Source organism: Microvirga rosea, assembly GCF_020595095.1.
Classification (GTDB): domain Bacteria; phylum Pseudomonadota; class Alphaproteobacteria; order Rhizobiales; family Beijerinckiaceae; genus Microvirga; species Microvirga rosea.
The window spans coordinates 282,929-395,397 of sequence record NZ_JAJDOP010000004.1; the positions used below are offsets into that span (position 1 = coordinate 282,929).

The 112,469-nt window shown below is 60.0% G+C and carries 111 protein-coding genes, 1 tRNA gene and 1 pseudogene (2 of these 113 running past the window's edge); 58 read left to right on the plus strand and 55 right to left on the minus strand.

The annotated features are described in order from the left end of the window. On the minus strand, positions 1-1,021 hold the 5' portion of the coding sequence (locus LJD17_RS12785) for a type I secretion system permease/ATPase (protein ID WP_227384568.1). It extends 743 nt beyond the left edge of the window; the window shows 1,021 of its 1,764 coding nt (coding positions 1-1,021); it begins with the start codon at positions 1,019-1,021; the stop codon falls past the left edge of the window. A 373-nt stretch (positions 1,022-1,394) separates the two neighbouring features. On the opposite strand from LJD17_RS12785, the gene LJD17_RS12790 reads away from it, so the two are divergent. After that, positions 1,395-1,874, plus strand: coding sequence for a MarR family transcriptional regulator (locus LJD17_RS12790; protein ID WP_227384569.1), 480 nt, complete (start codon positions 1,395-1,397; stop codon positions 1,872-1,874). Between the two features lie 101 nt (positions 1,875-1,975). Continuing rightward, on the plus strand, positions 1,976-3,001 hold the full coding sequence (gene galE / locus LJD17_RS12795; RefSeq protein ID WP_227384570.1) for a UDP-glucose 4-epimerase GalE: 1,026 nt from the start codon (positions 1,976-1,978) through the stop codon (positions 2,999-3,001). A gap of 18 nt (positions 3,002-3,019) precedes the next feature. Here galE and LJD17_RS12800 read toward each other — a convergent pair whose 3' ends face one another. Next, positions 3,020-3,985, minus strand: coding sequence for an NAD(P)-dependent oxidoreductase (locus LJD17_RS12800; RefSeq protein WP_406600810.1), 966 nt, complete (start codon positions 3,983-3,985; stop codon positions 3,020-3,022). Between the two features lie 126 nt (positions 3,986-4,111). Here LJD17_RS12800 and xylB point away from each other — a divergent pair, with 126 nt between their 5' ends. The 7 genes from xylB to LJD17_RS12835 all read left to right on the plus strand — a co-directional run bounded on the left by xylB (position 4,112) and on the right by LJD17_RS12835 (position 13,124). Further along, the gene (gene xylB, locus LJD17_RS12805; protein ID WP_227384572.1) at positions 4,112-5,596 is read left to right on the plus strand and encodes a xylulokinase; all 1,485 of its coding nucleotides are present in this window, start codon (positions 4,112-4,114) and stop codon (positions 5,594-5,596) included. Between the two features lie 182 nt (positions 5,597-5,778). Beyond that, on the plus strand, positions 5,779-7,305 hold the full coding sequence (locus LJD17_RS12810; protein WP_227384573.1) for a sugar ABC transporter ATP-binding protein: 1,527 nt from the start codon (positions 5,779-5,781) through the stop codon (positions 7,303-7,305). Next, the gene (locus LJD17_RS12815) at positions 7,302-8,333 is read left to right on the plus strand and encodes an ABC transporter permease subunit (protein ID WP_227384574.1); all 1,032 of its coding nucleotides are present in this window, start codon (positions 7,302-7,304) and stop codon (positions 8,331-8,333) included. Before LJD17_RS12810 ends, LJD17_RS12815 begins: the two co-directional genes overlap by 4 nt. 89 nt (positions 8,334-8,422) lie before the next feature. Further along, positions 8,423-9,358 (plus strand): ABC transporter substrate-binding protein, encoded by a 936-nt coding sequence (locus tag LJD17_RS12820; protein WP_227384575.1) that lies wholly within the window; start codon positions 8,423-8,425, stop codon positions 9,356-9,358. Between the two features lie 65 nt (positions 9,359-9,423). Beyond that, the gene (locus LJD17_RS12825; protein WP_227384576.1) at positions 9,424-10,113 is read left to right on the plus strand and encodes an L-ribulose-5-phosphate 4-epimerase; all 690 of its coding nucleotides are present in this window, start codon (positions 9,424-9,426) and stop codon (positions 10,111-10,113) included. A gap of 47 nt (positions 10,114-10,160) precedes the next feature. Then, positions 10,161-11,753, plus strand: a complete 1,593-nt coding sequence (locus LJD17_RS12830) for a ribulokinase (protein ID WP_227384577.1) — start codon at positions 10,161-10,163, stop codon at positions 11,751-11,753. A 102-nt stretch (positions 11,754-11,855) separates the two neighbouring features. After that, positions 11,856-13,124, plus strand: a complete 1,269-nt coding sequence (locus LJD17_RS12835) for an AGE family epimerase/isomerase (RefSeq protein ID WP_227384578.1) — start codon at positions 11,856-11,858, stop codon at positions 13,122-13,124. Between the two features lie 642 nt (positions 13,125-13,766). On the opposite strand, the gene LJD17_RS12840 is transcribed toward LJD17_RS12835, so the two are convergent. Further along, entirely contained in the window at positions 13,767-14,234 is a 468-nt protein-coding gene (locus LJD17_RS12840; RefSeq protein ID WP_227384579.1) for a MucR family transcriptional regulator, read from the minus strand. A gap of 463 nt (positions 14,235-14,697) precedes the next feature. Here LJD17_RS12840 and LJD17_RS12845 point away from each other — a divergent pair, with 463 nt between their 5' ends. Both LJD17_RS12845 and LJD17_RS12850 read left to right on the plus strand, forming a co-directional pair. Continuing rightward, positions 14,698-15,537, plus strand: coding sequence for an aldo/keto reductase (locus LJD17_RS12845; protein ID WP_227384580.1), 840 nt, complete (start codon positions 14,698-14,700; stop codon positions 15,535-15,537). A 41-nt stretch (positions 15,538-15,578) separates the two neighbouring features. After that, the gene (locus LJD17_RS12850) at positions 15,579-16,211 is read left to right on the plus strand and encodes a hypothetical protein (protein ID WP_227384581.1); all 633 of its coding nucleotides are present in this window, start codon (positions 15,579-15,581) and stop codon (positions 16,209-16,211) included. 610 nt (positions 16,212-16,821) lie between these two features. On the opposite strand, the gene kduD is transcribed toward LJD17_RS12850, so the two are convergent. From kduD to LJD17_RS12885, 7 genes are all read right to left on the minus strand, one after another. Further along, positions 16,822-17,577 carry a 2-dehydro-3-deoxy-D-gluconate 5-dehydrogenase KduD gene (gene kduD / locus LJD17_RS12855; RefSeq protein WP_227384582.1) on the minus strand — a complete coding sequence of 252 codons (756 nt, stop codon included), beginning with the start codon at positions 17,575-17,577 and terminating at the stop codon, positions 16,822-16,824. Between the two features lie 116 nt (positions 17,578-17,693). Beyond that, positions 17,694-18,527, minus strand: a complete 834-nt coding sequence (locus LJD17_RS12860) for a GntR family transcriptional regulator (RefSeq protein ID WP_227384583.1) — start codon at positions 18,525-18,527, stop codon at positions 17,694-17,696. Positions 18,528-18,945: 418 nt separating this feature from the next. Beyond that, positions 18,946-20,613, minus strand: coding sequence for an ABC transporter ATP-binding protein (locus LJD17_RS12865; RefSeq protein WP_227384584.1), 1,668 nt, complete (start codon positions 20,611-20,613; stop codon positions 18,946-18,948). Position 20,614: 1 nt separating this feature from the next. Beyond that, entirely contained in the window at positions 20,615-21,430 is an 816-nt protein-coding gene (locus LJD17_RS12870) for an ABC transporter permease (protein ID WP_227384585.1), read from the minus strand. Next, positions 21,427-22,371, minus strand: coding sequence for an ABC transporter permease (locus tag LJD17_RS12875; protein ID WP_227384586.1), 945 nt, complete (start codon positions 22,369-22,371; stop codon positions 21,427-21,429). The genes LJD17_RS12870 and LJD17_RS12875 overlap by 4 nt, the downstream gene beginning before the upstream one ends. A gap of 26 nt (positions 22,372-22,397) precedes the next feature. Further along, positions 22,398-23,945 carry an ABC transporter substrate-binding protein gene (locus tag LJD17_RS12880; RefSeq protein ID WP_227384587.1) on the minus strand — a complete coding sequence of 516 codons (1,548 nt, stop codon included), beginning with the start codon at positions 23,943-23,945 and terminating at the stop codon, positions 22,398-22,400. Between the two features lie 16 nt (positions 23,946-23,961). Beyond that, entirely contained in the window at positions 23,962-24,840 is an 879-nt protein-coding gene (locus tag LJD17_RS12885) for an alpha/beta hydrolase (RefSeq protein WP_227384588.1), read from the minus strand. Between the two features lie 252 nt (positions 24,841-25,092). Between LJD17_RS12885 and LJD17_RS12890 the strand changes: the two genes are divergently transcribed. Further along, positions 25,093-25,713: a GntR family transcriptional regulator gene (locus LJD17_RS12890; protein ID WP_319799701.1), complete on the plus strand. Its 621-nt coding sequence runs from the start codon at positions 25,093-25,095 to the stop codon at positions 25,711-25,713. Positions 25,714-25,737: 24 nt separating this feature from the next. On the opposite strand, the gene LJD17_RS12895 is transcribed toward LJD17_RS12890, so the two are convergent. Beyond that, positions 25,738-27,306: an ABC transporter substrate-binding protein gene (locus LJD17_RS12895; protein ID WP_227384590.1), complete on the minus strand. Its 1,569-nt coding sequence runs from the start codon at positions 27,304-27,306 to the stop codon at positions 25,738-25,740. Between the two features lie 65 nt (positions 27,307-27,371). Next, the gene (locus tag LJD17_RS12900) at positions 27,372-28,550 is read right to left on the minus strand and encodes a C45 family autoproteolytic acyltransferase/hydolase (RefSeq protein WP_227384591.1); all 1,179 of its coding nucleotides are present in this window, start codon (positions 28,548-28,550) and stop codon (positions 27,372-27,374) included. A gap of 84 nt (positions 28,551-28,634) precedes the next feature. Between LJD17_RS12900 and LJD17_RS12905 the strand changes: the two genes are divergently transcribed. The 4 genes from LJD17_RS12905 (at position 28,635) to LJD17_RS12920 (ending at position 33,563) form a co-directional block, all read left to right on the plus strand. Then, on the plus strand, positions 28,635-29,504 hold the full coding sequence (locus LJD17_RS12905) for a GntR family transcriptional regulator (protein ID WP_227384592.1): 870 nt from the start codon (positions 28,635-28,637) through the stop codon (positions 29,502-29,504). A gap of 87 nt (positions 29,505-29,591) precedes the next feature. Then, on the plus strand, positions 29,592-30,935 hold the full coding sequence (locus tag LJD17_RS12910) for an aspartate aminotransferase family protein (RefSeq protein ID WP_227384593.1): 1,344 nt from the start codon (positions 29,592-29,594) through the stop codon (positions 30,933-30,935). Positions 30,936-30,965: 30 nt separating this feature from the next. Further along, positions 30,966-32,402: an aldehyde dehydrogenase family protein gene (locus LJD17_RS12915; protein WP_227384594.1), complete on the plus strand. Its 1,437-nt coding sequence runs from the start codon at positions 30,966-30,968 to the stop codon at positions 32,400-32,402. 315 nt (positions 32,403-32,717) lie between these two features. Then, entirely contained in the window at positions 32,718-33,563 is an 846-nt protein-coding gene (locus LJD17_RS12920; RefSeq protein ID WP_227384595.1) for a hypothetical protein, read from the plus strand. 116 nt (positions 33,564-33,679) lie between these two features. On the opposite strand, the gene bluB is transcribed toward LJD17_RS12920, so the two are convergent. From bluB to LJD17_RS12940, 4 genes are all read right to left on the minus strand, one after another. Further along, complete coding sequence (gene bluB / locus LJD17_RS12925) at positions 33,680-34,339, minus strand: 5,6-dimethylbenzimidazole synthase (protein ID WP_227384596.1); 660 nt, start codon at positions 34,337-34,339, stop codon at positions 33,680-33,682. 141 nt (positions 34,340-34,480) lie between these two features. Further along, positions 34,481-36,430: a PAS domain-containing sensor histidine kinase gene (locus LJD17_RS12930; RefSeq protein ID WP_227384597.1), complete on the minus strand. Its 1,950-nt coding sequence runs from the start codon at positions 36,428-36,430 to the stop codon at positions 34,481-34,483. A gap of 450 nt (positions 36,431-36,880) precedes the next feature. Continuing rightward, entirely contained in the window at positions 36,881-37,447 is a 567-nt protein-coding gene (locus LJD17_RS12935) for a YidB family protein (RefSeq protein ID WP_227384598.1), read from the minus strand. 54 nt (positions 37,448-37,501) lie between these two features. Continuing rightward, complete coding sequence (locus tag LJD17_RS12940) at positions 37,502-38,566, minus strand: PhnA-like protein (protein ID WP_406600802.1); 1,065 nt, start codon at positions 38,564-38,566, stop codon at positions 37,502-37,504. 265 nt (positions 38,567-38,831) lie between these two features. On the opposite strand from LJD17_RS12940, the gene LJD17_RS12945 reads away from it, so the two are divergent. Further along, complete coding sequence (locus LJD17_RS12945) at positions 38,832-40,157, plus strand: YsnF/AvaK domain-containing protein (protein WP_227384599.1); 1,326 nt, start codon at positions 38,832-38,834, stop codon at positions 40,155-40,157. Between the two features lie 65 nt (positions 40,158-40,222). Here the strand turns inward: LJD17_RS12945 and LJD17_RS12950 are convergent, their stop codons facing one another. Next, the gene (locus tag LJD17_RS12950) at positions 40,223-41,107 is read right to left on the minus strand and encodes a LysR family transcriptional regulator ArgP (RefSeq protein WP_227384600.1); all 885 of its coding nucleotides are present in this window, start codon (positions 41,105-41,107) and stop codon (positions 40,223-40,225) included. A gap of 92 nt (positions 41,108-41,199) precedes the next feature. On the opposite strand from LJD17_RS12950, the gene LJD17_RS12955 reads away from it, so the two are divergent. Beyond that, positions 41,200-41,814: a LysE/ArgO family amino acid transporter gene (locus LJD17_RS12955; protein WP_227384601.1), complete on the plus strand. Its 615-nt coding sequence runs from the start codon at positions 41,200-41,202 to the stop codon at positions 41,812-41,814. Between the two features lie 180 nt (positions 41,815-41,994). On the opposite strand, the gene LJD17_RS12960 is transcribed toward LJD17_RS12955, so the two are convergent. Genes LJD17_RS12960 through LJD17_RS12970 form a run of 3 tightly spaced genes read right to left on the minus strand, consistent with a single transcriptional unit; the run spans position 41,995 to position 45,614 of the window. Next, a complete protein-coding gene (locus LJD17_RS12960; RefSeq protein WP_227384602.1) occupies positions 41,995-43,155 on the minus strand; it encodes a M20 aminoacylase family protein in 1,161 nt (386 codons plus the stop codon). An 18-nt stretch (positions 43,156-43,173) separates the two neighbouring features. Beyond that, positions 43,174-44,409 carry a Zn-dependent hydrolase gene (locus tag LJD17_RS12965; protein ID WP_227384603.1) on the minus strand — a complete coding sequence of 412 codons (1,236 nt, stop codon included), beginning with the start codon at positions 44,407-44,409 and terminating at the stop codon, positions 43,174-43,176. After that, positions 44,406-45,614 carry a diaminopropionate ammonia-lyase gene (locus LJD17_RS12970; RefSeq protein WP_227384604.1) on the minus strand — a complete coding sequence of 403 codons (1,209 nt, stop codon included), beginning with the start codon at positions 45,612-45,614 and terminating at the stop codon, positions 44,406-44,408. The genes LJD17_RS12965 and LJD17_RS12970 overlap by 4 nt, the downstream gene beginning before the upstream one ends. Before the next feature lie 92 nt (positions 45,615-45,706). Between LJD17_RS12970 and LJD17_RS12975 the strand changes: the two are divergent. Next, a pseudogene (locus LJD17_RS12975) lies at positions 45,707-46,206 on the plus strand (Lrp/AsnC family transcriptional regulator). A 714-nt stretch (positions 46,207-46,920) separates the two neighbouring features. Here LJD17_RS12975 and LJD17_RS12980 read toward each other — a convergent pair. The 3 genes from LJD17_RS12980 to LJD17_RS12990 form a co-directional block, all read right to left on the minus strand. After that, on the minus strand, positions 46,921-47,190 hold the full coding sequence (locus LJD17_RS12980; protein ID WP_227384605.1) for a hypothetical protein: 270 nt from the start codon (positions 47,188-47,190) through the stop codon (positions 46,921-46,923). Positions 47,191-47,273: 83 nt separating this feature from the next. Further along, entirely contained in the window at positions 47,274-47,657 is a 384-nt protein-coding gene (locus LJD17_RS12985; protein WP_227384606.1) for a hypothetical protein, read from the minus strand. Between the two features lie 236 nt (positions 47,658-47,893). Further along, positions 47,894-48,304 carry a hypothetical protein gene (locus LJD17_RS12990; protein WP_227384607.1) on the minus strand — a complete coding sequence of 137 codons (411 nt, stop codon included), beginning with the start codon at positions 48,302-48,304 and terminating at the stop codon, positions 47,894-47,896. A 56-nt stretch (positions 48,305-48,360) separates the two neighbouring features. Here LJD17_RS12990 and LJD17_RS12995 point away from each other — a divergent pair, with 56 nt between their 5' ends. After that, a complete protein-coding gene (locus LJD17_RS12995; RefSeq protein WP_227384608.1) occupies positions 48,361-48,579 on the plus strand; it encodes a hypothetical protein in 219 nt (72 codons plus the stop codon). Between the two features lie 145 nt (positions 48,580-48,724). Here LJD17_RS12995 and LJD17_RS13000 read toward each other — a convergent pair whose 3' ends face one another. From LJD17_RS13000 to LJD17_RS13060, 12 genes are all read right to left on the minus strand, one after another. Beyond that, positions 48,725-49,039, minus strand: coding sequence for a hypothetical protein (locus tag LJD17_RS13000; protein ID WP_227384609.1), 315 nt, complete (start codon positions 49,037-49,039; stop codon positions 48,725-48,727). A gap of 401 nt (positions 49,040-49,440) precedes the next feature. After that, positions 49,441-49,516, minus strand: a tRNA-Ile gene (locus LJD17_RS13010). Positions 49,517-49,792: 276 nt separating this feature from the next. After that, positions 49,793-50,974 carry an NnrS family protein gene (locus LJD17_RS13015; RefSeq protein ID WP_227384788.1) on the minus strand — a complete coding sequence of 394 codons (1,182 nt, stop codon included), beginning with the start codon at positions 50,972-50,974 and terminating at the stop codon, positions 49,793-49,795. Then, positions 50,974-52,419 carry a cytochrome c oxidase accessory protein CcoG gene (gene ccoG / locus LJD17_RS13020; RefSeq protein ID WP_227384610.1) on the minus strand — a complete coding sequence of 482 codons (1,446 nt, stop codon included), beginning with the start codon at positions 52,417-52,419 and terminating at the stop codon, positions 50,974-50,976. Before ccoG ends, LJD17_RS13015 begins: the two co-directional genes overlap by 1 nt. 72 nt (positions 52,420-52,491) lie before the next feature. Then, positions 52,492-52,947, minus strand: coding sequence for a pseudoazurin (locus tag LJD17_RS13025; RefSeq protein ID WP_227384611.1), 456 nt, complete (start codon positions 52,945-52,947; stop codon positions 52,492-52,494). Positions 52,948-53,144: 197 nt separating this feature from the next. Next, positions 53,145-53,873, minus strand: coding sequence for a Crp/Fnr family transcriptional regulator (locus LJD17_RS13030; protein WP_227384612.1), 729 nt, complete (start codon positions 53,871-53,873; stop codon positions 53,145-53,147). A gap of 235 nt (positions 53,874-54,108) precedes the next feature. Beyond that, on the minus strand, positions 54,109-54,330 hold the full coding sequence (locus LJD17_RS13035; RefSeq protein ID WP_227384613.1) for a hypothetical protein: 222 nt from the start codon (positions 54,328-54,330) through the stop codon (positions 54,109-54,111). A gap of 214 nt (positions 54,331-54,544) precedes the next feature. Beyond that, complete coding sequence (locus LJD17_RS13040) at positions 54,545-55,837, minus strand: MFS transporter (RefSeq protein ID WP_227384614.1); 1,293 nt, start codon at positions 55,835-55,837, stop codon at positions 54,545-54,547. Positions 55,838-55,897: 60 nt separating this feature from the next. Next, the gene (ccmE, locus tag LJD17_RS13045) at positions 55,898-56,356 is read right to left on the minus strand and encodes a cytochrome c maturation protein CcmE (protein WP_227384615.1); all 459 of its coding nucleotides are present in this window, start codon (positions 56,354-56,356) and stop codon (positions 55,898-55,900) included. An 89-nt stretch (positions 56,357-56,445) separates the two neighbouring features. Next, positions 56,446-56,862, minus strand: coding sequence for a YbaN family protein (locus tag LJD17_RS13050; RefSeq protein ID WP_227384616.1), 417 nt, complete (start codon positions 56,860-56,862; stop codon positions 56,446-56,448). 84 nt (positions 56,863-56,946) lie between these two features. Further along, entirely contained in the window at positions 56,947-57,168 is a 222-nt protein-coding gene (locus LJD17_RS13055) for a hypothetical protein (RefSeq protein ID WP_227384617.1), read from the minus strand. 121 nt (positions 57,169-57,289) lie between these two features. Beyond that, complete coding sequence (locus tag LJD17_RS13060; RefSeq protein ID WP_227384618.1) at positions 57,290-57,541, minus strand: DUF1858 domain-containing protein; 252 nt, start codon at positions 57,539-57,541, stop codon at positions 57,290-57,292. A 320-nt stretch (positions 57,542-57,861) separates the two neighbouring features. On the opposite strand from LJD17_RS13060, the gene LJD17_RS13065 reads away from it, so the two are divergent. Then, on the plus strand, positions 57,862-58,107 hold the full coding sequence (locus LJD17_RS13065; protein ID WP_227384619.1) for a DUF2249 domain-containing protein: 246 nt from the start codon (positions 57,862-57,864) through the stop codon (positions 58,105-58,107). A 47-nt stretch (positions 58,108-58,154) separates the two neighbouring features. Then, entirely contained in the window at positions 58,155-58,847 is a 693-nt protein-coding gene (locus LJD17_RS13070) for an NnrU family protein (RefSeq protein WP_227384620.1), read from the plus strand. 30 nt (positions 58,848-58,877) lie between these two features. Here the strand turns inward: LJD17_RS13070 and LJD17_RS13075 are convergent, their stop codons facing one another. Beyond that, positions 58,878-59,033 carry a hypothetical protein gene (locus LJD17_RS13075; protein ID WP_227384621.1) on the minus strand — a complete coding sequence of 52 codons (156 nt, stop codon included), beginning with the start codon at positions 59,031-59,033 and terminating at the stop codon, positions 58,878-58,880. Positions 59,034-59,167: 134 nt separating this feature from the next. On the opposite strand from LJD17_RS13075, the gene LJD17_RS13080 reads away from it, so the two are divergent. From LJD17_RS13080 to LJD17_RS13105, 6 genes are all read left to right on the plus strand, one after another. After that, complete coding sequence (locus LJD17_RS13080; protein ID WP_227384622.1) at positions 59,168-59,734, plus strand: cytochrome c oxidase subunit 3 family protein; 567 nt, start codon at positions 59,168-59,170, stop codon at positions 59,732-59,734. A 4-nt stretch (positions 59,735-59,738) separates the two neighbouring features. Continuing rightward, positions 59,739-60,014 carry a cytochrome C oxidase subunit IV family protein gene (locus LJD17_RS13085; RefSeq protein WP_227384623.1) on the plus strand — a complete coding sequence of 92 codons (276 nt, stop codon included), beginning with the start codon at positions 59,739-59,741 and terminating at the stop codon, positions 60,012-60,014. A 221-nt stretch (positions 60,015-60,235) separates the two neighbouring features. Beyond that, positions 60,236-60,688, plus strand: coding sequence for a c-type cytochrome (locus LJD17_RS13090; protein WP_227384624.1), 453 nt, complete (start codon positions 60,236-60,238; stop codon positions 60,686-60,688). Positions 60,689-60,704: 16 nt separating this feature from the next. Beyond that, entirely contained in the window at positions 60,705-62,051 is a 1,347-nt protein-coding gene (locus LJD17_RS13095; protein WP_227384625.1) for a cbb3-type cytochrome c oxidase subunit I, read from the plus strand. Between the two features lie 67 nt (positions 62,052-62,118). Further along, the gene (locus LJD17_RS13100; protein ID WP_227384626.1) at positions 62,119-62,931 is read left to right on the plus strand and encodes a CbbQ/NirQ/NorQ/GpvN family protein; all 813 of its coding nucleotides are present in this window, start codon (positions 62,119-62,121) and stop codon (positions 62,929-62,931) included. 14 nt (positions 62,932-62,945) lie between these two features. Continuing rightward, complete coding sequence (locus LJD17_RS13105; RefSeq protein WP_227384627.1) at positions 62,946-64,856, plus strand: nitric oxide reductase activation protein NorD; 1,911 nt, start codon at positions 62,946-62,948, stop codon at positions 64,854-64,856. A gap of 26 nt (positions 64,857-64,882) precedes the next feature. Here the strand turns inward: LJD17_RS13105 and LJD17_RS13110 are convergent, their stop codons facing one another. After that, positions 64,883-65,317, minus strand: coding sequence for a group III truncated hemoglobin (locus LJD17_RS13110; RefSeq protein ID WP_227384628.1), 435 nt, complete (start codon positions 65,315-65,317; stop codon positions 64,883-64,885). 86 nt (positions 65,318-65,403) lie between these two features. Between LJD17_RS13110 and LJD17_RS13115 the strand changes: the two genes are divergently transcribed. After that, positions 65,404-65,874: an RrF2 family transcriptional regulator gene (locus LJD17_RS13115; protein ID WP_227384629.1), complete on the plus strand. Its 471-nt coding sequence runs from the start codon at positions 65,404-65,406 to the stop codon at positions 65,872-65,874. A 28-nt stretch (positions 65,875-65,902) separates the two neighbouring features. Further along, on the plus strand, positions 65,903-66,142 hold the full coding sequence (locus LJD17_RS13120; RefSeq protein ID WP_227384630.1) for a hypothetical protein: 240 nt from the start codon (positions 65,903-65,905) through the stop codon (positions 66,140-66,142). 100 nt (positions 66,143-66,242) lie between these two features. Here the strand turns inward: LJD17_RS13120 and hemN are convergent, their stop codons facing one another. After that, on the minus strand, positions 66,243-67,595 hold the full coding sequence (gene hemN, locus LJD17_RS13125) for an oxygen-independent coproporphyrinogen III oxidase (protein ID WP_227384631.1): 1,353 nt from the start codon (positions 67,593-67,595) through the stop codon (positions 66,243-66,245). Positions 67,596-67,855: 260 nt separating this feature from the next. On the opposite strand from hemN, the gene nirK reads away from it, so the two are divergent. The 8 genes from nirK (at position 67,856) to LJD17_RS13165 (ending at position 74,722) form a co-directional block, all read left to right on the plus strand. Beyond that, entirely contained in the window at positions 67,856-68,995 is a 1,140-nt protein-coding gene (gene nirK, locus LJD17_RS13130; protein ID WP_227384632.1) for a copper-containing nitrite reductase, read from the plus strand. Positions 68,996-69,083: 88 nt separating this feature from the next. Then, positions 69,084-69,491: a hypothetical protein gene (locus LJD17_RS13135; protein ID WP_227384633.1), complete on the plus strand. Its 408-nt coding sequence runs from the start codon at positions 69,084-69,086 to the stop codon at positions 69,489-69,491. A 117-nt stretch (positions 69,492-69,608) separates the two neighbouring features. Then, the gene (locus LJD17_RS13140; protein ID WP_227384634.1) at positions 69,609-70,307 is read left to right on the plus strand and encodes a Crp/Fnr family transcriptional regulator; all 699 of its coding nucleotides are present in this window, start codon (positions 69,609-69,611) and stop codon (positions 70,305-70,307) included. Positions 70,308-70,537: 230 nt separating this feature from the next. Continuing rightward, positions 70,538-70,879 carry a metal-sulfur cluster assembly factor gene (locus LJD17_RS13145; RefSeq protein WP_227384635.1) on the plus strand — a complete coding sequence of 114 codons (342 nt, stop codon included), beginning with the start codon at positions 70,538-70,540 and terminating at the stop codon, positions 70,877-70,879. 30 nt (positions 70,880-70,909) lie between these two features. Beyond that, complete coding sequence (locus LJD17_RS13150) at positions 70,910-72,058, plus strand: hypothetical protein (protein ID WP_227384636.1); 1,149 nt, start codon at positions 70,910-70,912, stop codon at positions 72,056-72,058. 58 nt (positions 72,059-72,116) lie between these two features. Next, positions 72,117-72,500: a hypothetical protein gene (locus LJD17_RS13155; RefSeq protein ID WP_227384637.1), complete on the plus strand. Its 384-nt coding sequence runs from the start codon at positions 72,117-72,119 to the stop codon at positions 72,498-72,500. A 41-nt stretch (positions 72,501-72,541) separates the two neighbouring features. Further along, on the plus strand, positions 72,542-73,081 hold the full coding sequence (locus LJD17_RS13160; protein ID WP_227384638.1) for a YcnI family copper-binding membrane protein: 540 nt from the start codon (positions 72,542-72,544) through the stop codon (positions 73,079-73,081). Positions 73,082-73,117: 36 nt separating this feature from the next. Continuing rightward, a complete protein-coding gene (locus LJD17_RS13165; protein ID WP_227384639.1) occupies positions 73,118-74,722 on the plus strand; it encodes a copper resistance CopC/CopD family protein in 1,605 nt (534 codons plus the stop codon). A 65-nt stretch (positions 74,723-74,787) separates the two neighbouring features. On the opposite strand, the gene LJD17_RS13170 is transcribed toward LJD17_RS13165, so the two are convergent. Next, positions 74,788-75,981, minus strand: a complete 1,194-nt coding sequence (locus LJD17_RS13170; protein ID WP_227384640.1) for an adenylate/guanylate cyclase domain-containing protein — start codon at positions 75,979-75,981, stop codon at positions 74,788-74,790. 134 nt (positions 75,982-76,115) lie between these two features. Here LJD17_RS13170 and LJD17_RS13175 point away from each other — a divergent pair, with 134 nt between their 5' ends. Continuing rightward, positions 76,116-76,736 (plus strand): TIGR02466 family protein, encoded by a 621-nt coding sequence (locus LJD17_RS13175; RefSeq protein WP_227384641.1) that lies wholly within the window; start codon positions 76,116-76,118, stop codon positions 76,734-76,736. Positions 76,737-76,761: 25 nt separating this feature from the next. Here LJD17_RS13175 and LJD17_RS13180 read toward each other — a convergent pair whose 3' ends face one another. Further along, positions 76,762-77,991 carry an MFS transporter gene (locus LJD17_RS13180; protein ID WP_227384642.1) on the minus strand — a complete coding sequence of 410 codons (1,230 nt, stop codon included), beginning with the start codon at positions 77,989-77,991 and terminating at the stop codon, positions 76,762-76,764. Between the two features lie 271 nt (positions 77,992-78,262). On the opposite strand from LJD17_RS13180, the gene LJD17_RS13185 reads away from it, so the two are divergent. The 3 genes from LJD17_RS13185 to LJD17_RS13195 are packed head-to-tail and all read left to right on the plus strand — an operon-like array spanning position 78,263 to position 81,426. Continuing rightward, positions 78,263-80,329, plus strand: coding sequence for an FUSC family protein (locus tag LJD17_RS13185; RefSeq protein WP_227384643.1), 2,067 nt, complete (start codon positions 78,263-78,265; stop codon positions 80,327-80,329). Further along, positions 80,326-80,535, plus strand: coding sequence for a DUF1656 domain-containing protein (locus LJD17_RS13190; protein WP_227384644.1), 210 nt, complete (start codon positions 80,326-80,328; stop codon positions 80,533-80,535). Before LJD17_RS13185 ends, LJD17_RS13190 begins: the two co-directional genes overlap by 4 nt. Positions 80,536-80,538: 3 nt before the next feature. Then, positions 80,539-81,426, plus strand: a complete 888-nt coding sequence (locus tag LJD17_RS13195; RefSeq protein ID WP_227384645.1) for an efflux RND transporter periplasmic adaptor subunit — start codon at positions 80,539-80,541, stop codon at positions 81,424-81,426. 8 nt (positions 81,427-81,434) lie between these two features. Here the strand turns inward: LJD17_RS13195 and LJD17_RS13200 are convergent, their stop codons facing one another. From LJD17_RS13200 to LJD17_RS13215, 4 genes are all read right to left on the minus strand, one after another. Beyond that, the gene (locus tag LJD17_RS13200) at positions 81,435-81,911 is read right to left on the minus strand and encodes a YkgJ family cysteine cluster protein (RefSeq protein WP_227384646.1); all 477 of its coding nucleotides are present in this window, start codon (positions 81,909-81,911) and stop codon (positions 81,435-81,437) included. 79 nt (positions 81,912-81,990) lie between these two features. After that, entirely contained in the window at positions 81,991-82,950 is a 960-nt protein-coding gene (locus tag LJD17_RS13205) for a cation diffusion facilitator family transporter (RefSeq protein WP_227384647.1), read from the minus strand. A 102-nt stretch (positions 82,951-83,052) separates the two neighbouring features. Beyond that, positions 83,053-84,327 carry a dicarboxylate/amino acid:cation symporter gene (locus LJD17_RS13210; RefSeq protein ID WP_227384648.1) on the minus strand — a complete coding sequence of 425 codons (1,275 nt, stop codon included), beginning with the start codon at positions 84,325-84,327 and terminating at the stop codon, positions 83,053-83,055. Positions 84,328-84,499: 172 nt separating this feature from the next. After that, complete coding sequence (locus LJD17_RS13215; protein ID WP_227384649.1) at positions 84,500-85,966, minus strand: catalase; 1,467 nt, start codon at positions 85,964-85,966, stop codon at positions 84,500-84,502. 93 nt (positions 85,967-86,059) lie between these two features. On the opposite strand from LJD17_RS13215, the gene LJD17_RS13220 reads away from it, so the two are divergent. Continuing rightward, on the plus strand, positions 86,060-86,944 hold the full coding sequence (locus LJD17_RS13220) for a hydrogen peroxide-inducible genes activator (protein ID WP_227384650.1): 885 nt from the start codon (positions 86,060-86,062) through the stop codon (positions 86,942-86,944). 69 nt (positions 86,945-87,013) lie between these two features. Beyond that, on the plus strand, positions 87,014-88,276 hold the full coding sequence (locus tag LJD17_RS13225; RefSeq protein WP_227384651.1) for an MgtC/SapB family protein: 1,263 nt from the start codon (positions 87,014-87,016) through the stop codon (positions 88,274-88,276). Between the two features lie 11 nt (positions 88,277-88,287). On the opposite strand, the gene LJD17_RS13230 is transcribed toward LJD17_RS13225, so the two are convergent. Together LJD17_RS13230 and LJD17_RS13235 are read right to left on the minus strand one after the other, a co-directional pair. After that, positions 88,288-89,010, minus strand: coding sequence for an LrgB family protein (locus tag LJD17_RS13230; protein WP_227384652.1), 723 nt, complete (start codon positions 89,008-89,010; stop codon positions 88,288-88,290). Then, entirely contained in the window at positions 89,003-89,404 is a 402-nt protein-coding gene (locus tag LJD17_RS13235) for a CidA/LrgA family protein (RefSeq protein ID WP_227384653.1), read from the minus strand. The genes LJD17_RS13230 and LJD17_RS13235 overlap by 8 nt, the downstream gene beginning before the upstream one ends. Before the next feature lie 552 nt (positions 89,405-89,956). Between LJD17_RS13235 and LJD17_RS13240 the strand changes: the two genes are divergently transcribed. Further along, positions 89,957-90,277, plus strand: a complete 321-nt coding sequence (locus LJD17_RS13240; protein WP_227384654.1) for a DUF930 domain-containing protein — start codon at positions 89,957-89,959, stop codon at positions 90,275-90,277. A gap of 78 nt (positions 90,278-90,355) precedes the next feature. Here the strand turns inward: LJD17_RS13240 and rpoD are convergent, their stop codons facing one another. The 3 genes from rpoD to LJD17_RS13255 all read right to left on the minus strand — a co-directional run bounded on the left by rpoD (position 90,356) and on the right by LJD17_RS13255 (position 94,983). Then, entirely contained in the window at positions 90,356-92,347 is a 1,992-nt protein-coding gene (rpoD, locus tag LJD17_RS13245; RefSeq protein WP_227384655.1) for an RNA polymerase sigma factor RpoD, read from the minus strand. 186 nt (positions 92,348-92,533) lie between these two features. Further along, on the minus strand, positions 92,534-94,426 hold the full coding sequence (dnaG, locus tag LJD17_RS13250; RefSeq protein ID WP_227384656.1) for a DNA primase: 1,893 nt from the start codon (positions 94,424-94,426) through the stop codon (positions 92,534-92,536). 125 nt (positions 94,427-94,551) lie between these two features. Then, complete coding sequence (locus tag LJD17_RS13255; protein WP_227384657.1) at positions 94,552-94,983, minus strand: Lrp/AsnC family transcriptional regulator; 432 nt, start codon at positions 94,981-94,983, stop codon at positions 94,552-94,554. 117 nt (positions 94,984-95,100) lie between these two features. Here LJD17_RS13255 and LJD17_RS13260 point away from each other — a divergent pair, with 117 nt between their 5' ends. After that, complete coding sequence (locus LJD17_RS13260; protein ID WP_227384658.1) at positions 95,101-95,682, plus strand: cysteine hydrolase family protein; 582 nt, start codon at positions 95,101-95,103, stop codon at positions 95,680-95,682. A gap of 7 nt (positions 95,683-95,689) precedes the next feature. Here the strand turns inward: LJD17_RS13260 and LJD17_RS13265 are convergent, their stop codons facing one another. Beyond that, positions 95,690-96,148: a GatB/YqeY domain-containing protein gene (locus LJD17_RS13265; RefSeq protein ID WP_227384659.1), complete on the minus strand. Its 459-nt coding sequence runs from the start codon at positions 96,146-96,148 to the stop codon at positions 95,690-95,692. A 142-nt stretch (positions 96,149-96,290) separates the two neighbouring features. On the opposite strand from LJD17_RS13265, the gene carA reads away from it, so the two are divergent. From carA to LJD17_RS13285, 4 genes are all read left to right on the plus strand, one after another. Beyond that, a complete protein-coding gene (gene carA / locus LJD17_RS13270; protein ID WP_227384660.1) occupies positions 96,291-97,505 on the plus strand; it encodes a glutamine-hydrolyzing carbamoyl-phosphate synthase small subunit in 1,215 nt (404 codons plus the stop codon). A 152-nt stretch (positions 97,506-97,657) separates the two neighbouring features. Continuing rightward, on the plus strand, positions 97,658-98,032 hold the full coding sequence (locus LJD17_RS13275) for a hypothetical protein (protein ID WP_227384661.1): 375 nt from the start codon (positions 97,658-97,660) through the stop codon (positions 98,030-98,032). Positions 98,033-98,112: 80 nt separating this feature from the next. Beyond that, a complete protein-coding gene (locus tag LJD17_RS13280) occupies positions 98,113-98,964 on the plus strand; it encodes an AraC family transcriptional regulator (RefSeq protein WP_227384662.1) in 852 nt (283 codons plus the stop codon). A 99-nt stretch (positions 98,965-99,063) separates the two neighbouring features. Next, the gene (locus tag LJD17_RS13285) at positions 99,064-99,612 is read left to right on the plus strand and encodes a cupin domain-containing protein (protein ID WP_227384663.1); all 549 of its coding nucleotides are present in this window, start codon (positions 99,064-99,066) and stop codon (positions 99,610-99,612) included. Between the two features lie 58 nt (positions 99,613-99,670). On the opposite strand, the gene LJD17_RS13290 is transcribed toward LJD17_RS13285, so the two are convergent. Then, positions 99,671-100,090: an organic hydroperoxide resistance protein gene (locus LJD17_RS13290; RefSeq protein WP_227384664.1), complete on the minus strand. Its 420-nt coding sequence runs from the start codon at positions 100,088-100,090 to the stop codon at positions 99,671-99,673. A gap of 140 nt (positions 100,091-100,230) precedes the next feature. Here LJD17_RS13290 and LJD17_RS13295 point away from each other — a divergent pair, with 140 nt between their 5' ends. From LJD17_RS13295 to LJD17_RS13305, 3 genes are all read left to right on the plus strand, one after another. Then, positions 100,231-100,680: a MarR family winged helix-turn-helix transcriptional regulator gene (locus tag LJD17_RS13295; RefSeq protein WP_227384665.1), complete on the plus strand. Its 450-nt coding sequence runs from the start codon at positions 100,231-100,233 to the stop codon at positions 100,678-100,680. Between the two features lie 23 nt (positions 100,681-100,703). Then, positions 100,704-101,414 (plus strand): class I SAM-dependent methyltransferase, encoded by a 711-nt coding sequence (locus LJD17_RS13300; RefSeq protein WP_227384666.1) that lies wholly within the window; start codon positions 100,704-100,706, stop codon positions 101,412-101,414. Positions 101,415-101,486: 72 nt separating this feature from the next. After that, entirely contained in the window at positions 101,487-102,359 is an 873-nt protein-coding gene (locus LJD17_RS13305) for a formate/nitrite transporter family protein (protein ID WP_227384667.1), read from the plus strand. A 12-nt stretch (positions 102,360-102,371) separates the two neighbouring features. On the opposite strand, the gene LJD17_RS13310 is transcribed toward LJD17_RS13305, so the two are convergent. From LJD17_RS13310 to LJD17_RS13320, 3 genes are all read right to left on the minus strand, one after another. After that, complete coding sequence (locus LJD17_RS13310; protein WP_227384789.1) at positions 102,372-103,586, minus strand: MFS transporter; 1,215 nt, start codon at positions 103,584-103,586, stop codon at positions 102,372-102,374. Between the two features lie 224 nt (positions 103,587-103,810). Beyond that, positions 103,811-104,206 (minus strand): GtrA family protein, encoded by a 396-nt coding sequence (locus LJD17_RS13315; protein WP_227384668.1) that lies wholly within the window; start codon positions 104,204-104,206, stop codon positions 103,811-103,813. Between the two features lie 31 nt (positions 104,207-104,237). Continuing rightward, positions 104,238-105,023: an SDR family NAD(P)-dependent oxidoreductase gene (locus LJD17_RS13320; protein ID WP_227384669.1), complete on the minus strand. Its 786-nt coding sequence runs from the start codon at positions 105,021-105,023 to the stop codon at positions 104,238-104,240. 204 nt (positions 105,024-105,227) lie between these two features. Between LJD17_RS13320 and carB the strand changes: the two genes are divergently transcribed. The 3 genes from carB (at position 105,228) to LJD17_RS13335 (ending at position 109,837) form a co-directional block, all read left to right on the plus strand. Beyond that, positions 105,228-108,698: a carbamoyl-phosphate synthase large subunit gene (gene carB, locus LJD17_RS13325; RefSeq protein ID WP_227384670.1), complete on the plus strand. Its 3,471-nt coding sequence runs from the start codon at positions 105,228-105,230 to the stop codon at positions 108,696-108,698. A 104-nt stretch (positions 108,699-108,802) separates the two neighbouring features. Further along, positions 108,803-109,276 (plus strand): transcription elongation factor GreA, encoded by a 474-nt coding sequence (gene greA / locus LJD17_RS13330; RefSeq protein ID WP_227384790.1) that lies wholly within the window; start codon positions 108,803-108,805, stop codon positions 109,274-109,276. A 33-nt stretch (positions 109,277-109,309) separates the two neighbouring features. After that, positions 109,310-109,837, plus strand: coding sequence for a twin-arginine translocation signal domain-containing protein (locus LJD17_RS13335; protein WP_227384671.1), 528 nt, complete (start codon positions 109,310-109,312; stop codon positions 109,835-109,837). Positions 109,838-110,279: 442 nt separating this feature from the next. Here LJD17_RS13335 and LJD17_RS13340 read toward each other — a convergent pair whose 3' ends face one another. Further along, entirely contained in the window at positions 110,280-110,765 is a 486-nt protein-coding gene (locus LJD17_RS13340; protein WP_227384672.1) for an Lrp/AsnC family transcriptional regulator, read from the minus strand. Between the two features lie 115 nt (positions 110,766-110,880). Between LJD17_RS13340 and LJD17_RS13345 the strand changes: the two genes are divergently transcribed. Together LJD17_RS13345 and trxB are read left to right on the plus strand one after the other, a co-directional pair. Next, positions 110,881-111,891, plus strand: a complete 1,011-nt coding sequence (locus LJD17_RS13345; protein WP_227384673.1) for a mitochondrial fission ELM1 family protein — start codon at positions 110,881-110,883, stop codon at positions 111,889-111,891. Then, a protein-coding gene (gene trxB, locus LJD17_RS13350; RefSeq protein WP_227384674.1) for a thioredoxin-disulfide reductase crosses the window boundary here: on the plus strand, positions 111,891-112,469 show its 5' portion. It continues 384 nt past the right edge of the window; only the first 579 of its 963 coding nucleotides appear in the window; it begins with the start codon at positions 111,891-111,893; the stop codon falls past the right edge of the window. The genes LJD17_RS13345 and trxB overlap by 1 nt, the downstream gene beginning before the upstream one ends.

A 112,469-nucleotide genomic window follows, 5' to 3' on the forward strand; every position in this document is an offset into this window, starting at 1 on the left:
AGACCAGCCGATCGATCGTCAGATCTCCAGATGTGGCCGGCGTCGGCTGCGTGTCCCGCCGCGGCGTCTCTTTCTCGAGAAGATCACAGACGCGCGTCCATGCGGCGGCAGCGAGGACCCATTGGCGCCACCCATCGACCATCGAGTCGAATGGGAGGAGAAGGCGGCCCATGATGATGCTGGATGCGACCATGGAGCCTGGGCTGACTTCCTGTCGAATGACGAGAATGGCCCCTGTCGACATCACGGCGATCTGCATCATGTATCGACAGGTTCGTGTCAGCGACGATAAAGCACGGCCCCGTTTCGTCGCGACATCCAAGAGATCCTGCGCCATAAGCTGAGCACCGCGCCAGCGCCTGGCCAACGCAGGAAGCATCCCCATGGCTTCGATGGCCTCCGCGTGGCGGAGACTGGCACTCATATCGCCGATCCCTTGAATCGCAGCCTCATTCGCTCTTTTGAGGACCCGCCGTGTCAGAAGGTCAGAGACCAGGCTCAGAACGACGATCAAAACTGCCGAGACCAGGGCAACCAATCCGTAGAGCGGATGCAGTGCGAAGAGGACCGCCAGAAAGATCGGGCACCAAATGGCTTCCAAGGGAACGCTGATGGCGTTGCCGGTCACGAAGGACCGAAGATCATTGAGATCGCGGATCGCTTGGCCCGCCCTTCCGCTTCCCTGATGGATGGAGGCCGTGACTGCCGCTTGCAAAACCGGCAGATTGAGGCGGCGCAGAAGAAGGCTGCCCATCACCTGAAATGTCAGAGCCCGGATGTAATCGAGAATTCCAAAAAGAACCAATCCTACGACAGCGACAACGATCAGCATGGTGAGCGTGTCAACGCTTTGACTGTTCACCACACGATCATGCACCTGCAGCATGAACAGGGGGACGGTCAGTTGAAGGATATTGATGATGGCACTCAGAAGGCCCGCATACACGAGACCGATCATGAATGCCTTACGGCCGCGATGGACGAGATTCGCGGCAGCCGGGGAGATAGTCGCCTTGTTCATGCGGACCATTCCTGCAACGATTTGTTCGACGAAAATATGACGGAGAGAGTAATCATTCATCCCGGCAGGGATTAATGTGTGACTGCTTTACATATAAGCAAATCTCTATACCATCATATGTGGAACTTACGGAATGTCACCCTAGAATAAGCATTCCCCTTACAAAACAACAGAACACTACAACTTATAAGTTTAGGGAAAACGTCTTAGAAATAGTTCGAATTTCGAACTAATCACTAGCGTGACAGGAGACGGTATGGAGTTTAAATTTAGCAAGGAGGTGGGGCTTTTTCGGGAAGTCCCAACTGGAGGCTTGTCCGAGCTGCCCCCGGTTCCACAATCTTCAAGAGCACCAGCGCCAACGAGCAATCCAATGGCCGAAGAAACTTCGGGCGTTTCACACCTTGATCTCGTTCGTGTCGTCGAACGCGTTCACCGACGATACCTGGATCTTTTCCGGCTGGATCTCGGGCGACTTGGGGTGGACGATCTGAGTCCCTCTCAGGTCATGATGCTTTTCACGATTGGGGCAGACGAGCTGACGGTCCGAGACCTGATTGACCGAGGCTATTATCTGGGATCAAACGCATCGTATAATCTGAAGAGGCTGGTCGAAGGTGGATATGTCGACCGAAGTGCTTCGGAACGGGATCGGCGCTCTGCTCGCATTCGCCTCTCTGATAAAGGCCGCAAGCTCTGCGACGACGTGCGCAGAATGGACGAGTCCTATCATCGCCTCGTCACGCGCAACGCGGAAGAGAAGCGTGATCTCGAGATCGCTTTCAAGACATTGCAACGGCTCGAGAACGTTTGGACCGGCGCTCTCCGGTACGGAGAGACTAAAATCCCCTGAAAAATGCCTCTCGCATTCCAGGAAGCTTCCCTTTAGAATCCGCTGCCTTTGCGGTTCATTGCCGTCCGCTGGCATCCAGCGGTCTAGTGTAGGTTTGAAGTATGGCTAGATTTCTCGTTACGGGCGGCGCCGGCTATGTCGGCAGTCACACCGTTCTGGCACTCGTCGAACGTGGCGACGATGTCGTTGTTCTTGACGATCTCTCCCAAGGACACCGGCAGGCAGTCCCGTCTGGCGCCGAACTTGTTGTCGAGGATCTCGCAAACACCCAGCGGGTTCGGGAAGTATTCGCCTCTTGGCGGTTTGACGGTGTCGTTCATTTCGCGGCGCGATCGCTGGTGGGCGAAAGTATGCGGGAGCCGCTCCTCTATCTTTCCGAGAACGTGAGCAACACCCTGCGAGTCGCCGAGGCGGCCATCAAATCGGGCTGCACGCGTTTTGTCCTGTCATCGACCGCAGCCCTGTTTGGCATGCCGGATCGTATTCCCATAGATGAAGACTGCAAACTTTTGCCGCTGTCCCCCTATGGCGAGTCAAAGCTCATGGCGGAGAAAGGCCTTGAATGGGCCCAGAAGATTCATGGCCTTCATTGGTCGGCACTTCGATATTTCAATGCTGCGGGCGCGGATCCGAAGGGGCGCCTCGGTGAAGACCATGACCCTGAAACGCATCTCATTCCACTTGCCATCAATGCGGCCCTCGGGCTGGGATCCGAGCTCACGATCTTCGGGGACAATTACGATACGGTCGATGGAACGGCGGTTCGTGACTATGTGCATGTCACGGATCTCGCCGACGCGCATTGCCGCATTCTGGACCGGCTCGGAACAGGTCAAGGCGGCTGCTACAATGTCGGCAACGGCACCGGATATTCGGTTCGCCAGGTGATAGATTCGGTCGAGCGCATATCAGGGCTCAAAGTTCCCCACCGGATAGGACCGCCACGTCCCGGCGATCCCCCGGTCCTTGTCGCTGCCAATGAGAAGCTGCGGCGTGAAACCGGCTGGTCACCGCAATATGCGGATCTCGACGACATCGTTCGCACCGCTTGGGCTTGGCGTTCCGCCCATCCCCACGGGTTTGCGACGTCCTCTTCCGAAGCGGGGACGCTCGCGAGAGTTGTTTGAGCGCACACGAAGTGCTGATCAGGTGCCTCCGCCTCCGTTGGGTCCTTTCAGAGCAGGATCAAGGCTGACTCCGTTCAAGCCGGCCACAATGTCGGAAAGTCTGGGCACGTACTCATCCCCGTGCCCAGTTCCGACGGCTGTGGCGAAACTGTTGCGTACGCTCGAGCCTATAGGGTTGGCGAGCCCAACCGATTGAGCAAAGGACGCCAGATACGTCATGTCCTTCAGCGCGTTGCGCAGGCTGAACTTATGTGCCGTCGGGTCCCGATCAAGAACCCATTTGAAATAAGTTTGATAGAAGCCGCAATCCATTCGGCCTCCGCGGATCACGGCATCGAAGAGCCGCGGTTCGACACCGGCCTTGGCTCCTAAAGCCAGGGCCTCCGCATAGAGCGCCGCATAGCCCATGGACAGAAAATTATTGAGCAGCTTCATGGTGTGTCCGGTCCCTGTCGGACCCGTATGTACTACCCGGCTGGCAAAGGCCTCCAAGATTGGGCGGACCTTCTCAACAATAGGGGCATCTCCGCCCACCATGACGTCTAGTGTGCCGGCTTGAGCATCGGCCGGAGTGCGCCCGAGGGGCGCATCGACGAGAACGCTGCCCGACCGGGAGAGATCTTCCGCCAGCTTTATCGTGACCGACGGATCCGAGGTCGAGCAATCGATGATGGTCAGCGGCCGTTCGGCAGCGGCAAGTCCATCGCTCCCCTGAATAGTCTCCTGCACCTCCGCCGAACCGGTAACGCAGAGAATGATGACCTCCGACATCTGCGCGAGCTGCTTTGGAGTCGTGGCCTCCGTCGCACCTCGTGCCTTGAGGTCTTCAATAGGCTCGCGCCTGCGATGGCCAAGAACAGTCAGGGGCCATCCCTTTTCGATGAGGTTCTTCGCCATCCCATGGCCCATATGGCCGAGGCCGATGAATCCGATACGTTCCTTCGTCACAACTGGTCCCTCTGTGTATCCTGCCGCCCATGTGATTCTTGGGCGCTTTCATCCCGGCGCCAGAGGGGGATGCGTGCAACCGGGAGATATGAGCGGTTTGACAGCCGATGAGAAATGGCAAAGCTCTTTCGACGTTTCTTTCACCAGCGCCGGAGCAGCGGAATGCCGACCTATCTTGGCATCGACGTCGGAACCTCCGCCATCAAGGCGGTCGTCATCGACGAGCAGCAGAACGTCCTTGCAGAAGCGACCCGGCCCCTAACGGTTTCGCGGCCTCATGATCTTTGGTCCGAGCAAGATCCGGACAACTGGTGGCTTGCGGTTCAGCAGGCCATCGGCACTCTTCGAGAGAGCACGCCGGATGGCCTGGCTGCGATCAAGGGCATAGGTCTTTCCGGTCAGATGCATGGGGCCGTGCTGCTGGATTCTCAGGACCGTCCCTTGCGGCCTGCCATTCTCTGGAATGACGGACGCTCTTTCCGGGAAGCAAAGGAGCTGGGAGAGCGATACCCGGAACTCTCCCGTGAGATGGGGGTCATCCCCATGCCAGGCTTCACGGCGCCGAAGCTTCTTTGGATGGCTCGGCACGAGCCCGAGACTTTTCGGGCGATCAAAACCATCCTGCTGCCCAAAGACTACATTCGGCTAAAGCTGACCGGGGAACGTGCGACGGACATGTCCGACGCGGCCGGGACATGGTGGCTCGACGAAGGGTCGAGAGAATGGTCAGGGAGGGCACTGGCGGCCACGGGCCTCGAGCGGCACCAGATGCCGACGCTATTCGAAGGATCGGAGCCGACCGGAACGCTCCGTCAGGAACTGGCGCGTGAATGGGGCCTCCCGGCCGGGGTTCCGGTTGCAGGCGGCGCGGGAGATGCGGCAGCGGGGGCGATCGGTCTCGGGGCGATCCAAGAAGGGGCCGCCTTCATCTCGCTGGGCACATCCGGACAGTTTTTCATCACGACGGAAACCTTCCGTCCCGCTCCGGAAATGCTTGTCCATGCCTTTTGCCATGCCCTGCCCCGCCGCTGGTTCCAGATGGCTGCCATGTTGAACGGGGCGAGCTGCCTTGCATGGTTGTCGGGCCTCCTGAACTCCGAGATCAGCCATCTCTTGAAAGAAGCGGAGGGCACGTATCGGGGGCCGGCTCATTCTCTTTTCCTGCCTTATCTGACAGGAGAGAGAACTCCTCATAACGATCCACATGCCCGAGGCGTCTTCTTCGGTCTGTCCCCTGAAACGAACCAGGCGGATCTCACATTGGCCGTTCTGGAAGGCGTGGCATTCAGTCTCGCCGATGCCAAAGACTGTCTCGTACGAGCCGGGGCTGCTCCTCAGGAAGTCGGCGTGATCGGCGGCGGCTCCCGGAGCCTCCTTTGGATGAGAATTCTCTCAAGTGTGCTCGACCTCCCCCTTGTAAGGTTCCGGAGCGGCGAGAAAGGACCGGCATTCGGCGCTGCGCGCCTCGCCATGCTGGCGACAACCCGAGCCCCTGCCGAAGCCATATGCAACGCACCGCCCGCTCTCGACAGGATCGAGCCCGAGGCCCTGCTGGTGGAGCGGTATCAGCCACGGATCGAGACGTTCCGTAGATTGTACAAAGCTCTGAAACCCGAATTCTCCGTCTCGGCAGGCGGCAACAATTGACATGATGGGATGCAGCGATAGAATTTCTTATTCCTGAAAAATAAACGGTCACATACCGAGTATTCAGGGAGGAACGCCTTGAGTCATAGCCAGGGAAATACTGGGCTAACACTCCATTGCCGCTTGATTGAGGCCGCCTTCGCGCTGGAATCCTTGGTGCATTGCCCGGATAGGACAAATCCATGACCGGATCGGCTCCGATCCTCGAAATGGCTGGAATTTCCAAGACCTTTCCCGGCGTGAAAGCACTGAAAGACGTGTCTTTGACCGTTTATCCAGGCGAAATTCACGCCCTTATGGGTGAGAATGGCGCCGGCAAATCGACCTTGATGAAGATCCTATCAGGTGCTTACCAAGCTGACCCTGGCGGCGTAATTCGCATCGACGGCCAACCTGTTGTGATCGGCAGCCCGCTTGCGGCCATTCATTCCGGCATCTCCACGATCTATCAGGAACTGTCGTTGGCGCCCAACCTCACAGTCGCGGAGAACATGCTTCTAGGCCGTGAGCATCGAAACGGTCCTGCGATCAACCGACGTTCGATGGAGCAGGCATGTCGGGCGGTCCTTGAGCGGCTTAAGGTCACGTTTACGCCCTCCACGCGTGTAGGCGAACTCTCGATGGCCGAGAGACAATTGGTCGAGATTGCTCGCGCGCTGATCGCGAATTCACGCATACTCGTCATGGATGAACCAACGACGTCGCTATCGTCGCGGGAAACGGATGCGTTGTTTGCTCTCGTGCGTCAGCTGCGCTCCGAGGGCATGGCGATCATCTATATCAGCCATCGCATGGCGGAGGTCTATGAACTGGCCGACCGCGTCTCCGTGCTTCGGGACGGGGCATATGTGGGTACGCTGGGACGGGACGACATTTCCGCCGAGCGCCTTGTCCGGATGATGGTCGGGCGCGATCTGTCCTCGTTCTACAAGAAAGAACACAATGCCAAGGGCTCCCGGGGCCCCGTGATCTTCTCGGTCCGCAATGTGCGTGACGCGCACAGGGTACACGATTGCTCGTTCGAGCTACACCACGGCGAAGTTCTCGGCCTTGCGGGTCTTGTCGGCGCCGGAAGGACCGAGCTGGCCCGGCTTATCTATGGCGCCGACCTGCGTACCGGCGGCGAGATCATTCTCGACGGTCGCCGTCTTTCCATCGAGACACCGCAGGACGCCATCGACGCGGGCGTCGTCTATCTCACCGAGGATCGGAAGCATCTCGGCCTCTTTCTCGATCTCAGCGTCCGCGAGAATGTGAACTTGAGCGTACTCGGACGGGATGCCCATGCAGGCGGCGTCCTCAATCTCCGAGCCGCGAAGGAGCGTGCGGTTGCCGCCATTCGCGCCCTCGGCATCCGGGTAGCCGCCGACATCGTCCCCGTTGGGAGCTTGTCGGGCGGTAATCAGCAAAAGGTTCTGCTTTCACGCCTCTTGGAGACGAAGCCCCGCATCCTGATTCTGGATGAGCCGACCCGTGGCGTCGACATTGGAGCAAAATCGGAGATCTACCGACTGATCGACGATCTCGTTCGCAATGGCGTGGGGGTTATCGTCATTTCGAGCGAGCTTCCGGAAATCGTCGGCATCTGTGATCGCGTTCTGGTCATGCGGGAGGGTCGAATTGCCGGAGAAGTCGGCGGAACGGGACATGCTCCGATTTCTCAGGAGAACATCGTGGCCATTGCGACAGGCGTGAGGGAAGCTGCATGACAACTCCGAATGAGACTGGCGCATCCTTTCAGGAAAGTGGAGGCGTCGGAGCCGATACCGGCGGGCAAAGCCGCCAACGGAGGTTGGCTTGGCGCTCGACTGTTCAGGCTTTGGGGATGCTTCCCGTCCTGATCATTCTCGGAGCAGTCTTCGAGTTCATGTCCGGGCGGTTCCTCAGCGTCCAAAACCTATCGATCGTCGCACAGCAAGCTTCAATCAACATCGTTCTGGCCGCGGGCATGACGTTTGTCATTCTCACTGGCGGCATCGACCTCTCCGTGGGGTCGATCCTGGCGGCCGCCGCGATGGTCGCGATCATGGCCTCGAAGATTCCCGACTGGGGATTGCTTGGAATCCCGGCCGCCCTTCTCGCGGGGCTTGGGCTGGGAGTGATCAACGGTGCCTTGATCGCCTTTGCAAGACTCCCCCCTTTCATCGTGACACTTGGTTCTCTGACGGCGGTCAGAGGATTTGCCCGGCTGTTGGGCGCCGATACGACCCAATTCAACCCGCAGCTTCCTTTTGCCTTCATCGGAAATGGCAATCTCTTCGGAGTTCCGTGGCTGGTGGTGATTGCCCTCGTGGTCGTGCTCGTTTCATGGTTCATTCTTCGGCGAACGGTGCTGGGCGTGCATATCTATGCGGTAGGGGGAAACCCTGATGCCGCACGATTGACGGGCATCAAGGTCTGGGCGGTCCTCCTTTTCGTCTACTCCATCTCGGGCCTGGCAAGTGGTCTGGGAGGCGTGATGTCCGCGGCTCGCCTCTACGCCGCAAACGGACTTCAGCTCGGACAATCCTATGAACTCGATGCTATCGCGGCAGTCATCCTCGGCGGCACGAGCTTTGTCGGCGGCATCGGATCGATCTGGGGCACACTGATCGGCGCTCTGATCATTGCCATTCTGTCGAATGGCCTCATCCTCGTCGGCGTGTCCGACATTTGGCAATTTATCATCAAGGGGTTCGTGATTATCGGGGCGGTAGCGCTCGATCGCTATCGCCTGAAAGGATCAGCGCGGACTTAAGCGGAATACCAGCATTCTGTACTTGGATACTGGTTCAAGCGGTCATCAGGAGAAAGATCCCGATAAACCGCACCCACAAGGAGGAAACGATGATGATATCCCGGCTTACCTGCAGCCTTGCCGTTCTCGCCGGTCTGGCGAGTCCTGCGATGGCAAAAGATCTGTCCAGCGTCGGCATTTCCGTCGGCTCGCTCGGCAATCCCTTCTTTGTCGCCACCATCAAGGGCATCGAAGACAAGGCAAAGAGCATCAACCCGAATGTGAAGATCACATCCGTTTCGTCCGATTATGATCTGAACAAGCAGTTCACCCAGGTCGACAACTTCATTGCCTCCGGCGCGAACGTTCTCATGATCAATGCGGTTGATCCCATTGCGGTCGAACCTTCGGTCAAACGAGCTCAGGCCGCCGGGATGGTCGTGGCGGCATTCGACGTTGCCGCGGCAGGCGCCGACGTTACGGTCATGACCGACAACGTCAAAGCGGGGGAGATCGCCTGCCAGTACATCGTCGATCACCTTAAGGGCAAAGGCGATGTTCTCATCGTCAACGGCCCCCAAGTTTCATCGGTGACCGACCGGGTCAAAGGTTGCAAAGCAGTCTTCGAGAAGAACTCGGGCATCAAGGTTCTGTCCGACAATCAGGATGCCAAAGGATCTCGCGAGGGCGGTTTCGCCGTCACGCAAAGTCTCCTGACACGCTTCCCCAAGGTGGATGCAATCTTTGCGATCAATGATCCCACCGCCATCGGCGCGAACCTCGCCGCAAAGCAATTGAACCGTAACGAGTTTATCATCACGGCCGTGGATGGCGCACCGGATATCGAGGCGGAACTGAAATCGGGCAACTCCCTTATCAAGGCATCCGCCTCTCAGGACCCATATGTGATGGCGGGGCAATCTCTTGAACTCGCAGCAGGCATATTGAACGGCAAGAAGCCGGAAAAGAACGTTATTCTCCTTGAGCCCAAGCTCATCACTTCCGAGAATGTCGGCCAGTACAAAGGCTGGACGGCAGCACGCTAACGTGGTCAAAAGCGACGATCATGACAGACCGTCATGATCGTCTTTCATTTGGTAGAGGAACCTCAATGCTTAAGGAGCTTCGGGAGCAGGTTCTGGAAGCCAATCTGGAAGTCGTGCGTCGCGGGCTTGTCCTCTACACGTTCGGCAATGTCAGCGGCATCAGCAGGAAGGACGGGCTCGTGGCCATCAAGCCGAGCGGCGTCCCCTATGAACGCATGACGGCAGATGATCTCGTCATCACGGATCTTGAAGGCAAGAAAGCCTGGGGAGACCTTCGGCCCTCCTCCGACCTGGCAACGCATCTCCATCTTTACCGATCTTTTCAAGAGATTGGAGGTGTCGTCCATACGCATTCTGAATTCGCCACATCATGGGCGCAAGCCAAACGTCCCATCCCTCCCTTCGGGACAACGCACGCCGACTACTTCTATGGTCCCATTCCCGTGACCCGAGAGCTTACTGCCGAAGAAATCCAAGACGACTATGTGCACGCAACCGGCGTGGCGATCGTCGAGTGCTTTGGGAACAGAGATCCCCTGGAGACACCGGCCGCACTTGTCGCGGATCATGGCCCCTTCTGCTGGGGACGCTCGCCGGAGGACGCCGTCCACAATGCCGTCGTTCTTGAAGCAGTTGCTCGCATGGCGACATACACAGTGGGTTTGAAACCGAAGAAGACCGGTGTCTCCCAGACGCTTCTCGACAAGCACTACTTCCGAAAACACGGCAAGACCGCGACCTATGGACAATCCTGACATCGACGCTTGCGGGCCGGATAAATCTCACCTTGGGAGTCATAAGAATGCCTATCGTCGCCGGCGTTGATTTCGGCACTCTTAGCGTGCGCGTAACCCTGATCGACGACCAGAAAGGGCCTCTTGGCCTCGGTTCAGCCGAGTACCCGCTTCACCGCAGGCGAGACGATCCGGATTTTGCCGCTCAGTCTCACGTAGACCATATGAGTGCGCTTGCGAATGCTATGCAACGAGCGCTCGAGTCGGCAGGCTTGGACGGTCACGAGATCGCCGCCCTTGCGGTCGATACCACAGGTTCAAGCGTCGTTGTGGTCGATGAGACTCTGAAACCTCTCGGCGATTACTATCTCTGGTGCGATCACCGCGCGAAAGCGGAGGCCGAAGAGATTACCCGAATGGCCCATCAGGAGAACCTCGAAGCGATCCACTGGTGCGGCGGTGTTTATTCTTCCGAATGGGGTTTTGCAAAGCTCCTGCATTGGCTCCGGCATAATCCAAATAAGCGCGATCAGGCTGCTACCGCTCTTGAGCATTGCGATATGGTCGTCGCCACTCTCACCGGAGTGACCGATACGCGGCGCATCAAGCGGAGTGTTTGCGCCATGGGTCACAAGTGGATGTGGAACCCGAAATGGGGCGGTCTTCCCTCACAGGAGTTTCTGAGCAAGGTGGATCCCCTGTTCGACGGATTTCGCGACAAGCTCGGAGGAGAATATGCAACATCCGACGTTATTGCCGGCCATCTCTCGCAACCATGGGCCGAACGTCTAGGGTTGAGACCCGGCATTCCGATTCCCGTCGGCGCCTTGGATGCCCATTGGGACGCAATTGGCGCGGGTTGCCGCGTTGGTGATGCAATCAATGTGGTTGGAACCTCGACCTGCATCATTGCCATGGCGCCGAATGTCGATCTCATTCAGGGCGTTTGCGGCGTCGTGCCTGGAAGCGTCAGCCCCTCCCTGACCGGCATCGAAGCTGGCCTGTCGGCGACAGGGGACATTTTTGAGGCCATCGCCCGTCGGGCCAATACCTCCATCAAAGCTCTGTCTGAAGGGCTTGAGCATTATCGGGCTGGAGAGACGGGTCTCTTGCGATTGACGTGGGACAATGGGGATCGAACAGTTCTCGTCCGAGCGGACCTCGGGGGGATTACGCTTGGGTGGAATCTGCTTCATACGGCGAAGGATGAGTTGTTCGCCGCCATCGAGGGCACCGCTCTTCACACACGGATCATTCTCGAACGTATGGTCGAGGGCGGCGTGCCTGTGGAACGTGTCATCAATGCCGGGGGCATACCTCAAAGCAACTCGGTCTTGAATCAGGTTTATGCCAATGCTCTCGGCCGGCCTGTCCTCGTCCCCGATGGACTTCCGACCGGGCTCGGGTCAGGTGTCTTCGCCGCACTTGCTGCGGGATCCTATCCCGATGTCGAAAGTGCTCAAAATGCCATCTGTCGTCCTTTTCGGGTCTTCTATCCGGATCCGGCAGCGCAGGAGATCTACGAGCAACTCTTCGCACTTTACCGCACCCTCTATTTCGCGTTCGGCAGAAAGTCCGAGGCTGCAGGTCTCGAACAGGTTCTGCCTGAACTAAAGCGTCTGGCTCAAAGGGCCTTGAGTCAAACCATTCCCACAGCTTGATATGGCCTTGACGGCCCCCACCATGTAGCCTTGCAGGAACATCGCAAAACGCCGCTCGGTCTTCTCGTTTCGAGCCCGACAAGAGTTAGCATTGGAGCCATCATGCAACCGGTAAAGCCCATTCTTCCTCCGAGCGGCTCCAGTTGGCGCGAGCGACACCTTCACCGGCAGTGGCTTGAAGATCAGGCAACCGACCTTTTCGCGTTTTTCCAACCCCGCATCATAAACCCGAGCGGCGGATTTTATGACTTGGATGAAACCGGCGAACCCATCCGTCAAAGTCACATTCGTCAGCTCCATAGTACGACCCGGATGGTCCACTGCTTCGCCATCGGGCACCTTCTGGGTCGGCCGGGCTGCGCTGACATCATCGATCATGGAATGAGCTACCTTTGGAAACACCATCGCGATGCCCGGAATGGCGGCTATGTCTGGTCCTTGGATGACAACGGTTACAAAGACGATACGAAGCAAGCTTATGGGCATGCCTTCGTGTTGCTTGCTGCGTCCAGCGCTAAAATCGTTGGCCATCCCCTGGCAAACGCGCTTTTTGAAGATGTGAGGCGGATCCTGGAGGACTACTTCTGGGAGGAAAAGCATGGCGCTGTAGCCGAAGAGTTCGCGCGGGACTGGTCCCCTCTTTCATCCTACCGGGGCCAGAATTCGAACATGCACCTGACCGAAGCGCTCATGGCCGCGTTCGAGGCTACCGGGGATGGAGCACTTCTCGAATGGGCGGAGCGTATCGCCAGCCTGATTATTCGCCGTCATGCCGCGGACCTCGATTATCGCGTTGCGGAGCACTTTGACCAGGATTGGCACCTAAATCGCGACTATCATGGTTCGGATGTCTTTCGTCCATCCGGCACAACGCCTGGACACTGGCTCGAGTGGACACGATTGCTGTTGCAACTCTGGGCACTCGGCGGGAAGAAGAACGATTGGATGCCGCAGGCCGCGCGCGCGCTCTTTCGGCAGTCTATTGCCCTAGGATGGGACAGCCATCATGGCGGCTTCTTCTATACACTGGATTGGAACAACGAGCCTGATCTGCGTCAGAAACTCTGGTGGCCATGCGCGGAAGCCATCGGTGCTGCGTCCTTCCTATGCGATCACCTTCCAGACGACTTTCACGAGGCATGGTACCGGCATCTATGGGACTTTACGGCCAGGCATGTCATCGACACAGCACATGGCGGATGGCATCCGGAACTGTCGGAGACGCTCGTTCCCCAATCTAGACTCTTCAGCGGCAAGCCTGATCTATACCACGCGTTGCAGGCGTGTTTGATCCCGCTCTTTCCTTCAACGGGAAGTCTGACTCGTGTTATTTCGGAAGCCTATCGAGGTTCAGGTCAAACCGCTCCTTAAATCTCGGTTCGGTTCAAAAGCCATACCACGGGTCAAAGAGCCCGCCGTCTCAGCAGCTGTCCCGTTGGCAATGTCGCGTTTCGGAATCGGCGACTTTCCAAGACAGCATCCTGAAACATATCGATAGCCGCGAGCGCTTGCTCCCGAAACGTGGATATCTGCCTGAAGTCTCGGACCGCGAAACGGTCCATTGCCTGAACCAACATCCGGCACCGCGTTTGCACAAGCTGCCTGGCCGCATCAAGGCGATTACCCATTGCACCGTCGGCAGAAGCCTCCCGGCAGGCATGAAGCACGGCGCCTGTCAGGTCTTCATCCCAGTAGAGACCTGTGTAGAAGCGGACGCGATAACGGGCATCATCGAGAGACCGCTTTATGTCACGCCGCCAGGCAACGTCATCCGCCATTGCGAGCATCTTCTCCATGATCGCTCCTCGCATAGCATTCATGAATTCTCAGAAGACCTACAAGTCGTAAGAATCTCCTTAACAACGCCTCATGCCAAAGGCCTTTCGAAGGCAAGGGTACGAATAGCCAGCTTCCATGAAGATCGACCTGCGTCGGACCAGACAAAGAAATGCCCGCCTTTCGGCGGGCATTTGACGACACCGATCGAGGCAAAATGAGCCGCTCTCGATCCTATCAAGCAGCTTTCTTGCTGCGGCGACCCTTCGCAACAGGAGCAGGCTTCTCGGCCTCATCCTTCCGGCGCTGCTGCCCTAGACCCATGGTCTTGGCAAGTTCCGAGCGCGCCTTGGCATAGTTTGGTGCAACCATGGGATAATCCCGCGGCAGCTCCCATTTGGCCCGATATTGTTCAGGAGTCATATTGTAGGTCGTACGAAGGTGACGCTTCAAGGACTTGAATTTCTTCCCATCCTCGAGACAAATGATGAAATCGGGTGTGATTGACTTCTTGACCGGAACCGCCGGCGACAGCGCGGTCTGCGGCTCTTCCACGATTCCTTGCGCGGTTTTCGTCAGAGCGGCATGAACTGAGTTGAGAAGCAACGGTAGATCCGCGGCCGGAACAGAGTTGTTGCTCACATAGGCCGAAACGATATCAGCAGCGAGTTCAACGAAGCTTGGAGCGGTTACGTTCTCGTTCATTGTGTTGTTGTCCTTGGCCACGCAGGAACCATTGTGATTGAAATATTGAGGAAGATTGTTCCGCAACATCCATCAGGATTAAGCGCCGCGCCGTCTTAAACTCTGCGGCGCAGGGCCCAGATATGTCCGAAATTCCTATTTGACAAGATGTGAATTTGAACCGTTCACAAATTGTTCCGGAGTATATTGTCACAAATCAAACTTGAGCAGCAGAGATGAGCTGGGATTTTTGATCGAGCACCAGTGATGCCAGAGTATTGGGGTTTCCAAAGCCCTCGGATTCACCATTGCCCGGATCGCCCGGATCGCCAAGACATGTCGAATACTAAAGATGAAAGCGCGGGCTCCTGACTACTTTTGAAGAAATCTAAAATGAGCACACGAACCAGGATGCGCATTTTCATATCATGCGGCTCCCCCTGCATAATGCCAGCGTCTAGCATTCCAATGATGGAGAAGAAACATGCGACATCATTCCTTTGGAGCGAGAGGGCCTCTGGTTTCCGTCATCGGACAGGGCACCTGGCATCTTGACGATGATGATAGGCCTATGGCGCTGGCAGCACTTCATGCTGGCCTGGATGCCGGGATGACACATATCGATACGGCGGAGATGTACGGTGAGGCGGAACCCTTGATCGGGGAAGCGCTTTCAGATCGACGTGACGAGGCCTTCCTGGTCTCAAAAGTTCTGCCGCAGAATGCCTCCTATGATGGGACGATCGCCGCCTGTGAGAGATCGTTGAGACGCCTCGGGACGGACCGTCTCGACTGCTATTTGCTTCATTGGCGAGGCAGTTATCCGTTGGAGGAAACGATCGAAGCATTCGAGTTTTTGCGGCGAAGCGGAAAGATCCTTGCTTGGGGGGTCAGTAATTTTGACGTGGACGACCTGGAAGAGGCTCTTTCAATTGCGGGTCCAGGCAAGATCGCCTGCAATCAGGTTCTTTATCACCTTCGCGAGCGGGCGATCGAGCACGCCGTAATTCCCTTCTGTGAGCGACAGGGAATTGCGGTTGTCGGATACTCTCCTTTTGGGCATGGAGACTTTCCAGAACCAGAAACTGAGCAGGGTCAACTTCTTGATCAGATCGCCGCTGGACGGGGTGTAACGGCGCGGCAGATCGCCTTAGCATTTCTTACTCGCCGCCCATCTCTCTTCGTCATCCCTAAAACCGGGACGGCCCAGCGTGCGAGACTTAACGCTTCGGCCGGAGACCTTACTTTATCTGAAGAGGAGATCGCTCAAATCGACGCAGCGTTCCCGCGGGGCCCCAAACCTCGCGAACTACCCATGATATGATCCTGCGATGAGATCCCCATCAATTCAGGGAGCGGTATTCAATGCCAATTCTGGTGATGGCCGTAGCTGGATTTTTCGCTCTCGTCATTAGCTGGGCCGTCACGCTCTTGGCAGCCCCTTCTGCAAGACGACGCAAGAAACACCTTGATGAGCTTGGATCTCAGTTGGTGAATGACGCCTCGAGTGAAGCCGATCATCGACTTGTCAGAGAAGCCCTGACCTTCAGGGTCGGACCAGTCGCGGCTTTTGCTTTTCCGGTCATTCTGCCAGTGACGGTCCTTGTCCTGGCTGTGACAGGATTAATACGACGCTGGACCGGGGAACATGGCCCCTCTCCCCTCGAGGGAATAGAATGGGCGAGGTTTCAAGAGCATGAGCTTCTTTTGACTTATGCCGTCTTCAAAGGACAGGGGACGCTCAGGGCCGATCCTCGGTTCAGACGGCTCGACGAGTTGTCTTTTGAAACTGAGATATTTCGCTTTCCAATCCTGTCAGTGCTCACCGTGCTTTTTGCGATGCCGGGACTTTTGTTCTATGCGGCAGTTCATGGATGGCGCGAGGCTATTCAGCTCCTTCCGCAAATTGCTTTTCTGTATGCGCGCGCGCTCGGACCGGCCCTAAAACCCTTTAGGCCGACCCCGATGACATCCGGGACAATACAAGCCACGCGATAAAGCAAAGAATGGAGCCGCCTGGGACCAAAAGACCAAGGATCGTCCAACGTTGAACGCGATGCTCCCAGGCATGGGTCTGGTGCTCTACCTCATCTGTCAGCGGAGCTTTCAGAAGCAGTCTGAAGCGCTTGCGTGCATAATATCCCATGCCCAGCACAAAGGGCGACGCCCAACCAAAAATGACGGCCAGGTCCCACATCAGATTGCGGTATTGCACGATAGTCACGCCGATCTCCGCTTGCGCCCCACAATTGCCTGTACTTCAGGATTTGGCTTCTCATTGAAGATCTGGATACGAGTACCGATCAACTTAAGCATTTTTGTGCTTTCGCAACACGAAGGCGCTCAAGCGCGAGAACCCGGGACCACAGCGTTGGTTCCGAGCGGAACGTGCTGGTGCCGACCGGTCTATGCAAGTCATGAGCGACCCGAAACCTCATCCGACTTATAGCGAGCGAAACTTTATTTCATGCCCTGTGGGACATTTTCCCTGTGAAACGAGAGAATTGGGTTTTCAATCGATGAGTTCCTGCAACTGTCGCTCTGCGTGGTCCCTTTACCGCCATCTTGAGGCTTCCTTCGCATATTGCCGACGACGGTCGATCACTTGCTAGCGAGCAAGCCATCCACCATCGACAGGAAGAACAATTCCATGAATGTAGTTTGCGGCCTGAGACGCAAGGAATACGGCGGCTCCACCCAGATCCGACGGATCGCCCCATTTTCCAGCCGGAATGCGAGCAAGGATCTGAGCATTCCGATCCTCGTCTTCTCGTAATGCCTGAGTATTATTGGTGGAGAAGTATCCGGGAGCGATGGCATTGACGTTGATGCCGCGGCCCGCCCACTCGCAAGCCAGCAGCTTCGTCAACCCCGCAAGGCCACTCTTACTAGCCGTATAAGCAGGAATGCGGATACCACCTTGGAACGATAAGAGTGACGCAATGTTGATGATCTTTCCGCCCTGGTTGTCGGCGAGCATTTTGCGGGCGAATGCCTGCGTGAGGAAAAATACCGTTTTCAGATTGACATCCATCACAGCGTCCCAATCGGCTTCAGTGTAGTCGATCGCATCGGCCCGGCGAATGATCCCCGCGTTGTTGACAAGAATGTCGATACGTCGTTCCCCTGACGCTTCCGCGACAATCCGCTCAATGGGCTCAAGTGTCGAGAGATCTGCAGATATTGCCTGCATCGACCGTCCCGCATTCCTGACAGCAGTCTCTGTTTCCGCCATCGACGACCGGCCGACTGCCACGATATCGGCTCCTGCACTGGCCAAGGCGACAGCGATTGCCTGGCCCAGGCCTGTGTTGGCACCTGTAACAAGCGCGGTTTTGCCGTGTAGATCAAAAAGACTCATCATTGCTTGGTCCTCATCCCGGATCGCTATCGTTCGGATGCTGCACGCACGATCTTTTTGAATTGTTCATGAAAGTCGCTCGATCAGCCGTTTGTGCATTCATATGAAGCGTTGATGCTTCAATCAAAAAAGTCAGGATTGAGGTTTGCCACGTCTCCGATATCGGCCATCAGGGCGCTGAGATGGCGTCGCATTTCATCGGCAGCAAGGTCCGGGTCATTGCTTCTGATCGCCTTGAATACCCTGTTGTGCTCCTCCAGGACGCGATCAAACCGCCCTTCCTGCGGAAGCGTAAGGCGACGATAGCGATCGACCTGGACCTTGACCTGCTGCGCCACGCGCCAGAGTCCCGGGTAACCAGCGGCATCCGCTATGGTCGCATGGAAGAGGTCATCGTCCTGATGAAATGCTTCGTAATCATTCTGAGCAGCGCTTGTCTGCATTCTTCTCATCACACCTTCGAGGCTTACGATGTCATTGAGATTGGCGCGCGATGCAGCCATGCGGGCGCTCGCTTCTTCAAGCGCGCTTCGGATGATCAGAGCTTCCGGCAGAGCGTGCATAGGGATGCGAGAGACGTAGGTGCCGGACTGAGGAAAAATGTCGATCAGCCCTTCTTCAGCCAGCCTTAAGATCGCTTCTCGAACGGGAGTCCGGCTGACTCCGTAACTGTCTGCAATTTCCTTCTCGTTAAGAGACTGACCTGGAAGGAGCCTTAAGGCGAGGATCTCGTCCCGTAGATTTTGACGAATGATGGCGGATGCCGTCGGGCTTCGAGGCTGCTTGGATCCTGCCTTGCCAGCGTAGACCCTGCGGGCACGCCTTGCCGCTCTCTCAATGGGGGTTTTCATCACAGTATCCCCTGTCAGCGCAATTTTTCTGTCGGCACTTGAGAGTGCGGCTATGCTGTACACTAATATATCAATCGGGAGAAATACAAGTGATAAGGTCAACTGAGAGATAGATGTTTGAGATTGGGAGCCTTTTCTCGGTCCGTGATGAGGTAACCTGGACCATATAACACCTCTCGCGCTGTGGGCAGGAATTGCCCTTCAGCGAAACGCGAAGAAGGCTATAGGGTGTGGCGGAAGGTTACTCTCGTTCTCCCGCCTAAGACCGGGATGCGGCCCCGTTCATGCGAGCATCACCTGGCACCAGACTCAAGGGCCGGCTTTATCGTGGCCTCTATCAACTCGGTCCCTCGCTCATAGCCGGCAAACTCCGAGCCGTGGAAGCGCACGAAGATCAGTCCGTATAAATTTGTCTCGCTAGCTCGAGGCTGCCGGAGGCTTCGCATACCAAATGTGCCGCAGAACCCAGTCTGCAGCTCAGGGCTCGCCGTACGTATCAGATCGTAGAACGGTGGAGACTTTACGCGTGGGCCGCTGTTTGGATCTGAGGATCCTCATCAAATCGCCACTTGAGTCGCACGCCACCAGCTGCCGTCGTCTCAAGCGCGGGAATAGCGGAGAGAAGGCGCCGTGTGTAGAGATGCTGCGGGGCGTCAAAGATTCTATCCCGGTCTCCTTCCTCCACTATTCGCCCGTCCTGCATGACAATCACCCGATCTGCTACCTGTTCAACCACGCCAAGATCATGACTGATGAAAAGGCAGGAGAAGCCATGGCGCTCCTGAAGGTCCGCAAAGAGATCTAACACCTGCGCTCTGACAGTTACGTCCAGTGCCGATACCGGCTCATCAGCGATCACGAAGGCAGGCCGGCGGACAACTGCACGGGCGATCGCTACCCGCTGACGCTGCCCACCGGACAGTTCATGAGGATATCGATCCGCATAAGTCTCATTGAGACCAACCTCTCTCAGTACTTCATAAACGCGATCGGTCTTCTCTCGGCTGTTCATTTGAGGCATCTGACGCAAGGCCTCGCGTACAAGGGAGCCGATGGTCATTCTCGGGTCCAGGGAAGAATACGGATCCTGAAAGATCATCTGACAGTTGAGACGATAATCGTTCCAGCCCTGCGCTCCCGGCTTGATTGACCGGCCGGCGTAACGGATCTCGCCGCCGGTGGGCTCGAGGAGACCTGCTATGGCGCGCCCGAGTGTCGTCTTGCCCGATCCAGAGCCGCCGACGAGAGCGACGACTTCCCGAGGTTCAATCGAAAGATCGATTCCATGCAGGGCTCGCTTGCCGGCTTCTTTGCGAAAGAAAGACTGACGGCCCTTATAATCGACCACCAAGTTCCTCACTTCGACAATCGGACTCGTCGAAACAGGAATTTCCCGCGCCGGGAGCCGGCGCGGCATCGCGGCAAGGAGTTTTCTCGTATAGGGATGCTTCGGTTGGCGCAAAAGATCTTGAGTGGCGCCCTCTTCGACGATCTCTCCCTTGCACATCACAATGATGCGGTCGGTATAACGGGCAACCATGGAAAGGTCGTGACTGATCATGAGCACGGCGGTCCCGTGCGCCCGTGTCAGTTCGACCATGAGCTCCAGCACATCGCGCTGCACGACGGCGTCAAGCGCCGTCGTCGGTTCATCGGCAATCAGGAGGGCCGGCTGCAGCAGCATGACCGAAGCCAGCATGATGCGCTGTCGCATACCTCCTGAGAATTGATGCGGGTAAGTTCCGAGCGCACCTTCAGGATCCTTGATCCCGACCCGTCGCAACATATCCAGGATCAGCGTTCGGCGCTCGTCAGGACCGAGCTTGCGGTGCAGTGCCAACCCCTCGTCAAGCTGCCGCCCGATCAGCATCGACGGATTGAGAGATGTCATCGGCTCCTGAAACACCATCCCGATGTTTGCCCCTCGCAGTTGCCTCAACGCGGACGGGGAGAGTTGCGCAACGTCCTGTCCATTAAAGCGGATGGAACCGGATGTCCGACGGATGGCTGGAGGCTCCAAGCTCATGATAGCCCGAGCCGCAAGTGTCTTACCGCTGCCGGATTCACCGACGATTCCGACGATTTCGCCCCGAGCCATCGAGAAGCTGACGCCCTTGACGACTTCCAGGCCGCTTCTGGCGACTGCAAGTCTCAGGTTTTCGACACTGAGCAATTCGGTGCTGACCATATCACACCCCTCGCATGCGCGGATCGAGTTTGTCACGAAGAGCATCACCGAGGAGGTTAATGCCAAGAAGCGTCAGAGAAATGCACAGGCCCGGGAAGACGCCAAGCCATACGGCCTGAGCAATGAATGATCGACTGCTTGCGAGCATGTTACCCCAAGTCGGAGCCGGCGGTGGAACACCGAGGCCCAGGAAGCTTAAAGCGCTCTCGGAAAGCAATACCCAACCGAACATGGACGTTGCGAGCACCGTAAGCGGTGCAATGCAATTCGGCAGAATATGACGTGCCATCGTAAAGACTTCGGAGTTCCCCATGACGCGGGATGCCTCCACGAACTCTTTCTCCCGCAAGGACAGAACCGCTCCTCGCACGACGCGTGCGACAGATGGGGTATAGGCGAGCCCCAACGCCAGAATGATACCGTACTTGTTGGCTCCAATGACAGCGAGAAGACCGAGAGCCAGCAGGATTCCCGGAAATGCCAGGAGCGCGTCATTGAAGGCCATGAGAATTCGATCGGTCCAGCCGCGAAGATAGCCGGTCAGAACTCCGACGACAGTTCCTGCTGTGATTGCAGCCGTAACGGTCAGAAGACTGATCCAGACGCTCGTGGCCGCGGCTGTCATCAGCCTGCTTAAAACATCCCGTCCGAACTCGTCCGTGCCGAGCCAATAGACAGGCCCAGGAGGCTGAAGACGCGCCGCAAAGTTGATCTTGAGCGGGTCGAACGGCGTCCAGATGGCGCCGAAGAGCGCGCAGATGATAACAATGCCAATAATTGCGCCACCAAGAATGGCGTTAGGAGCCGGTAGTCTCATTCCGCCGTCACCCTTGGATCGAAGACAGGATAGAGAAGATCAACAATGAGGTTCACGACCACATAGACGAACGCAACGAAGAGCAAGCATCCCTGGATGACGGGATAATCTCTTGCGAAGATCGAATCGACGAGAAGCCGTCCGAGGCCAGGGATCGTGAACACAGTCTCGACGACCGCGATACCGCCGAGCAGGTTACCGAGAACGAGGCCGATCAGTGTCCATGTGGGACCGAACGCATTTTTAAAGGCGTGCCGCCACAGGACGGCACTCTCCGACAGACCCTTTGCCCGCGCATGCGTGATGTAGTCGAGACGGAGGACTTCCAAAGTGCTCGCCCTAGCCATTCGAATCAGGACGCCCATTTCGTGTAGAAACAGAGTCATCACGGGCATGATGATGTAGAGGAGAGCTGCGGTCGGGTTCTCCCGGAAGGACACGTACCCGACGACAGGAAGCCATTCGAGCCTTAGTCCGAAGAACAACAGAAGAAGAAGTCCAAGCCAGAAGGTCGGGATGGATAGAAGGACCGTGGCGGAACCCACGAGCGCGAGATCGAGAGTGCTGTTCTGCCTCCAGGCCGCGATCACTCCCGCCGGTACGGCGATTATGCTTGCAATGAACACGGCGATCAGAACGATTCTCGCGCTGATCCAGAAACGATCGAGAACCAGTGGCAGCACCGGTTGGCTCGATGTAATCGAGTTCCCGAGATCACCACGCAGAACATTTCCAAACCAGATGAAGAACTGTACGGGGAGGCTCTGGTCCAGTCCCAACCGTTTCTGCAAATCGGCAAGACTTGCAGGATCAGCGAGGTCGCCAAGCATGAGAGATGCAGGATCTCCCGGGATGAGGCGGATCAAGACGAAAACTGACACCGCCATGATCAGCAGAGTTGGGACGGCCATGAGAATCCGTCTGAGTGCGAAGCGCAGCATGGCCGTCCTCCTTCCTCGTCAGCTGATCAGTTTGCTACGATCCGTGCGCCCCAGACGCGCGGTTTACCTTCCCAAGGATCGGCGCCTTCCACACGCTTGGTGTGAGCCCATGCCTCCTGGCCATTGGCAAAGATGATCAGAGGCGTAGTTTCCAGCTGCAGCTTGTGGAGTTCGTCAAAGATCTTCTGGCGCTCGGCCTCATCGGAAATGGTGGACGCCTTCTCGATCAGGGCCTGCGCTTGCGCTTCGTCCCAGACCTTGCGCGGTTGCTTGTCTTTCGGGCCGGCGAATTGCTCATAGCTGAGAGCCGGATCCAACCGTGCGGAATACGAGAAGGACATCATCTGATAGTTGCCCTTGTTATAGCGATCGAGCTGGGTGGCCCATTCAAGAACTTCGATTTCCGCGTTGATTCCGACAGCTTGCATCATGGCTTGAGCGATGACGGCCGCATTGAAGCTGGGTACGTGAACGCGCTTATTGGCGATGATTTTGATTGGCTCACCTTTGTACCCAGCGTCCTTCAGCAGTTTCTGGGCCTTCGCGGGGTCGTAGACATAACCCTGACGCTGAGCCTCATCATAATAAGCTGATGTTATGGCCACCGCCGAGTTGTTGGGCTTTCCGTTTCCATTGGATACCGCAGCAACGAGTTGCGGGATATCAAGAGAGGCCGCAATCGCTTGGCGAAGCTTCACGTTCCCGAGTAAAGGATCGCGGGTTTGGAAAAGGAAGGTATGCTTGGTCGCCGACGGATAGAGACCGACCGCGACATTCTTCGCTTTGGAGAGTTCCGGCACATCCGAATCCAGAACCTGCGCAACATCGACGGCCCCTGACACAAGTGCGGCCTTGACGGTAGAGGCGTCGGGTACGACCAGGAACTTGACCTCCGGAACAACTGCGCGCTTCGCGCCCACAAGACCGTCCGGCTTGTCGCCGGACGGCGACTGGTAGTCGTCAAACCGTGTCAGTATGACGTACTCGCCTCGCCGCCACTCGGCATATTTGAACGGGCCGGTTCCGATAGGTTTGTCCCACGTGCCGTCTTCCTTAACGGAGCTCTTATGGATGATTGCCGTCATCCCACAATCAGTTCTTGCGAGGGAGTCAAGGAAAAGAGCGCTTGGGTGATCGAGCGTCATCGTCACCGTGCCGGCGTCAGGAGCTTCCACCTTTTCGACCTTCAATCCTGAATGTCCGTCGAAGTCAGAGCGGCAGCGCCAGTCCGTTTTAGGATCCATGTACCGGTTCCAGCTCCACACGACATCTGCAGAGCTCAATTCCGCGCCATTATGGAATTTGACGCCTTTGCGAAGCCGGAACGTGTAGGTCTTCCCGTCAGAGGACAGCTGAACGGATTCGGCAAGCAAAGGGGCAACGGTTCCGTTTTCACGGTATCCGACGAGCCCCTCCACCATATGCAGGACGACCGCATCGGTATTGTCGTCCCGATTGACACCAGGATTGGTGCTTCGGATATCTGCGTTCAGCGCAACGGTTACCGTCTGCGCGGCCGCAGGAACAGCGGTGAAGAGCACTGCTCCAAGAGCGGATACGGTCGTTTTATTCATGGCTCTGATCCCCAGCCTAGTCATTTTTGTTGGAACGCCGGTCCTTCAGGACCGCGGCGAAGAAATCTTGCACGTTCTCAACCACTCGCATTCCGTCGTGTGGCACATTCGGCACGAGATCAAAGCGGACCTGGATACCTTCGGCCTCGAATGAACGCCGGAGACTGTCAAGTCGCTCAGGTCGGGTTTGCCCGGCATCATTTGCTCCGGGCATCCAGTTTCTTCCACCTTCGCGGTGCGTGATTTCCCAGGTTTCGAGATCAGCTGCACCGACAACCATTTGCACGGGAACACGTCCCATAGCCTTAATGTCGATGTCGCGTCCAAAGCGCTCCTTCACATTGCGGATCCCGACCCACCAGTCCCGTGTGGGATCAAGGAGCGTGACTGAGCCGGGAGCACCGATAGACGCTGCCCATAGACGCTCCGGGTGCAGCATAAGGAACCGGTGCGTAAAGTGCCCTCCCCCGGAAAATCCAAAGAGAGCGAAGCGGTCTGCTTGAAGACTGTAGCGTTCCCTGACCTCGTCAACGATCGACAGGAGCACCTCGTCATAGCGGATATCGGCTTCCTTGATGTACTTGAAGCCGTCGCGATTTCCGTCTCCCAGAACGCCGACCGGAAACAGCGGGCACAAGATGATGCAATTATTCCAACGCCCGAATTCCGCGAAAGCATCGCGGTATTCCGTGAAAGCGCGCCCCGTCCCGTGCATTGCAACAATGAGATCCGGGGCGTCGTCCTGATCGAGCGTGCGTGGCACGTACAGGCAGTAGGAGAACCGCGGATCGGCCTTGCTCGCAAAGACAGTGGAATGGCCGAGATCGTAGATTTGACGGCCCCGGTCCTTGGTGCCGGGCTCGTTTTTAAGGGGTGATGTAGCGGCAAGATCCATAGGGCGATCTCATTTGGTTCAAAAATTGGCGCCAAAATGTTTGCATCTATAACCGAGGTTGGCAATAAGGGTTTTTGAAATTTTCGCAGAAGTTTCGGTTTGAGAAACTTTGTGTCCTTTATCGTCGCCGCCCGAAGTGGATTGCTTAGGATTCTCAATCCCGTATGAAGTGCGTTCCGGCTGCTCTCCCGAGGTATCCTCACCACAATGACCAGCAAAACCGATCCTGTCTCCGAAAGCCTCGTCGATATGATGGCGCGAGATATCCAGGCCGGAGTTTTTACGCCTGGCACTTGGCTCAAGCAGATTGACCTCGAAAAGCGATACAGCGCTACCCGGATGGACGTTCGTCGGGCCCTTGATCAACTGGCTCTGAAGCGGCTGGTCCGTCACGTTCCCAACAAAGGCTATCATGTCCATGCGCTCGACGACCGTCAGGCGAGCGAGATTCGCGATGTCCGTGTCATCCTGGAGACGGCGGCAGTGGACAGTATGATTGACAACATTCGGGATACGGACCTTGAAGACCTCCGCAAGCTCGCAACGCGTTTCAATGATCTGATTTTGACGGGTACAATCTTGGAGCAATACGAAGCCAATATCGCTTTCCACATGCGCCTCCTGACCCTGTGCCCCAATCAGGAACTGGTCAACGTCGTTACGGAATTGCGCGGCCGCGGCCCGTCGGCACCTGCATCGCAATGGAAGACCCGGGCCCGTGTAGAGCAGTCCGGACGCGAGCATCTCATGATGATTGATGCGCTCGAGGCTCGAGATGCTTCTGCGCTCAGGCGCATCTTAACGGCTCACATCCGACAAACCGCTCTTGCAGAAAGCCTGGAAGTTCAGCCGTCTCAACGAAAGAGCGGCTGAACCGAGCTTTACAGCGAACGGATCTCAGTTCGTGATCCGAACTTCCCAGGCGCGGGGTTTCGAAAGCACCGATGCAGTGTATCCCTGCACATTCTTTCGAAAGGCACTCGCTTCCACGCCATTGTAGAGCATGACGAAGGGCACTTCGTTCAGGAACCGACGGTGAAGTTCATCAAAGATCTTCTGACGCTCTTCCTTGCCCGATGTGACCATAGACTTTTCCAGCAATGACTGCGCCTCGGGGTTATCCCAAACCTTGCGGGGCTGCTTATCCTTCGGGCCCATGACGGATTCGTAGCTCAACGACGGGTCGAGCCTCGCCGAATAGGGAAAAGCCATCATCTGATAGTTGCCCTTATTGTAGCGATCGAGCTGGGTCCCCCATTCCAAGACCTCCAGATTCGCATTGATACCGGCCGCCTGGAGCATCGCCTGTATAATGACGGAGGACGCAAAGGTCTGCGGGTAGCGCTTGTTTGTCAGAATGACGATCGGCTCGCCCTTGTAGCCCGCTTCCTGAAGCAGCTTCTTTGCAGCGTCGGGATCATACTTATAGCCCTGATCGTGAGCCGCCGAATGGTATGAAGAACTCAATGGGACAACCGAGTTGTTATGCTTTGCCAATCCTTCGGTCACCGCTTGGGCGATTTGCGGCGTATCGAGCGCCGCCGCGATAGCCTGCCGCAACTTCACATTGGAGAGCAACGGATCGCGTGTTTGGATCAACAACGTGCTCAGCCCCATGTTCTGCGCAATGGAGAGCCCGAGATTGGCGTTACCCTTGATTTCCTTGACATCCGCATTGGCGATATCCGGCACGACGTCCACATCACCCCGCAACAGAGCTGCTTTCGCCGATGCGTTATCGGGAATGACGAGGAAGCGAACTTCATCCACGAGCGGCCGCTTGGAGCCGGCGTAGCCGTCGGACTTGCCCTCGCGAGGATTTGCGTATCCGTCAAACTTCGAGAGCTTGACGAACTCGCCGCGACGCCACTCCTCGAACTTGAAAGGTCCGGTTCCGATCGGCTTACCCCAGGTTCCATCAGCTTTTACTGAGTCCTTGTGGACAATCCCGGTCATAGCGCAATCGGTTCGCGCCAATGTCGCCAGGAAAAGCGCATCGGGCTTCGTCAGGCGGAAAACAACGGTCTGCGGATCAGGCGTCTCAACCGCTTCGACCTGCGAACGCCCGCGACCGTCGAACTCAGCCAAGCAACGCCACTCGGTCTTTGGATCCAGATAACGCTTCCAGTTCCAAGCCACATCTTCTGCGGTAAGGTTGGAGCCGTTATGGAATTTTACACCTTTGCGCAGCTTGAAACTATATGAACGGCCGTCTTCCGATATTGTGAAGGACTCGGCGAGCAGAGGCTGAATGCTGGCATTCTCGCCATATGCGACAAGCCCCTCAACGACATGCAGAACAACCGCATCTGTATTGTCATCTCGGTTTACGCCCGGATTTGTACCGCGAATATCCGCATTGAGCGCTATGCGTAGCGTTGGTTGCTGGGCATAGGCGGGAAGTGCAGATACGCCCAGCAGGCCTGTAAAGCATCCGGCCAGAAGGAGCCTTGCCTTCGATCTCATTGTCGTCCTCCAGAAATATTGATGTTCCTGCTCTGTTATCATTGCCGACAGCTGTTGATCGCTGCTTAGGCGGTCTTTGCGAGCGACGCGACCTGTGCCGGTGACGCCTGAACTTGGTTGGATGGAATTTGAACTTCCATATCGAGTTTGTACGTTGAGAAATTCTGGTTGAGCGCAGGAAGCATCGCAACTTCCATGATGCCGAGCATGGGCTCCATCACGATCATTGCAACCGTTGCGCTCAGATTGTTGCTAAGGTTCTTGCGTGGCGGACGGCAGACGGACCACGGCGCCTCGAAGTCGTCAAACAGCGCGTCCTTCACGGTCTGCCTGGTGATGCTGCCGAGATGTGGCTCGAGAAGAGCGCGGACCCGCAAATCCCGATAGAGACTGTCGGGCGTATTTTCGATGCCTGTATCCTTCAGCTTGGACAAGGCAACAGGGCTTTGAAAATGATTGGCGTGAACAATGAGGCCGCGCTCGGGATGAACTTGAAATGTTTCATCCGGCGCACACTCGAAATCAATCGCGATGCCGTTGGCTTGGCTGACGATCATGTTGTTGGCGGCAGACTTGGGCGTGACGTAAACCGCCCGCATGGACGCTGCGACCTGCCGTTGTTCGAGTACCTTACGGCGGATGAGAGCGAGCGGAACACCAAGACGGCGATAATCACGATCGGTCTCAAGATAATTTGCCGTGATCGCGATGCCCGCGGCATTGAAGCCAGAGCGCCCAAGAGCGCCAGCCTCGGTAAATGTCAAAATGTCAGGACCGTCTTCACGCTTGATCTTGAGGACGACGGCAGTTTCTGCGCACTCCACTTTCCAGTCCCAGTTCTGCGCGTGAATCAGGCGCCCATCCCGTGTCGTCTCCGGCAGTGCCACCACACCGGTGCAGCCATCCGGATCGTCATCAGGGATGTTGCGCTCCTCGGCGGGCCGCTGAGCGAGTTTCAGGATCTCCGTACGGGCGTTCAAAAGCACAACGGATTCGAAGGGAACCCCGGCTCCCTCGGCGATTCCCCGCATTTCCTCAAGATAAGTGGGATCGAAACGGTCAATCGTCGGCTCGAAATGCTTGACGAGGGCCACGATCCCTTCCGCCGTCAAATTGTTGCGGCCAAGCTGGTCCGAGTAATGCTCGATTCCCAGACGGACCCGGCCCGTAGCCTGCTCCCCGTACTGGCGCCCCCGCTCACGGGGACTTCCGGATACTTCAATGAGCGGGCAGGATGCGGTCATCGGCGGCCTCTCCAACAGGGCTGGCGTTTCTGATGGATCTATTGTATTTCATCATGACAGAATACAATCAAGAGGAAATTTGGCGTGCCTCAGCCGACGCGATTGCAGCAGGACTTAGCCGAGCGAATCGTTCAGCTGGTGAATGACGACGGTCTCGCCATCGGCGCTCTGCTCAATGAGAACAGCCTGGCAAGGCGCCTTGAGGTCTCCCGCACCCCTGTCCGAGGCGCCCTGCAGCATCTCGAGGAACAGGGAATCGTTGCCCGTCGACCAAACCGGGGCGTCGAGTTGATCGCGATCCCGCAAAAAAACTTGGCCTCGGCACCGCCCCCCGATGACGACGAGGAGTGGCTCGTTCGGATTGCTCGCGATCATCGAGCTGGCTCGCTGCCGCAAGACATCTCTGAAATTGAAGTCATGCGGCGATACGGCCTCAACCGCCCTGCGGTCCAGCGTGTTCTGTCGCGATTGGCGGATCTTGAAATGGTTGAGCGAAAGCCCGGTTATGGCTGGCGCTTTCTGACCGGAACTCGAGATAGGGCGACACATGATGAAAGCTATCGCTTCCGCCTCATGGTCGAACCAATGGGAATTCTGGAGGCCAGCTTCCGTCTGGACCCGTCCTGGATCGAAATGATGCGCCGTCTTCATGGGGACACCCTCGAGCGCCACTGGCATGAATCCTCCAGCGTCGCGTTCTTTGAAATGAACGCCGCTTTTCATGAAGGGCTGGCCGCCGCCTCCGGAAACCGCTTCGTGCATGCCGCCATCCGTCACCAGAATCAGCTCCGGCGCTTTTCCCAATATGATTGGAAATTCGGCTTCGAGCGGGTTGTCGTGAACTGCCGCGAGCATTTGGAAATGTTGGACTATCTTGCCCGCGACGAGCGAGAGATCGCCTCGCTCCTGATGCGTCGACATCTGGAGCGGGCAAGTCAGGTCAGATCGGAATGATCCTGATCCCGGCTAGATCGAAATTGTATTTCATAATCATAAAGTTCATTTTCTACTTCCTTCCGCTCCCAGCCTGGATGACCTTCGATGACCACCCTCCAACAAACGGCACCTCATTCCCTCGCGAACGATGTGGGCGATGCTTACTGGCTTCCTTTCACGGCAATGCGCCAATTCCGCTCGAACCCAATGATGTTCGTGGGAGCAGAAGGCATGCATTACACGACCGCCGATGGGCGGCGGGTTCTCGATGCCATGGCAGGCCTGTGGTGCGTCAATGCCGGCCATGCGCAACCACGCATCGTAGAAGCGATCCGCGAAGCGGCTGGCCGGCTCGATTTCGTCTCCTCATTCAAGATGAGCCATCCGGGAGCCTTCGAGCTCGCCGGACGGCTCAAGGCAATTGCTCCGGAGCGCTTCGAGCACGTCTTTTTCACAAATTCCGGATCCGAAGCGGTCGACAGCGCCCTCAAGATCGCCCGTGCCTATCACCGCGCGCGCGGTGATTCCGGCCGGACAAAGTTCATCGGACGCGCCAAGGGCTATCACGGCATGGGCTTCGGTGGGCTTTCTGTCGGTGGCATCGGGCGCCACAAACGCGATTTCGGTCCGCTCCTTCCGGACGTCGCTCATCTCTCACTTCCATACGATCGCTCGTCGATGGGTTTTTCCCGTGGCCAGCCCGAGACAGGCATGCACTTCGCCGATGAGCTGGAAAGCCTCCTTCAGATCAATGATCCTGCAACCGTCGCGGCCGTCATCGTCGAACCCGTGATCGGCTCCGGCGGCGTTTATCCTCCGCCGAAGCAATATCTTGAAAAGCTGCGGGCCATTTGCAGTCGACTCGGCATTCTGCTGATTTTCGACGAAGTGATTACGGGATTCGGCCGTCTCGGAACGGCTTTCGCAGCTCAAGCTCTTGATGTGACACCTGACATCATCACCTGCGCCAAGGGCATGACCAACGGTGCGGTTCCCATGGGCGGCGTTCTTTTGAGAGATTTCGTATTCGATGCCTTCATGGCGGGTCCGCCCGAAGCAATCGAGCTTTTCCATGGGTATACGTATTCAGGACATCCCTTGGCCTGTGCGGCGGGGATTGCCGCTCTGGATGTGTACGAAGAACTGGAGCTTTTCCAGCGAACCGAGAAAACTGCCCTTAAATGGGAACATGCTCTTCATAGCCTGAAGGAAGAACCGCACGTCGCCGATATTCGCAATATCGGGCTTCTAGGCGTCGTCGAGCTTGAATCGCGGCCGGGCGAACCTGGAGCACGCGGCAACTCGTGCGCGCAGATATGCTACGAGAATGGCGTGCTTGTACGGGCTTCGGGCGACCTTATCGTTTTATCGCCACCGCTGATTATCGAAGATCAGCAGATTGAGCAGATCGTTGACAGCATCGGCTCCGCTCTGAAACAAGTGCATTGAGACCCGCAGCCTTATGACCGGAGGCGATACGTGCCGAAACACCATCATTTCTATATTGACGGGCAATGGATTCGTCCGACGGAAGAACGACAGCTCGACGTTATCAACCCGGCAACGGAAGAGCCTGTTGCCACAATCGCGCTCGGCAGTGCTGCGGACGTAAGCCATGCCGTGCGGGCCGCACGTCGTGCTTTCACGGCATTTTCACGAACCAGCCGCGAAGACCGCCTCGCTCTGCTATCTGCAATTGTCCAAGCATACCAACGCCGCACTGACGATTTGGCAGAGGCCATATCGTCCGAAATGGGCGCCCCATTGGCTTTTGCACGAGAGCGCCATGTGCCCGCAGGCTTGGGACATCTTAACCGGACGATCGAAGTTCTGAGGAGCTACTCCTTTGACGAACGGATCGGCTCCACATTGATCGCACGGGAGCCTATTGGCGTTGTCGGACTGATAACTCCCTGGAACTGGCCCCTGAACCAGATCGCCTGCAAGGTCGGCCCTGCCCTTGCCGCGGGTTGTACGATGGTTCTCAAGCCGAGCGAGGTTGCACCTCTATCAGCTTTGATTTTCGCGGAGATTATCGAGGAGGCAGGCATTCCGCCGGGAGTCTTTAACCTCGTGAACGGGGACGGTCCAACTGTTGGACAGGCAATTGCAAGTCACCCCGACATCGATATGGTTTCCTTCACAGGCTCGACACGCGCGGGCATTCTCGTTGCCAAAGCGGCAGCAGATACGGTGAAGCGCGTCCATCAGGAGCTTGGTGGAAAGTCACCCAACATCATCCTGGATGACGCGGATTTCACCGCTGCCATTACTCATGGAACACGAGCATGTTTTGCCAACAGCGGGCAATCCTGCAATGCTCCGACCCGTATGCTCGTTCCAGCCAGCCGTCAAAATGAGGCTATTGCGCTTGCACGGAGCGTTGCCGAGGAAACCGTAGTCGGAGATCCTCGCTCTTCCTCGACGACCATTGGCCCGGTTGTCAATAAATCCCAGTTCGAGCGGATTCAGGAGTTGATCCAGGCCGGGATCAACGAAGGCGCCACTTTGGAGACAGGCGGGCTCGGCCGCCCTGCAGATCTGAACCGCGGCTATTATGTGCAGCCAACGGTGTTTGCGAATGTGAACAACACCATGACGATTGCGCGAGAGGAAATCTTCGGCCCGGTTCTGTCCATTCTTCCCTACGAAACCGAAGCGCAGGCGATCGAGATCGCGAATGACACGGTTTACGGCCTGTCGAGCTATGTTACGTCCGCCGACCCGGAACGAGCACGCCGTGTCGCTCGTCAGATTCGTGCCGGGATGGTTCATCTGAACGGCTCGCGCGGCGACTCCGCTGCCCCTTTCGGGGGCTATAAGCAATCCGGCAATGGCCGGGAATGGGGCAAGTTCGGTTTCGAGGAGTTTCTCGAGATCAAATCCATCTTCGGGTACGAAACGGCGCCTGCGTAAAGCGATCAAAAGCGTTCGCACGTGGAATCGCCAAGCGAAGCTTGGGATACAACAGAGGGCGGGTGTTGTACGGACAATGCCCCCTAACGCATTGAACTCGGTAGGATTCACAATCTGGATTAACCCGTTGAACGAGGATATCGCTGGATTGGTACGGCGATATCCATTTCCTTCATCCTTGAGCATTCGACAGCTCGTGTATTCCATTCTCACCAATCAACGGTGGAGAGCGGCATCCATGTGCCCGACTTGCCGTCTGGAAGGTGACTTGGCCGGGGATAGAGGACCTAGCCCGCGATTGACCAGGCCAGCATCTTGTGCGAGGTCACGCGGCCTTATCGGGACCTGCTCGCCAAGGTGCAGTCTCAACAATTCAACAAGCCGGTCATGATCAAAGCACATCTTCTTTCAGCCGCTCTCGTTGCCCTTGTATGCGCAACCTCCTCCGCACGGGGCTATCCTCTCGATTCGCTTCTCCGTTCATCCGCAACACCCCACGGCTTTATCAAGGGCGTTGCAGCCTCGGATGACGAGGAAATGAGCCCCGAAGAGATGGAAGCTGCCTTGGAGAAGGAGCAGGCACGGCAAACTGCCATGGAGGATCTGGAACGCCAAATCAGCGCTCCGCTTGCTGCGTTTTCCTCGGTCTACGAACGTTCGCTCAATGAGCGGGATGCGGCTGCCCATAAGGCCCTCGATGGGATTTTCAATCAAGGCGGCTGCAACTTGAGCGCCGTTGAACGACTGAGAGGCGAATTCATCTCCTCAAAGGCTGCGAAAGCCGGCAAGGCCGAGATCGAAAGCACCCGTGCGCAGCTCACAGACTCTGCACGTTCATATAGAATTTCATTTTCGTCGACGACGCCTCCCGACGCGACTCCCAAGCTCCTGCAGGCCCTGAACGAGGCAGCTCCTAAGATCAAAGCGCTGAATGCGGAGTATGGCAGGATCTGCTCAACGTCCCAGCAACAGATGAAAAAGATCCCCGTGACCGACGCCGCAAAAATGATGGCGATGTCGTCGGAGATTCAAGCCAGAGAGGCGTCTCTCGGCTCCCAAGTGGACCAAATTGTTGGCACCTTGAACCAGCAGGTCGATGCCCTGGATGCTTCCCTCATCGCTTGGGCGCTCCAACCTTTGAAGACAGCACAGCCCAAGTAGTACGGGTCCGGCAATGATGCCGGAGTGCTTATGAAGCGCACTCAAGCAGGCCGACAGCAGCTGATTTCTGTCTAAGACGAGCGTTGGACTGTCAGCCTGCTTCGTTCGAGACGCCATCAACGACGCAAGACCGTACGTCCCTGTGTCGTTCTGGCCTGCCATCCATAGCGCTCGAGTTCAGGGGTGTCATGCTCCTCCTCAGGCCACCCCAAGCACAAGTAGGCGATCAGCCGCCATGTCGAGGGGACCTCCAGAGCTTCGGCAACCTGAGCGGGCTCAAGGATCGATACCCATCCAAGACCAAGCCCATGGACACGAGCAGCCAACCATAGAAGATGAACGGCACCGACGACGGACCAAGCCAAAGTCTCCGTCATGGTTTTGCGTCCCAATCCATTTCCTTGTTCCGTCGCCTCATCACAAAACACTGCCAACTGGACCGGAGCCTGATTCAGACCTGCCAACTTCAATCTGGCATAGATCTGCGCACGCTCGCCTGTGAAGCCGGCGAGTGCTTCTTGATTACATTTCTCGAAACTGTTCTGAACGGTTGTACGCGCGTCTGCACTCTCAACCGAGACGAATCGCCAAGGCTGGCTGTTCCCGACAGAGGGCGCCAGTTGAACGAGATCGAGCAGGTGGTCCATAAGTCCTTGAGGGATGGGATCGGGCCGGAAACTCCGCACATCCCGGCGCCAGGTCAGAAGGTCCTCAAAGCTTTTGCAGAAGTCGGGACCGAATGCAGGAGGGTGGAGCTGAAGGCCAGATCGTATCATACTTGTTCCAGGTCTACACAATCGCGAGCTGGTTTAGCACGGCTCTTTGGGATCTGACTAAGCCAGGAACCTTCTAACTCCGCAAACACCTCGTACGGTTATTTTAGCGGAAGCAGGTTACTCTCGTGGGCATATCGGACGTTATGGATTTGGCACGTCGCGGTTTTCCGGGAGCGTCAATTGCCACATCCACGGTGGCAATGGAGCCTCGACCGAGCAGATCAGCCCCTGAGGCGCATACTCGATCTGGACATTGCCATTCAGATCGAGAGCCAAGCTACGCTCGATCAAACGCGACCCGAAGCCTTTCCTTAATGGCGGCTTCACCACCGGCCCCCCTTTTTCCTCCCATCGCAGGAGCAGGAGTGGAGTCATCGGGGTATGATCCACCATCCAAGTCAGGTGGACTTGTCCAGCCTCATTGGAGAGCGCTCCGTACTTGGCAGCGTTCGTTGCCAGCTCATGGATCGCCATCGAGAGTGCCAACGCCATTCTCGGCGCGAGGTGGACCCGCCCACCCTGGCACTGAATCCTTCCCTCCCGGCCGCTCCTGTAAGGTTCCAGAACCTCGCTGACGACGTCATGCAGCAGGGCGCCCTCCCAATTCTCGCGGGTCAACACGTTATGGGCGCGAGAGAGTGCGAACAGGCGGCTCTCCAGAGCCTCCGATGTCGTGCGGGGCGTTTCGGACCCACGCAATGTCTGCATCGTGATGGATTGCACGGTGGCCAAAGTGTTCTTCACCCGATGGTTCAGCTCGTGAATGAGGAGCTGCTGGTGTTCTTCAGCCCTCTTGCGATCGCTGATATCCTGAATAACGCTGATGCCGTACAGAGGCTGGCCCGCTGCGTCGTCGACGCGGGATGCTGCCACTTCGACCCACACCTCATGGCCGTCCTTGTGGATATAGCGCTTCTCGATCGTGTAAGTCCGTGTCTTCCCCAGCATCAGTTGCGAGAACCGCTGCAAATCCACCTCACGATCATCCAGATGATTCATGGCCCAGAAAGTCTGCCCAACCAGCTCGTCAGGGCGATAGCCGGTGATGGCGCACAGCCGTTCGTTGACGCGGAGGAAGCGCCCATTCCGGTCAACTTCGCCGATACCCGCGAAGACATGCTCGTAGGTCGCGCGCAACCGCTGTTCATTCTCCCGCAGGGCCGCCTCTCTGTCTCGAAGATCTTTTTCAATGCGGGCGCGTTCGACGGCGTCCCAGGTGCGATGGGCGACTCGTTCGACAAGCATGACCTCGGTGGCGGTCCAATGGCGCGGCTTGGCCTCGTGCACATAAAGAAGCGCTCGAAACAGCCCATCTTTTATCAATGGCGTTACAATTAGAGAACGACAGCCAATGCTCGCCCAGGTTGCGGCATGGGCATTGCCGACGCGTGGATCATCAAGGCAGTCCTCAACGACGAGCGTGCGTCCAGCCCGCAACTCCGCGATCACGGCTGGGCCGAATGCCTCCAGGATGCGAGCCTCGCCCGCCAAGCTTCCGATAGAAACATCCCTTACCCAATCCTGCTCAACCGCAACCACCCCTCCTGTCTCATCAATTTCACCATAGCCCGCACGATCAGCACCGATGTGGGTACCAAGGGCTCGCGCTGTCGCCAGGGTGACGGTGCGCGGCTCGGACAGGGTGGCGAGACGCTCGCTCAGTTCGATATGGAATTTAGCCCTTCGGTCGGCCTGTACTTTCTCCGTGGTCTCGGTGCATGCGCAGAACATGCCGGCGATGGCGCCGCTGTCGTCTCGAACGGGCGAGTAGGAAAACGTGTACCAAGTGTCTTCCGGGAAGCCGTGACGCTCCATGACCAAATGCAGGTTCTCGTGGAACGTTGCCTCACCGGCCATCGCCCTGGCCACGAGAGGTTCGATGTCGTCCCAGATCTCCGGCCAAACCTTTTGGAAAGGATGACCCATGGCGTGCGGATGCTTCGCCCCCAATATCGGGACGTACCCATCATTATACAGGAAGGTGAGTTCCCGCCCCCAGGCCACAAACATCGGGAACTTGGACGTCAGCATCAAACTCACGACCGTGCGCAAGGCCGGTGGCCAATGCTCAGGGGAACCGAGAGGGGACATAGACCAATCTCGGGTGCGCATAAGGGTACCTGTCTCGCCGCCGTCAGCCGGAAAGGTAAGCACGGGCCCTCCAGCCTAGTATCGTCTAGACGAGTCGATGATCTGTTCAGGGTCAATGAGTATTGCGGATTGTGACGATGAGGACACTTTATGGATCTTCTCGTACAGTTGCATGTAAGAAAGGTAGAGCCGCCAGCTCATGTTTCAAATAGCGGACTGACGCAGGCTTGAGCCCTCCTTGGTTTGAATTTTTACCGCCCACTCCTCTATCAGCCCGCGCCATGCCTCGGGCGAGACGGCAGCTCCCGGCAGCCGCATCAAGATCTTCGAAACAAGGAAATTCTTCGCATCCTGCTCTCATTCACACCTCCAGGATCAATATTCGATCGATCCGCGCATCTTCGTAACTGCAGTACTGGAACGGCGGCATCGCCCCTGCCCTCGCTACCGTTAGACCCAACGGGAGGATGCCTCTTGCTCGGTAGGGAGACGCCCTTCAGGCGTGAATTGGTCGACGGCATCGGGCAGTTCTTGCGAAAGTTCGGATAGGAGTTCCTGGCGCGGCACCCCGGTCCGCTGTTCGAGCTCATCGAGGGTGTCCGAGCCAAGCACCTGAGAAAGTTCAGCCGGGGCGATCTGTCGATTCTGACCTGTGCCTACCCAGGAGTCCACGTGGTCTCCATAACCGTTTTGGCGGAACTGATCGAACAGACCACCCAAACCTCCTCCGCCAAGTCCGCCACCGCCAAGTCCGCCGCCGCTACCCAGCAGTCCGCCAAGCAGACCTCCAAGGCCACCGTCCTGACCGAGCATCCCGCCGAGGCCCCTGCCCGTCTGGCCGTCGAGCCCGCCACCAAGGGGGCCTCCCTGCGGACCGGATCGATAGTGCTGGTAAGCCTTGGCTGCCAGCAGCATCATCAGCGCTTTGACAATCGGCGATGTTGTTCCGCCACGCCCCTGCATTGAGGAGCTCCCAGCACCCATCATGTAGCCTAGAATTGCGTCCAGCAATCCCATCGTTTCCTCCGTGATTGGCGGTTCGTTCAAAAGCGGTCAAGCTCGGCCGCCCTATCACTGCGCGTCCGTCGTTCCGGTCCTTGGTGATGCGCTCCGTGGCGCTCGATCCGATTCAATGATGGTGCTTGTGCGGTCGGGAGCAACGTCGGACGGCGTCGCGCCGGCGCGGCTCATGCCCAAGCTTGCCGTGATCGTCGGCTGCACTGCACCCATGCGCCCGCCGAACCAGGAGGCGGCAGCCCCAAGAATCAAGCCGAGAGCAGCGAACAGGGCACCTTTGGAGACTGCCCTTGAAGCAGCATCAGCCACTTGCGCGGCTTGCTGCTTGGCTTGCTCGGCAGTCTGTCGATATTGTTGCTCGTACTGCTGAACCTGCGTGCGTGCTTGGTCGACGGGAATATTCTGCGCCCGGGCTAGCATTTCAGCGGCGCGATTGCGGGCATCGGCTGCCTGCTGCTCATTGCCTGTTAAGGCCGCACGAACGGCCGTCACAGCAGCATCGCGCAAGGCGGCCGGATCATTGCCGCCGGTTGCACCACGGATCTGCTGCTCGATAGAGGAGAACGGGTCAGCGACACGGGACATGTTCGGTGCCGCAACCTGGGCAGCCGTCTGAGCTGTTGAGCCGACCGCTTGCGTGACGTTGCCGAGGGCGCTCGTCACCGTGCGATAGGCTCCTCCAAGGAGCCCGCCAACCGTCGTGGTGAGCAAATAGAATACGACCAAAGTCGTCAGTGCCCATGCGGTGAGGCCATGCCAACCAGCCGTGGACTCCTTTGGCTTACCTGCGAGCCGGCCGGCGGCATAGCCGCCAGCCAAAGCGGCCAGGATCCCGGAGACCAGAAACCACACACCGGCGCCAATCGAGAATGTGGAGACCGACGGGTTCTCGGCTGCGCCTGCGTTGGGATCGAGGGTGGCTGCGCCAATTCCAATGCCAAGCAGATTGAGGATAAGCTGGGCAACGAGCATGACGACCACGCCGGCAAGTACCGCGCCCCACGTCACCTTGTTGAGCATAATGGTACGGACATCCTCAGCCGGAGTAACCGAGCTCATGTGGGGAGCATCATAGTCACCGCGGTTGCGTGGAGTATCGGGGTGATGGACATCGGTCATGACGCGACCTCCTGTTTGGCGACCCAACCCCCAGCTCCGGAAATGGTTCAGTGAAGCGGAACAGAATTCCTGGCGGGCCAGTGTATTGCCAAGGTTAGCCCGCCAGCGTCGATACTAAGGAGAGAAAGGAACTCTCACGACAGGTACCCGTTGGCATCTGTTCACGTGAGAACAGTCATGAGCGATCCAACCGCACCGCCAACCTGGAGTGCAGACGAAAAAGCAAACTCGCGTGCTCGAGGCGCCCGGAAGTAGCACTCGCACCATGTCTGAGGAAGTTATTCCACTCATGGAAGAGACCGCGTCCGTTGGCAAGCGGCCCATTATCACCGGACGATTGCGGGTACAAACCGTTACCGACACTGTCGAGGAGATCGCTCATGCAGATGTGCGACGTGCGACGGTCGAGATTACTCACGTGCCCGTGAACGAGATTGTCGAGACTGCACCCGAGATCAGGACAGAAGGCGACGTGACCATCGTGCCGGTGCTGGAGGAGGTGCTCGTGATTGAGAAACGCCTCGTGCTCAAAGAGGAATTGCATATTCGGCGTCACGTTGCCACCGAGACAGTTGAGGCACCGGTCACACTTCGCAAGCAGCGTGTCGTTGTAGAGCGGCTTAATACCGATGGCCCCCCAACCCAAGGAGAACTAACAATGAGCTCTGGAGCAGCAACCGGAAGGCTGGTGACGGCTTTCTTCGACAGCCGAAGCGATGCTGAGCAGGCAATCAGCCGCCTCCACTCGGCCGGGATTTCACGCGATAGCATCCGTTTGATGCCTGGAAATGAGCGAGACAGCGACAGATCAGGTAGCGCAGATCCGCAGTCCTTCCCGGAAGCCAGTGTGGGCTTATGGGACTCGCTACGTGATCTCTTCCTCCCGGACGAGGATCGCTTTACTTACGCGGAGGGTCTTCGCCGCGGCGGTTTTCTAGTCTCGGTTGACGCACGTGACGCCGACTACGAGCGTGTCATCGATATCCTGGATGATGAAGGCACAATCGACATTGATGAAAGATCCGATACTTGGCGCAGTGAAGGCTGGGCAGGCCGCTCGAATGCGATGCCCGGTAAAACCGCCAATCTGGCTTCGGGTCCTTCAGCTATGTCAGGGAATGCCGCAAATCCTGGCTTCGGAGGCTCAGGCATGACAAACACTACCTCACAACGCACCACGGGTGGGGATGAGGTGATCCCGATCGCCGAAGAAGAACTGCATGTCGGCAAGCGCGATGTGAGCCACGGCCGGGTGCGTGTTCGCTCTTACGTAGTGGAGCGTCCAGTCAGTGAACAAGTCAGCTTGCGAGAGGAGCATGTCGAGGTGGAGCGTCGCCCCGTTTCCGGCTCGGCGCAATCCGGCGCAGTTGCGAGCGACCCATTTCAGGAGCGCATGATCGAAGTAGAGGAGCGGTCTGAGGAGGCTGTCGTCTCAAAGGAGGCTCGTTTGGTCGAGGAGGTCGTTGTCCGGAAGGAGGCCGAGCAGCGCACTGAGACTATATCCGACACGGTACGTCGTACCGAGGTTGACGTCGAGGACGAGCGCCGAACCGATGCCGACCGGACGGGAACAACAAACCGGAAACCCTAATGCCTAAAGCGGGCCCAATCCCTTTGGAGAGGGCCCGTCCCATTACTAAGGGGGCTGTGCGTAAATTAGACCGGTACCAGCGTGGTCCTGGCCGCATGCACCACAGCGCGCGTTACATTGCTGAGCGTCGGGCTTACAATGCGGCTCTGCTGCCAGAACAAAGGGACATTCAGAGGTTGGTCCGACCTCAGCGCGACCAACCGCCCAGTGCGAAGGTGCTCACGCACAAGCGGCTCGGGGTTCATACCCCAGCCGATCCCAGCTAAAGCTGCATCCACGAAGGCTTGAGACGAGGGCAGCCAGTGCAGGGGCGGATGGACGTCGGCTCCGAGCACCTCTTGTAGCCAGTCGGCCTGAAGCCGGTCCTTCTGATTGAAGATCAGGCAAGGGGCATGCGCCGCCGCAAGCGCGTTGAACCCATCAGCAAACCACCGGGCGCAATACGCCGGGCTGGCGGTCGCAATGTACCGCAAGGCTCCTAGGGGATGGCAGTCACAGCCCTGGATTGGGGTGTTGGACGCTGTCACGGCCGCCGCCACCTCGCCACGCCGGAGCCATTCCGCGCTGTGATCCTCATCATCAAGCACTAAGTCGAACAGGTATCCCTCAGTCCCGGCCATGGCTGAAACGAACCAAGTCGCAAGACTGTCGGCGTTTACAGCGATCCGCAGAGTCACAAGGCGGCTTTCACTCTGAAGGCCTGGGAGGCTCTCGTGCAGGGAACTTTCAAGTAGCGCAACCTGCTCGACATGCTGGCATAAGCGCTGGCCGAGCTCAGTCGCTGTGCAAGGCTGCCCCCGGACCACCAGCACAACCCCGAGCCGCTCTTCCAACTGCTTGATCCTTTGGGAGATGGCCGAAGGAGTGACGCTGAGGTGCTGCGCAGCCCGCTCGAAGCTACCGGTCCGGATGACAGCCGCAAGGGAGGCAAGATGGACGTAATCGAGCACGATTTAGAAACTCTAATTCTGATTCAATAAATTTAACTTTCCTAATTTTGAGGCATCTTTTAGCTCCTGTCGATGATTTCTTGGAGTGTGCCGTGACCGTCCCTCTCTTCGCAGGCTTCGCGCTGGGCCTGAGCTTGATCCTCGTCATCGGAGCGCAGAATGCCTTCGTGCTGCGCTTAGGGCTGAGGGGAGAGCACGTTCTGCCGGTCGCTTTGACCTGCGCCCTGTCCGATGCCGTGCTGATCTTGGTAGGCGTGTCGGGTTTTGCGCAGATGAGCACCATTATGCCCTGGGCCGAGCCCATCATGCGCTATGCTGGAGCGGCCTTTCTCATTGTGTACGGGGCCCGCAGCTTCAAATCGGCATTCGCAGCTGAGGCCAGCCTGCAAGTATCAGATACGACCACAACCACACTGCAACGCGCTTTGCTCACCTGCTTGGCTCTCACGTGGCTCAATCCACACGTCTATCTCGATACTGTCGTGCTGATCGGATCGGTCTCGACCCAGTTCGATGAGGGGCGGGACATGTTTGCACTCGGCGCCATGCTCGCATCCTTCACCTTCTTCCTTTCATTGGGCTACGGTGCGCGTCTGCTGCGCCCGTTCTTCGCTCGCCCGGGCATGTGGCGGGTTGTTGATGGCGGGATCGGTCTTGTGATGTGGATCACGGCAGCGCGCGTGCTGGTTCCTTCGACGCCCGCATGAGATGCTACAAACAAGCACGCGCATTTTGCTGCATATCGACTTATGCCACAAAGAGATCATGGGCAGAGCCGGAGCGGGAATTGTCAGCAATGGGGACTTGTTGCCTTAGGATTTCAAGCAGCCGCAGGTTCCGCGCCGAGGAAAGGTAGAACGAGGCTCGGCGTGCGAAAACCATGACCTTCAAATGGCCGGCAATCGCTGTCTGACGATGGCGGCATGGAAGCGTGCCCCATAGAGCAGCCCCTGATCATCGAAGTCATAGGCTGGGTTGTGCAGGGGCCTGGACTCCTTGCCGTTGCCGACGAATACGAAGCAGCCGGGTACATGCTCCAGGAACCGAGCAAAGTCTTCCGAACCCGTCATGGGCTCGCGCGCCGTTGAAACATGCTCCGGCTCGAAGACGGTTCGGGCGGCTGCGAAGGCCTCGTTCACCAGGGCTGCATCATTCAAGAGCGGAACGAATTCGCGCGTGTAGGTTATTTCCGCGGCAACATTGTAAGTCTGGGCCGTACCCTCGGCGATGATGCGCATCTGCTTCTCGATCTCGGCGCTGATCTCAGGCCGAAAACTGCGGGCATCGCCGAGGATCCGCGCAATTCCAGGCAGTGCATTGCGCGTGCCGTCGGTAATCAGCTCTGTTACTGAGACGACGCCAATCTCAGTCGGGCTCAGGCGGCGCGAAACAATGGTCTGGAGGTTCATCACCATCGCGCAGGCCGCTACCAACACTTCATTACCCCAGTGCGGGCGCGCAGCATGCCCGCCAACGCCTTTCAGGGTGATCTCAAAGTTGTCCTCCGCCGACATGATCGGTCCCACGCGGGTCTGGAAGTGTCCGACGGCCAGGCCCGGCATGTTGTGCAAGCCATAGATCTCCTCGAACGGACAGCGCTCCATCAATCCGTCGGACAGCATGGCGAGCGCGCCCTTGCCCCATTCTTCGGCAGGCTGGAACACAAAACGCACGGTGCCGTCGAAGTGCCCTTCCTCGGCGAGGAGCTTGGCAGCTCCGAGCAGCATGGCGGTGTGGCCGTCGTGGCCACAAGCATGCATCGTGCCAGGGTTCTGCGAACGATGATCCTGCGTTCCTTGCTCGGTGATGCGTAGGGCATCCATATCGGCCCGGAGGGCAATCGCGCGGTTGCCGCTGCCGCGTTTGAGCGTGCCGACGACTCCTGTTCCGCCCACGCCCTCGATCACCTCGTCCAAGCCGAACTCACGCAGCTTAGCGGCAACGAAGGCGCTTGTGCGCTTCTCTTCGAAGCCAAACTCCGGATGGGCATGAAGGTCACGTCGCCAAGCGGTCATTTCCCGTTCAAGGGCACTCAAATCGAGGGTCATCTGTCTCTCCGAGAACCTTTATTGAGCTGCGAGGCGGGTGACAGCGTCGAGCAGGATGTTCGCTCCAGCAACGAGGTCGGCATCGGACGTATGCTCGCGCGGATTATGACTGACGCCGCCAGTGCTCGGCACGAAAATCATGGCAGAGGGAGCGATTCTGGAAATCATCTGGGCGTCGTGCCCGGCACCCGAGGTCATGCGCTTCGAGGCAAGCCCGCGACTCCGAGCGGCATCCTCCACGAGTTTGACGATGCTCGGGTCGAAGGTGACCGGCTCGAAGCGGGCCAGTCGCTCGACCGAGACCTTCACCTCCTCAGCAGCCGCCAACTCCTTCAAGAAGGCCGCAAGGGTTGCTTCCTCCGCCTTCAGCCGGTCTTCGTCTGGATCGCGCAGGTCCACCGTGAAGGTGGCGCGCGAGGGAATGACGTTGATTGCATTCGGCTCGAAGCTCAGGCACCCGACCGTGGCGACGGTGGGCGTGTTCGCATTCCGGGCCCGGTCCCGCAAAAAGGTGATCACGCGGGCTGCGGTATAGCCCGCATCCCGGCGCATCGACATGGGTGTCGTGCCGGCGTGGTTAGCCTCACCCTCGATGGTCACGCGCTGCCAGGAGATACCCTGAAGGTTCTCCACCGCGCCGATAGGCACACCCTCGCGCTCCAGCACGGGGCCTTGCTCGATGTGCAACTCGACATAGGCATGCGGCTTGAGGAAGCCCGGCTCCTCAGGGCCCGCATAGCCGATCCGTTCGAGTTCTGCTCCGAGCACGGTGCCGTCGGTGCCGATTGTCGCCAGTGCCTCTCCGACGGGAAGCCCGCCCGCGTAGACGAGGGATCCCATCATGTCCGGCGCGTAGCGCACGCCCTCCTCGTTGGTGAAGGCGGCAACCGCGATCGGTCGAGCCGGAACGAACCCGGCAGACTTGAGAGTTTCGATGACCTCCAACCCGGAGAGCACACCGAAGCAGCCGTCGTAAATGCCGGCATCGATGACGGTGTCGATGTGCGACCCGAGCAGAATGGGGGCATCGTCAGCGCTATCGGCGGTTCTCCAGATCCCGAAGATGTTGCCGATGCGGTCGACAGCAACATCCAGGCCCGCATTGCGGATCCAGGCAACGAAGGCATCGCGTCCGGACTTGTCGGCGTCGGAGCCTGCGAGCCGGACCAGTCGACCATCGCTGTCGCGGCCGATCTGTCCAAGCTCCCGGAGGCGGCCGAGCAATCGCTCCGCATTGATGGAAAGCGTTGTCAAGCGTTTACCCCTCCGATGGTGGCTGGGACGGTGTCGGGCCGCATCCCGACCAGCTCCGCATAACGCTCCGGATCGGTTGCACCTTCGGTATTGATGGCGAGGACGCGGGATGTTTTGTCGAGGTTGAGGAGCGTCCTGATTTCAGGATCCGCCGCGGCGCGGACAATCCCGGCGAGGCCCGCGCCACCGCTCTCGCCCGCCACGATGGCCGGATCGTTGCCGGCGGGCCGGGCTAGGCGGTTCATTACGGCAACCGCGTCTTCCTCGTCGACGGTCATAAAGGCATCGGCGACACGGGACAGCACGCGCCAAGCGACCCGTGAAGGCTCATAGCATTCGAGCATCGCCATGACCGTCGGCTCGCCGTGACTGACCTTGACCGGATGGCCCGCTCGGGCCGTCTCCAAGAGGCAGGCGGCCCGAGCCGGATCGACAACGACGAAGGTCGGCCGCTGATCACCAAGGACGAGAGCCAGATGCCCGGCTACTGCCGCCGCAATGCCGCCGACGCCAGCCTGCACGAATACGTGAGTCGGTGGTTCTGGAAGCTGGCGTAAGGTTTCGCGCACCATAGCGGTGTAGCCTTGCATGACCAGTCCGGGAATGCGCTCGTAACCAGGCCATGACGTGTCGGAAACCACGGTCCAACCCTGCTCGGCCGCGACGCGCGCGGCCTCTGCGACCGAGTCGTCATAGGTGCCCTCGACCCGGATCATCCGGGCGCCGAAGCGGGCGATGGCCGCTACACGCTCCTCGCTGACCCCGGAATGCACGAAGATGGCAGCATTGGCTCCGACCAGTTGCGCACCTTGAGCGACCGAGCGTCCGTGATTGCCGTCCGTCGCACAAGCGAACGTCATGTCGGCCGCGATGGCATGAACCTGGGGCGCGTGCAGTTCGACGACATCAATGGGGCGTCCGACCCGGCGGCTGGCCTCCTCCAGGACGAGCCGGATCACCGCATAGGAGCCGCCTAGAGCCTTGAAGCTGCCCAACCCCAGCCGAAATCCCTCATCCTTGATGTGGACCGCGCCCAAGCCGACTTCCGCAGCCAAGGCCGGCAGGCTGCGCAGAGGTGTCGGGCTATAATTGTCTCGGTAGGCAAGGTACCGCTCGACCTCTACAGCAGCCGTCACACCCAGCGTCTCGGCATCGCGTGGATCCAGCGGCTTGCGGTAGTCAGGGTGTTGGTTAGGCAGGATCATCACGGTCCTTCTATGTCGGGCAGCGAGAAGATATTGCACATGAGGCGAGAAAGGCGCTCTATTTAGGCCTTCCGAGCGCAAGAATTTTTCGTATGGGCAGGCCGGTGGCATCCAAATCTTCATCCTCGATCACCCTGGACAGCTTTGATCTTGCGATCCTGAATATCCTCCAGCGGAACAATACGACCCCGTTGCGGGTCATCGGCGGGGCCGTCAATCTGTCCGCTCCGGCGGTGCAGCGCCGCGTCCGCCGGATGGAGGAGGCGGGCGTCATCCAGGCCAATGTCGCAGTGGTCGATCCGATCCGGTTGGGCAGCCCATCACCATCTTCGTCGAGGTTGAGGTCATCAGTGAAACCGCGGATCTGATTGATGCCGCCAAACAGGAGTTCGCTGCGGTTCCGGAGGTGCAGCAGTGCTACTACGTCACGGGGGAGGCTGATTTCTTGTTGGTGATCGTGGTGCCGACAATGACGGCTTACGACGCGCTCACACGGCGACTGTTCTTCGGCAACAACAACGTGAAACGATTCCGCACATCCGTCGTCATGGATCGCGTCAAGGTCGGATTGGCGGTTCCCCTGCTTGCGTGACGTGAGATCCCGGGCCATCAGCGAGCGATCCCGGTGCGATTTTCACGAAGCAGCATATTTGAATGTCAAGAACTTGACTGTGGTCAGCCTTGTCTCGCCATACGCGACAGGATGATTTCACCGTCCGCGCAAAAAGGCCTCCGGATTCGTCGGTTCTTATCCCTAGACTGCTGAATCAACTCGCCCGTACCGGAACGTGCGATTAAGCCCAGAATAATCCCAGCAGCGGCAGCGCCAAGGATCCATTGTCGTGCCGCAATCTCTCACTGCCTATGGCTTTCATAAGCATAAGATAAGTGTCGAGAGGACTTGATTCATGAACGCACTATGGGCTTTCCCGCCGCATTTGTACGTTGGTTGGGTCACTCGGTCTTCTTCAATGCCTCCGCGCGGTTCGTACGCTTGGTAGAGGACTTTGAGCCAACCGGTGGCGATGTGATCTTCGCACGCGATCGACCCTCATGCTCTGCAAGTAAGCACTTTTAGGCCTCCAGATTTAAGCCACGAACCCCAGTTGAAGCACGAGCTTGCAGTTACAATATATCGTAAATTGTGTATAACATTAACTCTGCAACTGATGCTATTTCGACTTTCCACCCCAGGGTGCCAACCATGGCCTATCTTTATCTACTCAACAGAATACCTGAAGGCTTTCGCCTTAGAGATATATTTGCGCCAACAACCGGAAGTGTCACGTATGGCTCAACCGATGGACTAGAAACTGCTCGCTCCACCCGCAAGCCCAAGATACAAATGATGGAGTATTTCATGAACGAATATTTTAACTTTATCTTTCCAATGCTGTGGATTGATAAATATCATGGGAGGTTTATTATCTACCTGGGCATGACCCGCCTGACCTCTGGGTATAGTTGCATCTAAGAACGCCTGATTACCCGGAATAAGATTCTTGCTATGCGGGTTATCGGTAACAATAATATCTTTATCCTTGCTGTTGTTCAGCAAGATTTGAATATTCGGCAACGCCCCAAGCTCGTCAATCTAGCCTTGTACGCGATTTTTATAGATTCAGTAGGGATCAACGAAGAATTTGTACTCGCCCATGACTACTCAATTCCCTTGATGGTCGTTGGATGGTAGAGGCCGTTTGCATTGACAGAGTTGCAGTCGGTTAATTTAATCTCTTTTTCAGAGCTGTTGTTTCCCGTCTCAATTTTACACTTGAGCTGAGTCGCATCACGAAACTTAATATCTATATTTTTACCTACTAAATTCCATCTTCCCGAAAAATCGAAACTATATCCATTGTCTGAACGCCATCCAAAGACCATCCTGCTTTTCTTAAAGCAGTACACGACCAATGTTGGGTATGTCGTTTTATTGTCAGATCGCTGCCAGCAGCCGTATAAATTACTGTAGCTCGCGGCGTTAACTGGCCTAGCTAAGGCTGACAAAACTATTAGTTTCGCTGCTGCCGACAGTAATATCATAGACCCTCTCTCATTCCAACGCGAAACCTTACCTGAACTCGCTATTTGCCAAGCGCAACAGGCGACAGCATGTTATTACATATTATCAATCGCCGGTTCTAAAGTTGAGCCCGCTTTTAAAAATTTAGGCGAATGCGCTCCAGACGGCATGGCATGCGCTACAATCGACGGGGCCTATGACATAGACAAATCACCTCTCTTTTCCGTCCACTACAGACTAGCCTCCACTCGCCAATCTAAAGCGCCTCTAACGCAAACCGAGCGTCCTCAACCCTGACGCCTTTTCTCCCTTGAGGCTCCTTAAGTCTGTACGTGAGCTCCTCGGCCGCATCGGCGAGACGATCGTGCTCCGGTCGCTCCTTGGACTGGATTGCCTCACGGATGGATAGAGCGAGCTTGCCCCGTTCCTTTGGGCCAACCAACCCTGTAATTCCAAGTATTAAGTCAATATCAGCTAGCAACTTATCTTTTTGGGATCGCGCGTTTCCATAAGCCAAATCATGATCTTTGAAGACTTGATCTAACGCATTAACGGCTGGCACATCGAACTTTGTTCCGTTTAACTTGCCCCCTGTCCACCCAGGACCGCCATAGTTTCCATAGGTTGGCAGTCCTTTTGACGTTATATCGTAGTGGACTGCGCTCATTTTATTGCCTACTGTATTTCAAGAGCTGGAAAAGCACCGCGTAGGAAACAGCTGACATGAGATTTGCAGCTATGCTATTCGGCGCCGCGCTTGGTTGCTGCGTTGGATATTTAATCGCAGAGTGGCTGTTTGATTTGCTGATTACATTTTCAGAAGAGAGTGAAAGTCATTCACAATACACATTCTTGCTTTACATTATGACTTTTGGGGGCGCTTCGTGGGGCTTGGGCATCGGTGGCGCGGTCGGCTTCTTTCTCTGCAGAACCGATAGCTAGATAAAAGATGCTAACAGAAATTGCAACATTATATAATAAGGCAATCTGAGGCTGTGAGTTTCCCAATATCTGAACAATTCCGAGACTTGCCTAACCCCATGGGCTGGCTCGTCCTCCTTAGTTGGGCCGAGCGCAATTCCAGCAATTAGCGACGTCGGTCTCTTATATTTGGCTCCAGCCTATTCTTAAGCTCTTCAACCGCATCGGCAAGGCGATCATGCTCCAGTCGCTCGTTAGACTTGATCGCCTCACGAATGGCGGTCGCGTGATCCTTCACCGCCTCCACAAGATCCCGCAAGGTCATGCTGTCGACGATCGCCGCGCCCATGATCGCCATCGGTGGGTCCATCGGGATGATCTTCTTGGCCGTCTCGCCCGCACGCGCACCCCGCCAAGCGGCAAGCACTGCAATGACCAGCGTCCCAACGGCGACGGCGTCAGCGACGGTAATACCGAGCATCGAATCCGGTCCGAAAAATACAGAATACCTCGGCCATCGCCAGAAGCGCATAAACAGCCGTGCCAGTCGAAGCGATTCCATTCGCTCGAAATGTTCCTTCCGCGATCAACCACGCGGCCTGCCCCAGGTGACCCGCACACGCTGCGCGCCACACCGCAGCGACATGGTTGATGCAGCTCGGCGTCGACAAGTGGGAAGCAGGTAGGTTTTTCGGGATGAGCGTCGAGATGCTGGGTCGGGTCTACGGTCATCACCACCCGATCATTTGAAGACTGCCGCCAATGCACTTGGCTATCGTCCGCGCCCGGAAAAGCCGATCAAATCAATCGATGAAAAATTGGTTGGTTCATTGGTTGAGGATTGGGGGAGCGGAAGAACACTGCCTAAGTGTTTGATAACAATGGTGGGCCCGGCAGGACTCGAACCTGCAACCAGACCGTTATGAGCGGCCGGCTCTAACCATTGAGCTACAGGCCCCCTTTAGGGAGTCAGGCATTCCATAGCTGAGAAGGCCTCGCTCGTCACCCCTCATCATGCCTTGTTCGCGGCCCAGGCCGCAAATGGTCTCGTGGGAACGACCCGCCCTGCAAGGGAAGGACCAAGACGAGAACCGGGCCCTTCTTAGCGCATTCTGCGTTGGAGGCAAGGCTGAGGCTGTCCGGCTCCGACGGATGCTTGTCGTGCGGCCCCTCGTCCATGCTTCAGATAACTCCACCTAGGGCGGCGTCTTTCCCGCCCGTATGGGAAGCAGGATCACGAGGCCATCCGGGGACGGGTGAAGACCCGCCAGTAGGAGATGGCGAAGCCAACGAAGGCTCCGGCCCAGGCCAGGCCCGCGACATGAAGAAGCGGGGTGGTCCAAGCAGGATGGATGGCGGCGCAAACGCGTGCGAGGGCGCCGACCACGAGCAGGAAATACAGCCCCTGTATGGTCGCCGACGCGACCAGCGCCCGGCCCGTGTGCCCGAGGCTGGCTCGGGACATCACGGCGAGCGTCATGACTCCCATCGCCCCTCCGGACCAGGCGTGAATTCCAGCGGCAGCTGGCAGAAGGCTCAAGGATGCAAGCCCCGTCAGGATAAAGCCGAGCGGGACAAACGCGTAGGCGATATGCAGGATCAGGACCAGACGGTCGCGCCAGGTGCGCTCCCCTGCCCAGCGTGCGAGCCGCGCCCCTTGGAGCACACCGGCTGCCATCAGAGCCGCTCCGGTCCCATTCCATTCAGGCGCAGCGATCCAGGCCACAAGGGCCACGCCTGCGGCGGCCATACTGACCACATCAAAGGGACCAAACGGTGCCGGCAGACGTCCAGGGTTTTCGCGGACGAGCCAATTACGGGTGAAACTGGGAATGATGCGCCCGCCGATCAGCATGATCAGCATCATGGTGGCGGCGATCCCGAAGCGGATGCCGTAGTCGGCAGCACCGAAAAAATGTGCCTCGATATGGAAGAGAAGGTTACCGACAACAAGGAAGCCGAGAGCGATAAGGACCTTGAGGTTGCGCCAGTTCTTTCCTTTGATGATCTCGCGGGCCATGGCGGCGGCAACAAGAAGCAAGAAGGCGCTATCGATGATCGTCGCAGATCCCCATCCGATCCAGGCAGAGGTCGTGACGGCGATCCGACCGACAACCCAGAGCAGGACGAGGACGAGCAGCGGTTTCCCTTGAAGCGGCATGCGTCCGGTCCAGTTGGGGACCGCTGTCAGCAGGAAGCCCGTGATCACCGCCGGGAGGAACCCATAAAGCATCTCATGGATGTGCCAATCCCGGGGAGCAAAGGCTGTCGACAGTTCCAGTTCCCCGTAAAACATCGGCAGCCATGCAAGAATGGCCAAACCGGCATAAAGGGAGCCGAACAGAAAGAACGGCCTGAAGCCATAGGACAGGAGCGCGGGCCCCTTATAGTCCCGAAGGCGGGGAATCGGAGCCATCATGGGCCTCCTTCAACAGGGATGAAAGCATCCTGCGCCGCCACCGTCCTGCCGGATTCGAGATCCGTCGCGGTCACGGTGATGGCTCGCCAATCGTTCGCGGAGGCGGAAACGAGGACACGAAGTTCGCGTGTGGCATCGGGGGCAACAGCGACCGTTGCATCATCGCCGATGACCTCAATGGAGGACTCCCGCAGACCAGACACCTCAAGCCGGAAATCGCGCTCCACATCAGCCTTGTTGTAAAGCCGAACCGTGTAGCCGTTCCGAACGCGGCCGTCCGACAGCCGCACCGCGACTGGGTTGCGATCGTGAATGACCGAAATCTTGGCATCGCTGCGCAGAGAGAGGCTCACTCCCATCACCGCCATCAGCGCGACGATGGACAGGCCCAGAGCCACGGTCTTCGGCCGCACGACACGCCGGCGCGGCGGTTCCTTGCGATGAGCCCGCTCGATATTTGTCCAAGCCTCATAGTCTATGAGACCGCGTGGACGGTCGAGCTTCGTCATCACGGAATCGCAGGCATCGACACACAGACCACAGTTGATACAAGCGAAATTCGGACCTTCTCGGATATCGATGCCGATCGGGCAAACGTTCACGCATTGCAGGCAGTCGACGCAGTCGCCCGCAGGCTCGCCCTTTGCCCTGAGGTCAGCAGCCTTCTTGGCCGAGGCGCGTGGCTCACCGCGATAATCGCGGTAGTTGACGGTCAGGGCTTCAGGATCCCAGATCGCTCCCTGCAAGCGAGGCCACGGGCACATCCAAGTGCAGACCTGCTCACGTGCAAAGCCCGCGAGGGTGTAGGTGGTGGAGGTTAGAATGCCGACCCACGCATAAGAGAGGACAGACGCCCTCCCCGTCGCCAACTCGACGAGAAGCGTCGGAGCATCGGCGAAGTAGAGCACAAAAGCGCCCCCCGTCACCATGCCGATCAGAATCCAGACCGTGTGCTTGAAACCAATCTCCAGTACGCGCCTCGAGGTCAGGGGCGCGCCACGTTTCTTCAGCCGCTCTCTCCGGTCGCCCTCGACCCAGCGTTCAACGAGAAGAAACATGTCGGTCCAAACGGTCTGAGGGCAGAAATAACCGCACCAGACTCGTCCCGCGACGGCATTGAGCCAAATGAGGATCAATGTGGCTAGGATCAAAAGGCCCGTGAGGTAATAGACCTCCTGCGGCCAGATCTCGACGAAAAAGAAATAAAGACGCCCCCGCTCGAAATCGAGGAGAACAGCTTGGTCGGGTTGACCCGGACCTCTTGCCCAGCGGACGAACGGCAGCACGTAGTAGATGGTCAGACAAACGATCAGCGCGATCCACTTGAGGCGCCGGTAGCGGCCTGACACGGATTGCGGAACGACCTTCTCGGCAATCACTCCGCGCTTGGGCTTGCGCAGATGAGCACGTTCAGGTTTGAAGCTGATGTCGAGCGTCGCCATCGGACACCTTGGAAAAAAGATGCCGCCGCGATTAAAATGTCGCGACGGCCTGGAGCATTCTGGCCTTTGGCATTACTGCGCGGCAGCCTTGGTCGTCCCGAGCTTGTCGAAGAGATTGGTGAAGGCCTGCTTGGCCTTGCCGGGATGGGTTGCCGCTTTCGCCTGATCAATGTTGGTCGGCTCGCCGACTATCACCATGCCGACCATGCCCATGCCATAATGCGGCTTGCACTTGAAACCATAGACGCCGGCCGTGTCGAAAGTGACCGCGATCTCCTCGTTGACCTTGCCGACAAAAGCTTTTCCGCCGGCAGGCATCATCGTCTCGATGCTCTCGACATTGTGGCCCTTGTCCGCCGCGACGAACTTGACCGTGTCACCTGGATTGACCTTCACAAGCGCCGGCTCAAATACCATGACGCCCTCGGTGCCCTTGTTGAGCATCTTCACTTCGACCTCAGCTGCGTCCGCAGCGCCCGCGAATCCGAGAGCCGCCACAAGAGCACCGAGCACGATTACCTTCCGCATGATCTTTCTCCTTACGGGGTGTATTCCGACGAGCCTCAGGAACGGCTCTTGAGGAGATGTCATACGCTTCGTTAGGCGGGATCTGTTTGATTTGGCGCAAGGAGTCGCAATTTTCCGAAAAACACTTTTTTTGCGACGCCGTCCCTTTCAGGAAATTCCTCATCCGATCAGGCGTCCAGGCCCCACGGATCGGATCGTCACCGCCCTGCAGATCGGCGATGGCTTCGCCTGGACTTAGGTCCCGAAGCAGTGTCCTGGTAGAGCACCTTGGCCACGGCCTCGACATCGGCGATCACCAAGCGGCGTCTGGAACGTTTGATCTGGCGCTGGGTCTCCCAGGCACGAAGGGTTCGGCTCACCGTGGGCAGGGTGCTGCCGATCAGGTCGGCCAGATCCTGGCGGCTCACGGGGAACGGAATTTCGACCCCTTCATCGGTCTGCAATCCGAAAACATCGATGAGCTTGAGAATGGCGCGCGCCAGACGATGCTCGACAGGTTCGTTCGAGAGATCCCGCAAACGGCCTTCCATTTCACGCAGACGCGCCTCAAGGTCTCCGATGACATTGAGCGCCACCTGCGGATACCTGTCGATGAAGGTCCTGACATACTGCGAGGGCCATTGCAGCTCCACGCACTCGATAACCGCCACGGCATTAGTGGGATAGAACTTGTCGAGCAGAGCGGGACTGCCGAAAACTTCGCCGGGCCTGACATATTTGACGATCACCTGGGCGCCGCTGGGCGTGGCTTGAACCAGTTTGGCCGCTCCTGAGGCGAGCACATGCACTGCGCGAGCGGGATGTCCCGCCGTGAAGAGCAGCTCGTCAGCATGCACGATGCGGCGTTGCGCCTGACCAAGCAGGTCCTCAGCAACACTCGGCTCAAGGCCTTGAAGCAGTCCTATCGTGATTGCATCATCGGACATGCGGCTTCCTTCCCCAGACGCGCGCTCACTCGGCGCAGGCGTATCACCCAACCACGGCGATGGTTCGGCATCTGGTGGATTAATCACGAGCATCAATGGACACATCCGATTCAAAAGCCGCTAATCCGCGTCATGAAGGCTCGGCGAGCGCCTGGTATGCGACGTTCCCTAAGGACTGCAGGCAGCGAGACTGCCGATCGGAAAAGAATGCAGGGTCGAGTGTCTGGCTCGGTGGTCAAGTCTCCCCTGGTCTTGGGATAGCACCGGCCATATCTGGATCTCCCTGAACACGACGCCGTGCTGCCATGAGTCCGATCCCGATCGGAAGCACGACCATCGCTCCAAGAAACGCCAGCCCTGCGGTGAAGGCCATCAGGGCCATTCCTCCCAGGAGCGCAGCGGCGGCGGCCCCGTGGCCCAGATAGCGCAGAAGAGGATTGTCGGTGAAAGATGTCATTGGCGACCTCCGAGGCGATATCGCGCCTTGTCGCATGGCCACTGGCGTGCAGCTTTGCGGCACGTCAAACAAAAGGGTTTTTCTTGAATGTCACGGCTCGGCCACATCTCTGCCTGCCGTTCGAGCGGGCTTCGCTCCGCGAGCACCGGTTGAGAACATGCAAGAGTGTTGCAGCTTCCGATCACCCTGCCGGAAACTCATGATTCGATCCCCGTCAGGCACGGTGCCGGGCCAGCAACGACCCATCGTTCAGGCCCCGCGGCATTCGGGAAGCTGTCTTTCTTCCAATGGGCTTTCGCCCAAGTGCGGCAGGCGCAACGGCTACAAGCGCCACCAGGAGGAGAAGTGCGGCGACGAAGAACGGGGCACCCCAGGCGAGGGCCGGACCGGGCTGCGATACACCTGCGGCAAAGCTTGCGGTGAACAGGATAGGGCCGGCAAGGCCGCTCACCCCCCGCAAACTGCTGAGCGCGCCCTGCAGCCGTCCCTGTTCCGATGCCGCGATCCGCTGCGTCATGAGGCTTTGCGCGGCAGGGCCGAACAGCCCCCACAGCGCAGCCATGGGGATGGCCAGCCAGATCCAGCCGTCGCTTGGAGCAAAACCGAAGAGCAGAACACCGATAATGCCGCAGCAAAGGCCTGCTGCCATCGTTGATCGCTCACCAAGACGCGGGACGACTCGGCGCACGAGTCCGCCCTGAACCGCGGCGGAGGCAACGCCGACTGTTGCAAGGGCAAGGCCGATGGTAACCTGGTCCCAGCCATAGCGATGGCCAGCATAGAGCACGAATACCGCCGGGAAGACCTCGTGGGCCAAGTTGGACAGGAACATCACCGAAGCGACGCGGAATACATCCGGACTCGACCGCAACAGCTGCAGGGCGGCCACAGGATTCGCCTTGCGCCACGTGAAGGGCGTCCGCTGGTCTTGCGGCAGCGATTCCGGAAGGACGAAGATGCCATAAATTGCATTGGCCAAGCACAGTCCGGTGGCTACCCAAAACGGGAGACGCAGGTCGATGGCGCCGAGCATGCCGCCAAGCGCCGGTCCCGCAATGAAGCCGAAGGCGAATGCTGCACCGATGGCGCCGAATCCGGCGGCGCGGCGATCTGAATCGGTCACGTCGGCCACATAGGCGAAGGCCGTTGTGAAACTGGACGACGCCCAACCACTGACAGCGCGGCCGAGCAGGAGCCAGCCCACGCTGGGAGCGACCGCCATAAGCAGATAATCGAGCCCAAGGGCGACGTTGGACAACAGGATGACAGGGCGGCGCCCGACCGCATCGGACAATGCACCCATGACAGGCGCACCGAAAAACTGGGCCACAGCCCAGGTGAGACCAAAAAGACCGTAAACCTGTGCGGCACTGACGACTTGCCCACCCAGGAAATTCTGGATCAGGCGCGGCAAGACCGGAATGATCACGCCAAAGGCCAAAAGATCGAGTGCGACGGTGACGACCACGAAGGAGAGGGTCGCGCGGCGAAGACGTTGGACTTTCATGGAAGTGATCTCGGAGCTTTCAACAACGGGAATGGGATGCGCGTCCTGCAGATGCGGATGCTACTGCGATCCGGTCGCCGAAGGACCTTCGCCCTGCCAGTGGCCCTGCTTTTTGAGGGCGTCCGCCACCTCTCGAGGCATGTAGTTCTCATCGTGCTTGGCGAGCACCGCGTCGGCCTTGAAGATTCCGGCAGCATCGAGCACGCCTTCGGCCACAACCCCTTGGCCTTCACGGAACAGGTCGGGCAAAAGCCCTCGGTATTGCACGCTTACAACCCCGTTCGCATCTGCGACCCTGAAGGCAATAGTCTGATCCCCGCCGCGGTGGACCGACGCCTCTTGCACGAGCCCGCCCAAGCGGAAGCGCGTGCCCGGGGCAACGCCGTTGGCCTGGATCTCACTGGGCGTGCGAAAAAACACGATGGTGTCACGCATGGCAAAGGACACGAGGCCCAGCGCGGCGGCGAATATGGTCAGCCCGGTTCCGATGAGGGTCAGGCGCCGTTGCTTACGGGTCATTTTTCACGTCTCCAGGCTCGCAACCAGGCCTTCTGTAGCATTGCGTCGCCGCCGGGAAATTGATCGAGCGCAAGTTGTCTGCCTGTCTGTTACTTCTGCGATGCATGAAGGCCATGGAGTTCGGCTTCAGTGGAACTCGCTTGGCGTGTTGCCATCGGTCGAGGCCGGGTGATCAGGTAGAGCGCGATACCGCCCATCAGAAGCCCGACGGTTAGATGCAGAAACCTGCTATCCGTCGACCATAGGACCGTCGCATAAGAGAGGCAGATGGTCCCGACGGCCACGGTCTTGGCCTGAAGCGATATGCTCCCCGTGTCGCGCCAGTTCGTGAGGAGGGGCCCAATACGGGGGTGATCATAGAGCCGCTTTGCCCGCTCGGGATCGGAACGAGCGAAGCACCCGACAGCCACGATCAAAAAGGGAGTTGTTGGCAGAAGGGGAAGGAAAAGGCCGAGCACGGCCAGCGCCATGCTCCCGTATCCGAGACAGAGATACGGTTTCCTCATGAGAACAGATCTCCTCGTGTCAACTCACTGTAGGGAGTGCTCCTGCCCGTGACGCCTTGGGACTGACCCGCCATTGGAGCCCGGTCATGAGTCGAGCCAAACGCCCTGCCCCATGCAATTTGGCGGCAATTGCTCCTGGTCGAGACCTCGGCGACACTGGCCACCTTCCATACATTCCAGGCACCCGAGGACCATCCCGCGAATCCGGTCCCCAGCTTCATCTCCCGTGGCCCCCTTGAGACCACTGGCCTCCACTCCGGCATCGCCAAGCTTGTTGGGCTGCTCGTCCGCTTCGTCAAAACCCATGAACCTCTCCTGTCACCTTGCAAGGATCCATGCTTTGACGGAACGGCGCATTGATTTGCCTCAATCACCTGTCCGATCAAACGAAATTCCTGGTTCTGCGGCATTTTATAGAATTTATTCCTCAACCAGCTCCGATCCAACGGACTTTCCTCTCCCCCGGCTTCGAAGGATCCGGCTCTCCGTCAACGGCCTCCTGCAGGTCCGCCAGGAACTTTGCCCGATCCGCGCCATGTTCGCGACAGGCGTCATCGATCGTATGGAAGCAGGCTATGGGACACCCGACGCACCGCATTTTGTGGTTCAGGAACACGCGGATAGTCATGGGCCATCGTCGCATGATCTCGTCGACAAGCTGGGTGGATTCGATCCTCATCACAGCCTCCAGGCGGCATTCTCGTTGCATTGTCTGAAAATAGCAGACACTTTGCCGGCGCTCTTTGCGCAGCAACAAGAACCAGGTGCGCGGGCCGATCATTGATGTTTTTGTTTGACGCAGAGCAAAGAAGCTGCGGCCTCCGACAGCCAAGGTCAGGGTGCCGATACGAAAAGACGAGGCTCCCTTTGCGGCCGTCTGCTCCTGTTCACCACTCGCACGCATCGGCGTCCAATCCATCAGGATCTGCCCGACATCCTGAACCTCATCGCCGCCTGCGGCCAAGCCTATCCCGGCCGCGCATCAAGGAATGCTGTCCGATGTGCAGTTGCAATGTTACCGAGACCGTTATCGACGTCCGCCAGATCATGCCGAGGATGCGGCATAGCCTGATCTTCAGCGCTTTCGATCAACTGACCCCCGGCGAGGCTTTCCTGCTCGTCAACGATCATGATCCACGGCCCTTGTTCTATCAGTTCAATATTCAACGGCCGGGGGCATTCGGCTGGGACTACGAAGAGGAAGGTCCCGAACTCTGGCGAGTCCGCATCAGCCGCGCGGCCTGAGGAACCAAAGAGCCGCCGGCCCATCATCGCTCAGAAAGACTTTGAGTATGATCGAGTTCTACCTGGCTTTGGCTGCCTTCCTGGGAGCACACCTGATACCGGCCAGCCGCGGGCTGAGAGCCCACTTGATCGCACTGATGGGCCGGACGGTCTACATGACCGCCTATTCCGTTTTGTCCCTTGTTCTGTTGGGTTGGCTGATCACGGCCGCTCAACGCGCGGAAACCGTGTGGCTCTGGGACCCGGCCCCATGGCAATGGCACGTCCCGCTTGTGACAATGCCGGTGGCAACGTTCTTCCTGGTTGCCGGCCTTATGACCGCCAACCCTCTCTCGATCTCCATTCGCAACGGCTGCAAGCCCGGCCCTGTCACGGCCATCACGCGACACCCGGTTCTATGGGCGTTTCTGATTTGGGCAATGGCCCATATTCCGCCGAACGGCACAGGAGTTGCGCTCCTGCTGTTTGGGGCGATGATCCTGTTTTCCCTGCTCGGATTCGTGCTGCTCGACCTCAAAGCGTATAAGCGCCTCGGTCCAAAGCGTTGGCGGGAGCTATCAGCCGGAACCTCCATCCTTCCCTTCGCAGCCCTTCTCTCGGGAAGAGTTCGGTGGCGCTCATTATGCCCGCTCGCTCTGCCGGCTCTGATTGCTCTTGCCCTTTATGTCTGGTTCGTGCTGCAGGGCCATGCACTTCTCATCGGTCCGGATCCCCTCGCTGGCCTTAAGGCACTTCGATAGCCCTCGTGGCTTGAGGATAGCCTTGGCGCTCTACTGAGTGAGGAAAAGGCTGACAGCGATCACGATCGACAGGGTCACGGCCGCGATAGTGCCGGTCGGGCGCAGCACCCCCATTCGATACAGCATCACCGCGAAAATGATGATGAGGGGGGTCGCCATCACCAAACCAACTTGTGCATCGCTCATCGGCGCTCTCCGGTTTTCGAATCCAGCCCCTCTATGGCCGAGAACGCTGGGGATTTGTTTGAGCCACCGCAACGAAAAGTACGGTCGCGACCGATACGAGGCTTCATCAGCCAACCCGTCAGAGCGGAAAAGTAATGGACCTTGCACAAGAAGATCGCCCTTGGGGCGCTCTCTCGGACCTGCCCGGACACCCGATGATGTGGGTGCTCATTCTAACCGAAGTCGTGACCTTCGGCCTCCTGTTCGTCACATTCGCAGTCACGCGCGCCGTTCATCCGGATCTGTTCGCCGCCGGCCAGGCGCAGCTCGATCCGGCCCTTGGCGGCATCAACACGCTTGTGCTGATCACCAGTGGCTGGCTCGCCGCCTTGGCGGTCGAGAGCCGGGCTGGAGGACGCCGGACAACGGCGCGGCTACAGCTTGGCGGCGCCATGGCGCTCGGAGCCGTCTTCATCACCATCAAGCTCGCCGAGTATATCGCCAAGGGCCAAGCCGGGATCGGCATTGAGACCGACACGTTTTTCACGCTCTACTTTTTGCTGACCGGGTTTCATCTTCTTCACGTGGTGCTGGGCATCGCCATCCTGGCGGCCGTCGCCTTCTCGGACAGCGTTGAAAATCTGAAGACCGGCACGGCCTTCTGGCACATGGTCGATCTCGTCTGGGTCGTGATGTACCCGCTTATCTACCTGGTTGGATAATGACATGTCCCGGAATACCGCTCGGCAAATCACGCAGGCTTGGGGCATCCTCGTTCTGCTGACTGTTCTCAGCCTCGCCGCAAGCCATTCCGGACTCGGCAGCCTTGCGGTCAACGGCCTGATTCTCGCCGCCGTTTTCGCCAAGGGCCGCTGGATGCTGATGGACTTCCTCAAGCTGCGCAGCGTTCCGAGCGGCTGGCAGGTTCTGTTCCTTTGCTGGCTCGGACTGATCACCCTCATCGCCTGGGGCGCCACCGCTTTTCCCGTGCTGCATGGCTGAAAGGCCATTCTTTGCCAGGCTTGCTCCAGAGCAAAGAGCAGTTTCGCGGCACCTGTCATCAGAGTGAAGCGCACCATCCGGTGCCTGACACAAACCAAGGCACGTTGGCATGTCCGACCCCGCTTCCTCAGCCATCCATTCATGGAAACCGCCATGACGTCCACGCGTCTGCGGCATGAGCCGCACCTGTCATCCACTGCCACAACAGAAAGGATAGCGTGATGGCTGAAGTCCTCACCAAATCCGCGGCGAGAAACGTGTTCTACGGGGGCTCGTTCTTCTTCTTCGCCATTTTCGTGGGCCTGACGGCCCACAGCCACTACTACATGAACACCACGTCGACCGACGTTTCCACTCTCTCGACCTCCGTCGCGCGGGGCAAGCACGTCTGGGAGAAAAACGCCTGCATCAACTGCCACTCGATCCTCGGCGAAGGAGCGTACTTCGCTCCTGAGCTCGGCAATGTGTGGGACCGTTGGGGCGGCAAGGAGGACCCGGCGACGGCCCGCGAGATGCTGAAGGCCTGGATGGCCGCGCAGCCCTCCGGCATCGAAGGGCGCCGGCAGATGCCTCAGTTCAATCTCACCGACCAGGAACTCAACGACCTCGCCGACTTCCTGGAATGGACCAGCCGCATCAAGACCCAGAACTGGCCTCCGAACAAAGCTGGCTGAGATCAGGATCCTCATCATGAAATATCAAACACAAAAGGTCGCTCTGCTCTATTTCTATGGAGCGTTGGCCCTGTTTCTCGCTCAGGTCCTGTTCGGCGTCCTAGCCGGCACGATCTATGTCCTGCCCAACACCCTGTCCGAGCTTCTGCCCTTCAACATCGTCCGGATGATTCACACCAACGCGCTGATCGTGTGGCTCCTCATCGGGTTCATGGGCGCAACCTACTACCTGATTCCGGAAGAAACGGAGAACGAGCTCTTCAGCCCGTTTCTCGCCAAACTGCAATTCTGGATGTTCTTCATCGCTGCCGGAATCGCGGTCGTCGGATACATGTTCAAGATTCACGAAGGACGTGAATTCCTGGAGCAGCCCTTCATCATCAAGGTCGGCATCGTCGTCGTCTGCCTGATGTTCCTGTTCAACATCACCATGACGGTGCTCAAGGGCCGCAAGACGGTGGTCACCAACATCCTTCTCTTCGGCTTGTGGGGTGTGGCGATCTTCTTCCTGTTCTCCTTCTACAACCCATCGAATCTTGCCGTGGACAAAATGTACTGGTGGTACATCGTCCATCTGTGGGTCGAGGGGGTGTGGGAGCTGATCATGGCGTCCGTCCTCGCCTTCCTGATGATCAAGCTCAACGGCATTGACCGCGAGGTCGTGGAGAAGTGGCTCTACGTCATCGTCGGCATGGCGCTGTTCTCGGGCATCCTTGGCACGGGCCACCATTTCTATTGGATCGGCGCGCCCGGCTACTGGCAGTGGATCGGTTCGCTCTTCTCCACGCTCGAGGTCGCGCCGTTCTTCACCATGGTTATCTTCACCGTGCAGATGACATGGAAAGCAGGCCGCCGTCACCCGAACCGGGCTGCGCTCCTCTGGTCCATCGGCTGCTCGGTGATGGCCTTCTTCGGCGCAGGCGTCTGGGGCTTCCTGCACACCTTGTCGTCGGTGAACTACTACACCCACGGCACGCAGGTTACCGCTGCACACGGCCACCTCGCCTTCTTCGGCGCCTACGTGATGCTCAACCTTGCCGTGATGGCCTATGCCATGCCGCAGGTTCTCGGCCGCGCTCCCTACAATCAGATGCTGAGCATCGTCAGCTTCTGGATCATGTGCACGGCGATGTCGGTGATGACGTTCGCCCTCACCTTCGCGGGAATCCTTCAGGTCCACCTGCAGCGCGTGCTTGGCCAGTCCTACATGGAAGTCCAGGACCAGCTCGCCCTGTTCTACTGGATCCGTCTCGGCTCGGGCGTGTTCGTGCTGATCTCCGCGTTGATGTTTTTCTACGCAGTGCTGGTGCCCGGACGTGAGAACGCACCGCGCGTGACCCAACGGCTGCAGCCTGCCGAATAAGCCTGATGGGGTGGCCGCACGCGGCCACCCCGCTCCCGGCGCATCTCTTAATTGAAGGACTTTCCCGATGAAACCTCTTCTGCAAGCAGCCCCCGAACCGGCCGTTGAGCTTCCCTATTATGTCCCTGCCAGAAACGAATGCGATCTCTTTGAGCTCGCTTGGCGCAAACGCCTGCCTCTTCTCCTGAAAGGGCCGACCGGCTGCGGCAAGACTCGGTTCGTCGCCCATATGGCAGCCAGGCTCGACCTGCCGCTCTACACCGTATCCTGCCACGACGATCTGACCGCCGCCGACCTTACCGGCCGCTATCTTCTGAAGGGCGGCGATACCGTCTGGGCAGACGGTCCCCTCACCCGCGCCGTGCGCGAAGGCGGTATCTGCTATCTCGACGAGATCGTGGAGGCGCGCAAGGATGTGACCGTCGTGCTCCATCCGCTGACCGACGATCGGCGCATCCTCCCGCTCGACCGCACGGGAGAGGAGCTCCAGGCGCCCGACGCCTTCATGCTGGTGGTGTCCTACAATCCGGGCTACCAGACACTGCTCAAATCGCTGAAGCCCTCGACCCGCCAACGCTTTCTCGCGATCGAATTCGACTTCCTCCCCTTGGATCACGAGCTCGCCGTCGTTGCGGCCGAGAGCGGCCTGCCCGCCAATGAGGTCCGCCCGCTTCTCGTGCTGGCGAGACGCCTGCGTGCGCTCAAGGGACAGGATTTGGAGGAAGGCGTTTCGACACGGCTTCTGGTCTATTGCGCATCCCTGATCGCTGCGGGAGTTTCTCCCGAAGAAGCTGTGACGGCTTCCATGATCGAGCCTCTTACCGACGACATCGATGTCAAGAAAGCACTTGTCGAAGTAGCCCGCGCCACCTTGGGCTGACTCGGAGATCCGCCATGCTCGACTTCCTGGAGCTTGAAGAAACCGTTGGTCAATTCTGGCACCGTCTCGTCGGTCGCGCGGCCACCTACCCGCGATACCCCGAGCTTGGCGTCTCCCTTGATGAAGTCCGCGGATATCTGGCCGTGTTCTTCCGCGGACTCGGCGGCGAGGCCGGAGTTCAGCTGGCCGGCACCGCGAGCCGCGCTTCCGCCCACCGTCTGAATTTCCTTCAACGGCTCGGTGTCACCGAGGAGCGCCTGGAGCAGGCGGGCCGGGATACCGCCACTCTGTTCCTACCGCCTCGGATCGAGCTGTTTCCGTCGAGCGTCCTCAATCGCTCGCTGTACTTGTGGCTTGCGGCCTATTTTGCCCATGTCCCCGTAAAGCCCATCCTCGAGGCCGATCCGCTGCGTCGAGACATCCTTGTTCTCAGAAGAGTGCAGGAGACCGTCGCAGCGGTTTTGACGGAATGCCCCGGTTTGTCCGACATCTACCGGGAGCTTTGCGCTGCAATGATTGAGGTGCGACCGAAACGTCCGCTGCCGGCTGCGGAAAGCAGGATCGAGCAGATCGTGCTTTCGCTGCTGGACGACGAAAACGCGACGCCGCCTCCGCTTTGGAACAGCGATATCGGCGATCCGGCTTTCCCTGACGTCGCCCCTGCTGGCTACCAGCCCTTCCTGCCCGTTCCATTGTGGGGCGATACATGGGCCCGGGTGGGTGAGGCGCCGAACCGCAGCGATGAGCCTGCTGGCCCAAGCAACCTTGCCGCGTCGGATACCCGGAAGCGTTTCGCCGCCCAGCGCGAAGCCGATCAATCCCAGCGCAGGGATCCGTTCATACTCAACAGGTTCGAGAAGATCCTGGCCATGGCGGAGATGGTCAACGTCAATCGTCCGTCCGATGATGACGACGACGAGAATGCCGAGAAGGCCCTGGATGAGATGGAGGAAATTCCACTCTCGCAGCATAAGGGCAAGCCGGCCACCAAGCTCAAGTTCGACCTCGATCTGCCTCCCGAAGCTGTCGACGCCACGTCTCTTACGGCTGATCTCACTTACCCGGAGTGGGACTACACGCGCAAAGCCTATCTGCCGAAGCAATGCCGGGTGCTCGCGGCCCGGGCGTCGGAGCAGGGAGAGCTCTGGGAGACGGACGACGAAACACGGCGCCGCATCCGTCGCGTACGCCGCCAGTTCGAGGCGCTGCGCCCAAAGCACGAGATTCTCCGGGCCCAACCCGATGGCGAGGAGCTCGACATCGACGCCCTGGTCCGGGCGCGAAGCGACCTGTTGTCAGGTGGATCCGGCTCGGACCGCGTCCATCTTGCAAGCAAGCGACAAGCCCATGATCTGGCGGTGACGCTGCTGGTCGACGTGTCCCTGTCGACGGATGCGTGGGTGGACAACCGGCGCGTGCTGGATGTGGAGAAGGAAGCCCTCCTCGTACTGGCGCATGGATTGGCGGCCTGTGGAGACTCCTATTCCATTATGACCTTCACATCCCGTCGCCGCTCCTGGGTGCGGGTGGAAACCGTGAAGGAGTTCGACGAGCCTATGAGCCAGACTGTCGTACGCCGCATCGGAGCGCTGAAGCCCGGTTACTATACGCGCATCGGCGCCGGCGTCCGCCATGCCACAGCAAAACTTGCGGAGCGTCCGAATCGACAGAAGCTCTTGCTGGTGCTTACGGACGGCAAGCCGAACGACGTCGATTATTACGAAGGTCGTTTCGGCATCGAGGATACGCGACGCGCCGTCATGGAAGCCCATCGGGAAGGCGTCACCGTCTTTGGAGTAACGGTGGATCGTGAAGCGCAGTCGTACTTTCCCACGCTCTTCGGGCGAGGCGGCTATGCCATCGTCGGCCAGGTAGCGAAACTTCCCGCTGCCCTGCCGGCCATCTACCGCCAACTCGTCCGATAGATTGCGCGCGCCAGACGATCCTTAGCTCAGTCGCAGGCGCCGTTGGTGGCGGGGCGGCTGGGCAGATGCAAGGCCTTTGGGCCGATGTTGAGGCCGATCTGCAGGCTATCGGCAATGCGCTGGGCCCGGTCGAGAAAGAACTCGGCGATATCGGGTTCGCAGACCTCACGTGCGGTTGCTTCGAAGAGAGCAAGCCAGCGCCCGAAATGGCCTTCTACCAGCGCCATGCCCCTATGAGCCTGCTGCGGCTTGCCCTGGTACCGTCCGGTCCGCAAGGCGATTGACGACCAGAAGTCGACCATGATCGCGAGATGTTCGCTCCAGCGATGCGCGAGAGCCTGCCTGAAAATCGGACCCAGTATCTCATCCTGCAGAACACGACCGTAGAACGTCTCCACAAGGCGCCGGATCATATCCTCGGTGACGCCTTTTGCCGGTTCGATCATGGAAATTGCGGTCATTGCACCCGTCAAGAAAAATGCTTCCTGAATGCCTCTTTGCATAGTCCGCAAAAGATGTATTGTAAATGCTTCTTTTAGGAGTTCCAATGAGGCTGACATTCCATACGGACTTCGCACTACGGCTGCTGATGAGCCTCGCGGTGATCGAGGAACGCCTCGTCACCATTGAGGAACTTGCGACACGGCATGGGCTGTCACGCAATCATCTCATGAAGGTCGCACAGACCCTGGTCAGCCTCGGTTACGTCACGGGCGTCCGCGGACGGTCCGGGGGGCTGAAGCTTGCCAAACCGGCTTCGACGATTCGCATGGGAGAGGTTGTTCGCGCCCTCGAGGACGATACGCGCCTGGTGGAGTGCCTGGGCAACGGACCAGCCACCTGCATCCTGAGCGGGGCCTGCATGCTCACCCGCTCCATGAACCGCGCCATGGAAGCCTTCTTCGCTTCGCTCGATGAAGTGACTCTGGCCGATATGGTCGCACCGCGAGTTGCTCTTCGCCAGCGTCTCGGGATCGACGTCCGGAACGACAGACGCGATTTTGCCGCCACTGCTTGAAATCACCCTACGGAAGGAGACAACAGCCATGTCAATGAAAGCGATCCTGACCACCCTGCTCCTGGTCGCAGCAGGGCCCGCCTCCGCCGAATGTGTCTACAAGAATGCCTACAACCATCTCACCAACGAATACATCACCATTCCGGTCTCCTGCCCTTCGGTGACGACCAGTCAGAATCCGAAATATCGCAGTTGGCACGAGTGCCCGATTCACGAAGAGCGCAACGCCAAGACAGGCGACGTCTACCAGGTGCGGACTTGCGCCTGATCAATCGCGCGCCGAGGAACCGATCTCGTCACTCCAAAGCAGGGTATGGCAATCGCACGGCAGCCGGGCTTGAGCCGGCTCCCGTGGGCGTCATCGCGGATCAAACCGCGCGGCTATGTGTCCTGCCCGATTGGCCGAGATAGGCATCGAACGCGGAAGCGACGCTTCGTACGAGGAAACGCGTGTCCTCATTCACGGACAAGACATTGCCGTCGAGCCGGATAATGCCGTCCCCTTCCAACATCCGCAAACGCGGGATGGATTGCAGGATGGTCTCCGGCTTCACGCCGTGGCGACCGCAGATCTGCGCCACATCGACTTGGAAGTCGCACATGACACGCTCGATCAGGTCTGCCCGCAGGCGATCGTCCGGAGTAAGCGCATAACCTTTCACGGTGGCGAACTCGCCACGCGAGATCCGTTCGGCATAACGTCCCAGCACCACTTCGTTCTGTAGGTATCCTTGAGTAAGCCGCCCGATCGCTGAAGCTCCGAATCCGATGAGCACATCGCTCGGATCGGTCGTGTAGCCCTGGAAGTTCCGGTGCAGGACGCCGTCGATCTGAGCCCTCACCATGGAGTCTTCCGGCAACGCATAATGATCGAGGCCGATTCTGCGGTAGCCGGCATCCATCAAGGCTTCGGCGATGGCTTCCGCCTGCTCGTAGCGTGCCACGCCATCCGGCAGCGCGGCCTCGTCGATCTTGCGCTGGTGCTTTTTGAATGATGGGACGTGCGCATAACCGAAAACCGAGAAGCGCTCGGGGCGAAGCTCGATACTCTTGCGCACCGTGTCGATGCAGGACTCCACCGTCTGGTTCGGAAGTCCGTATATGAGATCGAAGTTCACGCCGCGCACTCCCGCGGCCCTCAAACCCTCCGTCGCCCGTGCCGTCTGCTCGAAGCTCTGAATGCGATTGATCGCGCGCTGGACCACCGGATCGAAACTCTGCACACCAAGACTGGCGCGGGTCACGCCCGCCTCACCGAGCGTTGCCGTCATGGCGCGCGTCAAGGTGCGTGGATCGATCTCGACGGCAACCTCGGCTCCCGCATCGAGCGAGAATTTTTGCCGCATCAGTTGGACAAGGTCCATGAACTCGGCAGGTTGCATGATCGTTGGCGTGCCGCCCCCGAAATGAATATGGCGCACAGGCAAGGGCCCGGTCAGGCGCTCTGCGACGAGTCCGATTTCCCGGCGGAGAACATCCAGGTAATCGACAATCGGCGCGTCCCGTTGCGTAATCGTGGTGTGACAACCGCAGTACCAGCACATGGAGCGGCAGAACGGCACATGAAGATAAAGCGAAGCGGTCGTTCCACCCGGCAGGGAGGTCAGCCATTCGTCATAGGAATGGGGGCCGACGGTGTCGGAGAACTGCGGCGCGGTGGGATAGCTCGTGTAGCGGGGGAGCCGCTCTTCACCATACCGCGCTCTCAAATCGTCTCTCATGGCGTCATTCCTTGCATGCGGCGGCGCCCCTCCGGGAGGAATTCCGCTCTTCATGCGAGAGTGAGTACAGGAAATCCCAGGTGGCCTCCTTGCGCTGAATCAATGTCATGTCATTACGCGTGACGCTGGGTCGGCCGCCTCATCCGAAGCCGACCTGCCTCAGGATTCTGGCCGAAACTCTCCGGCCGGCCGCATTCGACGATATATTTGCGCTGCAACAAATAGGTTGAGAAGGCGGGGGAGTAGAAGGTCTTCATCCGATGACGGACCACGATGATCCGCCAGGCGGTCCCACAGAGGAGACGATGATGAAGGCCCTGAAGATCCCGGGACGCCGGCCGCTGCTTGCGACCGCTGCCGTTATAGCCCTTGCCACTGCGGCGTGGCTCGGCGCTCCGCTCGCAGCCAACGCTGGTGACAAGGTCGCCGCCGCAGCGCATGCCCATGCCGCGGTCGAGCCGGTCGCCAACGTGGTGCGCCTGCCGGACGATCTGCCGGGTCCCATCGGCAAGCGTGGCCCGCAGCGGGTCAAGGTCGATCTCGAAACCGTCGAGGTGACGGGAGATCTGGCCGACGGCACGACCTTTCACTACTGGACCTTCAATAAGAAGGTTCCTGGACCTTTCGTCCGGGTCAAGGTCGGCGACACCGTCGAGGTCAAGCTGAAGAACCACGACGACAGCATGATGATGCACAATGTGGATTTCCATGCCGTGACCGGCCCTGGCGGCGGCGCCAAAGCGACCGAAGCCGCACCGGGCGAGACCCGCGGCTTCGAGTTCAAAGCTCTGAATCCTGGCCTGTACGTCTATCACTGCGCCACCCCGATGGTGGCTCAGCACATCGCTAACGGCATGTATGGGATGATCCTCGTCGAGCCGGAGGAAGGTCTGCCGAAGGTCGATCACGAATTCTACGTCATGCAGGGTGAGATCTACACCGAGCAGGCTTTCGGCACGAAGGGTCTTGTGGAGGAGAGCTACGACAAGCTGGTGAGCGAACGTCCGGAATACTTCATCTTCAATGGCAGCACCGAGGCTCTGAAGAAGAACCCGCTGAAGGCCAAGGTCGGTGAAACCGTACGGATCTATTTCGGCGTGGGTGGCCCGAACTACACCTCGTCTTTCCACGTGATCGGCGAAATCTTCGACAAGGCTTATCCGCTGGCTTCGCTCAGTGGGCCGCTGAAGGACGTGCAGACGATCACTACCCCTCCCGGCGGCGCCAGCATCGTGGACTTCAAGGTTGAGGTCCCCGGCAACTACATCCTGGTGGACCATGCCCTGAGCCGGGTCGAGCGTGGTTTGGCAGGCATTCTCCAGGTCGAAGGGCCGCAGAACGAAGCGATCTTCAAGGATTACAATCCGCAGAAGTCGGCCCAGTCGACCGGCGGCCACTGATCGATCCTCATCGTCACATTCGAGGCCCGGGCCAAAAGCCCGGGCTTTGCCGTGGGTAGCATGCTTGAGAAGAAGACGGAGAGTGCCGATGGGACCGACCCTGCACGAAGTTGCAAGCCAACCGGATCAGGCTCCCTCGACCGGTCAGTCTCCCTTGCTGGCCCGTGTCCGCACGGTTCTGACCGGTCTTGATCTTGATTGCCGATGCCGGAGCAAGGTCGATGCCGCCCTGGAGCGGTTCGAAGCGCTCGAAACCCGGCGCCAGCTCCGCGGACTGATCCTCGATGCCAAGCACCAGGCGGACCGCATCGCGGCTCTTCTCGAGCTGGTCGGCGAACTTGACACGATTTCCATGGACGAGCCGGACCTGAGCGTCTTTAGGGAGATCGCGCTGCTGTTCGAAGACATCCGGGCGGCGGCGGCCCGCGGCGCCGAGGATATGATCGGGGCCGGAAATTTGGAGAGACAGGACCCGAACCGGGCGCGCAAACCATAGCGCACGCCCGCCGACCTGAACCGAAAGCCGTACCTGACGGTTGTCAGGCGCCGGCTTTTATCCAAGATCGGCGGCGCCCATAATCGGCGATTGTCCGATTCGGACCGAGGAGGTGATATGGCGGCCGTTGATCGTTCCCTTGTGGCGAATGTCCCGATCTTCGACGGCCTTGCCCCGGAGCAGATTGACCAATTGCTCCAGGAGGCACAGTCGATGCGCTATCCGAAGGGCACGAACGTTTTCCAGCAGGACGAGGAGGCGCATTCCTTCTTTATCCTGCTGCACGGACACCTGCGCGTGTTCAAGCTCACCCCGGACGGTCAGCAGGTCGTGGTTCGCTTCGTCGCTCCCGGGGAGGTTTTTGGCGTCGCCATGGCGATCGGTCGCAAAACCTATCCGGCGACGGCGGTGGCCGTGGTGGACAGCATTGCCCTGGTCTGGCCTTCGGCCGCATGGCCCCGCCTTGTGGCGACCCATCCGGGCCTTGCCGTCAATACGCTGCAGACCGTAGGCAACCGGCTCCAGGATGCTCACACGCGCGTCGTCGAGATGTCGACCGAGCAGGTGGAACGCCGCATCGCCCATGTCCTGCTCCGCCTGACCAAGCAGGCCGGCCGAAAGGTCGAGGCGGGCGTCCAGATCGACTTCCCGATCACCCGCCAGGACGTCGCCGAGATGACCGGCGCCACATTACACACCGTGAGCCGCGTCCTGAGCGCCTGGGAAAGCCAAGGGCTGGTCGAAGGCGGACGCCAGAGGATCATCATCCGCGAGCCGCACAAGCTGTTTATGCTGGCCGAAGACCTGCCCGAATAAAGCATCGGATCAGCTCAGGCGGATATTCCGTGGCTGGATATGGAAACGGCCGACGAGCTTCCATCACATTTGGCAGCAGGTCCCCTGGCCGCGGCCACGTCGTCGGCTGACGGACCTGACCCATAAGGTTTCCTTTCCCGTCGGCCCGGTTTCGGGGCCATGTTTGCTCCTAGACAAAGAACCCTCCTGCTTTGTGGACGAAGGTTGGGCCGCTTCAAGGAACAAAGCCCATGCCCACCCCAGCCAGGTCCAAACCCCTCGACGCCGATATCCTCGACTGTCTCGTGGAGGTGATGGACCCCGAGATCGGCCTCAGTGTCGTCGACCTTGGCCTCGTCTACCGGGCCGAGCGCGGCGATGACGGCATCGATGTGGCGCTCACTCTGACGACCCGGGCCTGCCCGTTGGGCGAAATGATCGTCGAGGATGCGCGCGAGCGCTTGGCCCATCGCTTCCAAGACGTCCCACGGATCAGCGTGGCGCTGGTGTGGGATCCGCCTTGGAATCCGGATCTCGTCACGGGCCGAGGCCGGGAACTCCTGAGCCGACCGCAGCGGCAGGCGACCCGATAGGTTTTCTGGGTCAATCAAGAGAACCATCCAATGTCCAGCGCATCCGTCACACCAGCTCTTGAGGCGGCACCCCTGTCCAGGCCCGAACAGACCCTCCGGCTTCGGATGGCCTTGCGCCTTGTGCTTCTTGTCCTCGGCGGCTTGAGCCTGCTGACCGGGCTCTGGGGGGCGATGGCGCGGCTGGGATGGCCCCTTCCCCTCGGTGGTACCCTTGCCTCCCTGCATGGCCCCCTGATGATTTGCGGCTTGTTCGGTACGCTGATCAGCCTGGAACGGGCGGTCGCGTTGGGCCGGAGGTGGAGCTACGCCGCTCCGGTGCTTTCCGGGCTGGGAACCCTTCTCCTGCTCACAGGTGCGCCGGAGACCGTGGGTGCCGCCGCATATGCCGCCGCCGCTATCGTTTTGGCCGGAGCGTCGCTACAGATCACGATCCAGCAGCCGGCCGTGTTCACCGGCACCCTCCTATTCGGTGCGCTCGCTTGGCTCGCGGGAAACGTGCTCTGGCTTTCGGGCCACGCCATTCCGGATCTGGTGGGCTGGTGGCTCGCTTTCCTGGTGCTGACCATCGCCGGTGAACGTTTGGAGCTCAGCCGTCTCATGCCCCAACGCCGTGGGAGCGAGGCCCTGTTTCTGTTCGCCGTGGGCCTGCTCGTCGCGGGCGCTCAAAACGGCCTGCTGACCGAAAACGGGGCGATCCTCTTCGGGCTGGCTCTTCTTATCACCACTCTCTGGCTTTTGCGGCACGACATCGCCCGTCTCAACATTTTCCGCACCGGCCAGACCCGTTTCATGGCAGCATGCATGTTGTCCGGCTACACATGGCTGGGACTGACCGGGGTGGCTCTGATCGTGTTCTCCACCGGCCAAAGCAGTTTCGCTTACGATATTGCACTGCATGCAGTCCTGATCGGCTTCGTTCTCTCGATGGTGTTCGGGCATGCGCTCATCATTCTACCGGCAGTGGCCCGCTTACGCCTGCGTTACGCTCCAATTCTCTACGCGCCCCTGCTTCTGCTTCATGCATCAGTCGCAGTTCGGGTCGGCGCAGGCCTTTTTGATTGGCAGCTTGGCCGGATGGGAAGCGGAATTCTTACCCTCGTGGCCCTGGCGTCCTTCGTCGGCGGCCTGCTCATCAGCACCAAACGGAGCCATGGGACGGTTCAGATCGCCGGAAATTGAGACGAGACGCATAGGTATTGATCGGCCCGGCTATTGGGCCTAGGTACGGGGAATGGGGATGGCAGGGCTTCGCACAGCATCGGTTCGACAGGCGGCCGCGCTCGTCGCAACCCTTGCCCTGTTCTTCCATATCGGAGCGATGGCCTTCGGAGCCGGGCGTATATCCGCCCACAAGGCAGCGGCTCAGGTGCACGTCCATCACGGCGCGGCCCCGACGAAACACGACACAGACGCGCCGGTAAAAGCCGCCAGCCACGAGGCTCAATGCTGCATCCTCAGCATCTGCCCCGGGCTCCCCGCTCCGCCCACGGATCACATCCTCGCCTTCCTGCCTGCCCCGGACGCGGATACTCCATTCTTCAGTACGTGGACGGTTCAAGCGGAACGGCCCACGGCCCTTACGCTGCCCCTTGGGGCAAGGGCCCCGCCGGTGTTGGTTTGACGTGAAGAAGCCTTCTTCCTTCAAACCAACAGGATCTACCAATGACCACGATTGCACTGCACGGGGCACTCGCCGCCGCCGCGACTCTCATGCTTGCCTGCCCGGCCCTCGCTCACACGACCCTCGAGCAGCAGCAGGCCCCTATCGCCTCCACCTACAAAGCCGTGCTGCGCGTCGGCCACGGCTGTGAAGGGGCGCCAACCCTGAAGCTGCGGGTGCGCATTCCGGATGGCGTCATCTCCGTGAAGCCGATGCCGAAGGCGGGCTGGACCCTGGAGACCGTGAAGGCTCCCTATGAGAAGGCCTATGATTACTACGGTACTCCTCTGTCAGAGGGCGTACGGGAGATTGTCTGGACCGGTAAGCTGCTCGACGAGCATTACGACGAGTTCGTTTTCCGCGCCTATTTGACGGACAGTCTCAAGCCGAACACCACGCTCTATATTCCGGCCGTGCAGGAATGCGAGGGCGGCAAGGCGGACCGCTGGATCGAAATCCCGGCGGAGGGTAAGAGTGCGGACGACTACCGGTATCCGGCTCCGGGTCTGAAGCTTCTGCCTGCCAAAACCGGCACTCACTAACAAGGAGGCGGGGCCGCGCCACGGCCCCGCACATCCATGACGCGCACCGTCATCACTCTGCTCTGGCTGGCAGTCGCGACCCTTTGCAACTGCGGGCCTGTCTTCGCCCATGCATCGCTGATCGAATCCCATCCCGCGGACGGCGTGGTGGTGCAGCAGGCCCCATCGATGGTGCGCCTGCGCTTCAACGAGCCCGTGTCGCCTCTCGCTGTCAGCCTGACGGATGCTCGCGGACAGACGTACCGTGACCTGCCGGTCTCCACGAGCGACGAGACCCTCAGCATCACGATGCCGCCGGATCTTCCCCACGGCACCCACATCTTCAGCTACCGGGTCACATCGGGCGACGGCCATCCGATTAGCGGCTCGGTGACCTTCTCCGTAGGAGCCCCGACCGGGTCAGGGCCTAGTCCTCGTGTCGAAGCGGAGACAGGGGTGCGGCCTGCTCTCTGGTTTGCGCGGGTCGTCCTTTATCTCAGCCTCTTTATGGGCGCCGGAGGGGTTTTCTTCACGGCCTGGGTGGCCGCAGATCCACCCAAAGCCATGGGATCGAGACACCTGCTGGAGGGCTTTCTGACAGCCGGGCTGATTGCGGCGCCACTCTCCCTCGGCCTTCAAGGCCTCGATGCCCTGGGCGAGCCGCTCACCGCACTGGGCCTGCCATCCGTCTGGATCGCCGGATGGCGGACGGCATTCGGGCTGACTGCGGCGACAGCTGTGGCTGCACTCCTGGTCGCCTGGCTCGGTCTGCACGCCAGATCAGAAGAGGTTCGGCGAGGCTTGTGTTTGGCCGCTCTCTCAGGAATCGGCTTGTCCCTGGCCCTGAGCGGCCACGCCAGCAATGCCGCGCCGCAATGGCTGACCCGGCCCGCCGTGTTCATTCACGCTGTCTGCGTTGCCTACTGGATCGGCGCGCTGATTCCCCTGGTTCTCGTCGTACGCCGGAAATCGGCGCAAGCGCTGCCGATCGTTCGCCGCTTCTCGGCTGGCGCTCTGGTGGCAGTCGCGTTTCTGACGCTGACCGGCTTGATCCTGGCATGGATCCAGGTCGGGGCCCCCGCGAACCTCGCAGGAACGGCCTATGGGCAGCTTCTGATCGCTAAAATGGCCCTTGTTGCAGGACTGCTTGGCCTGGCGGCCCTGAACCGTCGATGGCTTACGCCGGCCTTGGCCGCTCCAGGCGGCCCGGCTGGGTCGCGGCTAGCCCGGTCGGTCGCAACGGAAATCGTCCTGGCCACGGCCATTCTGGCCCTGGTAGGCCTGTGGCGGTTCACTCCTCCTCCACGGGCCCTTGCCCGCGCCACGGAAGTTGCAGCCGCCGCAAGCGTCCATCTGCGCTCGTCTCGGGTCATGGCCCAGGTTACGCTCGCGCCCGGTCGGGCCGGTCCCGCCAGCGGCAAGGTGGTGATCGCGTCCGAGCGGGCGACTCCATTGAACCCCAGGGAGGTGACGCTCATCCTCGCCAAACCCGAGGCAGGCATCGAGCCCATCGAACGCAAAGCCAGGAATACCGGCCGGGACGGCTGGCAGGTCGATGGCCTCGTTCTGCCTCTGCCCGGCCCCTGGAAAATCAAGGTCGACGTTCTCATCGATGATTTCGAAAAGGCCAGCCTTGAGGGAAACATCACGATCAGGCCGTGACGTTTCCCGCGTCTCCACCTTAGGTGGTGTATAGGCCGGATCCCGCTGAAGATGGGGCTCTGGCCTCAGGGGCGAAAAACCTCGACCTTTTCCTCGAACCCTTCAACGAAGTGGGCGCCCAGAGGAGTCGGATCGCCCCAAAGATGCTCGACGAAGGGCTTGGACATGAGAAGGGGCTCCCCGAGTTCCTTGTTCAACTCGGCGATGCGGCTGGCGAGATTGACGTCCCGCCCGATGACCGTGAAATCCAGGCGTCGGCCCGACCCGACATTGCCGTACGCTGCATCTCCATGGTGCAGGGCAATGCCGATATTGATAGGGACGGGAAACCGCCCTTCGCTGTTCGCCGCTTGAACCCGCCGGAGCGCCTTCGTGGCTGCAGAGAGAGCAGCTTGCGGCGCACCGCCTGTATCGTCGCCCTTATCGCGAACGATGGCCAATAGGCCATCCCCCAGGTATTTGAGCACCTCCCCGCCTTCGTCCTCGATGGGCGGAACCAGGCAATCGAAGTAGTTGTTCAGCAATTCAACGGCATGTTCGGGACTGAGCGTCGAGGAAATCTGCGTGTAATCCCGCATATCGGCAAAAAGGATCGCGGATCGAATGCGCGTGACCTGCCCGCGCAGGATCGCTCCTGACAGGATCGCCCGATGAGGATCGTCTCCCACATAGATCCTCAGAACCTCATCGAGCCGATTGCTTGTCGCTCTGAGCTCGATCACCAGCGCGAAGGACGGCATCACGAGGCGTAGGATCTTCAGCGTCTTCTCGTCGAAGCCGCCCGGCGACCGGGTCGCAAAGGAGATCGCATTCTCCGCGCCGCTGCTGAACCGCAACGGGATCGTCAGATAATGCCGGTATCCCTCCTCCTTCAGCTCAGCCAGGATGGGAAACCGGTCATCGGGGGTATCGCTCAGATCGAGCAGGAGCCATTCATTCGTCCGATTCACGTAGGCGAAGGGACTTGATGAGTAGACCGTCTCGCGCCGTTCTCCATGGGGGAGATACCGCACGACCGTGCCTTCGTCCTTGGTCCAGAACCGACCGATTCCAGCATATTCGGAATGCAGCGCCTCAATGGCGGAGGCAGCGCGGTCAATCGGCAGCCCCAGCTCCCGCAGGCGCTCAATGAAGTCGCTCAAGATATCGCTCGGGTCGTCCATCTTGGCGGCCCCGGTCACGAGCCAGTCCCGCAGGGCGATGACCCGGGACAGCGTTTCGGAATCGAGGCTGCGCGCCAGAAGCAGGGGGTCGTCCAAGAGTCCGTATTGAGGAAGCGTGAGCATCATACCGCCAAGGTGGGATCGTCACGGGAGTCCTGCAAGCGGGTCCACGGCGCTTGCAGGACCGCTTTGGCTTTGACACTCTCCCCCGCGAAGTCTAGAGCCGTGCCATGTCCAATATCGAAACGCTTTTCGTCACCAAAGTCTATCGTGCAGAGCTCGCAGGCACAAAGGCAAAGCGCCTCAATAGCGAGCTTGAGGGCGCCTGCTGGTCCATTGCCGAGGATGACGAGGCCGGGCAGCGCTGGTGCGAGAAGAACGGCTATCCGGGCTACACATCCTATGCATCGCTGAACGATTTGCCGTGGCGCGTTCCTGTATTCGGTGAACTGCTGAAACAGCTTGATACCCATGTGTCTGCTTTTGCCAAGGAGCTGGAGTTCGACCTCAAAGGCCGGAAGCTTGAACTTGACAGCTTGTGGATCAATATCCTGCCGCCGGGTGGCGTCCACACCTCCCATATTCATCCCCACTCCGTCGTGAGCGGGACCTATTATGTCACGATTCCGGACGGCGCGAGCGCCCTCAAGATCGAGGATCCGCGTCTCGGATTCATGATGGCGGCCCCGCCTCGAAAAGCGAAGGCGAAGCCTGAGAACAGGCAGTTCGCCTATATGACTCCCAAGCCCGGTACAGTCCTGCTCTGGGAGAGCTGGCTTCGTCACGAGGTCCCCGTGAACGAAGCGGAGAGCGAGCGTATCAGCGTCAGCTTCAACTACGCGTGGCGCTGAGCCTCAGCTCCCCTCCCCGGTGCCGTCACGCTCCGCGGCCTTTCGGCCGCTCGTGCGGCAGGAAGACCGTCAGAAGGCCGATGGCAGGCAAAAACGAGCAAACCCGATAAACGGTTTCGATGCTGGTCCAGTCCGCCAGCTCGCCGAGCACTGCGGCGCCCAGACCGCCCATGCCGAAGGAAAGGCCGAAGAACAGGCCTGCGATCATGCCGACCCGGCCCGGAACCAGCTCCGTCGCATAGACCAGGATTGCCGAAAAGGCGGATGCCAGGATCAGGCCGATCAGGACGCTGAGCACGCCCGTCCAGAACAGGTTGGCGTAAGGCAGCGCCAGGGTGAACGGCAGGACGCCCAGAATCGAGAACCAGATCACGTATTTCCGCCCGATCCGGTCACCGATCGGCCCGCCGAGCACGGTGCCGGCCGCAACAGCCCCCAGGAAGATGAACAGGTGCAGCTGTGCGTCCTGAACGGACAGCTGGAACTTGGAGATCAGATAGAAGGTGAAGTAGCTGGTGATGCTCGCCGTATAGAAGTTTTTCGAAAAAACGAGCAGCATCAGGATGGTGATGGACCAGAAGATGCGCTGCCGCGAATGGGCCGACTTGGTCTCCCCGCCGCGCGGCTTGGCCCGAAGCGCCACGAGCTTGTCCCGATACCAGCGTCCTACCTGCGACAGGACGATCATGGCCAGAAGGGCCACGAGGGAGAACCATGCGATACTGGGTTGCCCCATGGGCACGACAATAAAGGCCGCCAACAGCGGACCCACGGCGGTTCCGGCATTGCCGCCCACCTGAAAAACCGATTGGGCCAGGCCATGGCGTCCCCCGGATGCCATCCGGGCCACCCGCGAGGATTCCGGGTGGAACACGGACGATCCCATTCCGACGAGCCCTGCCGCCAGAAGCAGCAACGGATAGGACGAAGCGCGCGACAGGGTCAGCAGGCCGATCAAGGTAAAGCCCATTCCCACGATCAGGGAGAACGGCTGCGGCTTGCGGTCGGTATAAACGCCGACCAGGGGCTGCAGCAATGACGCGGTGAGCTGGAACGTGAGGGTGATCAGGCCGATCTGTCCGAAATCGAGGGCATAGCTCTCCTTGAGGATCGGATAGATGGCTGGAATCAGCGACTGAATCAGATCATTCAGGAAATGCGAGAAGCTGATAGCCGCCAGAATCGGAACAGCCACACCCTCGGCTATTGGGCGAACGGGTACGGCAGCGGGAACGGCGGTCGATTTCGTGTCCATGGCGTTTTCTTGAGAAGACCGGCGGACGCGCGGCCTCGATTGGAGCATTGTTGACCAAGCTATAGACCATGTCACGGCGCTTCTCTCCCATGCATATTGCAATGCTGGGTTGCCGACTAAACATTGCCGACCTATCCGCGGTCATCGTTATGGCTTTCAATCTCATGAGGCCTGGGCTTTGGACCGGATCCCTCTAGATGATGCTTCAGACCCTTCCAATCGAGCTGGAATGGGCCGGATCCGAAAACCCTGAACGAGAGTTCCCCTGCCCATGCTGCAGCCGAATTGGCGAGACGTGGCGTTCTCGATCAAAACCTTCGGCGCCGCGATGCTTGCTCTGTGGATCGCGTTTCGGCTCGACCTGACTCAACCAAGCTGGGCCATGCTGACGGTTTTCGTCGTTTCTCAACCGATCGCCGGCATGGTCGCGGCCAAGTCACTCTTCCGGATTGCCGGGACGGTGGTGGGCACCGTCGTGGCCCTTTTCCTGGTTGGACTGTTTGCCCAGGCGCCGCCACTTTTTCTCCTGTGCCTCGCCCTGTGGATCGGGACCTGCACTTTTACGTCGGTCCTGTTGCGTGATGCCCCGGCCTCCTATGGCGCCGTCCTGTCAGGTTACTCGGCAGCCATTATCGGCATTCCGGCCGCGCTCGCTCCGGATACGGCGTTTGATTATGCGATCGGACGGTGTCTCGAGATTACCCTTGGCATCGGCTGCGCCACGCTTGTCAGCCAGCTGATCTTTCCTCGCTCGGCCGGAGAGGCTCTGAAAGCATCGGTCGATACGACCTTGGCGGCGTCCGCGCGCTGGGTGAAGGACATGATGCGCGGCGAGATCAACCCGGACCGTTTTCTCGCCGACCAGCGGAGATTGATCGCCGACGCCATCGCGCTGGATGCGCTGCGGGTTTTTTCCGTTTTCGATACGCCGTCGGTGCGGGCGGCGGGAAACGTCGCGCGGCACCTGCAAGGCCGCATCCTGGCCCTTCTGGCTCTTCTCGTCTCGATCCATGATCGCTTGGTGCTGCTCCAGAGCGAAGCACCAGGAAAGATCGACAAGCTGCAGCCTTTGCTCGACGAGGCCAGCCGGGTTTTCGAGGGCGAGAATATTCTTGCCCTTGAGCCCGACGCCTTGCACGCCATGGAGGATCTGGAGCATCGGATTGCCGAGGCGGTTCCCTCCCTTGATGACATGATCCGCGATCCGGAGACGATCGTGGTCCGGAATGTTCTTCTGCGGCTTCGCGATGCCCTCGAGACGTGGCGCCGCATCCTGGTGCTGCGGCAGGGGCTGTTTTCGGGCAAAGCCGTCAGGATCGACGAAGCAGCACCCTCCACGACCCGATACCGGGATGTCACTCTCGCTCTTGTCGCCGGCGGCATTTCTGTTGCGGCAGTGCTGACGACATCAGCCCTCTGGATTGTTTCCGGTTGGAACAACGGCAGCTCGGCGGTGATTTTCAGCGGGGTGATCTGTAGCATCCTCGCATCGCTGGACGACCCCGCGACAGCGGCAGGGAATTTCCTGCGAATGACGCTTTTGTCGGCTGTTGCCGCTGCGATCTACTTGCTGGCGATCTTTCCGGCCGTCGACGATTTCACATCGCTCGTGATGGTGCTGCTGCCCTTCTATCTCCCGTTCGGCATCCTTCTTGCCCTTCCCGGGATCGGCACGCAGGTGACGCCGCTTGGGCTGAACCTCGTCGCCTTCCTGGGATTGTCCAACACTGCGATACAAACGGATTTCGCAAGCTTTCTCAATTCCACGCTCGCATTGCTGGTCGGGATTGGTGTGGGAATTCTCATGTTCCGCCTCTTGCGTCCGCTTGGGGTCGATTGGGCGATCGGGCGGATCCGGCGCGGGATCATGAGAGATCTTCAGGTTCTCGCCTCAGGCGAAAGTCGGATCGACCGGACGCGCTTTGCAAGTCGCATGTTCGATCGCATCAATGCGCTGTTTTCCCGGGTCGATATCGGCAGGCCCGATCACCAGGGGCTGATGCGGGGCGCTCTCATGGCCCTGCGCATCGGCTTCAACATCCTGACCCTGCGCACGATCCGCAGCACCCTTCACCCAGAGGCGATGCGCGCTCTGGACCGGTCCCTGACCGAACTCAGCCAGCATTTCCGCCATCTGAAGAACGAACGGCAGGACGCCGGTACACCCGATCTCTACCGCACAGTCGCCGTCTTGATCGCCCATCGGACAGCGACGAGCGCTGAAGCGCTCACCGCGCTGATCGCCATCGGCAGCGCCATGGATCGTCATCAGGACTTCTTCGGGGTTGCACAACCCTACGCTCTTCATACCCTTCTGGCCGCACAGGAGCCCGCGTGATCAAGGAAATCAACGTGTTCGGCATCTTCGTACCGCCCCTTTTCGCCTATGCCGGAGGATCCGCGCTCATCTGGCTCGCTCTACGCCGGTTTCTGCGGTGGGCGGGAGTCTACAGGGGTGTTTGGCACCCCGCCCTTTTCAATACGGCACTCTACGTACTGATCCTGTCCGGCTGCATCGTGGCCGTCTTTCACTGGGACCATTGAACCGTGCTCGCGTCTCGCACTTTCCGTTTCGTCGTTACCGCCATCGTGGTTGCTCTGGCGATCGCCGCCGGCTTTTTTGCCTGGCGTCTTTATGTCGAGACTCCGTGGACGCGGGATGGGCGCGTGAGAGCCGACGTCATTCAGCTTGCTCCCGAAGTCTCCGGGGCCGTTGCCGAGGTTCGGGTCAAAGACAATCAGCCCGTCAGGAAGGGCGACGTCCTGTTCGTCATCGACCCTGAGCGGTATCGCTTCGCGCTGACCCAGTCCGAAGCCAATGTGGAGGCGCGGGAGCGCGAACTGGAGCAGCGCCGCCGGGAACTGGAACGCCGCACCCGCCTGTCGAGCGCTGCCATCACTGTCGAGGCGCGGGAGCAGGCGGAGACGGCGGTCGGCTTGGCCGAGGCGGCTTACGATGAAGCCCTGGCCGCGCTGAACACCGCGCGGCTCAACCTCGATCGTACGACTGTCCGCTCACCAGCGAACGGCCATGTCACCAACCTTCAGGTTCACGTGGGCGATTATGCGGTTTCCGGCAAAGCATCCCTTGCGGTGGTGAACAGCGACTCGTTCTATGTGGTCGGCTACTTCGAAGAAACGAAGCTGCGCAATTTTCGAGAAGGCGACCGGGCCGTCGTCCGGCTGCTGGGCTTCCCTGAAGAGATCGAGGGACATGTGGAGAGCATTGCCCGTGCGATCGCCGACCGGGAAACCGTTTCCGGGTCGGGTGACCTCATCGCCAACGTCAATCCGACTTTCAGCTGGGTCCGTTTGGCACAGCGAATTCCCGTCAGGATCGCCCTTGACCGGGTTCCTGATTCCGTTCGTCTTAGCGCCGGCATGACCGCGACAATCGTCGTTCATCCTCAAGAAGGCAGGACTGGAAGGCTCTGAGCGATTGCCTACTCCTCCTTCTCGTCCCATTCGTAGATGCGCTCTGGCCCGTCGGCGTTATCCACGACCTCTTCCTCGACTTCGCGGAACGTGATCTTGATCTGCGGCACCACGTTCTCGTCACCCTGTTGGATGCGCTCGAAGCGGAGGACATCGTAATAGGCGCAGCGTGAGCGCCCGGGATAGGATCGGCAAACGCCGGGCCTCGCGTGATAGATCGTGCAACCGCGGGTCTTCTGATCGAGAAAGGTGCAGGTACGCTCGAAAATGACGTCCTTCACACGCTTGAGCACGCGCTCGCCATCATACTCGGTCGTATAGCGCTGCTGCGCTTCAGCAAACGTCACGCCGAAGTGCTTCGCGAGACGCGTAATGTCTCGCTTGGTGACAGCGACGCGCTCGTAGATCGAGCAACAGAAAGCCGGGCATTTGTTGCAATCGAAATAGACGCGAGGCTGATCGTCCTTGATGACCCGTTCGGCCATGCGCGCTCCTCTGGATGCTGGCTGACTAGAATGGAGGAATGAGACGCGGTTTCAATAGACGCAGATCGTCACGCTTGTGTTAATGCACCGGCGTCGGGTCTTCGATAGCCTCGCGCCTTCGTCGATAGGTCCCGGCCGTTTGGGGCTTGATGAACAAGGTCATGATCTCGGGATGCGCCTGCCTGATCGTTGTTTCGATCCGGGTCACGCAGGCTTCGATATCCGGCGTCCGCAGCTCGTCGGAGAATTCCGCGCTGAGAGCCGCCACCACTTGGTTGGGCGCCAGATGAACGGTCAGGACCCCGTTGGCGCGTTCAATGGCCGGGTCGGCTTGCGCAATCGCCAGTACGGAGCCCTCCAGCCTCGGATCTGCCGCCTCGCCGATCAAAAGACCTTTGGTTTCCCGTGCGAGAACGAGAGCCGTCACAGTCAGGACGGCACCGATGCCAAGGGACGCGGCCCCATCCAGTTCAGGCATTTCGAAGAATTGCGCGGCCGTCACGCCCGCAAGAGCGATCAGAAGTCCGGCGAGAGCGGCGGAATCCTCGAACAGCACAGTGAAGGTTGTCGGATCCTTGCTCTCGCGAACGGCGCGGAAATAACCCAGCGGCCCTTTCGCGCGCCGGAACTCCTTGAAGGCAACCCACCAGGAGGCACCTTCGAAAACGAGCGATAGGCCCAGAACCACATAGGCGACGAATGGATCGGCCACGGGTTCGGGTCTGCGGATATGAACAATGCCTTCGTAGAACGAAACGCCCGCGCCAAGGGAGAAGATCAGCAGCGCGACAATGAAGGTCCAAAAGTAGAGTTCGCGTCCATGGCCGAGAGGATGAGCCCGATCCGGCGGCTTGGCCGAACGGTAAAGTCCATAAAGCAGGAGCAGCTCATTGCCTGTGTCGACGAGGGAATGCACTCCCTCGCTGAGCATTGCCGAGCTTCCGGTCCAGGCCGCCGCAACGAACTTGGTGATCGCAATCAGCAGGTTGCCCAGCAGGGCGGCGTAGATGACTTTCTTGGACGAGGTCTGCGACGCCATGCCTGTCTTTGCTCCGTTGAAGACAGAACGGCAAAGCTCGGCTCTGGTTGCATCATATGTCCGAGTGGCCGGGGCGCACTTCACGCCCCGGCCGGATGGATTTTACTCGGCCGGTGCCAACACGGCTTCCGGCGAAACCGCGCGGGTCTCTTCCCCACCGTTGTAGACGGTCAGATCGAGGACCCCTTCCTCCTTGGCCACAAGCACGGGCACGAGGACTTGGCCGGTGACGTTCGTCGCAGTCCGCATCATGTCGATCACCCGATCGATGGCAATGATGTAGCCAATGCCCTCCAATGGCAGGCCGGCGGTGCTGAGAGTGAGCGTGAGCATGACGATGGAAGTTCCCGGCACGCCGGCGGTGCCAAGGGAGCCGAGCACCGCCGTAAGGCCGATCAGCACGTACTGCGTCAGGGACAGGTCGAGCCCGAAATACTGTGCGATGAAGATCGAAGCGATGGCGGGATAGATCGCGCCGCAGCCGTCCATCTTCACGTTGGCGCCGAGCGGAACCGCAAAGCTCGCATAGCTTTGCGGGACGCCGAGACGCTCGACGGCGACCCGCAGGGACATGGGCAGGGTCGCGAGGCTCGACGATGTCGCAAAAGCCATTTGCTGGGCCGGCAACACGCCACGGAAGAAGCGTCCCACCTTGAGGCCATGCAGCTTCAGAAGCCCGCCATAGACCACGATGATATGGAACAGGCAGGCGATGTACATGGCGGCAATGAACTTGCCGAGCGGGAGCAGCGATGACAGCCCATATTTGCCGACAACCCAGGCGATCAGACCGAAGGTGCCGAGCGGGGTCAGCTGAAGCACCCAGCGGGTGATGCGGAAGACGAGAGCGGCTCCCTGATCGACCAATGTGCGGATGCCGGCCGTCTTGTCGCCCAGGGACACGAGCGCCGCGCCGACGATCCCGGCAAAGAACAGCACCTGCAGGACGTTGGTATCGGCCATTGCCTTGATGGGGTTCGTCGGCACGATTCCGATCAGCACCTCGAGAGGCGTCGGGATGGCTCGCGGCTTCACCTCACCGAGTGGGAGGTTGGAAAGGCCCAGTCCGGGATTGATCAAATGGCCGAACGCGATGCCGACGAGCACGGCCAGTACTGAGGTCGCCATGAACCAGAAGAGCGTCCGGATACCGAGCCGCGCGACGTTCCCGGCCTCGGCGAGCTTTGCCACGCTGGATGTGATGGTAAAGAACACCAGCGGAATGACGATCATTCGCACCAGGTTCAGGTAGATGTCGCCGAGCGGTTTGAACCATACGGTTGCCCGCTCACCTACCAAAGCGCCTGCTAGGATGCCCAAAGCGAAGGCAACCGCGACCCGTTGCCAAAGCGGGCGCTTAAACCACACTGTTAACATGTATTTTGCTTTCTTCTAGCAATAGGGATTGTTATTAAATGGCAAATAGCAACCCTGAATGCAATTGACCTTGTTGCAAACGGTCATTCCGGGGATGCATAGAGCGCGCCCGCCAACAAAAAAGCCGCCCGGCGAACCGGGCGGCTCTGCAGTCAGACCCTGGGGGGAAGATCTATTCTGCAGCCTGAGGTACCGCTTCGCTGGGCGAAAGGCCCATCTTGGCGGCAACACCAAGCCCGTAAGCCTTGTCGGCCAAATAGAAGTGGAGAACCTGGCGCTTGACGATGTCCATCGGCACGCCCTGCATCGCTTCGGCGATGTTGTCGATGAGCTGCGCTTTCTGGGCATCGGTCATGAGACGAAACAGGGCGCCCGCCTGACTATAATCGTCATTGCCAATCCGATGATCATAACGCGCCGCATCGCCGGAGATTTTGAGCGGAGGCTCGGCCAGACCACGGTCCTCGGCGGGGCCGCCGAAGGAATTCGGCTCGTAATAGGCATCGCCCCGGTTCGGGATGTCGAACAGCATCGAACCGTCAGCATGATAATGATGAACCGGGCAGCGGGGCCGATTGACAGGCAGCGCCTCGTAATGGGTGCCGACCCGGTAGCGGTGCGCATCCGCATAGGCGAACAGACGCCCCTGAAGCATCTTGTCCGGCGAGAAGCCGATGCCGGGTACGATGTTCGACGGAGAGAACGAGGATTGCTCAACCTCGGCAAAATAATGCTGGGCGTTCCGGTTCAGTTCGAGAATGCCGATTTCGTGCAGCGGGTAATCGGCGTGGGGCCACACCTTCGTCAGGTCGAACGGATTGTACGGGGTTTGCTCTGCGTCAGTCTCCGGCATGATCTGCGCACAGACGCGCCAGTGCGGGTAATCACCCCCCTCGATGGCCTCATAAAGATCGCGTTGCGCGCTCTCTCGATCCTTCGCGACGACCGCCTCGGCCTCTCGGTTCGTCCAGTTCCTGATCCCCTGCATGGACTTGAAGTGGAACTTCACCCAGTAGCGTTCTCCAGAAGCATTCAGGAACGAATAGGTATGTGAACCGAAACCGTGCATGAAGCGGTATCCCTGCGGCAATCCGCGATCCGAGAACAGGATCGTGACCTGATGCAGGCTTTCGGGCGAGAGGCTCCAGAAGTCCCACATGGCGGTGGGGCTGCGCAGATTCGTCGAAGGGTGACGCTTCTGCGTCCGAATGAAGTCAGGGAATTTCAGCGGATCGCGAACGAAGAAGACCGGCGTGTTGTTGCCGACCACATCCCAATTGCCGTCTTCCGTATAGAATTTCACCGAAAAGCCGCGCACGTCACGCTCCGCGTCGGCGGCGCCGCGCTCACCCGCGACGGTCGAGAAACGCAGGAAAACTTCCGTCTGCTTGCCGATCTGCGAAAAGAGCTTGGCCTTCGAGTATGAGGTGATGTCCTGCGTGACCGTGAAAGTGCCGTAGGCTCCGGAGCCCTTGGCGTGCACTACGCGCTCGGGAATGCGCTCGCGGTTCTGGTGGGCCAATTTCTCGATCAGCTGATAATCCTGCAGCAGCAGCGGCCCACGGGGACCTGCGGAGATCGAGTTCTGGTTGTCGGCGATCGGCGCACCGGCCGTCGTGGTCATGGTCGGTTTTGTCATCGTGCATCCTCCTGGATGACGGCACCATCAGCGAGTCCCTTTGATTAGTCCAATTCGATTGTCTAACAGGCACGATAAGTTTATCTTATCGTCATGATGACACTCCGCCAGCTTCGCTATCTTGCCGCCATTGCCGAGACCCGACATTTCGGCCGCGCCGCAGCTTTGTGCCACGTGACACAGCCGGCTCTTTCGATGCAGCTTCAGGAGCTGGAACATATGCTGGGCTGCCGCCTCGTCGAACGCCGCCGGAACGCGGTCGACCTGACAGCCGAGGGGCAGGAAGTCGCTCAACGGGCAGCAGCGATCCTGGCCGCGGTGGCCGACCTGGAGGATTATGCCCGCCGCGAAAAGCCGCCCCTGATCGGAGTCCTGCGGCTCGGGATCATTCCCTCCATCGCACCTTATCTTCTGCCCCGCGCTCTTCCGTTGCTTCACGACAGGTTTCCGCAGCTCGACCTGCGCATCCGTGAAACCCAAACGGCCCCTCTGGTGGAAGAGCTCATTCGCGGCGATCTCGATCTCATCGTCGCGGCCCTCCCGATCGACCGGCCTGAGCTTGAGACCCTCAACGCGTTCGAGGATCGGTTTCTCGTCGCCCGACAGACCAGAGCCGGCGCCCGCGCGGATGCCAGAATGGAACCTGCCGCTCTGGCATCAGAGCACCTGTTGCTGTTGGAGGAAGGTCATTGTCTTCGCGATCAGGCGCTCAGCGTCTGCGGAGCACTGTCTTCCAACATTCACATGGCATTCGGGGCTTCGAGCCTTTCGACCGTGATGCATCTCGTCGCCAACGGATACGGCATCACCTTGCTTCCGGAAATGGCGGCGGACATGGAACGGACGGACCGCGTCGAACTCATCCGCTTCACCGATCCGGAACCGGTGCGTACGATCGGCATCGCCTGGCGGCGATCCTCTTCGCGACGAAGCGATGCGGCTGCGCTCGCGAAGGTCCTGCTCGACGCGCGAGCCTAGGATATGCTCTAGCTGCATCGAGGCGAGATATCCCACGAACAGATCGCGCGCTTCCATCAAGGAGACATCATGATCCTCGATCCGCTGCTCGAACGTCTTGCGGTCGCTCTCGCCATCGGACTTCTCCTAGGGATCGAGCGCGGATGGAAGCAAAGAGACGAGGCGGAGGGCGAACGGACAGCGGGACTGCGCACTTACATGCTGACGACATTGCTTGGAGCGCTGTGCGCGATCCTCGGCATGAATCTGGGCGCTATCTTCCTGAGTCTCTCCTTCCTGAGCTTTGCCATGGCGTTCACTGCGTTCTCGTGGTTGGAGGCTTCATCGGAAGGAAATTTCAGCGTCACCGGTGTCGTCGCAGGCTTGCTGGCCTTTGCCTTGGGAGCCTACACCATTCTGGGCAATGTGCAGATTGCCATCGCGATTGCGGTCACGGCGACGATCATTCTTGCCGCGAAGGCGACGCTGCACGCGTGGCTGCGGCGTCTGAGCTGGCTCGAGATCCGCGCTGTCCTGATTCTGCTCGCAATGACGTTTCTCCTGCTGCCACTGCTGCCGAACCGGACCGTCGATCCCTATGATGCAGTGAATCCAGCGGAAGTCTGGCTGCTTGCCATCATCATCGCGGCTCTGTCCTTCGCAGGCTATGTTGCAGTGCGCGTCATGGGCAGCCGGCACGGGATCGCCTTGGCGGCGCTTGCAGGAGGCTTGGCTTCGTCAACCGCGACGACGGCGACGTTCGCACGCCTTGCGCGCGAGCAACCCATGGCAGGACCGCTTCTGGCTGGCGGCATCCTGCTGTCGAGCACGGTCATGATCGTCCGTGTCGTCATCATCGCCAGCGCCATCAACATTGACCTCGCTTCTTCCCTGGGCTGGTCACTGGGTGCTGCCGGTCTCGTCCTCCTCCTCGGCGCAGCTCTGTTTCTCACGCGACAGAGTGAAGGCAAGGGCAGCCATCCGAACCTCAAGATCCGAAATCCTTTCGAGCTCGGCACGGCTCTGCGGTTGGCGGCTCTGATCGCGGCCATCAGTCTGCTGGCGAAAATCCTCATCGAGAAGACCGGCGAAGCCGGGTTGAACGTCTTGGCCGTTCTCTCCGGCATCGCGGATGTGGATGCGGTCACCCTGTCGCTTGCAAGGCTTTCCCTCAACGCCATTCCGGCGACTGCTGCCACGACGGGAATATGCTTGGCCGTCGTGACCAATACGGTCGTCAAGATCGGCATGTCATTCAGTCTCGGCAACACAAAGGTCGGTTGGCCGGTGGCGGTCGTCAGTCTTGGGGCGACTGGAGCGGCCGCAGCCGTCCTGCTCTTCCGGGGAGTATGATGTGCGGCGGATCAGGACAGGATCAGACGCAGGATAACGGGCAGAAGAAGCGCGGTGACGAGGGCATTGAGGGCCATCGCGATGCCCGCGAAGGTTCCGGCCAGAGAATGGACCTGAAAGGCTCGCGCCGTACCAATTCCATGTGACGCCAGGCCTACGGAAAAACCTCGGGCGCGCCAATCCGTCATGCCGAGTGCATTCATAAGCGGTGTCACCATGATCGATCCGATCACGCCCGTCAGCATGACCAGGATTGCCGTCAATGCAGGATCGCCGCCGAGGGTCTCGGTGATGCCCATGGCAACCGGGGCAGTAACGGATTTGGGCGCCAGAGACACAAGAATCTGCCGCGGAACCCCAAGGAGTTGAGCGATCCAGACCGCAGACACAATAGCCGTCACGGATCCGATAACGAGGGCCATGAGCATCGGCAGGAGAGCGCGCATCACGATCCTCCGGTTCTCATAAAGCGGAATGGCGAGAGCAACCGTCGCGGGGCCGAGGAGAAAATGAACGAACTTCGCGCCCTCGAAATAGACGGGATAGGATGTCGCCGTTCCCCAGAGCACGAGCGCAATCAGAACCACCGCCATGAGCACCGGATTGCACAAGGGATTGCGCTTCGTGGCATGGGAAATTCTATCCGCCACCACATACGCGCCAAGCGTCACCGTCAGCCAGAGGAGCGGCGTCTGCGAAAGATAGACCCAGAGGGCGAAGGGTTGATCACTCACGGGCCGAGCTCCCCTCACCGCCCCGAGCCGACGTCTCCGTCAAACGGGAAACGAACACGAAGGCCAGCACCGTCACCACGAGGGTGATGAAAGTCGAGACGACCAGCGCCACCAGGAGCGCCCAGCCATATTCGGTCAGGATATCGAGCCGCTGCATGACGCCGACGCCGGCCGGGATGAACAGAAGCGACAGATGAGCCAGGAGGCCCTGGCCGGTCGCGTCCACCTGCCGCCCGAATGCCGGACGGTATTTTCGTATGCGGTCGCGAACGCCCAGAGCCGCGAGCATGACGATCATCCCTAGGACCGGGCCCGGAATCGGCCAGCCAAGACCGCGGGCGATCACCTCCCCGACAAGCTGGCAGAAAAGGATAAGGGTTAGGCTGGCGATCATCGTTACGTCCTCGGTCTGTCTCATTCCACACGAGGCACATTATGCACAGGCCTCCCGCAGCCGACAGAAAGGCGGAGCGGCCGATGCCGCAATCCTGCCGCAAGCGGAAACCACAGCAAAGCTCCTGCGGGAGGGTCGACGTGAGAGGGCACGACATTTGCCGACATGCGAGGTTGCTGCATGCAGCTCTTTGGTCACGCTCCGCCCGCTAGCTTCTGCATCGGCAGGCAGACTATCGGCGGAACGGCAATATCATTGGGTCTGCATGCTCTTCTGTTGTTCGCATGCTTCATGCCTTTCAAACCTCGGCAGATCCCCCAATCCGACGAAGGGACGCCAGTCGAAATCTGGTCTTCGGAACAGGTCGAGGCGCTTTCTCCACCGCCTGCCACGCTGCCTCCGCCTCCACAATCGCTGCAGCCGCCGGAGGAAGGTGAATCCATTGCGGGAGCCCCGGCTCCAACTCAGGATCCAAGATCGGTCCCGGCAGGTCCTATCCGGGCGACCACCATCCTCTCAGGGCAAGTCCTGGCAAACCCTCGAAGTCGAAAGATGCAATCAGCCCTCGCGTCTTTCGACGCTGAAACCAGGATCGAGCAGCATTGCGGGATCGAGGCGATGGCGCAGATCGCCGCCTTGACGCTTTTCCAGCCGGACAGGGTTGTCGCCTACGCGATGGCGGACGTAGCACGCGTCGGCAATACACTGACGGCGCAGGGAGCAGCGTTTCGAAGCGGTCGGCGGTGGTACAAGCTGGCCTTCATATGTGAATTGACCCATGACCACCGGGCCATTCAGGCCTTCGAATTCACCATCGGCGATCCGATCCCGAGGCGCTTGTGGGAAGCTCACAGCCTGCCGCCCGTTCATTAGGAGCCGGCATCCGGAAACGACAAAGCGCCCCGCAAAGGGCGCTTTGTCAGAAAGTCAGGTCTCCCGGGCCTTCCCGGATCAGTTGTCCAGGAAGCTGCGCAGCTTACGGCTGCGGGACGGATGCTTCAGCTTCCGAAGCGCCTTGGCTTCGATCTGGCGGATACGCTCGCGGGTCACCGAGAACTGCTGACCAACCTCTTCGAGGGTGTGGTCGGTGTTCATGCCGATGCCGAAGCGCATGCGCAGCACACGTTCCTCGCGCGGCGTGAGCGATGCGAGAACGCGGGTCGTGGTCTCGCGCAGGTTCGACTGAATGGCCGCGTCGATGGGCAGGATCGCGTTCTTGTCCTCGATGAAGTCACCGAGGTGCGAATCCTCCTCGTCGCCGATCGGCGTTTCGAGGGAGATCGGCTCCTTGGCGATCTTCAGGACCTTGCGCACCTTCTCCAGGGGCATAGCCAGCTTCTCGGCCAGCTCCTCCGGCGTCGGCTCGCGGCCGATCTCGTGCAGCATCTGGCGCGACGTGCGGACGATCTTGTTGATCGTCTCGATCATGTGCACCGGAATGCGGATCGTGCGGGCCTGGTCGGCGATCGAGCGCGTGATCGCCTGCCGGATCCACCAGGTGGCATAGGTCGAGAACTTGTAGCCGCGGCGGTACTCGAACTTATCGACCGCCTTCATGAGGCCGATATTGCCTTCCTGGATCAGATCCAGGAACTGGAGGCCGCGGTTCGTGTACTTCTTGGCGATGGAGATCACGAGACGCAGGTTCGCCTCGATCATTTCCTTCTTCGCCTGCCGGGCCTCGCGCTCGCCTTTTTGCACCATCATGACGATGCGGCGGAACTCCTGGATTTCCAGGCCGGTCTCGGAAGCCAGGTTATGGATCTTCTCGCGCAGCTCGTGGATCTGGTCCTTGCCCCTGGCGACGAAGTCCTTCCAGCCTTTGCCGCCGAGCTTGGAGACGCGCAGCACCCACTTGGGATCGAGCTCCCAGCCCTGGTAGTGCTTGAGGAACTCCTCGCGAGCGACGCCATGGCTTTCAGCAAAGCGCATCAGGCGGCCCTCATGGGAGATGAGCCGCTTGTTGATGTCATAGAGCTGCTCGACGAGAGCCTCGATCCGGTTGTTGTTGAGCGAAAGCGACTTCACCGAAGCCACGATATCCGCCTTCAGCTCCCGGTATTTCCGCTCCTGAGCGGGAGTCAGCTGCTTGTTCTGCATGCGCTGCTCCACGTGTTCGACCTGGAGGCGGCGCAGCTTCTTGTAGTTGTCGGCGATGGAATCGAAGGTTTCGAGAACCCGCGGCTTCAGCTCGGCTTCCATGGCCGAGAGCGACACGTTGTTCTCAAGATCGTCTTCGTCCATCTCGCCTTCGGGCGGAACGGCGCCCTCGCCGTCCTCGGCGGCGGCCTCTTCCTCGCCTTCGCCGAGTTCCTCCCGGGGGGCGCCTTTGCCATCGGGGCCGGCATAGGTCGCTTCGAGGTCGATAATGTCACGCAGCAGCACCCGGCCTTCGACGAGCTCGTCGCGCCAGATGATGATGGCCTGGAAGGTCAGTGGGCTTTCGCAGAGGCCTGCGATCATCGCCTCGCGACCGGCCTCGATCCGCTTCGCAATGGCGATTTCGCCTTCGCGGGACAGGAGCTCCACGGAGCCCATCTCGCGCAGATACATGCGCACCGGGTCATCGGTACGGTCGGTCGGTTCCTTGGCGGTCGTCTCGCGAACCGTGACGGCGCGTGACTGGGTCGCCTCGACGAGGTCGCCGCTTTCGGCCTCCTCCTCTTCCGCTTCCGCCTTCTCGCCCTCTTCGGCCTCCTCCGACTCGACCACGTTGATGCCCATTTCGGACAATTGGCCGAGCACGTCCTCGATCTGTTCGGACGAGAACTCCTCGGACGGCAGGACTTCATTCAGCTCGTCATAGGTCACATAACCGCGCTTCTTGGCGAGCTTGATCATCCGCCGAACGGCGGCATCGGTCAGATCGAGAAGAGGCCCGTCGCTCTGCTGCTCAGGCGCTGCAGTCTCGGCTTCGTCCCGTTCGGTTGCCTTCGTTGCCATGCTTTGCACTACTCCGTCGCCCCACCGGCCCCCGAGCCGGATCGGCGATGCGCGAATGGGCAGCGAAGCGTCCTGGCCTCACCACCCGAAATTCATTCCAAACAATAAAACAGCAAGTCGCTTGACTAACCGTTAACCATCCCCCCACTCGTCCGCGCGCCTCTGCTCCGAACAGGTGCCCGGGCATCAGTGATCGCGGTGGACAACTCCGTTGTCTAAATCGGCCTCAGCACCCTCGACGGAAGACAGCTGGTTTTGGACCTCTCGCAGCCAAGCGAGATTGGCCTCATTGTCGTCTTCGGCGAGCGCGCGCTCCGCGGCCCGAAGTTCGCTATGTAACGTGCGTGCGCGGCGATGCAAGGTGATTGCCTGCCTTAATGCGTCTTCAAGTCGCAAGAAATCGGCATGGGGGTCGAGCATCCAGCGATCGCCGGTGCGCACCAGAGATGTAAGACGTTCCGCAACGGGCGCAAGACCCGCCCGCTCAAGCCGTGTGGCCATGACGTCAGGACCCGCGGGCTCGCCATGGGCCGCATCGTCGATGAGGAAGCGTCGCAGATCCTGGGCGCTTCGCCCCTCAAATTCAAGCTCCGCAAGGGTTTCAGCGTGGCTGTGGAGCATCTCGGGATGCGCCAGGAAGGTGCACAGGATGACGGCCTCGCGGGGGGTCTCGACGGTTCCTCCGGTAAAAAGCGCGCTCCTGGCCAGAAGCGGCGAGACACTCACCCGAGAGCTCGGCGTCGTCGGCGCCGCCCCCCAGCGATCCCGCCGTGAGCCGCCCCCCTGCCGCTTGAACCGGCCCGGGCGCGGATCCGGATTCTGCGTGGACAAACGGCTTTCCACCTCCTCCCGGTAGTACCGCTTGAGGGTTTCGTCGCGAATCAGTCCCAGCGATTCGCGCAGGCGATGCTCCAGGGCGGCCCGCCGTTCGGGTGTATCCAGAGGTCCGGCCTCGACCTCCCGGGCCCAGAGAATGTCGATCAGCGGCCGGGCGGATGCGAGCACCCGCTCCACGGCGACGGAGCCGCCGGAACGCGCCAGATCGTCCGGATCCTGCCCTTCCGGCAGAAGAGCAAAGCGCAGCGACTTGCCCGCCGTCAGGTTCGGCAAGGCGAGATCGAGCGCCCGATAGGCTGCCCTTCGTCCGGCTTTGTCGCCATCGAAACACAGGATCGGCTCGTCCGTCATGCGCCAGAGAAGAGCGAGTTGCTCCTCGGTCAGGGCTGTGCCGAGGGGCGCGACGGCGTGGGGAAAGCCTGCAACGCTCAAGGAAATGACGTCCACATAGCCTTCGGCCACGATCACGGTACCCCGATCGTGAGCGGGCTTGCGGGCAAGATGGAAATTGTAGAGGAGCCGGCCCTTATTGAAGAGAGGGGTGTCGGGGGAGTTGAGATACTTGGCCGAGACCTCAGCGCTCATGGCCCGGCCGCCGAAGGCGACGACCCGGCCGCGGAGGTCGCAGATCGGAAACATGATCCGGTCGCGGAACCGATCATAGGGGATCTTCACGTCCTCGCCGGAGTAAAGCAGCCCGGCCTCCTCCATCATCTCGAGAGGAACGCCCTTTCCGGCAAGATAATCGCGCAGCGCGTACCGTTCCGGCGGGGCATAGCCGATGCGGAAACGCTCCTGCGTTTCGCGGCTCAGGGCGCGACCGGCGAGGTAATCGCGCGCCTTCATGCCGAACCGGCCCTGAAGGGAGGCCATGAAGAACTCCGCCGCCATCTCCGTCACATCATAGAGAGTGTTGCGCTTAACCTCCTCGGCCCGGTCCTCCCGGGTCATCTTCGGAAGGGCAACCCCCGCCTCCGCCGCAAGCCTCTCCACGGCCTCGGGAAAGGACAAGCCTTCCGTCTCCTGGAGGAAGGTGAAGATGTCACCATGCTTGCCTGACGAGAAGCAGTGATAAAACTGCTTCTGGTCGTTCACATAAAAGGAAGGCGTCTTCTCCGCATTGAACGGCGAGAGCCCTTTCCATTCCCGTCCCGCCTTCTTGAGGCGCACGCGCTTGCCGACGACGGCCGATACGGGCAGTCGGGCGCGAATCTCCTCGAGAATCTGGGGCGGGTAGCGCACGAAGCGAATTCTCCAAACCTGCTGAGTAAACTAGGGCACCGACAAGCCGGAAGAAAAATGCCGGGCAGCTCCGGCTTTACACGCAATTCACAGGGCATCCTGCCGCCGGAAGCGTCTGAATTCCATTACCCTCGAGCCAGAGGGGTGCCGAGGATCACGTGCGTCGTCGCCGTCGCCACACCCGGGACCGCGCTGATGGCATCCCTGATGCGGTCGAGCGATGCGTTCGATTCGCAAGCCACGATGACCATGAGATCGATCGAACCGGTCAGCGAGTGGCAGGCGACGACCTCCGGTATGCCGGACAGATGGGGCACCACGTGCCTGCAGCGGAAGCCGGGATCGAAGGTCACCGCGATCATGGCCCGCACCGCCGGGTCCTGCTCGGACGCCAGTTCGACCGTATAGGCTTTGATGATCCCATCCCGCTCGAGGCGCCGCATCCGCTCCTGGGTCGCGCTGCGCGACAGGCCGACGCTCCGGGCGAGCCCGACAAGGCTTTCCCGCGCGTTCCGGCGCAGGGCGCCGATGAGGATCCTGTCCTTGTCGTCGAGCATGGAGATCAATCCGCCACCAAAATAGCCGCAGACCGGCATTTAGCCGGCCGGGCCGTCATCTTGTCGAGTGAAACCGGCATCCGGACGCGAGAAAAGAAGGCATTGAAGGAGATCGTCATGAACCTCGGAAATACCGTCCTCCTGCCCGTGGATATGCAAAGGGCCTTTGACCTGCCCTCCTGGCCGCGCCGCTGGAATGAAGCAGTCGATGCCAATGGACTCTCGCTCCTGGAAGCTTGGCGGCGAATCGGGCACCCCATTCTCCACGTAAGGCACGATTCCGTTACCCCTGGGTCGACCCTGGCCCCGGGACAGCCCGGAAATGCGTTTCGCCCCGGCTTCGAGCCGCGGGACGGCGAGCCGCTCATCACGAAAAGCGTCAATTCCGCCTTCATCGGCACGGATCTCGATCTCCGGCTCAAGCGCCTTGGGATGCCGACCGTTGTCGTGTTCGGGATCAGCACGGACATGTGCGTGTCGACCACCATCCGGGTCGGAGCCAACCTGGGCCACCGGATGGTGCTGGTCGAAGACGCCTGCGATTGCTTCGAGCTGCCGGACACGTCAGGCGGAGCGATTCCCGCCCGCACCATCCATCAGGTTCATGTCGCGACGCTCGGCTTCGAATTTGCCAAGGTCGTCACGACACGCGACCTGCTCGCGGAAATCGGCGGGCAGGCGGCCGGAAAAGCCGCCTGAGACCAGCCTACCCCTTCGGCAGCAAGTCCTTCACGAGGCCGCTGGCCTTGGCGAAGTCCATGCGGCCCGCATATTTGCCGCGCAGGGTGCCGACCACCTTGCCCATGTCCTTCATGGAGGCCGCACCCGTCTCGGCGATCGCCGCCTCGATGGCGGCCTTCATCTCCGCATCGTCCATCTGCTTGGGCAGGTAGGACGAGATGACGTCAGCCTCCGCCTTCTCCTGCTGGGCAAGCTCGGGGCGGCCACCCTGCTCGTACATGGCGATCGATTCCTGGCGCTGCTTGATCATCTTCTGGAGCAGGGCCAGGATTTCCTCGTCCGTCGCCTGGCCCTTTCCGGCGCCCCGGGCTTCGATGTCCTTGTCCTTCAGCGCAGCCTGGATCAGCCGGACGGCCCCGAGCCGGGCCTTGTCCCCGGCCTTCATGGCTTCCTTCATATCCGCGGTGAAACGTTCGCGCAGCATGCGCTTCTCCTTGCGTTTTAGGCGCTTGAGCGTTGACGTGGCGCGAGCGGGCCCTTAAGTCACCAGGATTAGGTCAAGGGCGTCACAGGCACGCCTGCTCAAGCGCGACCCATTGGGCTCGGACTTACAAGAGATCATGACGATGCTGCAAGATAAAGACACCACCGGGACTTCCTCGGGGGGCTGGACGGAGCCGCGCGCGACGGCTGTGGTCGTGCTTCAGGACGGCACCGTCCTCGAAGGTTTCGGCATCGGCGCCGTCGGCGAAGCCACGGGCGAAGTCTGCTTCAACACGGCGATGACCGGGTATCAGGAAATCCTGACCGACCCGTCCTACGCCGGGCAGATCATCACCTTCACGTTCCCGCATATCGGCAATGTCGGCACCAATGAGGAGGACATCGAGAGCGTGAACGCTGCGTCCTCCTCGGGCGTCAGGGGCGCCATCATGGCGGCCGCCGTCACGGATCCGTCGAACTGGCGCGCCTCTCGCCACCTCGATGCCTGGCTCAAGGCACGCGGAATCGTCGGTCTGACCGGGATCGATACCCGGGCCCTCACCGCCCTCATTCGCGAGAAGGGGATGCCCAACGCGGTGATCGCCCACGATCCGGACGGTCGGTTCGATCTTGAGGCTTTGAAAGCCCGCGCGGCGAGCCTCCATTCCATGGATGGTCTCGATCTCGTCCCGATGGTCACGAGCGCTCAGCGTTTCGACTGGGAGGAGAGCACCTGGAAGCTCGGCGAGGGCTACACGAAGCAGGACGGAAGCAAGCACCACGTGGTCGCCATCGATTACGGCGTGAAGCGCAACATCCTTCGGCTGCTCGCCCAGGCCGGCTGCAAGGTCACGGTTGTGCCCGCAACCGCGACCGCGGAGGACGTGCTGGCCCTCAAGCCCGACGGCGTATTCCTGTCGAATGGCCCCGGAGACCCGGCGGCGACGGGCGAGTATGCGGTTCCCGTGATCAGGAAGGTCCTGGAGGAGAAGATTCCGACTTTCGGCATCTGCCTCGGTCACCAGATGCTGAGCCTTGCGGTCGGCGGCAAGACCAAGAAGATGCATCAGGGACACCACGGAGCGAACCACCCGGTGAAGGACAAGACCACCGGCAAGGTCGAGATCACGTCCATGAACCATGGATTTGCGGTCGATCCGGAAAGCCTGCCGAAGACCGCGGTGGAAACCCACGTATCGCTCTTCGACGGCTCCAATTGCGGGATCGCCCTCACCGACCGCCCGGCCTTCTCGGTTCAATATCATCCGGAGGCTTCGCCCGGCCCGCAGGACAGCCACTATCTCTTCGATCGGTTCGTGAAGTTGATCGAGGAAGAAAAGGCAAAACGCCAAGCTTAAAAGACTTTATTCTTCCGGCTTGCTCTCTAAGCTTGGCCGGAAGAAGTATGTCTCCGCGACAAAGCGTGTATTGCGCAAGATCCCCAAATCACGTTAACCGGTCGACAACCATAAAACATCGACCATACGAATCTTGATTTGGGGGATACTCCATGACCGCGAATGAAAAGGCCGGCGAATTCAGCCGTCTGCACAGTCTGTTCAGCTTTCACCTCGGTGTCGCCGTCGCCCTGTCGTGGCTGACGGCCCTTTATGCGTCCTTCTATGCCCCTTGGGTTCGGAACATCCGTCCGCTGATCGACCCGTCCTATGCCGGACAGGTGGAGAGCACCTGGTCGTTTCTTTTCGTTTTCCCCGCCGTGCTGACCGTCGCATGGCTCATGTGCGTCTCGGGACGGGAAATGTTCCGCCACATGCGGGTCTTCAAGAGCCAAGCCACCGAGTTCGCGATCGCGGGCGCTCTGGCCTTCGTGGTCTTCTATCTTGCCATCGACCGGGCTGTCGCAGTGTTGTCCCTCGGCCTCTGATTCATTGAGGACAGGACTCGCGCAAAGTCCGCAACCATGATCAATTCCGGGGCCGTAATGTCCGGGCCTCGGAGTGATCCATGCTGCAAACGAAACCAGAGACCCGCCTCGATTACGGCCGCCGCGTCGTGTCGGTCATCGACTACATCGCCGATCATCTCGACGGGGATGTATCCCTTGAACGGCTGGCAGACATCGCCTGCTTCTCGCCCTACCATTTCCATCGCATCTACCGGTCGATCACGGGCGAGACGGTCGCGGAAACGGTCCGTCGTCTCAGGCTGCAGCGCGCCGCCAAGGAGCTGGCCCGTTCGGCCTATCCGATCGAACGGATTGCCCGGAGAGCCGGCTATGGCTCGGTCGAAGCCTTCACGCGGGCTTTCGGCGCCGACCATGGCGAGCCTCCCGGGGCGTTTCGAGCCCGGTTCACTCCGTTTCGACCCTTTGGAAACGGAGACGATCCCATGCTGCCTGTCACCATCAAGGACTTCGACGGCATTTACCTTGCAACCCTCCCCCACCGGGGCAACTACCAGGACATCGGCCGCTGCTTCGACCGGCTCGGTGCCTGGGCGGCGGCCCGCGGGCTTTTCAGCACCCCGCGCCGCATGATCGGCCTCTATTATGACGATCCGGAAAGCGTGCCGGAGGCGGAACTGCGGTCGGAAGCGGGCATCGAAGTCGATCCCGACATGCCGCTGAGCGACGGCGTCGTCCTGCGCCACCTGCCGGCCGGAAGGGTCGCGACCATCCTCCACAAGGGCCCCTATACGGGCCTCGAAGAGGTCTACCGGGTTCTTTACCGGGAATGGCTCCCTCGTAGCGGTGAGGAAATCGGCGACCAGCCGGTTTTCGAGAATTATCTCAATACGCCCCGCGACGTGCCGCCCTCGGAACTCCTGACCGAGGTGACCCTCCCGCTCAAAGGCTGATCCCGTTACGGCTCCCTCGAATCGCGGGGGAGCCGATCCGCCCCTCAACCTTTTGATGTCTCCCGCGTTTGGGTTGAAGCAAAAGCGGAGACATCAATCATGGCCAAGGCGAAAGGCTACGGCGAGGCGCATGCCTACAACGCCCCTTTGAAGACCGATACCTACATTTTTCAGGATAATGGGCTCATTCCCAACAACCGCCTGCCGCTGATCGTCCGTCAGGGTGCGATCACGCCGGGAAGCTCCGATCCGGCCAAGCCCTTCGAGGAGACCTTCCGCCGCAACGGCTGGACCAATACCTGGCGGAACGGCATCTTCGACTACCATCATTATCACTCGACGGCGCACGAGGTGCTGGGCATCGCATCCGGCTCCGCAAGCGTTCGGTTCGGGGGCGAGAGCGGTGAAGTCATCGGTCTGACCGCCGGGGACGTCGTGATCATCCCCGCAGGAGTGGGCCATGCGCTGATCAATCAGAACGGCGATCTCCTGGTCGTGGGAGCCTATGCCGACGGCCGGGACTACGACACGCTCCGGGACGATCCGCGCCTGATCGCTCAAGCCCGTCAGCGAATCGCCCAGGTGCCCCGTCCCAATACCGACCCGGTGGACGGCGCGAGCGGCCCGCTCACCAAGCTCTGGAGCTGAGACGAAAGGCGCCGGCCCTGCCCCAGGACCGGTGCCTCTGCCTCCGCCGGAAGCAATCTCAGGCCGAAAGGGTGACCTGAACATTGCCGCGGATGGCATGAGAGTAGGGGCAAACGACATCCGCCCGGCGAACGAGGTCGTCCGCCTGCTCCTGCGTCAGCCCGGGAAGATTCGCCTTCAGGGACACGACGAGACCGAAACCCGCCCCATCCTCGCGCTTGCCGATGCCCACCTGCGCTTCCACGGCCGCATCGCTTGGAAGCGCGATCTTGTTCTGCGCGGCGACAAATTTCAGCGCCCCCAGGAAACAGGCCGAATAGCCGGCCGCGAAAAGCTGCTCCGGGTTGGTGCCTTCCCCGCCCGGCCCGCCAAGTTCCTTTGGCGTTGAAAGACGGATGTCGAGCCTTCCGTCCGAAGAGGCGGCGGCGCCTTCGCGTCCGCCGGTGGCCGAGGCTTGGGCTGTGTAGAGTGGGATCATGGCAAGCTCCTGAAGTCAGCGATGGGAAGGCTCGATTTTAGATTGCTAACAATTTAATTGTAAGCAACTTGAATGTGTATACGGCACCATTAGATTGTGCGCAAGATAAATTTTCTCTAGCTTGGAGCGAGGAGTTCACGATGACCGAAAAGTCCGCCCTCGCCTTGGACAATCAGCTGTGCTTCGCTCTTTACTCAGCCTCGCACGCCTTTGGACGGGCTTATCGTCAGTTCCTGGATCCGTTGGGCCTGACCTATCCGCAATATGTGGTCCTGCTCGTGCTTTGGGAGAAGGACGACATCACCGTCAAGGATATCGGCGAAAAGCTCTTTCTCGATTCGGGCACGCTCACCCCCCTCTTGAAGAGGCTTGAGGCCGGGGGACTCATCCGCCGCATCCGGGACAGGGAAGACGAACGGCAGGTGCGCATTCGTTTGACGGATTCCGGTCGCGCCTTGAAGGAAAAAGCTCAAGACATTCCAAAGACCATCGGGTGCATCCTGGATCTGCCGTCCGATGAGGTCTCCGCCTTGAGGCGGCAGCTCGGCGACCTGCGCGGCAAGCTCCAGGCCGCGGTTTCGAAACCATGATCTCACGGAAGGACATATTTTCAATGAACTGGCGGGACTACTGGAATCAGGATACGCCGATCTACACCAGCGAGCGTCACAAGCTCCTGCATTACCGGCTGGTCGCCAACGACATCATTGGCCTGATCCTCTCACCCGATGCGCGCGTGCTGGATTACGGCTGCGGCGAAGCTCTCTTCGCGGACCGGATCGCGGCCCGCTGCGGGCACCTCTATCTCTCCGATGCGGCTCCCCTCGTTCGCGAGAGGCTCCAGGAACGCCTCGGGGCCAACCCGAAGATCACCATCCTGGCACCCGAGGCCTTATCGGATATCCCCGATGCCTCTCTCGACCTGATCGTGGTGAATTCACTGCTGCAATATCTCGACCTTTCGGAGCTTCGGGCCCTGTTGCGGATCTGGCACGACAAGCTCAAGGCCTCCGGACGGCTCGTGATCGCCGACGTCATTCCGCAGGACGTCAGCGCCCTGACCGACGCGAAGGCTCTTCTCTCCTTCGCGTGGACCGGCGGCTTCCTCACGGGCGCTCTGCGAGGCCTCGTTCGCACCGCCCTGTCCGATTATCGGAAGCTCCGGGACGAGATCGGGCTGTCCCACTATGGAGAGGCGGAGATGATCGAGATCCTGCGCGATGCCGGCTTCGTGGCCGAACGGGCGACGCGCAATCTCGGCCATAATCAGGCGCGCATGACGTTCGTTGCCTGCCCATCGGGAGCCGTCGCGGAAAGCCCCTAGGCTTCATGGGGGCAGCCGGAACAAGCCCGGCACCTGAGGCCTTATCGCAGGGCCAACCTGCAAGGTCGCCTCATGCGTGCCCCCTCGCCCGAGCGTTCAGCCAAAGCCCACCAGGACAGCTTCAATCCGGCCGAGAAAATTCCGGATCTCTCGGCCAGCGAGAAAAAAGCCATCGAGGAGCAGAGCAGGCCGAACGCGGCGCTCATTCACGAGACGATCCGGGCGGAAGGCGAAAGCGAGCTCGATCGCTCGGTCATGGCGCTTCTCCTCTCCGGATTGGCGGCGGGCCTGTCGATCGGCTTCTCTCTCGTGGTGGAAGGGCTGCTGCACGCCCACCTTCCGGATACTCCGTGGAAGCTGTTGATCAGCGGGTTCGGTTATCCGGTCGGCTTCCTGATCGTCGTGCTGGGCCGCCAGCAACTCTTCACGGAGAATACCCTGACGCCGATCCTGCCGTTGCTCCACAACCGGGACGCCGACACGTTCTGGCGCGTCCTCAAGCTATGGCTCATCGTTCTTGCGGCGAACATCGCCGCCACCTGGATCTTCGCGGCGGTCATCGCCCACACGCCGCTTTTCGCACCCGAGATCAAGAGCGCCTTTACCGAGATCAGCCGCAAAGTGATCGAGGCGCCGTTCGGGACCACGCTGATCAAAGCCGTCTTCGCAGGTTGGCTGATCGCCCTCATGGTCTGGCTTCTGCCAGGCGCGGAAACCGGCCGCGCATTCATCATTCTGATCATCACCTACGTGGTGGCGATCGGCGGCTTCTCCCACCTGATTGCCGGCTCCGTCGATGGTTTCTACCTGGTCGAAACAGGCCAGGCGACATGGGCGGACTATGCCATGCGCTTTTTCGTGCCGACGCTCATCGGGAACATCCTCGGCGGCGTCACGCTCGTAGCCGTGCTGAATTTCGGGCAGGTCGCCCCCGAGCTGGAATGAGCGCTGAAATCTCTAGACTGTCCGGACGGACAGACGGGCCGAACGCCGATCGCTCGCCAAGGACAAGGCGAATACCCCGAGTCCTGCGACCGCGAGGATTGCCCCGACCCATCCGGTCGCCGCAAAGCCGTAGCCTGCCGCAATGGCGACTCCGCCGAGCCACGCTCCGAGAGCGTTGGCGATATTGAAGGCCGAATGATTGAGGGCCGCCGCGAGGGTCTGCGCGTCCGCCGCCACATCCATGAGGCGTGTCTGAAGGGCGGGACCGATTGCCACGCTGCACCCAACCAGGAACACGCAGATCGCCAGCGTGATCGGATTGGCGGCCGTCAGCGATAGCACGGCCATGATGACGATGCTGAACGCGAGGGTGCCGCCGATGGTGCCCATCAACGACTTGTCGGCGAACCACGCTCCCACGAGATTGCCGAGGATCATTCCTGAGCCGAAAACCGCCATCATGAGCGGCACCGCAGCTTCCGGCAGATGGGCGACCTGAGTGGCTGTCGAGGCGATGTAGGAAAACACCGAGAACAGGCCGCCGAACCCGACCGCACCGATCGCGAGGGTGTACCAGACCTGCTTGCGCCGGAACGCTCCAAGCTCCCGCATGGGGCTTGCGCCCTCCTGTACCTTGTCCTTGGGCAGGAAGAACCAGATCAGCACGACGGTGAGAGCCCCCAGGAAACCGACAACCCCGAAGGCGATCCGCCAGCTCATGACCTGTCCGAACCAAGTAGCCAGGGGCGTTCCGATGAGCGTTGCGATCATCAGCCCCATCATGACCCGCGCGACCGCCTGGGCCCGCTTGTTCGGCTCGACCAGCGAGGCGGCGACGAGAGCCGCGACACCGAAATAGGCTCCATGGGGAAGCCCTGTCAGAAACCGGAGGATCACGAAGGAATCGTAACCGGGCGCCAGGGCGCTCACCACGTTGCCGACCGCGAACACGGCCATGAGAAGAAGGAGCAGGGTCCGGCGCGCCAGCTTTGCGGCCATCACGGCAATGATCGGCGCGCCGACGACGACGCCGAGCGCATAGGCACTGATGGCATGCCCCGCCTGTGGAGTCGTGACAGCGAATTCCTTGGCGACGTTCGGCAGGAGGCCCATGATCGCGAACTCGCCGGTTCCGATGCCGAAGCTTCCGACTGCGAGCGCCAGTTCAATGAGCGCAACGGCCATCCGGGAGCGTGGACGAGCCGATGCCGCACCGATACCGGCCATGACATGGTCTGCGCACGAAATGTCCGACATGAGGCTCTGGCTTTCCTGAATCCGGCGGCGGGATCGGACTCGCGAATGTCCCATGCGTCAGGTGAAGCCTGCCGACCCATGAGGCGGAATCCGACCGTTGAAGGTGAGCGCTCATACTGCACTGCAAAACGGTCGGTGACGACTCGTCGAAGACGCAGCCCAGGGCTGCGCGGGATGCGGGGACAGCGGAAAGTTTAGGCAAATGTCCAGGCTTTGTGCGCCACGAAGCTCCACAGCATCACGATGCCGGTGGTCACAAGCTGGGCCGCGAAGTAGGGAGCGCCCAGCCAGACCGTGAAAAGGTGCATGAACAGCCAGGTCAAAAGAAAGCCGACAAGAGCCACGAGGGCAAAACGCCAAGTCGCCTCCCGGTGCGGGCGGGTGCTTTCATAGGTGTGGCGGCGGTTCAAGGCGTAGGACACCAGCCCTCCGGCGACGTAACCGGCAAGCGTTGCCGGAACCGGATGGATGTCCATACCCTCCACCAAGCCGATGAGGAAACCGTAATGGACGATGGCGGCCGCGACACCGACGCCGAAAAAGGCCGTGAACTGGCGGCCGAGACGATAAAGGGAGGATGATGCGCTCACGGGTCCTCGTTAGCCGTTTCAGTGAGGTTCGTCACTCTCCCTGCTGAAGCAGGCCCGCAAGCTTGCGGCTGAGGGAGCGAGGCAGGAGCTTTGCTCCGAAGGCCCCGATCCGGTTCGGCATGCCCGGAATGACCACCGCCCGGCGGGCTTCATATCCGGCGATCCCTGAGCGGGCCACGTCCGCGGCCGACATGGCTCCCTTCTTGAACAGCTTCGAGCTTTCCAGGTCCGCGGTCATGGAGAACTCGGTCTCGGTCGGCCCGGGGCACAGGGCCGTCACCGTCACGCCGAAAGGCTTGGCCTCTTCGTACAGGGCTTCCGACAGCGACAGCACGAAGGCCTTCGTGGCGTAATAAACCGCCATGAAGGGCCCACCCTGGAATGCGGCGGTGGAAGCGACGTTCAGAATGCCGCCGCGCCCCCTCGCGATCATGCCCGGCAAAAGAAGGCGACACAGGACCGTCACCGCCACGATGTTGAGATCGATCATGGCGACCTGCCGCTCGAACGGCAGGCTGGCAAAGCGACCCCGCAGGCCGAATCCGGCGTTATTGACGAGGGTGTGAACGGTAAGGTCGCGCTCCTTGAGCCAATCGACGAGTTCTTGCGGTCCCCCGCGATCCTCAAGGTCGAGGGCAAGCACTTCCACCGGCACCCCATGGGATCTGCGCAGATCGGCAGCCAGGGTTTCCAGGCGCCCGGATCGGCGCGCGGTCAGCACCAGGGGATAGCCGCGCTGGGCAAAAACCTTTGCCAACTCCTCGCCGATCCCGCTCGACGCCCCTGTGATTACGGTCCAGCGCTCCGCTCCGGCCATCGTCAATCCTCCCGCTCCGTCAGGATCCTAATCCCATCCGCTCACAACGCTTATCGTCTTATGCCGGGAAATCATGGCTCGGCCCTTTGAAATTGGCGCGGCTGCGTGTAAGAGCCTCTCTCAACCTTCAATCTGACAATGTGCCAGCTGCGCTTGAAAGCGCCGCATCATGCGGCCGCGCGGCTGGATACGCCTGGGTGCCATATGCCGAAGCGGACTGACATCTCCTCCATCCTCATCATCGGCGCAGGTCCGATCATCATCGGGCAGGCTTGTGAGTTCGATTACTCGGGGACCCAGGCCTGCAAGGCCCTGAAGGAGGAAGGCTACCGAATCGTCCTGGTGAATTCCAATCCGGCGACGATCATGACCGATCCGGACCTCGCGGACGCCACCTACGTGGAGCCGATCACGCCGGAGATCGTTGCGAAGATCATCGAGAAGGAGCGCCCGGACGCCCTGCTCCCGACCATGGGAGGCCAGACGGCGCTCAACTGCGCCCTGTCCCTCAAGAAGATGGGCGTGCTTGAGAAGTTCGGCGTCGAGATGATCGGCGCCACCGCGGAGGCCATCGACAAGGCGGAGGACCGCCAGCTTTTCCGCGAGGCCATGACGAAGATCGGCCTGGACACGCCTAAATCCAGGCTCGCCAACGCCTCGGCTCTCAAGAAGGCCGACCGCGACGCCTATCTGGCCGAACTCGCTCGCATGGAAGCCCTCGACATGCACCCGGGCGACAAGAAGCGGATGATCGCCGCCTACAAGCTGAAGTGGGATGCCGGAGAGAACGACCGCCGGAAGCGCTATCAGGAGCACGCCATGGGCGAGGCTCTCCTGGCGCTGGCCGAAGTGGGTCTGCCGGCGATTCTTCGCCCGTCCTTCACCATGGGCGGCACGGGCGGCGGCATCGCCTACAACCGCGACGAATTCCTCGACATCGTCGAGCGCGGCCTCGACGCCTCCCCGACCAACGAGGTGCTGATCGAGGAAAGCGTGCTCGGCTGGAAGGAATACGAGATGGAAGTCGTCCGCGATAAGGCGGACAACTGCATCATCGTCTGCTCCATCGAGAACATCGACCCGATGGGCGTGCACACGGGCGACAGCATCACGGTCGCCCCCGCCCTCACCCTGACCGACAAGGAATATCAGATCATGCGCGACGCCTCCCTGGCGGTGCTGCGCGAGATCGGTGTCGAGACCGGTGGGTCGAACGTCCAGTTCGCGGTCAATCCGCAAAACGGGCGCATGATCGTGATCGAGATGAACCCGCGCGTGTCGCGCTCCTCGGCTCTGGCCTCGAAGGCCACGGGCTTCCCCATCGCCAAGGTCGCCGCGAAGCTCGCCGTCGGCTACACTCTCGACGAGATCGCCAACGACATCACCGGCGGCGCGACGCCGGCCTCCTTCGAGCCGACCATCGACTACGTGGTCACCAAGATTCCGCGCTTCGCCTTCGAGAAATTCCCCGGTGCGGAGCCGACCCTCACCACCGCCATGAAGTCCGTGGGCGAGGCCATGGCCATCGGCCGTACTCTGCCGGAATCGCTCCAGAAGGCCCTGCGTTCGCTGGAAACGGGCCTCACGGGTCTCGACGAGATCGAGATCGAGGGTCTCGGCAAGGGAGACGACAAGAACGCCATCAAGGCCGCCCTCGGCACGCCGACCCCGGACCGGCTGCTGAAAGTGGCCCAGGCCCTGCGCCTCGGCGTCAGCCACGACGAGGTCTACGAGAGCTGCAAGATCGACCGATGGTTCCTGGAACAGCTCCAGGCGATCGTCGACCTTGAAGCCAAGGTGAAGGCGCACGGCCTGCCGCAAACTCCCGGAGCGTTCCGCCAGCTGAAGAGCATGGGCTTCTCGGATGCCCGCCTCGCCGTCCTTTCCGGCAAGACGGAAGCCGAGGTGCGCAATCTCCGGCGCTCCCTGAATGTGCGCCCGGTCTTCAAGCGCATCGATACCTGCGCGGCCGAGTTCGCCTCCCCGACCGCCTACATGTACTCGACCTATACGACGCCCTTCGCAGGCCAGCCGGCCGATGAGGCCTATCCGTCCGCGTCGAAGAAGGTGATCATTCTCGGCGGCGGCCCGAACCGCATCGGCCAGGGCATCGAGTTCGATTATTGCTGCTGCCATGCGTGCTTTGCCCTCAAGGACGCGGGCTACGAGACCATCATGGTCAACTGCAATCCGGAAACGGTCTCCACGGACTACGACACGTCCGACCGGCTTTATTTCGAACCCCTCACCCAGGAAGACGTGCTCGAAATTATCGAAACCGAGCGTCAGAACGGCACCCTTCACGGGGTCATCGTGCAGTTCGGCGGCCAGACGCCCTTGAAACTCGCCCGCGCCCTCGAAGAGGCGGACGTGCCGATTCTCGGCACCTCCCCCGATGCGATCGACCTCGCGGAGGACCGCGACCGCTTCAAGCGGCTTCTCGACAAGCTCCACCTCAAGCAACCGAAGAACGGCATCGCCTATTCGGTGGAGCAGGCGCGCCTGATCGCTACCGATCTCGGCCTGCCCTTCGTGGTGCGCCCTTCCTATGTGCTCGGCGGACGCGCCATGGCGATCATCCGTGACGAGACCCAGTTCGAGGACTATCTCCTCGGTACCCTGCCGAGCCTGATCCCCTCCGACATCAAGGCGCGCTACCCCAACGACAAGACCGGCCAGATCAACACGGTTCTGGGCAAGAACCCCCTGCTGTTCGACCGCTATCTGTCCGATGCCATCGAGGTGGACGTGGACTGCCTCTGCGACGGCAAGGATGTGTTCATCGCCGGAATCATGGAGCACATCGAGGAGGCCGGCATCCATTCGGGCGATTCCGCCTGCTCGCTGCCCCCGCGCTCGCTGGGGCCGGACCTCCTCGCGGAGCTTGAGCGCCAGACCAAGGCCCTCGCCCTCGCCCTCGACGTGGGCGGCCTGATGAACGTGCAATACGCCATCAAGGACGGGGACATCTACGTTCTGGAGGTCAACCCCCGCGCCTCGCGGACCGTGCCTTTCGTCGCCAAGGTCATCGGCGAGCCGATCGCCAAGATCGCGGCGCGCATCATGGCCGGCGAAAGCCTTGCCACGTTCGGGCTTGCGCCCAAGGAACTGCCGCATATCGGCGTCAAGGAAGCCGTCTTCCCCTTCGCCCGCTTCCCGGGCGTCGACGTGCTCCTCGGCCCGGAAATGCGCTCCACCGGCGAAGTGATCGGCCTCGACCGGGGCTTTGGCGTGGCCTTCGCGAAGAGCCAGCTCGGCGCCGGAAGCCAGGTGCCGAAGACGGGAACCGTCTTCGTTTCCGTCCGCGACTCGGACAAGGCGCGAATCCTGCCGACCATCCAGATGCTTCAGGAGATCGGCTTCCAGGTGGTCGCCACCGGGGGCACGCAGAAGTTTCTTGAGGAGAACGGCGTCAAGGCGACCCGCATCAACAAGGTTCTTGAGGGTCGTCCGCACGTGGTGGATGCCATCAAGAACGGTGACATTCAGCTGGTTTTCAATACCACGGAAGGGGCCGGCGCCCTTTCCGATTCCCGCAGCCTTCGGCAGGCTGCCCTCTTGCATAAGGTGCCCTACTACACCACTCTTGCAGGAGCGATCGCTGCGGCCGAGGGCATCAAGGCCTATCTCGGCGGCGATCTCGAGGTCCGGGCACTTCAGGATTACTTTGCCTGAAGACGGGCCTACAATCGGAACTGCGAAGCTTCAAGGAAGTTTTCGTTGATGAGCGAGGGCGTCGGCAACGGCGGCCTCGCACCTCTTTTTAGACGAGACGAATGATGGACAAGGTCCCTCTGACGATCAAGGGTTTTGCGGCGCTCGAGGAAGAGCTCAAGCACCGGCAGCAGGTCGAACGCCCTCGGATCATCCAGGCGATTTCGGAAGCCCGCGCCCTGGGCGACCTGTCGGAAAACGCCGAGTATCATGCGGCGAAGGAAGCTCAATCCCTCAACGAGGGCCGCATCCTTGAACTCGAAAGCCTGATTTCCCGTGCGGAAGTGATCGACATCGCCAAGCTGTCCGGCGACAGGATCAAGTTCGGCGCCACGGTGAAGCTCGTCGACGAGGACACGGAAGAGGAAAAGACCTACCAGATCGTCGGCGATCCTGAGGCGGACGTGCGCTCGGGTCGCGTTTCCATCTCCTCTCCGATTGCCCGGGCCCTTATGGGGAAGACCGTCGGCGATACGGTCGAGGTCACGACCCCCGGCGGCGGAAAATCCTACGAAGTCGTGGGCGTCCGCTTCGGCTGACCTATGTTCAGGAGGGGGCATTTCGTGGAAGACATGACCATGCTCCCTCTGTCCCGCCGATCTTTCCTCACTGGTCTCACCGCCGGCCTGGCCGGCTTGGCGACCGGTCCCGCTCGCGCTCAGTTGTTCGGTGCGACGCAACCGTTTCCCCAGTACTTTTCATCGTTTGCGGTCGACGTGAGCGTGCTGAAGGCGAAAGGTCTCGGCCCCTTCGCGGACCTTTTGGCCGCGGCGACGCTCGATCAGCTGCGGGCCTCCTTCGGCGACCGTTTTGATCCGCGCGGCCCTCGCCTGGTGGTGCGCCTGACCGGATTGTTCCAGACACCCTTCACCAGCGGCGGCGGCCATTGGCGCCACGGCGGCGGGGGCAGTAGCGGCGGCAGCGACTCCCTCGACGGCGAAGCCCTGGCCGTCGGCGCGCGGGGAGAGATCCTGGCCCGCCACCCTCAGCTCGCGGTGCTGGACGTCAACAGAACGCCCACCACCCCTGATGAGCCCGGCCGGGCCGTTGAAATCGCCAGCCATTATGTTCGATGGCTGCGCCGGCAGTTGATCAGCTAGGGCCGTCTTCGGGATATCGTCGTTCCGCGACGGCGCGGAGCGGCTGCCGTAACGCCTTATCGTGGAAGGTCGTGGTTATCGGTTCCGGGCTCCGCTTAGCGGCCTAGAATGATAACGCACCCTTGTCATTCCGGGGCGCCGCAGGCGAGCCCGGAACCCATAAACGCTGAGGGTACCAGAAGAGAACGCAACGGATGCCATGGCTCCCGATCCAGGGACGTTGGCGTTTATGGGTTCCGGGCTCTCGCTGATGCTCGCCCCGGAATGACAGAGCGGTACCGTCATTCCGGGACGCACCTCCGGTGCGGGCCCGGAACCCATAAACGGTGAGGTTTCCGAAGGGAGTGCGCGGATGCCATGGCTCCTTGTCCGAGGACATGAGCGGATGTGGGTTCCGGGCTCTCGCTCATGCTCGCCCCGGAATGACGGCGCTAGGATGGTTTTAGGAACCGGCTTCGACCACGTCCTCGATGGGCACGAGCGGCTCGTCCTTGATCAGGTCGAGGGTCAGGGCCGTGCGGACGTTACGGACGTTCGGCAGGCTCGTGAGCTCGGACACGAGGCCCTGAAATGCCGCGAGATTGGGGGCCACGCACTTCATGATGAAGTCGATATCCCCCGACAGGGTCCAGCATTCCCGGACCATGGTCCAGTCCTTGATGCGCTGCTCGAACTCCAGAAGCTCCTTCTTGCCCTGAACATCGAGCTGAACCATGGCGAAGCAGACGATCTCGAAGCCCAACTGCTTGGGGTCGAGCATCGCCCGATAGGCCTTGATGACTCCTGCGGCCTCCAGCGCGCGCACCCGGCGCAGGCATGGCGGTGCCGACAGGCCGACACGGCGAGCCAGCTCCACATTCGTGATGCTGCCGTCGGCCTGCAGTTCTTTCAGGATGGCCCAGTCTATGGAATCGAGGCGTCCGCGCACATTACCTCCGGGAAAGGCTCGTATCGGCTGAGTAGACGTTGTAGAGGGTCTGCACAAGAAGGTCGGGCGATTAAGTCGCAACGAACTTCATGAACTCCACAGGCACAATGATCGAATGTTGCGTGATGCCGGCCTCACCTCCTGGGTTTTGACCGACGGCAAGGCCGGCGACGAGATGCAGGCGCTAAGCGTCGCGGACGCTCTGGGCCTTTCTCCGGAGATTCGCCGCGTCCGCCCGCGCGCCCCTTTCAGCTGGCTGATGCCTTGGGGGCTGATCGACCCACAAGAGCGCCCGGGGCGGCACAACAGCCCCATCGTTCCCCCGTTTCCCGATGTTCTGATCGGCTCCGGGCGACGTTCCGTGCCCTATCTGCGGTTCATCAAGCACGCCTCCGGCGGACGGACCTACACGGTGTTCCTGAAGGACCCGAGGATCGGACCGAAGGCGGCCGACTTCATCTGGGCTCCCTCCTATGACCGGATTCGGGGGGCCAACGTTCTCAATACGCTCACCCCTCCCCACCGGGTTTCGGCGGAGCGCCTGGCGATGGCGAGGGCGGAGCCTGATCCTCGGTTGGCCGCCCTGCTCCGTCCCCGGGTGGGCATCCTGGTTGGCGGGAGCAGCCGCCATCACCGCTTTGGACCGGAGGATGTCCGGCGCTTCGCCGCCGACCTCGAGCGCCTCGCCGGGACCGGCGCCGGTCTGATGATCACGGCCTCCCGGCGCACCCCCCCTGCCCTTCGCGAGGCGCTGGCGGATCTCACACGCCGTCATGGGGGCTTTTTCTGGGACGGAACCGGCGAGAATCCCTTCGTGGCCCTGCTCGCCCTCTCGGACGCCATCGTCGTCACGGCCGATTCCTTCAACATGGTCGGCGAGGCTGCGGTGACGGGCGTTCCCATCCTCGTCTTCGAGCCGGAAGGCGGGCATCCCAAGTTGCGCACCTTCCTCGATGAGCTTAAGGCCAAGGGAATTGTGCATGTCTTCGAGGGGCGTCTTGAAGGCAGCCCTTACGAACCGCTAAATTCAACACCTTTGATCGCGCGGGCCATCGCCGAAGACCTGGCTCGCCACCGCCGCGCTCTCGGCTTCCCCGACGCGGCCTTCGCACTGGAGAATTCCTGATGGCCCAATCCCACGCCAAGCTCATCATCATCGGCTCTGGGCCTGCGGGCTATACGGCGGCGATCTACGCGGCGCGCGCCCTTCTGGAGCCCGTGCTGATCTCGGGCTTCCAGCCCGGCGGCCAGCTGATGATCACCACCGATGTGGAGAATTATCCCGGCTTCGCCGATGTGATCCAGGGCCCCTGGCTCATGGAGCAGATGCGCCTGCAGGCCGAGCATGTGGGCACCAAGATGGTATCGGACCACATCGTGAAGGTCGACCTGAACAGCCGTCCGTTCCGGATCGAGGGCGATTCCGGCGATGTTTACACCTGTGACGCCCTGATCATTGCCACCGGAGCGCAGGCCAAGTGGCTCGGTCTGCCGACGGAAGCGCAGTTCCAGGGCTTCGGCGTCTCGGCCTGCGCCACCTGTGACGGCTTCTTCTTCCGCGGCAAGGAAGTCGTGGTGGTCGGCGGCGGCAATACGGCGGTCGAAGAGGCGCTTTATCTGTCCCATCTGGCCAAGAAGGTGACGCTCGTGCACCGGCGCGATTCCTTCCGGGCCGAGCGCATCCTGCAGGACCGGCTGTTCAAG

Bases quoted from the DNA above. Each gene is read 5' to 3' on its own strand.
- LJD17_RS12790 (WP_227384569.1), top strand. From the start codon at position 1,395: ATGGCCGAAGAAACTTCGGGCGTTTCACACCTTGATCTCGTTCGTGTC.
- galE (WP_227384570.1), top strand. From the start codon at position 1,976: ATGGCTAGATTTCTCGTTACGGGCGGCGCCGGCTATGTCGGCAGTCAC.
- xylB (WP_227384572.1), top strand. From the start codon at position 4,112: ATGCCGACCTATCTTGGCATCGACGTCGGAACCTCCGCCATCAAGGCG.
- LJD17_RS12810 (WP_227384573.1), top strand. From the start codon at position 5,779: ATGACCGGATCGGCTCCGATCCTCGAAATGGCTGGAATTTCCAAGACC.
- LJD17_RS12815 (WP_227384574.1), top strand. From the start codon at position 7,302: ATGACAACTCCGAATGAGACTGGCGCATCCTTTCAGGAAAGTGGAGGC.
- LJD17_RS12820 (WP_227384575.1), top strand. From the start codon at position 8,423: ATGATGATATCCCGGCTTACCTGCAGCCTTGCCGTTCTCGCCGGTCTG.
- LJD17_RS12825 (WP_227384576.1), top strand. From the start codon at position 9,424: ATGCTTAAGGAGCTTCGGGAGCAGGTTCTGGAAGCCAATCTGGAAGTC.
- LJD17_RS12830 (WP_227384577.1), top strand. From the start codon at position 10,161: ATGCCTATCGTCGCCGGCGTTGATTTCGGCACTCTTAGCGTGCGCGTA.
- LJD17_RS12835 (WP_227384578.1), top strand. From the start codon at position 11,856: ATGCAACCGGTAAAGCCCATTCTTCCTCCGAGCGGCTCCAGTTGGCGC.
- LJD17_RS12840 (WP_227384579.1), bottom strand. From the start codon at position 14,234: ATGAACGAGAACGTAACCGCTCCAAGCTTCGTTGAACTCGCTGCTGAT.
- LJD17_RS12845 (WP_227384580.1), top strand. From the start codon at position 14,698: ATGCGACATCATTCCTTTGGAGCGAGAGGGCCTCTGGTTTCCGTCATC.
- LJD17_RS12850 (WP_227384581.1), top strand. From the start codon at position 15,579: ATGCCAATTCTGGTGATGGCCGTAGCTGGATTTTTCGCTCTCGTCATT.
- kduD (WP_227384582.1), bottom strand. From the start codon at position 17,577: ATGATGAGTCTTTTTGATCTACACGGCAAAACCGCGCTTGTTACAGGT.
- LJD17_RS12865 (WP_227384584.1), bottom strand. From the start codon at position 20,613: ATGGTCAGCACCGAATTGCTCAGTGTCGAAAACCTGAGACTTGCAGTC.
- LJD17_RS12870 (WP_227384585.1), bottom strand. From the start codon at position 21,430: ATGAGACTACCGGCTCCTAACGCCATTCTTGGTGGCGCAATTATTGGC.
- LJD17_RS12875 (WP_227384586.1), bottom strand. From the start codon at position 22,371: ATGCTGCGCTTCGCACTCAGACGGATTCTCATGGCCGTCCCAACTCTG.
- LJD17_RS12880 (WP_227384587.1), bottom strand. From the start codon at position 23,945: ATGAATAAAACGACCGTATCCGCTCTTGGAGCAGTGCTCTTCACCGCT.
- LJD17_RS12885 (WP_227384588.1), bottom strand. From the start codon at position 24,840: ATGGATCTTGCCGCTACATCACCCCTTAAAAACGAGCCCGGCACCAAG.
- LJD17_RS12890 (WP_319799701.1), top strand. From the start codon at position 25,093: ATGGCGCGAGATATCCAGGCCGGAGTTTTTACGCCTGGCACTTGGCTC.
- LJD17_RS12895 (WP_227384590.1), bottom strand. From the start codon at position 27,306: ATGAGATCGAAGGCAAGGCTCCTTCTGGCCGGATGCTTTACAGGCCTG.
- LJD17_RS12900 (WP_227384591.1), bottom strand. From the start codon at position 28,550: ATGACCGCATCCTGCCCGCTCATTGAAGTATCCGGAAGTCCCCGTGAG.
- LJD17_RS12910 (WP_227384593.1), top strand. From the start codon at position 29,592: ATGACCACCCTCCAACAAACGGCACCTCATTCCCTCGCGAACGATGTG.
- bluB (WP_227384596.1), bottom strand. From the start codon at position 34,339: ATGATACGATCTGGCCTTCAGCTCCACCCTCCTGCATTCGGTCCCGAC.
- LJD17_RS12930 (WP_227384597.1), bottom strand. From the start codon at position 36,430: ATGTCCCCTCTCGGTTCCCCTGAGCATTGGCCACCGGCCTTGCGCACG.
- LJD17_RS12935 (WP_227384598.1), bottom strand. From the start codon at position 37,447: ATGGGATTGCTGGACGCAATTCTAGGCTACATGATGGGTGCTGGGAGC.
- LJD17_RS12940 (WP_406600802.1), bottom strand. From the start codon at position 38,566: ATGACCGATGTCCATCACCCCGATACTCCACGCAACCGCGGTGACTAT.
- LJD17_RS12945 (WP_227384599.1), top strand. From the start codon at position 38,832: ATGTCTGAGGAAGTTATTCCACTCATGGAAGAGACCGCGTCCGTTGGC.
- LJD17_RS12960 (WP_227384602.1), bottom strand. From the start codon at position 43,155: ATGACCCTCGATTTGAGTGCCCTTGAACGGGAAATGACCGCTTGGCGA.
- LJD17_RS12970 (WP_227384604.1), bottom strand. From the start codon at position 45,614: ATGATCCTGCCTAACCAACACCCTGACTACCGCAAGCCGCTGGATCCA.
- LJD17_RS12985 (WP_227384606.1), bottom strand. From the start codon at position 47,657: ATGATATTACTGTCGGCAGCAGCGAAACTAATAGTTTTGTCAGCCTTA.
- LJD17_RS12990 (WP_227384607.1), bottom strand. From the start codon at position 48,304: ATGAGCGCAGTCCACTACGATATAACGTCAAAAGGACTGCCAACCTAT.
- LJD17_RS12995 (WP_227384608.1), top strand. From the start codon at position 48,361: ATGAGATTTGCAGCTATGCTATTCGGCGCCGCGCTTGGTTGCTGCGTT.
- LJD17_RS13000 (WP_227384609.1), bottom strand. From the start codon at position 49,039: ATGCTCGGTATTACCGTCGCTGACGCCGTCGCCGTTGGGACGCTGGTC.
- LJD17_RS13015 (WP_227384788.1), bottom strand. From the start codon at position 50,974: ATGGCTCCGATTCCCCGCCTTCGGGACTATAAGGGGCCCGCGCTCCTG.
- ccoG (WP_227384610.1), bottom strand. From the start codon at position 52,419: ATGGCGACGCTCGACATCAGCTTCAAACCTGAACGTGCTCATCTGCGC.
- LJD17_RS13025 (WP_227384611.1), bottom strand. From the start codon at position 52,947: ATGCGGAAGGTAATCGTGCTCGGTGCTCTTGTGGCGGCTCTCGGATTC.
- LJD17_RS13030 (WP_227384612.1), bottom strand. From the start codon at position 53,873: ATGTCCGATGATGCAATCACGATAGGACTGCTTCAAGGCCTTGAGCCG.
- LJD17_RS13035 (WP_227384613.1), bottom strand. From the start codon at position 54,330: ATGACATCTTTCACCGACAATCCTCTTCTGCGCTATCTGGGCCACGGG.
- LJD17_RS13040 (WP_227384614.1), bottom strand. From the start codon at position 55,837: ATGAAAGTCCAACGTCTTCGCCGCGCGACCCTCTCCTTCGTGGTCGTC.
- ccmE (WP_227384615.1), bottom strand. From the start codon at position 56,356: ATGACCCGTAAGCAACGGCGCCTGACCCTCATCGGAACCGGGCTGACC.
- LJD17_RS13050 (WP_227384616.1), bottom strand. From the start codon at position 56,862: ATGAGGAAACCGTATCTCTGTCTCGGATACGGGAGCATGGCGCTGGCC.
- LJD17_RS13055 (WP_227384617.1), bottom strand. From the start codon at position 57,168: ATGGGTTTTGACGAAGCGGACGAGCAGCCCAACAAGCTTGGCGATGCC.
- LJD17_RS13060 (WP_227384618.1), bottom strand. From the start codon at position 57,541: ATGAGGATCGAATCCACCCAGCTTGTCGACGAGATCATGCGACGATGG.
- LJD17_RS13065 (WP_227384619.1), top strand. From the start codon at position 57,862: ATGTGCAGTTGCAATGTTACCGAGACCGTTATCGACGTCCGCCAGATC.
- LJD17_RS13070 (WP_227384620.1), top strand. From the start codon at position 58,155: ATGATCGAGTTCTACCTGGCTTTGGCTGCCTTCCTGGGAGCACACCTG.
- LJD17_RS13075 (WP_227384621.1), bottom strand. From the start codon at position 59,033: ATGAGCGATGCACAAGTTGGTTTGGTGATGGCGACCCCCCTCATCATC.
- LJD17_RS13080 (WP_227384622.1), top strand. From the start codon at position 59,168: ATGGACCTTGCACAAGAAGATCGCCCTTGGGGCGCTCTCTCGGACCTG.
- LJD17_RS13085 (WP_227384623.1), top strand. From the start codon at position 59,739: ATGTCCCGGAATACCGCTCGGCAAATCACGCAGGCTTGGGGCATCCTC.
- LJD17_RS13090 (WP_227384624.1), top strand. From the start codon at position 60,236: ATGGCTGAAGTCCTCACCAAATCCGCGGCGAGAAACGTGTTCTACGGG.
- LJD17_RS13095 (WP_227384625.1), top strand. From the start codon at position 60,705: ATGAAATATCAAACACAAAAGGTCGCTCTGCTCTATTTCTATGGAGCG.
- LJD17_RS13100 (WP_227384626.1), top strand. From the start codon at position 62,119: ATGAAACCTCTTCTGCAAGCAGCCCCCGAACCGGCCGTTGAGCTTCCC.
- LJD17_RS13105 (WP_227384627.1), top strand. From the start codon at position 62,946: ATGCTCGACTTCCTGGAGCTTGAAGAAACCGTTGGTCAATTCTGGCAC.
- LJD17_RS13110 (WP_227384628.1), bottom strand. From the start codon at position 65,317: ATGACCGCAATTTCCATGATCGAACCGGCAAAAGGCGTCACCGAGGAT.
- LJD17_RS13115 (WP_227384629.1), top strand. From the start codon at position 65,404: ATGAGGCTGACATTCCATACGGACTTCGCACTACGGCTGCTGATGAGC.
- LJD17_RS13120 (WP_227384630.1), top strand. From the start codon at position 65,903: ATGTCAATGAAAGCGATCCTGACCACCCTGCTCCTGGTCGCAGCAGGG.
- hemN (WP_227384631.1), bottom strand. From the start codon at position 67,595: ATGAGAGACGATTTGAGAGCGCGGTATGGTGAAGAGCGGCTCCCCCGC.
- nirK (WP_227384632.1), top strand. From the start codon at position 67,856: ATGACGGACCACGATGATCCGCCAGGCGGTCCCACAGAGGAGACGATG.
- LJD17_RS13135 (WP_227384633.1), top strand. From the start codon at position 69,084: ATGGGACCGACCCTGCACGAAGTTGCAAGCCAACCGGATCAGGCTCCC.
- LJD17_RS13140 (WP_227384634.1), top strand. From the start codon at position 69,609: ATGGCGGCCGTTGATCGTTCCCTTGTGGCGAATGTCCCGATCTTCGAC.
- LJD17_RS13145 (WP_227384635.1), top strand. From the start codon at position 70,538: ATGCCCACCCCAGCCAGGTCCAAACCCCTCGACGCCGATATCCTCGAC.
- LJD17_RS13150 (WP_227384636.1), top strand. From the start codon at position 70,910: ATGTCCAGCGCATCCGTCACACCAGCTCTTGAGGCGGCACCCCTGTCC.
- LJD17_RS13155 (WP_227384637.1), top strand. From the start codon at position 72,117: ATGGCAGGGCTTCGCACAGCATCGGTTCGACAGGCGGCCGCGCTCGTC.
- LJD17_RS13160 (WP_227384638.1), top strand. From the start codon at position 72,542: ATGACCACGATTGCACTGCACGGGGCACTCGCCGCCGCCGCGACTCTC.
- LJD17_RS13165 (WP_227384639.1), top strand. From the start codon at position 73,118: ATGACGCGCACCGTCATCACTCTGCTCTGGCTGGCAGTCGCGACCCTT.
- LJD17_RS13175 (WP_227384641.1), top strand. From the start codon at position 76,116: ATGTCCAATATCGAAACGCTTTTCGTCACCAAAGTCTATCGTGCAGAG.
- LJD17_RS13180 (WP_227384642.1), bottom strand. From the start codon at position 77,991: ATGGACACGAAATCGACCGCCGTTCCCGCTGCCGTACCCGTTCGCCCA.
- LJD17_RS13185 (WP_227384643.1), top strand. From the start codon at position 78,263: ATGCTGCAGCCGAATTGGCGAGACGTGGCGTTCTCGATCAAAACCTTC.
- LJD17_RS13200 (WP_227384646.1), bottom strand. From the start codon at position 81,911: ATGGCCGAACGGGTCATCAAGGACGATCAGCCTCGCGTCTATTTCGAT.
- LJD17_RS13205 (WP_227384647.1), bottom strand. From the start codon at position 82,950: ATGGCGTCGCAGACCTCGTCCAAGAAAGTCATCTACGCCGCCCTGCTG.
- LJD17_RS13210 (WP_227384648.1), bottom strand. From the start codon at position 84,327: ATGTTAACAGTGTGGTTTAAGCGCCCGCTTTGGCAACGGGTCGCGGTT.
- LJD17_RS13215 (WP_227384649.1), bottom strand. From the start codon at position 85,966: ATGACAAAACCGACCATGACCACGACGGCCGGTGCGCCGATCGCCGAC.
- LJD17_RS13220 (WP_227384650.1), top strand. From the start codon at position 86,060: ATGATGACACTCCGCCAGCTTCGCTATCTTGCCGCCATTGCCGAGACC.
- LJD17_RS13225 (WP_227384651.1), top strand. From the start codon at position 87,014: ATGATCCTCGATCCGCTGCTCGAACGTCTTGCGGTCGCTCTCGCCATC.
- LJD17_RS13235 (WP_227384653.1), bottom strand. From the start codon at position 89,404: ATGATCGCCAGCCTAACCCTTATCCTTTTCTGCCAGCTTGTCGGGGAG.
- LJD17_RS13240 (WP_227384654.1), top strand. From the start codon at position 89,957: ATGCAATCAGCCCTCGCGTCTTTCGACGCTGAAACCAGGATCGAGCAG.
- rpoD (WP_227384655.1), bottom strand. From the start codon at position 92,347: ATGGCAACGAAGGCAACCGAACGGGACGAAGCCGAGACTGCAGCGCCT.
- LJD17_RS13255 (WP_227384657.1), bottom strand. From the start codon at position 94,983: ATGCTCGACGACAAGGACAGGATCCTCATCGGCGCCCTGCGCCGGAAC.
- LJD17_RS13260 (WP_227384658.1), top strand. From the start codon at position 95,101: ATGAACCTCGGAAATACCGTCCTCCTGCCCGTGGATATGCAAAGGGCC.
- LJD17_RS13265 (WP_227384659.1), bottom strand. From the start codon at position 96,148: ATGCTGCGCGAACGTTTCACCGCGGATATGAAGGAAGCCATGAAGGCC.
- carA (WP_227384660.1), top strand. From the start codon at position 96,291: ATGCTGCAAGATAAAGACACCACCGGGACTTCCTCGGGGGGCTGGACG.
- LJD17_RS13275 (WP_227384661.1), top strand. From the start codon at position 97,658: ATGACCGCGAATGAAAAGGCCGGCGAATTCAGCCGTCTGCACAGTCTG.
- LJD17_RS13280 (WP_227384662.1), top strand. From the start codon at position 98,113: ATGCTGCAAACGAAACCAGAGACCCGCCTCGATTACGGCCGCCGCGTC.
- LJD17_RS13285 (WP_227384663.1), top strand. From the start codon at position 99,064: ATGGCCAAGGCGAAAGGCTACGGCGAGGCGCATGCCTACAACGCCCCT.
- LJD17_RS13290 (WP_227384664.1), bottom strand. From the start codon at position 100,090: ATGATCCCACTCTACACAGCCCAAGCCTCGGCCACCGGCGGACGCGAA.
- LJD17_RS13295 (WP_227384665.1), top strand. From the start codon at position 100,231: ATGACCGAAAAGTCCGCCCTCGCCTTGGACAATCAGCTGTGCTTCGCT.
- LJD17_RS13300 (WP_227384666.1), top strand. From the start codon at position 100,704: ATGAACTGGCGGGACTACTGGAATCAGGATACGCCGATCTACACCAGC.
- LJD17_RS13305 (WP_227384667.1), top strand. From the start codon at position 101,487: ATGCGTGCCCCCTCGCCCGAGCGTTCAGCCAAAGCCCACCAGGACAGC.
- LJD17_RS13310 (WP_227384789.1), bottom strand. From the start codon at position 103,586: ATGGCCGGTATCGGTGCGGCATCGGCTCGTCCACGCTCCCGGATGGCC.
- LJD17_RS13320 (WP_227384669.1), bottom strand. From the start codon at position 105,023: ATGGCCGGAGCGGAGCGCTGGACCGTAATCACAGGGGCGTCGAGCGGG.
- carB (WP_227384670.1), top strand. From the start codon at position 105,228: ATGCCGAAGCGGACTGACATCTCCTCCATCCTCATCATCGGCGCAGGT.
- greA (WP_227384790.1), top strand. From the start codon at position 108,803: ATGGACAAGGTCCCTCTGACGATCAAGGGTTTTGCGGCGCTCGAGGAA.
- LJD17_RS13335 (WP_227384671.1), top strand. From the start codon at position 109,310: ATGACCATGCTCCCTCTGTCCCGCCGATCTTTCCTCACTGGTCTCACC.
- LJD17_RS13345 (WP_227384673.1), top strand. From the start codon at position 110,881: ATGTTGCGTGATGCCGGCCTCACCTCCTGGGTTTTGACCGACGGCAAG.